The sequence below is a fragment of the Leclercia sp. LSNIH3 genome, assembly GCF_002935105.1.
In the GTDB taxonomy this organism is placed as follows: Bacteria; Pseudomonadota; Gammaproteobacteria; order Enterobacterales; family Enterobacteriaceae; genus Enterobacter; species Enterobacter adecarboxylatus.
The window spans coordinates 685,164-800,506 of the sequence record NZ_CP026387.1 but is presented as its reverse complement, the minus strand read 5'-3'; the positions used below and the strand labels follow the sequence as shown (position 1 = coordinate 800,506).

Annotated in this window: 100 protein-coding genes, 2 tRNA genes and 1 pseudogene (2 of these 103 cut by a window edge); 49 read left to right on the top strand and 54 right to left on the bottom strand. The window is 55.0% G+C overall.

Annotation, left to right across the window (positions count from 1 at the left end):
* Window positions 1–1,472, bottom strand: the 5' portion of a protein-coding gene (gene ycaO, locus C3F35_RS03940) for a 30S ribosomal protein S12 methylthiotransferase accessory factor YcaO (protein WP_059308374.1). 289 nt of this gene lie to the left of the window's left edge; the window shows 1,472 of its 1,761 coding nt (coding positions 1–1,472); the start codon lies at window positions 1,470–1,472; its stop codon lies off the left edge, out of view.
* A gap of 138 nt (window positions 1,473–1,610) precedes the next feature.
* Here ycaO and C3F35_RS03935 point away from each other — a divergent pair, with 138 nt between their 5' ends.
* The 6 genes from C3F35_RS03935 to ihfB all read left to right on the top strand — a co-directional run bounded on the left by C3F35_RS03935 (window position 1,611) and on the right by ihfB (window position 7,971).
* Complete coding sequence (locus C3F35_RS03935; protein WP_059308373.1) at window positions 1,611–2,303, top strand: DUF421 domain-containing protein; 693 nt, start codon at window positions 1,611–1,613, stop codon at window positions 2,301–2,303.
* A gap of 162 nt (window positions 2,304–2,465) precedes the next feature.
* Window positions 2,466–3,554: a 3-phosphoserine/phosphohydroxythreonine transaminase gene (serC, locus tag C3F35_RS03930; RefSeq protein ID WP_103792001.1), complete on the top strand. Its 1,089-nt coding sequence runs from the start codon at window positions 2,466–2,468 to the stop codon at window positions 3,552–3,554.
* A gap of 68 nt (window positions 3,555–3,622) precedes the next feature.
* Window positions 3,623–4,906, top strand: a complete 1,284-nt coding sequence (aroA, locus tag C3F35_RS03925; protein ID WP_103792002.1) for a 3-phosphoshikimate 1-carboxyvinyltransferase — start codon at window positions 3,623–3,625, stop codon at window positions 4,904–4,906.
* A gap of 188 nt (window positions 4,907–5,094) precedes the next feature.
* Window positions 5,095–5,778, top strand: coding sequence for a (d)CMP kinase (gene cmk, locus C3F35_RS03920; protein WP_032617356.1), 684 nt, complete (start codon window positions 5,095–5,097; stop codon window positions 5,776–5,778).
* Window positions 5,779–5,889: 111 nt separating this feature from the next.
* Window positions 5,890–7,563: a 30S ribosomal protein S1 gene (rpsA, locus tag C3F35_RS03915; RefSeq protein ID WP_032617357.1), complete on the top strand. Its 1,674-nt coding sequence runs from the start codon at window positions 5,890–5,892 to the stop codon at window positions 7,561–7,563.
* Between the two features lie 120 nt (window positions 7,564–7,683).
* Window positions 7,684–7,971: an integration host factor subunit beta gene (gene ihfB / locus C3F35_RS03910; RefSeq protein ID WP_032617358.1), complete on the top strand. Its 288-nt coding sequence runs from the start codon at window positions 7,684–7,686 to the stop codon at window positions 7,969–7,971.
* On the opposite strand, the gene C3F35_RS26615 is transcribed toward ihfB, so the two are convergent.
* Entirely contained in the window at window positions 7,959–8,156 is a 198-nt protein-coding gene (locus tag C3F35_RS26615; protein ID WP_146054030.1) for a hypothetical protein, read from the bottom strand. The genes ihfB and C3F35_RS26615 overlap by 13 nt on opposite strands.
* Before the next feature lie 53 nt (window positions 8,157–8,209).
* Here C3F35_RS26615 and C3F35_RS03905 point away from each other — a divergent pair, with 53 nt between their 5' ends.
* From C3F35_RS03905 to C3F35_RS03875, 7 genes are all read left to right on the top strand, one after another.
* On the top strand, window positions 8,210–10,474 hold the full coding sequence (locus tag C3F35_RS03905) for a ComEC family protein (protein ID WP_103792003.1): 2,265 nt from the start codon (window positions 8,210–8,212) through the stop codon (window positions 10,472–10,474).
* A gap of 36 nt (window positions 10,475–10,510) precedes the next feature.
* Window positions 10,511–12,259 carry a lipid A ABC transporter ATP-binding protein/permease MsbA gene (gene msbA / locus C3F35_RS03900; RefSeq protein WP_032617360.1) on the top strand — a complete coding sequence of 583 codons (1,749 nt, stop codon included), beginning with the start codon at window positions 10,511–10,513 and terminating at the stop codon, window positions 12,257–12,259.
* Window positions 12,256–13,251, top strand: coding sequence for a tetraacyldisaccharide 4'-kinase (lpxK, locus tag C3F35_RS03895; RefSeq protein ID WP_103792004.1), 996 nt, complete (start codon window positions 12,256–12,258; stop codon window positions 13,249–13,251). The genes msbA and lpxK overlap by 4 nt, the downstream gene beginning before the upstream one ends.
* Before the next feature lie 15 nt (window positions 13,252–13,266).
* A complete protein-coding gene (locus C3F35_RS03890; RefSeq protein WP_103792005.1) occupies window positions 13,267–14,496 on the top strand; it encodes a winged helix-turn-helix domain-containing protein in 1,230 nt (409 codons plus the stop codon).
* Between the two features lie 45 nt (window positions 14,497–14,541).
* Complete coding sequence (gene ycaR / locus C3F35_RS03885; RefSeq protein ID WP_039029479.1) at window positions 14,542–14,724, top strand: protein YcaR; 183 nt, start codon at window positions 14,542–14,544, stop codon at window positions 14,722–14,724.
* Window positions 14,721–15,467 (top strand): 3-deoxy-manno-octulosonate cytidylyltransferase, encoded by a 747-nt coding sequence (gene kdsB, locus C3F35_RS03880; protein ID WP_032617365.1) that lies wholly within the window; start codon window positions 14,721–14,723, stop codon window positions 15,465–15,467. Before ycaR ends, kdsB begins: the two co-directional genes overlap by 4 nt.
* 132 nt (window positions 15,468–15,599) lie before the next feature.
* Window positions 15,600–16,493, top strand: coding sequence for a YcbJ family phosphotransferase (locus C3F35_RS03875; protein WP_032617366.1), 894 nt, complete (start codon window positions 15,600–15,602; stop codon window positions 16,491–16,493).
* Here the strand turns inward: C3F35_RS03875 and elyC are convergent.
* Window positions 16,470–17,249 (bottom strand): envelope biogenesis factor ElyC, encoded by a 780-nt coding sequence (gene elyC, locus C3F35_RS03870; RefSeq protein WP_103792006.1) that lies wholly within the window; start codon window positions 17,247–17,249, stop codon window positions 16,470–16,472. The genes C3F35_RS03875 and elyC overlap by 24 nt on opposite strands.
* Before the next feature lie 125 nt (window positions 17,250–17,374).
* Between elyC and cmoM the strand changes: the two genes are divergently transcribed.
* The 7 genes from cmoM to C3F35_RS03830 all read left to right on the top strand — a co-directional run bounded on the left by cmoM (window position 17,375) and on the right by C3F35_RS03830 (window position 28,012).
* Window positions 17,375–18,160 carry a tRNA uridine 5-oxyacetic acid(34) methyltransferase CmoM gene (gene cmoM / locus C3F35_RS03865; protein ID WP_059308364.1) on the top strand — a complete coding sequence of 262 codons (786 nt, stop codon included), beginning with the start codon at window positions 17,375–17,377 and terminating at the stop codon, window positions 18,158–18,160.
* On the top strand, window positions 18,157–19,479 hold the full coding sequence (gene mukF, locus C3F35_RS03860) for a chromosome partition protein MukF (protein ID WP_032617370.1): 1,323 nt from the start codon (window positions 18,157–18,159) through the stop codon (window positions 19,477–19,479). The genes cmoM and mukF overlap by 4 nt, the downstream gene beginning before the upstream one ends.
* Window positions 19,460–20,164: a chromosome partition protein MukE gene (mukE, locus tag C3F35_RS03855; protein WP_032617371.1), complete on the top strand. Its 705-nt coding sequence runs from the start codon at window positions 19,460–19,462 to the stop codon at window positions 20,162–20,164. The genes mukF and mukE overlap by 20 nt, the downstream gene beginning before the upstream one ends.
* A complete protein-coding gene (gene mukB, locus C3F35_RS03850; protein ID WP_032617372.1) occupies window positions 20,164–24,612 on the top strand; it encodes a chromosome partition protein MukB in 4,449 nt (1,482 codons plus the stop codon). Before mukE ends, mukB begins: the two co-directional genes overlap by 1 nt.
* Before the next feature lie 183 nt (window positions 24,613–24,795).
* The gene (ldtD, locus tag C3F35_RS03845) at window positions 24,796–26,619 is read left to right on the top strand and encodes a L,D-transpeptidase (protein WP_032617373.1); all 1,824 of its coding nucleotides are present in this window, start codon (window positions 24,796–24,798) and stop codon (window positions 26,617–26,619) included.
* 177 nt (window positions 26,620–26,796) lie between these two features.
* Window positions 26,797–27,345 (top strand): YcbK family protein, encoded by a 549-nt coding sequence (locus tag C3F35_RS03835; protein ID WP_059308360.1) that lies wholly within the window; start codon window positions 26,797–26,799, stop codon window positions 27,343–27,345.
* A gap of 19 nt (window positions 27,346–27,364) precedes the next feature.
* Entirely contained in the window at window positions 27,365–28,012 is a 648-nt protein-coding gene (locus C3F35_RS03830; protein WP_032617375.1) for an MBL fold metallo-hydrolase, read from the top strand.
* A gap of 112 nt (window positions 28,013–28,124) precedes the next feature.
* Here the strand turns inward: C3F35_RS03830 and aspC are convergent, their stop codons facing one another.
* The 4 genes from aspC to pncB all read right to left on the bottom strand — a co-directional run bounded on the left by aspC (window position 28,125) and on the right by pncB (window position 33,950).
* Complete coding sequence (gene aspC, locus C3F35_RS03825) at window positions 28,125–29,315, bottom strand: aspartate transaminase (protein WP_032617376.1); 1,191 nt, start codon at window positions 29,313–29,315, stop codon at window positions 28,125–28,127.
* Window positions 29,316–29,499: 184 nt separating this feature from the next.
* On the bottom strand, window positions 29,500–30,579 hold the full coding sequence (locus tag C3F35_RS03820; protein ID WP_103792007.1) for a porin: 1,080 nt from the start codon (window positions 30,577–30,579) through the stop codon (window positions 29,500–29,502).
* Between the two features lie 606 nt (window positions 30,580–31,185).
* Window positions 31,186–32,586, bottom strand: coding sequence for an asparagine--tRNA ligase (gene asnS, locus C3F35_RS03810; RefSeq protein ID WP_103792008.1), 1,401 nt, complete (start codon window positions 32,584–32,586; stop codon window positions 31,186–31,188).
* Window positions 32,587–32,747: 161 nt separating this feature from the next.
* Window positions 32,748–33,950 carry a nicotinate phosphoribosyltransferase gene (pncB, locus tag C3F35_RS03805; protein WP_032617379.1) on the bottom strand — a complete coding sequence of 401 codons (1,203 nt, stop codon included), beginning with the start codon at window positions 33,948–33,950 and terminating at the stop codon, window positions 32,748–32,750.
* A 264-nt stretch (window positions 33,951–34,214) separates the two neighbouring features.
* Here pncB and pepN point away from each other — a divergent pair, with 264 nt between their 5' ends.
* The gene (gene pepN, locus C3F35_RS03800; RefSeq protein ID WP_077227792.1) at window positions 34,215–36,827 is read left to right on the top strand and encodes an aminopeptidase N; all 2,613 of its coding nucleotides are present in this window, start codon (window positions 34,215–34,217) and stop codon (window positions 36,825–36,827) included.
* A gap of 89 nt (window positions 36,828–36,916) precedes the next feature.
* Here pepN and ssuB read toward each other — a convergent pair whose 3' ends face one another.
* Genes ssuB through ssuE form a run of 5 tightly spaced genes read right to left on the bottom strand, consistent with a single transcriptional unit; the run spans window position 36,917 to window position 41,157 of the window.
* Window positions 36,917–37,687: an aliphatic sulfonates ABC transporter ATP-binding protein gene (gene ssuB, locus C3F35_RS03795; RefSeq protein ID WP_103792009.1), complete on the bottom strand. Its 771-nt coding sequence runs from the start codon at window positions 37,685–37,687 to the stop codon at window positions 36,917–36,919.
* Window positions 37,684–38,475, bottom strand: coding sequence for an aliphatic sulfonate ABC transporter permease SsuC (ssuC, locus tag C3F35_RS03790; RefSeq protein ID WP_032617382.1), 792 nt, complete (start codon window positions 38,473–38,475; stop codon window positions 37,684–37,686). Before ssuC ends, ssuB begins: the two co-directional genes overlap by 4 nt.
* Window positions 38,476–38,484: 9 nt before the next feature.
* Entirely contained in the window at window positions 38,485–39,630 is a 1,146-nt protein-coding gene (gene ssuD / locus C3F35_RS03785) for an FMNH2-dependent alkanesulfonate monooxygenase (protein WP_059308353.1), read from the bottom strand.
* Entirely contained in the window at window positions 39,627–40,589 is a 963-nt protein-coding gene (locus tag C3F35_RS03780) for a sulfonate ABC transporter substrate-binding protein (protein ID WP_103792010.1), read from the bottom strand. Before C3F35_RS03780 ends, ssuD begins: the two co-directional genes overlap by 4 nt.
* Window positions 40,582–41,157 carry an NADPH-dependent FMN reductase gene (gene ssuE, locus C3F35_RS03775; RefSeq protein WP_059308351.1) on the bottom strand — a complete coding sequence of 192 codons (576 nt, stop codon included), beginning with the start codon at window positions 41,155–41,157 and terminating at the stop codon, window positions 40,582–40,584. Before ssuE ends, C3F35_RS03780 begins: the two co-directional genes overlap by 8 nt.
* A gap of 248 nt (window positions 41,158–41,405) precedes the next feature.
* Between ssuE and pyrD the strand changes: the two genes are divergently transcribed.
* Complete coding sequence (gene pyrD / locus C3F35_RS03770) at window positions 41,406–42,416, top strand: quinone-dependent dihydroorotate dehydrogenase (protein WP_059308350.1); 1,011 nt, start codon at window positions 41,406–41,408, stop codon at window positions 42,414–42,416.
* A 168-nt stretch (window positions 42,417–42,584) separates the two neighbouring features.
* Window positions 42,585–43,121 (top strand): cell division protein ZapC, encoded by a 537-nt coding sequence (gene zapC, locus C3F35_RS03765; RefSeq protein WP_032617388.1) that lies wholly within the window; start codon window positions 42,585–42,587, stop codon window positions 43,119–43,121.
* Here zapC and C3F35_RS03760 read toward each other — a convergent pair.
* Entirely contained in the window at window positions 43,118–44,227 is a 1,110-nt protein-coding gene (locus tag C3F35_RS03760) for a YcbX family protein (RefSeq protein WP_103792011.1), read from the bottom strand. The genes zapC and C3F35_RS03760 overlap by 4 nt on opposite strands.
* A 99-nt stretch (window positions 44,228–44,326) precedes the next feature.
* Here C3F35_RS03760 and rlmKL point away from each other — a divergent pair, with 99 nt between their 5' ends.
* The 6 genes from rlmKL to rmf all read left to right on the top strand — a co-directional run bounded on the left by rlmKL (window position 44,327) and on the right by rmf (window position 52,254).
* Window positions 44,327–46,435, top strand: a complete 2,109-nt coding sequence (rlmKL, locus tag C3F35_RS03755; RefSeq protein ID WP_103792012.1) for a bifunctional 23S rRNA (guanine(2069)-N(7))-methyltransferase RlmK/23S rRNA (guanine(2445)-N(2))-methyltransferase RlmL — start codon at window positions 44,327–44,329, stop codon at window positions 46,433–46,435.
* Window positions 46,436–46,447: 12 nt separating this feature from the next.
* Window positions 46,448–48,355: an ABC transporter ATP-binding protein gene (locus C3F35_RS03750; RefSeq protein ID WP_032617392.1), complete on the top strand. Its 1,908-nt coding sequence runs from the start codon at window positions 46,448–46,450 to the stop codon at window positions 48,353–48,355.
* Between the two features lie 18 nt (window positions 48,356–48,373).
* Window positions 48,374–49,627, top strand: coding sequence for a membrane integrity-associated transporter subunit PqiA (pqiA, locus tag C3F35_RS03745; protein WP_059308347.1), 1,254 nt, complete (start codon window positions 48,374–48,376; stop codon window positions 49,625–49,627).
* Window positions 49,628–49,631: 4 nt separating this feature from the next.
* A complete protein-coding gene (gene pqiB, locus C3F35_RS03740; protein ID WP_032617484.1) occupies window positions 49,632–51,269 on the top strand; it encodes an intermembrane transport protein PqiB in 1,638 nt (545 codons plus the stop codon).
* Window positions 51,269–51,832, top strand: coding sequence for a membrane integrity-associated transporter subunit PqiC (gene pqiC / locus C3F35_RS03735; RefSeq protein WP_103792013.1), 564 nt, complete (start codon window positions 51,269–51,271; stop codon window positions 51,830–51,832). The genes pqiB and pqiC overlap by 1 nt, the downstream gene beginning before the upstream one ends.
* Window positions 51,833–52,086: 254 nt before the next feature.
* The gene (gene rmf / locus C3F35_RS03730) at window positions 52,087–52,254 is read left to right on the top strand and encodes a ribosome modulation factor (protein ID WP_032617397.1); all 168 of its coding nucleotides are present in this window, start codon (window positions 52,087–52,089) and stop codon (window positions 52,252–52,254) included.
* Between the two features lie 72 nt (window positions 52,255–52,326).
* On the opposite strand, the gene fabA is transcribed toward rmf, so the two are convergent.
* Both fabA and C3F35_RS03720 read right to left on the bottom strand, forming a co-directional pair.
* Window positions 52,327–52,845 (bottom strand): bifunctional 3-hydroxydecanoyl-ACP dehydratase/trans-2-decenoyl-ACP isomerase, encoded by a 519-nt coding sequence (gene fabA, locus C3F35_RS03725; protein ID WP_032617398.1) that lies wholly within the window; start codon window positions 52,843–52,845, stop codon window positions 52,327–52,329.
* A 68-nt stretch (window positions 52,846–52,913) separates the two neighbouring features.
* A complete protein-coding gene (locus C3F35_RS03720) occupies window positions 52,914–54,674 on the bottom strand; it encodes an AAA family ATPase (protein WP_103792014.1) in 1,761 nt (586 codons plus the stop codon).
* Between the two features lie 186 nt (window positions 54,675–54,860).
* Between C3F35_RS03720 and matP the strand changes: the two genes are divergently transcribed.
* On the top strand, window positions 54,861–55,316 hold the full coding sequence (gene matP, locus C3F35_RS03715) for a macrodomain Ter protein MatP (protein WP_032617400.1): 456 nt from the start codon (window positions 54,861–54,863) through the stop codon (window positions 55,314–55,316).
* Window positions 55,317–55,382: 66 nt separating this feature from the next.
* On the opposite strand, the gene ompA is transcribed toward matP, so the two are convergent.
* Entirely contained in the window at window positions 55,383–56,438 is a 1,056-nt protein-coding gene (ompA, locus tag C3F35_RS03710) for a porin OmpA (protein ID WP_103792031.1), read from the bottom strand.
* A 354-nt stretch (window positions 56,439–56,792) separates the two neighbouring features.
* Entirely contained in the window at window positions 56,793–57,302 is a 510-nt protein-coding gene (sulA, locus tag C3F35_RS03705) for an SOS-induced cell division inhibitor SulA (protein WP_032617403.1), read from the bottom strand.
* Between the two features lie 217 nt (window positions 57,303–57,519).
* Here sulA and C3F35_RS03700 point away from each other — a divergent pair, with 217 nt between their 5' ends.
* Window positions 57,520–58,146: a TfoX/Sxy family DNA transformation protein gene (locus C3F35_RS03700; protein WP_059308343.1), complete on the top strand. Its 627-nt coding sequence runs from the start codon at window positions 57,520–57,522 to the stop codon at window positions 58,144–58,146.
* Here the strand turns inward: C3F35_RS03700 and yccS are convergent.
* Both yccS and C3F35_RS03690 read right to left on the bottom strand, forming a co-directional pair.
* The gene (yccS, locus tag C3F35_RS03695) at window positions 58,131–60,266 is read right to left on the bottom strand and encodes a YccS family putative transporter (protein WP_103792015.1); all 2,136 of its coding nucleotides are present in this window, start codon (window positions 60,264–60,266) and stop codon (window positions 58,131–58,133) included. The two genes, C3F35_RS03700 and yccS, sit on opposite strands and share 16 nt — an antisense overlap.
* Before the next feature lie 18 nt (window positions 60,267–60,284).
* On the bottom strand, window positions 60,285–60,731 hold the full coding sequence (locus tag C3F35_RS03690) for a YccF domain-containing protein (protein ID WP_032617407.1): 447 nt from the start codon (window positions 60,729–60,731) through the stop codon (window positions 60,285–60,287).
* Window positions 60,732–60,854: 123 nt separating this feature from the next.
* On the opposite strand from C3F35_RS03690, the gene helD reads away from it, so the two are divergent.
* On the top strand, window positions 60,855–62,909 hold the full coding sequence (helD, locus tag C3F35_RS03685; protein ID WP_103792016.1) for a DNA helicase IV: 2,055 nt from the start codon (window positions 60,855–60,857) through the stop codon (window positions 62,907–62,909).
* A gap of 105 nt (window positions 62,910–63,014) precedes the next feature.
* On the opposite strand, the gene mgsA is transcribed toward helD, so the two are convergent.
* Both mgsA and csgI read right to left on the bottom strand, forming a co-directional pair.
* Window positions 63,015–63,473, bottom strand: a complete 459-nt coding sequence (gene mgsA, locus C3F35_RS03680) for a methylglyoxal synthase (RefSeq protein WP_032617409.1) — start codon at window positions 63,471–63,473, stop codon at window positions 63,015–63,017.
* Between the two features lie 79 nt (window positions 63,474–63,552).
* The gene (gene csgI, locus C3F35_RS03675; protein WP_032617410.1) at window positions 63,553–64,215 is read right to left on the bottom strand and encodes a curli synthesis inhibitor; all 663 of its coding nucleotides are present in this window, start codon (window positions 64,213–64,215) and stop codon (window positions 63,553–63,555) included.
* 171 nt (window positions 64,216–64,386) lie between these two features.
* On the opposite strand from csgI, the gene C3F35_RS03670 reads away from it, so the two are divergent.
* Window positions 64,387–64,800: a CoA-binding protein gene (locus C3F35_RS03670; RefSeq protein ID WP_059308340.1), complete on the top strand. Its 414-nt coding sequence runs from the start codon at window positions 64,387–64,389 to the stop codon at window positions 64,798–64,800.
* A gap of 37 nt (window positions 64,801–64,837) precedes the next feature.
* Here the strand turns inward: C3F35_RS03670 and hspQ are convergent, their stop codons facing one another.
* On the bottom strand, window positions 64,838–65,155 hold the full coding sequence (hspQ, locus tag C3F35_RS03665; protein WP_103792017.1) for a heat shock protein HspQ: 318 nt from the start codon (window positions 65,153–65,155) through the stop codon (window positions 64,838–64,840).
* A gap of 60 nt (window positions 65,156–65,215) precedes the next feature.
* A complete protein-coding gene (rlmI, locus tag C3F35_RS03660; RefSeq protein ID WP_032617413.1) occupies window positions 65,216–66,406 on the bottom strand; it encodes a 23S rRNA (cytosine(1962)-C(5))-methyltransferase RlmI in 1,191 nt (396 codons plus the stop codon).
* A gap of 277 nt (window positions 66,407–66,683) precedes the next feature.
* Between rlmI and yccX the strand changes: the two genes are divergently transcribed.
* Window positions 66,684–66,965 (top strand): acylphosphatase, encoded by a 282-nt coding sequence (gene yccX, locus C3F35_RS03655; RefSeq protein WP_059308338.1) that lies wholly within the window; start codon window positions 66,684–66,686, stop codon window positions 66,963–66,965.
* Here the strand turns inward: yccX and tusE are convergent.
* A complete protein-coding gene (tusE, locus tag C3F35_RS03650; protein ID WP_032617485.1) occupies window positions 66,962–67,291 on the bottom strand; it encodes a sulfurtransferase TusE in 330 nt (109 codons plus the stop codon). The two genes, yccX and tusE, sit on opposite strands and share 4 nt — an antisense overlap.
* 86 nt (window positions 67,292–67,377) lie before the next feature.
* On the bottom strand, window positions 67,378–68,037 hold the full coding sequence (gene yccA, locus C3F35_RS03645; protein ID WP_032617416.1) for an FtsH protease modulator YccA: 660 nt from the start codon (window positions 68,035–68,037) through the stop codon (window positions 67,378–67,380).
* A 267-nt stretch (window positions 68,038–68,304) separates the two neighbouring features.
* On the opposite strand from yccA, the gene C3F35_RS03635 reads away from it, so the two are divergent.
* The 3 genes from C3F35_RS03635 to C3F35_RS03625 all read left to right on the top strand — a co-directional run bounded on the left by C3F35_RS03635 (window position 68,305) and on the right by C3F35_RS03625 (window position 71,344).
* Window positions 68,305–69,933: an ABC transporter substrate-binding protein gene (locus C3F35_RS03635; protein WP_059308337.1), complete on the top strand. Its 1,629-nt coding sequence runs from the start codon at window positions 68,305–68,307 to the stop codon at window positions 69,931–69,933.
* A 145-nt stretch (window positions 69,934–70,078) separates the two neighbouring features.
* Window positions 70,079–70,166: transfer RNA gene (locus C3F35_RS03630), tRNA-Ser, on the top strand.
* A 173-nt stretch (window positions 70,167–70,339) separates the two neighbouring features.
* Window positions 70,340–71,344 (top strand): LacI family DNA-binding transcriptional regulator, encoded by a 1,005-nt coding sequence (locus tag C3F35_RS03625; RefSeq protein WP_032617418.1) that lies wholly within the window; start codon window positions 70,340–70,342, stop codon window positions 71,342–71,344.
* Here the strand turns inward: C3F35_RS03625 and C3F35_RS03620 are convergent.
* The 5 genes from C3F35_RS03620 to C3F35_RS03600 form a co-directional block, all read right to left on the bottom strand.
* A complete protein-coding gene (locus C3F35_RS03620; protein WP_032617419.1) occupies window positions 71,337–72,221 on the bottom strand; it encodes an NAD(P)-dependent oxidoreductase in 885 nt (294 codons plus the stop codon). The genes C3F35_RS03625 and C3F35_RS03620 overlap by 8 nt on opposite strands.
* Window positions 72,222–72,272: 51 nt before the next feature.
* Window positions 72,273–73,628, bottom strand: coding sequence for an NAD(P)H-dependent oxidoreductase (locus C3F35_RS03615; protein WP_059308334.1), 1,356 nt, complete (start codon window positions 73,626–73,628; stop codon window positions 72,273–72,275).
* A gap of 31 nt (window positions 73,629–73,659) precedes the next feature.
* Entirely contained in the window at window positions 73,660–75,018 is a 1,359-nt protein-coding gene (locus C3F35_RS03610) for an MFS transporter (protein WP_082697353.1), read from the bottom strand.
* Window positions 75,019–75,288: 270 nt separating this feature from the next.
* The gene (locus C3F35_RS03605; RefSeq protein ID WP_103792018.1) at window positions 75,289–76,968 is read right to left on the bottom strand and encodes a glycoside hydrolase family 43 protein; all 1,680 of its coding nucleotides are present in this window, start codon (window positions 76,966–76,968) and stop codon (window positions 75,289–75,291) included.
* A gap of 65 nt (window positions 76,969–77,033) precedes the next feature.
* Window positions 77,034–78,473, bottom strand: coding sequence for an MFS transporter (locus C3F35_RS03600; RefSeq protein WP_163604458.1), 1,440 nt, complete (start codon window positions 78,471–78,473; stop codon window positions 77,034–77,036).
* 507 nt (window positions 78,474–78,980) lie between these two features.
* On the opposite strand from C3F35_RS03600, the gene C3F35_RS03595 reads away from it, so the two are divergent.
* Complete coding sequence (locus C3F35_RS03595; RefSeq protein WP_104456746.1) at window positions 78,981–80,360, top strand: carbohydrate porin; 1,380 nt, start codon at window positions 78,981–78,983, stop codon at window positions 80,358–80,360.
* Window positions 80,361–80,375: 15 nt separating this feature from the next.
* Window positions 80,376–80,623: pseudogene (locus C3F35_RS27335) on the top strand (penicillin binding protein PBP4B); the annotation flags it as partial.
* A gap of 41 nt (window positions 80,624–80,664) precedes the next feature.
* Here C3F35_RS27335 and C3F35_RS03585 read toward each other — a convergent pair.
* Window positions 80,665–81,144 (bottom strand): Hcp family type VI secretion system effector, encoded by a 480-nt coding sequence (locus C3F35_RS03585; RefSeq protein WP_103793617.1) that lies wholly within the window; start codon window positions 81,142–81,144, stop codon window positions 80,665–80,667.
* A 247-nt stretch (window positions 81,145–81,391) separates the two neighbouring features.
* Here C3F35_RS03585 and C3F35_RS03580 point away from each other — a divergent pair.
* Window positions 81,392–82,089 (top strand): IS1 family transposase gene (locus tag C3F35_RS03580; RefSeq protein ID WP_094106546.1). Its coding sequence is split into 2 segments (ribosomal slippage): window positions 81,392–81,641 and window positions 81,641–82,089, totalling 699 coding nucleotides; the frame shifts between segments, so codons are not numbered across the junction.
* Window positions 82,090–82,144: 55 nt separating this feature from the next.
* Here the strand turns inward: C3F35_RS03580 and C3F35_RS03575 are convergent.
* From C3F35_RS03575 to C3F35_RS03550, 7 genes are all read right to left on the bottom strand, one after another.
* Window positions 82,145–82,846 carry a hypothetical protein gene (locus C3F35_RS03575; RefSeq protein ID WP_103793011.1) on the bottom strand — a complete coding sequence of 234 codons (702 nt, stop codon included), beginning with the start codon at window positions 82,844–82,846 and terminating at the stop codon, window positions 82,145–82,147.
* 272 nt (window positions 82,847–83,118) lie between these two features.
* On the bottom strand, window positions 83,119–83,535 hold the full coding sequence (locus C3F35_RS26610; RefSeq protein WP_146054051.1) for a hypothetical protein: 417 nt from the start codon (window positions 83,533–83,535) through the stop codon (window positions 83,119–83,121).
* 322 nt (window positions 83,536–83,857) lie between these two features.
* Window positions 83,858–84,892 (bottom strand): LacI family DNA-binding transcriptional regulator, encoded by a 1,035-nt coding sequence (locus C3F35_RS03570; protein WP_103793010.1) that lies wholly within the window; start codon window positions 84,890–84,892, stop codon window positions 83,858–83,860.
* Entirely contained in the window at window positions 84,885–86,309 is a 1,425-nt protein-coding gene (locus C3F35_RS03565) for an inositol monophosphatase family protein (protein ID WP_103793009.1), read from the bottom strand. Before C3F35_RS03565 ends, C3F35_RS03570 begins: the two co-directional genes overlap by 8 nt.
* A 39-nt stretch (window positions 86,310–86,348) precedes the next feature.
* Window positions 86,349–87,452 (bottom strand): ABC transporter substrate-binding protein, encoded by a 1,104-nt coding sequence (locus tag C3F35_RS03560; RefSeq protein WP_103793008.1) that lies wholly within the window; start codon window positions 87,450–87,452, stop codon window positions 86,349–86,351.
* Window positions 87,453–87,478: 26 nt separating this feature from the next.
* Window positions 87,479–88,558 (bottom strand): ABC transporter ATP-binding protein, encoded by a 1,080-nt coding sequence (locus C3F35_RS03555; RefSeq protein WP_059308329.1) that lies wholly within the window; start codon window positions 88,556–88,558, stop codon window positions 87,479–87,481.
* A gap of 1 nt (window position 88,559) precedes the next feature.
* Window positions 88,560–90,383, bottom strand: coding sequence for an ABC transporter permease (locus C3F35_RS03550; RefSeq protein WP_103793007.1), 1,824 nt, complete (start codon window positions 90,381–90,383; stop codon window positions 88,560–88,562).
* Between the two features lie 178 nt (window positions 90,384–90,561).
* Between C3F35_RS03550 and C3F35_RS03545 the strand changes: the two genes are divergently transcribed.
* Window positions 90,562–90,649: transfer RNA gene (locus tag C3F35_RS03545), tRNA-Ser, on the top strand.
* Window positions 90,650–90,828: 179 nt separating this feature from the next.
* Here the strand turns inward: C3F35_RS03545 and C3F35_RS03540 are convergent.
* The 7 genes from C3F35_RS03540 to C3F35_RS03510 all read right to left on the bottom strand — a co-directional run bounded on the left by C3F35_RS03540 (window position 90,829) and on the right by C3F35_RS03510 (window position 95,761).
* A complete protein-coding gene (locus C3F35_RS03540) occupies window positions 90,829–91,935 on the bottom strand; it encodes a PTS fructose transporter subunit IIC (RefSeq protein WP_032617431.1) in 1,107 nt (368 codons plus the stop codon).
* 43 nt (window positions 91,936–91,978) lie between these two features.
* Entirely contained in the window at window positions 91,979–92,290 is a 312-nt protein-coding gene (locus tag C3F35_RS03535) for a PTS fructose transporter subunit IIB (protein ID WP_077227643.1), read from the bottom strand.
* 55 nt (window positions 92,291–92,345) lie between these two features.
* Complete coding sequence (locus C3F35_RS03530) at window positions 92,346–92,816, bottom strand: PTS sugar transporter subunit IIA (RefSeq protein WP_077227644.1); 471 nt, start codon at window positions 92,814–92,816, stop codon at window positions 92,346–92,348.
* 235 nt (window positions 92,817–93,051) lie between these two features.
* The gene (alsE, locus tag C3F35_RS03525; RefSeq protein WP_032617434.1) at window positions 93,052–93,729 is read right to left on the bottom strand and encodes a D-allulose 6-phosphate 3-epimerase; all 678 of its coding nucleotides are present in this window, start codon (window positions 93,727–93,729) and stop codon (window positions 93,052–93,054) included.
* A gap of 22 nt (window positions 93,730–93,751) precedes the next feature.
* On the bottom strand, window positions 93,752–95,014 hold the full coding sequence (locus C3F35_RS03520) for a PTS ascorbate transporter subunit IIC (RefSeq protein WP_103793006.1): 1,263 nt from the start codon (window positions 95,012–95,014) through the stop codon (window positions 93,752–93,754).
* Window positions 95,015–95,045: 31 nt separating this feature from the next.
* Complete coding sequence (locus C3F35_RS03515; protein ID WP_032617437.1) at window positions 95,046–95,312, bottom strand: PTS sugar transporter subunit IIB; 267 nt, start codon at window positions 95,310–95,312, stop codon at window positions 95,046–95,048.
* A gap of 8 nt (window positions 95,313–95,320) precedes the next feature.
* Window positions 95,321–95,761 (bottom strand): PTS sugar transporter subunit IIA, encoded by a 441-nt coding sequence (locus C3F35_RS03510; protein WP_103793005.1) that lies wholly within the window; start codon window positions 95,759–95,761, stop codon window positions 95,321–95,323.
* A gap of 221 nt (window positions 95,762–95,982) precedes the next feature.
* On the opposite strand from C3F35_RS03510, the gene C3F35_RS03505 reads away from it, so the two are divergent.
* Entirely contained in the window at window positions 95,983–97,044 is a 1,062-nt protein-coding gene (locus C3F35_RS03505) for a LacI family DNA-binding transcriptional regulator (RefSeq protein ID WP_071886474.1), read from the top strand.
* Window positions 97,045–97,150: 106 nt separating this feature from the next.
* Here the strand turns inward: C3F35_RS03505 and C3F35_RS03500 are convergent, their stop codons facing one another.
* Together C3F35_RS03500 and C3F35_RS03495 are read right to left on the bottom strand one after the other, a co-directional pair.
* Entirely contained in the window at window positions 97,151–98,254 is a 1,104-nt protein-coding gene (locus C3F35_RS03500; RefSeq protein WP_059308326.1) for an NADH:flavin oxidoreductase/NADH oxidase, read from the bottom strand.
* A gap of 159 nt (window positions 98,255–98,413) precedes the next feature.
* Complete coding sequence (locus C3F35_RS03495; RefSeq protein ID WP_103793004.1) at window positions 98,414–99,334, bottom strand: LysR family transcriptional regulator; 921 nt, start codon at window positions 99,332–99,334, stop codon at window positions 98,414–98,416.
* 108 nt (window positions 99,335–99,442) lie between these two features.
* On the opposite strand from C3F35_RS03495, the gene C3F35_RS03490 reads away from it, so the two are divergent.
* The 4 genes from C3F35_RS03490 to ampC all read left to right on the top strand — a co-directional run bounded on the left by C3F35_RS03490 (window position 99,443) and on the right by ampC (window position 103,847).
* Window positions 99,443–100,102: a DsbA family oxidoreductase gene (locus C3F35_RS03490; RefSeq protein WP_077227649.1), complete on the top strand. Its 660-nt coding sequence runs from the start codon at window positions 99,443–99,445 to the stop codon at window positions 100,100–100,102.
* On the top strand, window positions 100,099–101,244 hold the full coding sequence (locus tag C3F35_RS03485) for an FAD binding domain-containing protein (RefSeq protein WP_103793003.1): 1,146 nt from the start codon (window positions 100,099–100,101) through the stop codon (window positions 101,242–101,244). Before C3F35_RS03490 ends, C3F35_RS03485 begins: the two co-directional genes overlap by 4 nt.
* A 110-nt stretch (window positions 101,245–101,354) precedes the next feature.
* Window positions 101,355–102,545, top strand: coding sequence for a hypothetical protein (locus C3F35_RS03480; protein WP_103793002.1), 1,191 nt, complete (start codon window positions 101,355–101,357; stop codon window positions 102,543–102,545).
* Window positions 102,546–102,701: 156 nt separating this feature from the next.
* Window positions 102,702–103,847 (top strand): CMY2/MIR/ACT/EC family class C beta-lactamase, encoded by a 1,146-nt coding sequence (ampC, locus tag C3F35_RS03475; RefSeq protein ID WP_059308322.1) that lies wholly within the window; start codon window positions 102,702–102,704, stop codon window positions 103,845–103,847.
* 28 nt (window positions 103,848–103,875) lie between these two features.
* On the opposite strand, the gene ttrR is transcribed toward ampC, so the two are convergent.
* Complete coding sequence (gene ttrR, locus C3F35_RS03470) at window positions 103,876–104,457, bottom strand: tetrathionate respiration response regulator TtrR (RefSeq protein ID WP_059308321.1); 582 nt, start codon at window positions 104,455–104,457, stop codon at window positions 103,876–103,878.
* Window positions 104,454–106,193: a tetrathionate respiration histidine kinase TtrS gene (ttrS, locus tag C3F35_RS03465; protein WP_103793001.1), complete on the bottom strand. Its 1,740-nt coding sequence runs from the start codon at window positions 106,191–106,193 to the stop codon at window positions 104,454–104,456. The genes ttrR and ttrS overlap by 4 nt, the downstream gene beginning before the upstream one ends.
* A 164-nt stretch (window positions 106,194–106,357) precedes the next feature.
* Between ttrS and ttrB the strand changes: the two genes are divergently transcribed.
* From ttrB to ttrA, 3 genes are read left to right on the top strand one after another with little or no spacing between them, the layout of a single operon-like run.
* Window positions 106,358–107,107: a tetrathionate reductase subunit TtrB gene (gene ttrB, locus C3F35_RS03460; protein WP_103793000.1), complete on the top strand. Its 750-nt coding sequence runs from the start codon at window positions 106,358–106,360 to the stop codon at window positions 107,105–107,107.
* On the top strand, window positions 107,094–108,089 hold the full coding sequence (gene ttrC / locus C3F35_RS03455) for a tetrathionate reductase subunit TtrC (RefSeq protein ID WP_103792999.1): 996 nt from the start codon (window positions 107,094–107,096) through the stop codon (window positions 108,087–108,089). The genes ttrB and ttrC overlap by 14 nt, the downstream gene beginning before the upstream one ends.
* Window positions 108,082–111,150: a tetrathionate reductase subunit TtrA gene (ttrA, locus tag C3F35_RS03450; protein ID WP_103792998.1), complete on the top strand. Its 3,069-nt coding sequence runs from the start codon at window positions 108,082–108,084 to the stop codon at window positions 111,148–111,150. Before ttrC ends, ttrA begins: the two co-directional genes overlap by 8 nt.
* Here the strand turns inward: ttrA and C3F35_RS03445 are convergent.
* The 5 genes from C3F35_RS03445 to C3F35_RS03425 form a co-directional block, all read right to left on the bottom strand.
* Window positions 111,124–111,576, bottom strand: a complete 453-nt coding sequence (locus C3F35_RS03445) for a GNAT family N-acetyltransferase (protein ID WP_059308316.1) — start codon at window positions 111,574–111,576, stop codon at window positions 111,124–111,126. The genes ttrA and C3F35_RS03445 overlap by 27 nt on opposite strands.
* A 58-nt stretch (window positions 111,577–111,634) precedes the next feature.
* Window positions 111,635–113,008 carry a M24 family metallopeptidase gene (locus C3F35_RS03440; RefSeq protein WP_233211662.1) on the bottom strand — a complete coding sequence of 458 codons (1,374 nt, stop codon included), beginning with the start codon at window positions 113,006–113,008 and terminating at the stop codon, window positions 111,635–111,637.
* A gap of 26 nt (window positions 113,009–113,034) precedes the next feature.
* Window positions 113,035–113,271: a DUF1272 domain-containing protein gene (locus tag C3F35_RS03435; protein WP_077227320.1), complete on the bottom strand. Its 237-nt coding sequence runs from the start codon at window positions 113,269–113,271 to the stop codon at window positions 113,035–113,037.
* Window positions 113,272–113,577: 306 nt separating this feature from the next.
* Window positions 113,578–114,570: a hypothetical protein gene (locus C3F35_RS03430; protein WP_103792996.1), complete on the bottom strand. Its 993-nt coding sequence runs from the start codon at window positions 114,568–114,570 to the stop codon at window positions 113,578–113,580.
* A 492-nt stretch (window positions 114,571–115,062) separates the two neighbouring features.
* Window positions 115,063–115,343, bottom strand: partial view of an SDR family oxidoreductase gene (locus C3F35_RS03425; protein ID WP_103792995.1) — the end only. 604 nt of this gene lie beyond the right edge of the window; the window shows 281 of its 885 coding nt (coding positions 605–885); its start codon lies beyond the right edge, outside the window; its stop codon occupies window positions 115,063–115,065.

Below are 115,343 nucleotides of genomic sequence, written 5' to 3'. Positions count from 1 at the left end.
AACTCAATGGTCCACTCGGTCCAGATCAGCGCCTGCTCAAGATCGCCGCCTGCCAGCGCCAGCATCGCCTTCAGCTCACCGATACGCAGGGTGTACCAGCCGTTATCTTTGCCTGTTGCCAGGCCCAGCAGCTCGCGCACGCGGGTAAAGTCGTCGTGGCCTTCGTCGTCCAGTTGGGTAATAAGGTTCAGATAGTCCTCTTTCTCCCACGCGCTCTCCGGCAGGGCCAGCAGGGTTTCGCGCAGGTGCGCGCCCATGCTGTTGTTCGCCAGCCACAGGTCTTCAACCGGATAGATATCGGACATGCCCGGAACCAGAATACGGCAGGCGTACACGCCCAGGTGCTCGTAATCCGCGATGTACACTTCCTGGTTTTCGGCAGTGAAGATCGCCATCAGGGTAGCGAACTCTTCTTCCGTGGTGCCAGCGAAGCTCCAGTCAACAAATGGATAATCCGCGTCCTGCTTGAACATATCCCAGGAGATCGAGCCGCTGGAGTCGATGAAGTGGGTTTCCAGGTTGGCGTGCTCAGCCACTTCCTCATCATCGAAGGTCGGCGGGGTAAACACGTCCAGATCTTTCAGGCTACGGCCCTGCAGCAGTTCGGTGACGGTACGCTCCAGCGCCACGCCGAAGTCCGGGTGTGCACCGAAGGAGGCGAAGCAGGTGCCGTTCGCCGGGTTGAACAGCACGACGCAGATCACCGGGTACTTACCGCCCAGAGAGCCGTCATAGGCAAAGATTGGGAAACCTTCGGCTTCCAGTTTGGCAATGGACTCCACCACGCCCGGATAGCGGGCCAGCACGTCAGCCGGGATCTCCGGCAGGCTGATGGATTCTGCGATAATGCGGTTTTTAATATGACGCTCAAACACCTCGGACAAGCCCTGAACGCGCGCTTCGTTGCGGGTGTTACCGGCGGACATTCCGTTTGAGACATACAGGTTGCCGACGATGTTCATCGGGATATAGACGGTTTGTTCATCAGACTGACGGGTAAACGGCAGGGCGCAGATACCGCGATCTTCGTTACCTGACTGTAGATCGATCAGCATGCTGGCGGTCAGCTGATTTTCCAGATCGTAAAACGCGCGCAGGCGATCGTCGAGGATCCCTTCTGGCAGTTCGTCGTCTTCGGTCAGCGGGAACCATTTTTCATTTGGGTAGTGAACAAACGGGCCATTCGCCACGGTATCGCCCAGCCAGAAATCGGCAAAGAAATAGTTGGTGGACAGACGCTCAAAATACTCACCCAGTGCAGAGGCCAGTGCTGCTTTTTTAGTGGCACCTTTGCCGTTGGTAAAGCACAACGCGCACTCTTTATCGCGAATATGCACAGACCAGACATGAGGGACCGGGTTGAGCCAGGAGGCTTCTTCGATATTAAAGCCCAGGTCGGTCAGTTTTTGCTGGAAGCGAGCGATGGAATCTTCCAGGGCGGCGTCTTTGCCGGGGATAAACGTTTGAGTCATGGCGATCACTTATATCGTACGGAAAGCGCGCAATGATACGGGTTTTGCATGGCAGGCGCTATCTTCCCGGCGGTTTCGGCGAAAATAAAAGGCTGGGCTATGCTTACATGGAGTAACTTACTGTAAAGGAATATAAAAATGAAAGCATTCGATCTTCAGCGAATGGCCTTTGATAAAGTCCCCGTTGAGTTTTTAGGCGAGGTTGCGCTGCGAAGTCTTTATACCTTTGTACTGGTTTTCCTGTTCCTCAAAATTACCGGGCGGCGCGGCGTGCGTCAGATGTCGCTCTTCGAAGTGTTAATCATTCTGACACTGGGATCGGCGGCGGGTGACGTGGCGTTTTATGACGATGTGCCGATGATTCCCGTCTTCATTGTTTTTGTCACCCTGGCGTTGCTCTACCGGCTGGTAATGTGGCTGATGTCGAAAAGTGAAAAGCTGGAAGATCTGCTGGAGGGAAAACCGGTCGCCATTGTCGAAGATGGCAAGCTGGCCTGGGAAAAAGTACAGCGCGCCAACATGACCGAGTTTGAATTCTTTATGGAACTGCGGGCCAGCAGCGTCGAGCAGCTAGGGCAGGTCAAACTTGCTATTATGGAGACCAATGGGCAGATAAGCGTTTACTTCTACGACGATGACCAGGTTAAGCCCGGGCTGTGCATCTTGCCGGATGAATTTGTGGAACGTTTTATGACGATACCGGAAGTCGGCGATTATGCCTGCCGGCGTTGTGGTCATGTTCAGACTCTACAGGCCGGGGCGCATCAATTATGCCCACGCTGCACGAATCCAGAATGGACGAAGGTTAGCCGGGCCAAACGCATCACCTGACAGCGATTTTGTCGGTTTTGTGACAGCGCGCTGGCAGAATCTATTGTGTGACGGCGGGCACATTTCCAGGGTCATAAGTTTTAGACATTGCGGCGCGTGTCACTGAATGATAAAACCGATATCCACAGTTATAACTTATGGCTTTTAGCGTGGTGAGGGGAAATGGCTCAGGTCTTTAATTTTAGTTCAGGTCCGGCAATGTTACCGGCGGAAGTGCTCAAACAGGCTCAACAGGAGCTGTGTGACTGGAACGGTCTGGGCACGTCAGTGATGGAAGTCAGCCACCGTGGTAAACCGTTTATTGAGGTGGCAGAAGAGGCAGAAGCAGATTTTCGTTTCCTGCTGAATATCCCCTCAAATTACAAAGTATTATTCTGCCACGGCGGCGGACGCGGTCAGTTTGCGGGCATTCCACTGAACCTGCTGGGTGACAAAACCACTGCGGATTATGTCGACGCTGGCTACTGGGCGGCAAGCGCAGTAAAAGAAGCACACAAATACTGCTCCCCGAACGTGATCGATGCCAAAGTTACTGTCGATGGTTTACGTGCGGTGAAGCCGATGAGCGAATGGCAGCTCTCCCAGGATGCTGCCTACCTGCACTACTGCCCAAATGAGACCATCGACGGCATCGCCATCCACGAAGAGCCAAACTTTGGCGAAAAAGTGGTCGTCACAGCGGACTTCTCCTCCACCATTCTCTCTTCGCCGCTGGATATCAGCCGCTACGGCGTAATCTATGCCGGCGCACAGAAAAACATCGGCCCGGCAGGCCTGACGCTGGTGATCGTGCGTGAAGATTTACTGGGTAAAGCCCACAAGTCTTGCCCGTCGATTCTGGATTACACCGTGCTGAACGATAACGACTCGATGTTCAACACCCCGCCGACTTTTGCCTGGTACCTCTCTGGCCTGGTCTTTAAATGGCTGAGAAACAATGGCGGCGTGGCGCAGATGGATAAGATCAACCAGCAGAAATCTGAACTGCTGTATAGCGTGATCGACGGCAGCGACTTCTACCGTAATGACGTCGCCAAAGCTAACCGTTCCCGCATGAATATCCCGTTCCAGTTGGCCGACAGCAATCTCGATAAACTGTTCCTGGAAGAGTCCTTCGCCGCAGGCCTGCACGCACTGAAAGGCCACCGTGTCGTCGGCGGGATGCGTGCTTCTATTTATAACGCCATGCCGCTCGAAGGCGTTAAGGCCCTGACCGACTTCATGACTGACTTCGAACGTCGCCACGGTTAATTGCGTCCCTGTTTACCCCGCGGCCAGGCTGCGGGGTTTTTATTATGTTGAATTGAGAGTTAAGTTTCATGGAATCCCTGACGTTACAACCTATCGCGCGGGTAGATGGCACCATTAATCTGCCTGGTTCAAAAAGTGTCTCGAACCGCGCCTTGCTGCTGGCAGCGCTGGCAAACGGCACCACTGTTCTCACTAACCTGCTGGACAGCGATGACGTTCGCCATATGCTCAATGCGCTGAAAGCGTTGGGAGTCCACTATACCCTGTCTGCCGATCGCACCCGCTGCGAAGTCACCGGCAATGCCGGGGCACTGCAATCCGCCGACGCGCTGGAACTGTTCCTCGGAAATGCCGGTACGGCAATGCGCCCTCTGGCGGCGGCGCTGTGCCTGGGCAGCAACGACATCGTGCTGACGGGCGAGCCGCGCATGAAAGAGCGCCCGATTGGCCATCTGGTGGACGCGCTGCGTCAGGGCGGCGCCCAGATCGATTATCTGGAGCAGGAAAACTATCCGCCGCTGCGGCTGCGCGGTGGCTTTACCGGTGGTGACGTGGCGGTAGACGGCAGCGTCTCGAGCCAGTTCCTCACCGCGCTGCTGATGACGGCACCGCTGGCACCGCAGAACACCACCATCACCATCAAAGGTGAGTTGGTTTCCAAACCTTATATCGATATCACGCTGCATCTAATGAAGACCTTCGGTGTGGACGTTGAAAACCACAGCTACCAGCGTTTCGTGGTGCGCGGCGGGCAGCAGTACCAGACGCCGGGTCATTACCTGGTGGAAGGCGATGCCTCGTCGGCCTCTTATTTCCTCGCCGCAGGCGCCATTAAGGGCGGTACCGTCAAAGTGACCGGTATTGGCCGCAACAGCGTGCAGGGCGATATTCGCTTTGCCGATGTGCTGGAGAAGATGGGCGCAGTGGTCACCTGGGGCGATGACTTCATCTCCTGTACCCGCGGTGAACTGAACGCCATCGATATGGACATGAACCATATCCCCGATGCGGCGATGACTATTGCTACCGCGGCACTGTTTGCCAAAGGCACGACCACGATGCGCAACATTTACAACTGGCGCGTGAAAGAGACCGATCGCCTGTTCGCGATGGCCACTGAACTGCGTAAAGTGGGGGCCGAGGTGGAAGAGGGCGAGGACTACATCCGCGTAACGCCACCGGCACAGCTGCAGGCGGCGGAAATTGGCACCTACAACGACCACCGCATGGCGATGTGCTTCTCGCTGGTGGCGCTGTCGGATACGCCGGTCACCATTCTCGATCCGAAATGCACCGCGAAAACCTTCCCGGACTATTTCGAGCAGTTGGCGCGTATCAGTACGCTTGCCTGATGACCCCCAGCCGCACCGCCCGGTGCGGCATCTTATTTGCTTACGCTTCCTGACGTCATCATCGTCCAATTCTTCTACACTCAGCTTCAAACATTTCGTAATTTACATGCAAAGGTAACAGTTGTGCGCATTGACGCGTATAATGCGCGGCGTTTACACAACGGTATGCCTACTTTAAGGAGAAAAAGATGACGGCAATTGCCCCGGTTATCACCATTGACGGGCCGAGTGGAGCAGGTAAAGGAACTCTGTGCAAAGCGATGGCGGAAGCATTGCAATGGCATCTTTTAGATTCAGGCGCAATCTATCGTGTGCTGGCGCTGGCTGCTTTGCATCACCATGTTGATGTGGCCTCTGAAGAGGCGCTGGTGCCGCTGGCCGCCCATCTGGACGTGCGTTTTGTCTCCACCAACGGCAATCTGGAAGTGATTCTGGAAGGGGAAGACGTGAGCGGTGAGATCCGCACCCAGGACGTGGCGAACGCCGCTTCTCAGGTCGCCGCGTTCCCGCGCGTTCGCGAGGCACTTTTACGTCGCCAGCGCGCCTTCCGGGATGCGCCGGGTTTGATCGCTGACGGACGCGACATGGGGACCGTGGTTTTCCCTGATGCGCCGGTGAAAATTTTCCTTGACGCTTCCTCGGAAGAGCGTGCGCAGCGCCGTATGCTACAGTTGCAGGAAAAGGGCTTTAGTGTTAACTTTGAACGTCTTTTGTCCGAGATAAAAGAACGCGACGACCGCGACCGTAATCGCGCCGTTGCGCCGCTTGTTCCCGCAGATGATGCATTAGTTCTGGATTCTACCAGTTTAACTATTGAGCAAGTGATTGAAAAAGCGCTACAATATGCGCGCCAAAAACTGGCAATCGCGTAATCGCGACCGATTTAGCAGTACCCCCGCTGCAATGGATTGACGGCGGGTATGTGAAACAACCCCATCCGGCACGGAGCCAGGTGGACGTTAATATTAACCTGAAGATTAAACATGACTGAATCTTTTGCTCAACTGTTTGAAGAATCCTTAAAAGAAATCGAAACCCGTCCGGGTTCCATCGTTCGTGGTGTTGTTGTTGCTATCGACAAAGATATCGTACTGGTTGACGCCGGTCTGAAATCTGAGTCTGCCATTCCGGCAGAGCAGTTCAAAAACGCCCAGGGCGAGCTGGAAATCCAGGTTGGTGACGAAGTTGACGTTGCGCTGGACGCAGTAGAAGACGGCTTCGGTGAAACCCTGCTTTCTCGTGAGAAAGCTAAACGTCACGAAGCATGGATCACCCTGGAAAAAGCTTACGAAGAAGCTGAAACTGTGGTCGGTGTTATCAACGGCAAAGTTAAAGGTGGCTTCACTGTTGAGCTGAATGGTATTCGTGCGTTCCTGCCAGGTTCACTGGTAGACGTTCGTCCAGTTCGTGACACCCTGCACCTGGAAGGCAAAGAGCTTGAGTTCAAAGTAATCAAGCTGGACCAGAAGCGTAACAACGTTGTTGTTTCCCGTCGTGCCGTTATCGAATCCGAAAACAGCGCAGAACGCGATCAGCTGCTGGAAAACCTGCAGGAAGGCATGGAAGTCAAAGGTATCGTTAAGAACCTCACTGACTACGGCGCATTCGTTGACCTGGGCGGCGTTGATGGCCTGCTGCACATCACCGACATGGCGTGGAAACGCGTTAAGCACCCAAGCGAAATCGTGAACGTGGGCGACGAAATCACTGTTAAAGTGCTGAAGTTCGACCGCGAGCGTACTCGTGTATCCCTCGGCCTGAAACAGCTGGGCGAAGATCCATGGGTTGCTATCGCTAAACGTTACCCAGAAGGTACTAAACTGACTGGTCGCGTTACCAACCTGACTGACTACGGCTGCTTCGTTGAAATCGAAGAAGGCGTTGAAGGCCTGGTTCACGTTTCCGAAATGGACTGGACCAACAAAAACATCCACCCATCCAAAGTTGTTAACGTTGGCGATGTAGTGGAAGTGATGGTTCTGGATATCGACGAAGAACGTCGTCGTATCTCCCTGGGCCTGAAGCAGTGCAAAAACAACCCATGGCAGCAGTTCGCGGAAACCCACAACAAGGGCGACCGTGTTGAAGGTAAAATCAAGTCTATTACTGACTTCGGTATCTTCATCGGCCTGGACGGCGGCATCGACGGCCTGGTTCACCTGTCTGACATCTCCTGGAACGTTGCAGGCGAAGAAGCAGTACGTGAATACAAAAAAGGCGACGAAATCGCAGCAGTTGTTCTGCAGGTTGACGCAGAGCGTGAGCGTATCTCTCTGGGCGTTAAACAGCTCGCAGAAGATCCGTTCAACAACTGGGTTGCACTGAACAAGAAAGGCGCAATCGTAAACGGTAAAGTGACTGCAGTTGACGCGAAAGGCGCAACCGTAGAACTGGCTGACGGCGTTGAAGGTTACCTGCGCGCTTCTGAAGCTTCACGTGACCGCGTTGAAGATGCAACTCTGGTTCTGAGCGTAGGCGACGACGTTGAAGCTAAATTCACCGGCGTTGACCGCAAAAACCGTGCAATCAGCCTGTCTGTTCGTGCTAAAGACGAAGCTGATGAGAAAGATGCAATCGCAACTGTTAACAAACAGGAAGATGCAAACTTCTCTAACAACGCAATGGCTGAAGCTTTCAAAGCAGCTAAAGGCGAATAAGTTACTCGTAGAGTAACTTGACAGATTGCAGGATTCGTCCTGTAATCAATAACAAAGGGCGGCTACGGCCGCCCTTGTTTAAGCTGTTTAGCTAATGGGTTTGAAGGAACCGGAGGAATCATGACCAAGTCAGAATTGATTGAAAGACTTGCCAGCCAGCAATCGCACATACCTGCTAAAGCAGTGGAAGATGCCGTAAAAGAGATGCTGGAGCATATGGCGACCACTCTTGCACAGGGCGAGCGCATTGAAATCCGCGGTTTCGGTAGTTTTTCTCTGCACTATCGTGCTCCACGCACCGGGCGTAACCCGAAGACTGGCGATAAAGTAGAGCTGGAAGGTAAATACGTTCCGCACTTTAAGCCGGGTAAAGAATTGCGCGATCGCGCCAACATTTACGGCGACTGAGTTTGGCCTGTGGGCGAAACTGAGTAACCAAAAGAAAGCACCTGCGGGTGCTTTTTTTGTTTTTGTTTTTCCTGAACCTGAACCTGAACCTGAACCTGAACCTGAATCGGCATCGCAAGTTTTGCTGCCGGTTGCTGTAAAGCGAACATATCCCACCAGCCTGCGCTGCAATCTGATTTTTTCACACCTGACTTGCTAAACAGCCCGCTGCACACTGCCCGGATACAGGGAGGTGTAAATGCGTTTGTCTGCGTTAGCGACATGTTTGATTCTCGCCATCTTACCGCTGCTCTGGTTGCCCACGCTGCCAGCACTGCCGCTTATCCAGGTCATGATTGTTGCCGGGTTCTTGCTCGCTTTAATTCGCCATACCATGGCGCGATACATCGGCCTTTGGCTGCTCTTTTTTGCCTGGGGCGGGCTCGCCGCGTTAAGCGCAGTCTGGCCGATGCAGAACCTGACCCACGGGCCGCAGAAGGCAGAGCTGGAGATTGTGGCGATCGGGAGCGATAAGATGTATCAGGCCCGTATTGTCAGGCTTAACGGCAGGGCAATGCTGCCTACGGTGGGGGTTACGCTGTATGGCAATACACTACCGCAGCCAGGTTGTGCCGGGCAGCGCTGGAAGATGACCCTGACACTACGGCCTGTTCACGGTCAACTTAACGAAGGAGGATTCGATGCCCAGCGCTATGCTCTGGCGCAGCATCAGCCCCTGACCGGGCGTTTCACCAACCCGGAAGTCACAGATGCCCGCTGCAGCTTACGCGCCCGGTATCTTGCCACGCTGACGGACAGGCTTTCGTCTTATACCTGGGGGCCGGTTCTGCTGGGGCTGGGGATGGGGGAACGTCTGGCATTGACGCCAGACATTAAAGATTTGATGCGGCAAACGGGTACGGCGCATCTCATGGCGATTTCGGGATTGCATATTGCCCTTGCGGCATCGGTTATCTGGCTGCTGGTACGAGGCATGCAGTTTTTTGTTCCGGCTCGCTGGGTGAACTGGCAAGCGCCGCTGGTGGCGGGATTCTGCTTTGCTGCCTTTTATGCCTGGCTTACCGGCATGCAGCCCCCCGCGCTGCGTACCGTCGTTTCACTGGGCACCTGTCTGGCGCTGCAGCTGAGCGGCCGTCTCTGGTCGCCCTGGCAAGTATGGCGAGTCTGCATCGCCGCCATTTTGCTGGTCGACCCGCTGGCGGTGTTATCGCATAGCCTTTTACTTTCGGCCTTTGCGGTGGCAGCGCTAATTTTCTGGTATCAGTGGGTGCCTGCCCCCCGTTTATCCGGGCCGTGGATAATCAGAGCGGGAGGCAATCTGCTGCACCTGCAGCTCGGCATGCTGTTGCTGTTGCTACCTGTACAGGTGATGGTCTTTCACGGATTCAGCCTGTCATCACTGGTGGCGAACCTGGTGGCGGTGCCGCTGGTGACCTTTGTCTCGGTGCCGCTCATTCTGCTGGGGATGTGTCTGCATCTCGGGCTATGGCCGCTCGCGGAACATCTGGTCTGGCGGCTGGCAGATGGTTCACTCTCCCTGTTGTTTGGCTTCCTGACCTCGCTGCCTGACGGTTGGATCGGGGTCGATAAACGCTGGTTGTGGCTAACTCTGTTGCCCTGGGCGGCGATTGTCGCCTGGCGGATGCGCGGCGCACGAACCTACCCGGTGGTCTGTGTGTCGGCACTGGTGCTGGCGGCCAGTCCGTTATGGCGAACAAACAAAACGGAAGGGTGGTCGGTGCATATGCTGGATGTCGGACAGGGACTGGCAATGGTTATCGAGCGTCAGGGGAAAGCGATTTTGTATGATACCGGGCCTGCGTGGCCAGGCGGGGACAGTGCGCAACAGGTTATTATCCCCTGGCTGCGCTGGCATCACTTACGCCCGGAAGGAGTGATAGTCAGCCATGAACACCTTGACCATATCGGCGGGCTGGCCTCGTTACGCCAGGCGTGGCCGAATATGTGGATACGCAGCCCACTGCGCCAGAAGGGACATGATGTCTGTTTTCGCGGCGAACGCTGGCAGTGGCAGGGGCTGACCTTCAGCGCGCATTGGCCTCTCGCCACCGCACCGCAGCGCGGTAACAACGGTTCCTGCGTGGTCAAAATTGAGGACGGCACCCATAGCCTGTTGTTAACCGGGGATATTGAGGCGCAGGGAGAAAAAGCGATGCTCAGTCGTCACTGGCAATATCTTGCGTCTACACTTATCCAGGTGCCGCACCATGGCAGTAATACCTCTTCATCACTCCCTCTGGTGCAGCGTGTGGGTGGGCGTATCGCCCTGGTGTCCGCATCCCGCTATAACGCGTGGCGACTGCCTTCGTACAAGGTGGCGCGCCGCTACAGAAAGGAGGGGTATCTCTGGTTAACTACGCCCCGATCTGGACAAATCACGGTTTCGTTTTCGCAACATGGCTGGCAAATCCAACGCTTACGGGATCAAATTTTGCCCCGTTGGTATCATCAGTGGTTTGGCGCGCCCGGAGATAACGGGTAGAATATGCGGCTATTTCAACAAATGCTGGTTTTTTGAATGCATAACGACAAAGATCTCTCCACGTGGCAGACCTTCCGCCGGCTCTGGCCGGTGATTGCGCCCTTCAGAACGGGCCTTATCGTGGCGGGCGTAGCGTTAATCCTCAACGCAGCCAGCGATACCTTCATGTTATCGCTCCTCAAACCGTTACTGGACGACGGTTTTGGTAAAACGGATCGCTCAGTGCTGCTTTGGATGCCACTGGTGGTTATCGGCCTGATGATTTTACGCGGCATCACCAGCTATATCTCCAGCTACTGCCTCTCATGGGTATCGGGCAAGGTGGTAATGACCATGCGTCGTCGCCTGTTCAGCCATATGATGGGCATGCCGGTGGCGTTCTTCGACAAGCAGTCGACCGGTACCTTGCTGTCGCGTATTACCTACGACTCCGAGCAGGTTGCGTCTTCCTCCTCCAGCGCGCTCATTACCGTGGTGCGTGAAGGGGCCTCGATCATTGGTCTGTTTGTCCTCATGTTCTGGTACAGCTGGCAGCTGTCGTTGATCCTTATCGTGCTGGCGCCCATTGTGTCGATCGCCATCCGCGTGGTCTCCAAACGTTTCCGCAGCATCAGTAAGAACATGCAGAACACGATGGGGCAGGTCACTACCAGTGCAGAGCAGATGCTGAAAGGACACAAAGAGGTGTTGATTTTTGGTGGCCAGGAAGTGGAAACCAAGCGCTTCGATAAGGTCAGCAATAAGATGCGTCTGCAGGGGATGAAGATGGTTTCTGCCTCTTCCATTTCCGATCCCATCATTCAGCTTATCGCCTCTCTGGCACTGGCATTTGTTCTCTACGCCGCCAGCTTCCCGAGTGTGATGGAAACCTTAACCGCCGGTACTATTACCGTGGTCTTCTCGTCGATGATTGCCCTGATGCGCCCGCTGAAATCGTTAACCAACGTTAACGCCCAGTTCCAGCGCGGGATGGCAGCCTGTCAGACCCTGTTTGCGATCCTCGATTCCGAACAGGAAAAAGACGAAGGTAAACGCGTGATTGAGCGCTCAACCGGTGATGTAGAATTCCGCAACGTGACCTTTACCTACCCGGGTCGTGATGCGCCAGCGCTGCGTAACATCAATCTGAAAATCCCGGCAGGCAAGACCGTCGCGCTGGTGGGCCGCTCTGGCTCAGGTAAATCGACCATTGCCAGCCTGATCACCCGCTTCTACGACATCGATGAGGGAGAAATCCTGATTGATGGTCACGATCTGCGCGAGTACACCTTGCGGTCGTTGCGTAACCAGGTTGCTCTGGTCTCGCAGAATGTGCATCTCTTCAACGACACGGTGGCCAATAACATCGCCTATGCCCGTAACGAAGAGTACAGCCGTGAGCAGATTGAAGCTGCAGCGCGAATGGCCTACGCCATGGACTTCATTAATAAAATGGATAATGGTCTGGATACCATTATCGGTGAAAATGGCGTGCTGCTCTCCGGCGGCCAACGCCAGCGTATCGCTATTGCGCGCGCGCTGCTGCGTGACAGCCCAATCCTAATCCTCGATGAAGCCACCTCGGCGCTGGATACGGAGTCCGAACGTGCCATCCAGTCTGCGCTGGATGAGCTGCAAAAGAACCGCACCTCGCTGGTGATCGCGCACCGTCTGTCGACTATCGAAAAAGCCGATGAAATCGTGGTGGTGGAAGATGGCTATATCGTTGAACGCGGTAGCCATACCGATCTGCTGGCGCATCAGGGCGTGTACGCGCAACTTCATAAGATGCAGTTTGGCGCATGATTGCCCGCATCTGGTCCGGTGAGTCTCTACTCTGGCTGCTGCTGTTGCCGCTCTCCTGGCTGTATGGCCTGGTGAGCGGCCTGATCCGCCTCAGCTATAAAGTGGGGCTGAAGCGGGCCTGGCGTGCCCCGGTGCCGGTGGTGGTGGTGGGGAACCTCACCGCTGGCGGCAACGGCAAAACGCCGGTGGTTATCTGGCTAGTGGAACAGCTGACCCAACGCGGTATCCGTGTGGGGGTTGTCTCCCGGGGCTACGGCGGAAAGGCGGAGCGCTACCCGTTGCTGTTGACCGGGCAAACTACCACCGCGCAGGCGGGGGATGAGCCGGTGCTGATCTTTCAGCGCACCGGTGCTCCGGTCGCGGTTTCACCGGTGCGCAGCGAGGCGGTTCAGGCCCTGCTAAGTCAGACGGACGTGCAGATGGTAATCACCGATGATGGGCTGCAACACTACGCCCTGGCCCGGGATAAAGAGATTGTGGTGATTGACGGCGTGCGCCGCTTTGGCAACGGCTGGTGGTTACCCGCCGGGCCGATGCGCGAGCGTGCTTCTCGCTTAAAATCTGTGGACGCGGTCATCGTCAACGGCGGTTCCGCACAGGCGGGGGAAATCCCGATGCAGTTGCGTCCTGGCCTGGCCGTGAATCTTGTGACCGGGGAAAGGCGTGATGTTGCTGAACTCCCAAACCTGGTGGCGATGGCCGGCATTGGTCATCCCCCGCGCTTTTTCTCTACGCTCGAAGCTTGCGGCGCCCGGCTCCTCAATACGGTACCGCTGGCCGACCATCAGGCGCTGAGCCAGGCGCAGGTTGCAGGTTTTACTGCGCCCGGTCAGACGCTGATCATGACCGAAAAAGATGCGGTGAAATGCCGTGCCTTTGCCCGCGATAACTGGTGGTATTTACCGGTTGATGCTGAACTGCAGGGCGAACAGCCTGAACGACTGCTGCAGGCGCTCATTGCCCTGGCAGAAGAGGGTTCACCCGCGCACTAACACACAGGAAATGGCATGGCTTTACCGCAACTCACGCTTTCAGCCGCACGTCATCTTCATCTTGCCGCGCAGGGGCTTTTGAAAAAGCCCCGTCGCCGCGCGCAGCCCGCCGATATTCTTACAACCATCCAGCGCATGTCGCTGCTGCAGATCGACACCATCAATATCGTTGCCCGCAGCCCGTATCTGGTGCTGTTCAGCCGTCTCGGCCACTACCCGCCCGAATGGCTGGATAGCGCGCTGCGTCAGGGCGAACTCATGGAGTATTGGGCGCATGAGGCGTGCTTCCTGCCGCGCAGCGATTTTGCCCTGGTGCGTCATCGGATGCTCTCCCCCGACAACATGGGCTGGAAATACCGCCAGGCATGGATGCAGGAACACGCAGAAGAAATTGAACAGCTGATCGCTCATATCCACGAGAAGGGGCCGGTACGTTCCGCCGATTTCGAACATCCTCGTAAAGGCACCAGCGGATGGTGGGAGTGGAAGCCGCATAAACGCCATCTTGAGGGGCTATTTACCGCCGGAAAGGTGATGGTGATCGAAAGACGTAACTTTCAGCGCGTCTACGATCTCACTCACCGGGTGATGCCGGAGTGGGATGACAGCCGGGATATGCTGACCCAGGCGGCGGCCGAGGCCGTGATGCTGGAAAACAGCGCCCGTAGCCTGGGCATTTTTCGCGGGCAGTGGTTAGCCGATTATTACCGCCTGCGCCAGCCGGCGTTGGGGCCTCTGCTTGAAGGCTGGCAGGCGCAGCAGCAAGTGGTGCGTGTCGAGGTAGAAACCCTGGGCGAAATGTGGCTGCATGCCGATCTGCTGCCGCTGCTTACGCAGGCGCAGGCGGGCAAACTCACCGCCACTCACAGCGCTGTCCTGTCGCCGTTTGATCCGGTGGTCTGGGATCGTAAGCGTGCGGAGCAGCTGTTTAACTTCAGCTACCGGCTGGAGTGCTATACCCCGGCACCGAAACGTCAGTACGGCTATTTCGTTCTGCCGCTGCTGCATAAAGGGCAACTGGTGGGGCGAATGGACGCAAAAATGCACCGTAAAACCGGTGAGCTGCAGATTATCGCCCTCTGGCTGGAGAAGGGTGTGCGGGTCAGCGCTGGGCTGGAAAAGGGGCTGACCGCTGCGATAAGTGATTTTGCGGGCTGGCAGGGCGCAACGCGGATCGCGCTGGGCCATCTTCCCGACGGACTTTTTGCGGCCTGTCGAAGTGGCTGGGAAATAGACGCGGTCTGAAAATGGAATATGGTAAACTTTAACGATTATTGATACGGAGGAACTATGGATCACCGTTTACTGGAAATTATTGCCTGCCCGGTGTGCAACGGCAAACTCTACTACAGCCAGGACAAGCAGGAGTTAATCTGCAAACTGGATAGCCTTGCCTTCCCACTGCGCGACGGCATTCCCGTCCTGCTTGAAACCGAAGCCCGTTCGCTGGCGGCCGAAGAGAGCAAACCATGAGTTTTGTTGTCATCATTCCGGCGCGTTTCGCCTCCACCCGCCTGCCGGGTAAACCGTTGGTCGACATTAACGGTAAGCCGATGATTGTCCACGTGCTGGAACGTGCACGTGAGTCCGGCGCTGACCGCATCATCGTCGCCACCGATCATGAAGAGGTAGCGCGTGCGGTTGAAGCGGCGGGCGGCGAAGTGTGCATGACCCGCGCCGATCATCAGTCCGGCACCGAGCGCCTGGCGGAAGTGGTCGAAAAATGCGGCTTCAGCGATGACACGGTGATTGTCAACGTGCAGGGCGATGAGCCGATGATCCCGGCGGTGATTATCCGCCAGGTTGCAGAAAATCTGGCCCAGCGTCAGGTTGGTATGGCGACGCTGGCCGTGCCGGTACACAGCGCCGAAGAGGCATTCAACCCGAATGCCGTGAAAGTGGTGCTGGACAGGGAAGGCTACGCGCTCTATTTCTCCCGCGCGACCATTCCCTGGGATCGCGACCGCTTTGCCGCTTCCCGCGACGCGATCGGCGACAACATACTGCGACATCTGGGTATTTATGGCTATCGCGCCGGCTTTATTCGCCGTTACGTGACCTGGCAGCCGAGTCCGCTGGAAAATATCGAAATGCTCGAGCAACTGCGCGTACTGTGGTACGGCGAGAAGATCCATGTTGCCGTCGCGCAGGAAGTTCCCGGTACAGGCGTTGATACGCCAGAGGATCTCGCCCGCGTTCGCGCTGAGATGCGTTAATCCCCCCTCATCCCCTCGGCTGAGGGGATATTTTATCTTCTGTATTTCTTCTCAAGAATCGTCGCATAAGAGTGACATTCGCCCGCCAGACGCTCATTATAAAAGCAGTAGTCTTAATAGGGGTAATCTGAAATGGAACAGCTGCTTGTCGAACTCAGCCATCTGCTGGGTGAAAAACTGAGCCGTGTGGAGTGCGTGCATGAAAAAGCAGATACCACGCTGTGGTCGTTATATGACAGCCATGGAAACCCCATGCCGTTACTGGCGCGAAGCTTCACTTCACCGGATGTTGCCAGACAACTGGCGTGGAAAATCTCCATGCTGGCCCGCAGTGGCACAGTCAGAATGCCGACCGTATATGGTGTGATGACCCACGAGGAGCATCCGGGTCCTGACGTACTGCTGATCGAGCGCCTGCGGGGCGTCCCGGTTGAAGCCCCGGCCCGCACCCCGGAACGCTGGGAACAGCTGAAAGATCAGATCGTCGAGGCGCTGCTGGCCTGGCACCGGATGGACAGCGGGGGGCTGGTCGGGTCGGTTGACAGCACCCAGGAGAATCTGTGGCCGCTCTGGTATCGCCAGCGGGTTGAGGTGTTGTGGGGAACGCTAAACCAGTACCGCAATACCGGCCTGACCATGCAGGACAAACGGATACTGTTTCGAACCCGGGAATGCCTGCCCGCCCTGTTTGAAGGCTTCAACGACAACAGCGTGCTGATCCACGGCAACTTTACCCTGCGCAGTATGCTCAAGGATCCCCGTAGCGATCAGCTGTTGGCGATGGTCGGGCCAGGGGTGATGCTGTGGGCGCCGCGGGAGTATGAACTGTTTCGCCTGAGCGAGAGCGGGCTGGCAGAAGATCTGCTCTGGCACTATCTGCAGCGCGCGCCGGTCTCAGAGTCCTTCCTCTGGCGGCGCTGGCTGTATCTGCTGTGGGACGAAGTGGCGCAGCTGGTGAATACCGGGCACTTTAACCGCGCCAACTTCGACCTGGCCTCGAAATCACTGCTTCCCTGGCTCGTCTGACGGCCCTTTGAGCCATTGCCAGATGCGCCCGAGCGTCTCATAACCCACGCGATCGCTGTGCATCAGCCAGACCGGGGACGGAATAATCCGTTCCCAGGGGTTGAGCGGCGCGCTAATCGCCAGCTGGTTAGCCGGGGCGGGCAGCGGGTGTAACCCCTGCTGTTCAAAGAAGATCATTGCCCGCGGCAGGTGTGAGGCGGAGGTCACCAGCAGGAAGGGAGCATCACCGATCGCCTGCTTCACCGCTGCGGCTTCCTCTTCGGTATCTTTTGGGCTGTCGAGGATGATGATGTCCTCCCGTGGCACTCCCAGTGACTGCGCCACACGTGCACCGGCTTCTGCGGTGCTCACCGGATTGCTTTTCGCCGCCGCCCCGGTGAAGATCATTTTCGAACCCGGATTGGCCAGCCGCAGGCGTATCCCTTCATTGAGTCGCGGCAGGCTGTTGTTAATCAGATTGGAACTCGGTGCCCAGTCAGGATCCCAGGTATAACCTCCGCCGAGCACCACTATGTACGCAACCTTTTGATTTCCCTGCCAGGTCGGGTATTTGTCTTCTATTGGACGTAATAAGCCATCGGCCACCGGTTGCAGGCTCAGCAGCAGCAGCACCAACCAGCCTGCCGTCGCGATAATCTTGCCGGTTTTCTGAAAGCGGCTGAACCACAGCAACCCCAGGCCCAGCGCGATACACAGCAGAAGAAGAGGGAGGGGAAGCATCATGCCGCCAATATATTTTTTTAGGGTAAAAAGCATCCTTTCTGGCTCCTTTTTTGACCATACAGCTGAGGATTGTCAGGGATATTACACCAGAGAGGTTCATTATCCGTCCGGCTGTGACAAAATAGCGGTTTTGTTGTTAGTGGGTGGAGCCTCTCCCAATGCGGGATCGCAATTTTGATGACATCGCGGAAAAGTTTGCCCGCAATATTTATGGCACGACCAAGGGCCGATTGCGTCAAACGATCCTCTGGCAGGATCTGGACATCCTTCTTGCCCGCTTCGGGTCAAAAAAATTGCGCGTTCTCGACGCTGGCGGCGGTGAAGGTCAGACGGCGATAAAAATGGCCGAGCGTGGGCACCATGTCATCCTGTGCGACCTGTCGGCAGAGATGATCGCCCGTGCCGAAAGCGCCGCGGCGGAAAAAGGTGTGAGCGATAACATGCAATTTATACATTGCGCCGCTCAGGACATCGCTCAACATTTGGAAAGCCCGGTTGATCTGATATTGTCTCATGCGGTGCTGGAGTGGGTCGCCGATCCCCAGGCGCTGTTACAGACGCTCTGGTCGATACTTTGCCCTGGTGGCGCGCTGTCGCTGATGTTTTACAACGCCAATGGCCTGCTGATGCGTAACGTGCTGGTGGGCAATTTTGGCTATGTGCAGCAGGGCATGTACAAAAAGAAACGGCGCACGCTTTCACCGGACTTTCCGCGCGATCCGCAGCAGGTCTATGGCTGGCTGGAAGCGATGGGCTGGCAGATCGCCGGTAAAACCGGTATCAGGGTGTTTCACGATTATCTGCGTGATAAACAAAAGCAGCATGACTGTTTTGACGCCCTGACAGAATTAGAGACGCGGTACTGTCGCCAGGAACCCTGGATTAGCCTTGGCCGCTACATACACGTCACCGCGCACAAGCCGCAGAGCAAGGATAACTTATGAGTGAATTTTCCCAGACAGTCCCCGAGCTGGTTGCCTGGGCCAGAAAAAACGATTTCTCCCTCTCGCTGCCGGTAGACAGACTCTCTTTTCTGCTGGCGGTTGCCACGCTGAACAGCGAGCGGCTGGATGGAGAAATGAGCGAGGGCGAACTGGTGGATGCGTTCCGCCATGTCAGTGATGCGTTTGAGCAAACCAGCGAAACCATTAATGTGCGTGCCAATAACGCGATTAACGATATGGTGCGTCAACGTCTGCTGAACCGCTTTACCAGCGAGCAGGCGGAAGGAAACGCCATCTATCGTCTGACGCCACTGGGTATCGGCATCACCGACTATTACATTCGTCAGCGCGAATTCTCGACCCTGCGCCTTTCAATGCAGCTCTCCATTGTGGCGGGCGAACTGAAGCGGGCGGCCGATGCCGCTGAGGAAGACGGTGACGAGTTCCACTGGCACCGCAACGTCTATGCACCGCTGAAATACTCGGTGGCTGAAATTTTCGACAGCATCGACCTGACCCAGCGCATCATGGACGAGCAGCAGCAACTGGTGAAAGACGATATCGCCCAGTTGCTGAACAAAGACTGGCGGGCGGCGATCTCCAGCTGCGAAATGCTGTTATCGGAAACTTCCGGCACCCTGCGTGAACTGCAGGATACGCTGGAAGCTGCGGGCGACAAGCTGCAGGCCAACCTGCTGCGCATTCAGGATGCCACCCTGGCCCATGACAACCTGCATTTTGTCGATCGTCTGGTCTTCGACCTGCAAAGCAAACTCGACCGCATTATCAGCTGGGGTCAGCAGGCCATCGACCTGTGGATCGGCTATGACCGCCACGTGCATAAATTTATCCGTACCGCTATCGACATGGATAAAAACCGCGTCTTTGCCCAGCGTCTGCGCCAGTCGGTTCAGACCTACTTCGATGCACCGTGGGCACTGACCTACGCCAGTGCCGACCGCCTGCTCGATATGCGTGACGAAGAGATGAGCCTGCGCGACGAAGAGGTGACCGGTGAACTGCCAGCCGATCTTGAATATGAAGAGTTTAACGAAATACGGGAACAGCTTGCGGCGATGATCGAGGAGCAGCTGGCGATCTTCAAAGCCAAAAACAAACCGCTGGATCTCGGTCTGGTGGTGCGTGACTACCTCGCACAATACCCGCGTGCGCGCCATTTTGATATCGCCCGCATCGTGGTTGACCAGGCGGTACGCCTGGGCGTCGCGCAAGCAGATTTCACCGGCCTGCCGCCGAAGTGGCAGCCAATTAACGATTACGGAGCCAAGGTACAGGCGCATGTCATTGACAAATATTGAACACGTGATGCCAGTAAAACTGGCCCAGGCGCTGGCAAATCCGATCTTTCCGGCGCTGGACAGCCAGCTGCGTGCCGGTCGTCACATTGGTCTCGACGAGCTGGATAATCACGCCTTTTTGATGGATTTCCAGGAATACCTGGAAGAGTTTTACGCCCGCTATAACGTGGAGCTGATCCGCGCCCCGGAAGGTTTCTTCTACCTGCGCCCGCGTTCCACCACGCTTATTCCGCGTTCGGTGCTGTCCGAGCTGGACATGATGGTCGGCAAAATTCTCTGCTACCTCTATCTCAGCCCGGAGCGTCTGGCTAACGAAGGTATCTTCACCCAGCAGGAGCTTTATGACGAGCTGATGACGCTGGCCGATGAAGGCAAGCTGCTGAAGCTGGTGAACAACCGCTCCACCGGTTCCGACGTTGACCGTCAGAAGTTACAGGAAAAAGTACGCTCTTCCCTGAACCGTCTGCGTCGTCTGGGCATGGTGTGGTTTATGGGCCACGACAGCAGTAAATTCCGCATCACGGAATCGGTATTCCGCTTTGGCGCCGACGTGCGCGTGGGTGACGACGCCCGTGAAGCGCAGCTGCGCATGATCCGTGATGGCGAAGCGATGCCGGTGGAAAACCATCTGCAGCTCAATGATGAGCATGAAGACACTCAGCCGGATAGCGGGGAGGAAGAGTAATGATTGAACGCGGTAAATTTCGCTCACTGACGCTGATTAACTGGAACGGTTTCTTTGCCCGCACCTTTGATCTCGATGAGCTGGTAACGACGCTCTCGGGCGGTAACGGGGCAGGGAAATCCACCACCATGGCGGCGTTCGTCACTGCCCTGATCCCGGATCTGACGCTACTGCACTTCCGTAATACCACCGAAGCCGGTGCAACCAGCGGCTCACGCGATAAAGGTCTGCACGGCAAGCTGAAGGCGGGTGTCTGTTACTCGGTGCTGGACGTGATCAACTCCCGTCACCAGCGCGTGGTCGTCGGCGTGCGTCTGCAGCAGGTTGCCGGGCGTGACCGTAAGGTGGACATCAAGCCGTTTGCCATTCAGGGATTGCCAACGTCCGTTCAGCCAACCTCGCTGTTAACGGAAACCCTCAACGACCGTCAGGCGCGTGTGCTGACGCTCCAGGAGCTGAAAGACAAGCTGGAAGCCATCGAGGGCGTGCAGTTCAAGCAGTTCAACTCCATTACCGAATACCACTCGCTGATGTTCGATCTGGGTGTGGTCGCACGACGTCTGCGCTCGGCCTCGGATCGTAGTAAGTACTATCGCCTGATTGAGGCCTCGCTGTACGGCGGGATCTCCAGTGCCATCACCCGCTCCCTGCGCGACTACCTGTTGCCGGAAAACAGCGGCGTGCGTAAGGCCTTCCAGGATATGGAAGCGGCGCTGCGTGAAAACCGCATGACGCTGGAAGCGATCCGCGTAACCCAGTCGGACCGCGACCTGTTTAAGCATCTCATCAGCGAAGCCACCAACTATGTGGCGGCGGACTATATGCGCCACGCCAACGAGCGCCGTATCCATCTGGATCAGGCTCTTGAGTATCGCCGCGAGTTGTTTACCTCGCGTAAGCAGCTGGCGTCTGAGCAATACAAGCACGTCGAGATGGCGCGTGAACTGTCCGAACATAACGGGGCGGAAGGGGATCTGGAGGCCGATTACCAGGCCGCCAGCGATCACCTGAACCTGGTCCAGACCGCGCTGCGCCAGCAGGAAAAAATTGAGCGCTACGAAGCGGATCTCGATGAACTGCAAATTCGTCTGGAAGAGCAGAACGAAGTGGTGGCCGAAGCCGCCGACAAGCAGGAAGAGAACGAAGGCCGCGCAGAAGCCGCCGAGCTGGAAGTGGATGAACTGAAAAGCCAGCTTGCCGACTATCAGCAGGCGCTGGACGTGCAGCAAACCCGCGCGATTCAGTACAACCAGGCGTTGCAGGCCCTGCAGCGTGCGAAAGATCTCTGCCATCTGCCGGATCTGACCCCGGAGAGCGCCGATCAGTGGCTGGAAACCTTCCAGGCAAAAGAGCAGGAAGCGACCGAGAAACTGCTGAATCTCGATCAGAAAATGAGCGTGGCGCAATCCGCTCACAGCCAGTTTGAGCAGGCTTACCAACTGGTGGCGTCTATCAACGGTCCGCTGGCGCGCGCTGAGGCGTGGGAAGTGGCCCGCGAGTTACTGCGCGATGGCGTCAATCAGCGTCATCTGGCAGAACAGGTTCAGCCGCTGCGTATGCGGCTGAACGAGCTGGAACAGCGTCTGCGCGAACAGCAGGAGGCAGAACGTCTGCTGGCTGAATTCTGCAAGCGTCAGGGTAAACGGGTCGATATTGACGATCTGGAGGCCCTGCATCAGGAGCTGGAAGCCCGTATCGCGTCGCTGTCCGACAGCGTCTCTAACGCCCAGGAACAACGCATGGCGTTGCGCCAGGAGCTGGAGCAGCTGCAGTCGCGTATTCAGACGCTGATGCAGCGCGCCCCGATCTGGCTGGCCGCCCAGAGCAGTCTCAGTCAGCTTAGCGAGCAGTGCGGCGAGGAGTTCGAATCCGGCCAGGAAGTGACAGAGTACCTCCAGCAACTGCTGGAGCGTGAACGCGAAGCGATTGTTGAGCGTGATGAAGTGGGCGCGCGCAAGCGTGCCGTCGATGAAGAGATCGAACGCTTAAGCCAGCCGGGCGGGGCAGAAGATGCGCGTCTGAACACCCTGGCAGAGCGTTTTGGCGGCGTACTGCTGTCCGAAATTTATGACGACGTCAGCCTGGAAGATGCCCCGTACTACTCGGCGCTGTATGGTCCGTCCCGCCACGCTATCGTGGTGCCGGATCTGTCGCTGATCGCTGACCAGCTTGAAGGCCTGGAAGATTGCCCGGAAGATCTCTATCTGATCGAAGGGGATCCGCAGTCGTTCGATGACAGCGTCTTTGGCGTCGACGAACTGGAAAAGGCCGTGGTGGTGAAAATTGCCGATCGCCAGTGGCGTTATTCGCGCTTCCCGTCGTTGCCGCTGTTTGGCCGCGCCGCACGTGAAAGCCGCATCGAAAGCCTGCATACCGAGCGTGAGGCGCTGTCTGAGCGCTTCGCCACGCTCTCTTTCGATGTCCAGAAAACCCAGCGTCTGCACCAGGCGTTTAGCCGCTTTATCGGTAGCCATCTGGCGGTGGCGTTTGAAGCCGATCCAGAGGCGGAGATCCGCAAGTTCACGACCCGTCGTACCGAGCTTGAGCGGGCACTGTCCGCGCACGAAAACGACAACCAGCAAAGCCGCGTTCAGTTCGAACAGGCCAAAGAGGGTGTCGCTGCGCTGAACCGCATCCTGCCGCGCCTTAACCTGCTGGCGGATGACACCCTTGCCGATCGTGTTGATGAGATCCAGGAGCGTCTCGACGAAGCGCAGGAAGCTGCGCGCTTTGTGCAGCAGCATGGCAACCAGCTGGCGAAACTCGAACCGCTGCTGTCAGTTCTGCAAAGCGATCCCGAGCAGTATGAACAGCTAAAAGAAGATTACGCCTGGTCACAGCAGGTTCAGCGCGAAGCCCGTCAGCAGGCGTTTGCCCTGACCGAAGTGGCCCAGCGCCGGGCGCACTTCAGCTACTCCGACTCGGCGGAAATGCTGAACGGTAATAGCGATCTGAACGAGAAGCTGCGCCAGCGTCTGGAGCAGGCGGAAACAGAACGTACCCGCGCCCGTGAAGCGATGCGTAGCCATGCCGCGCAGCTGAGCCAGTACAGCCAGGTGCTGGCATCGCTGAAAAGCTCCTTTGATACCAAGAAAGAGCTGCTGACCGACCTGCATAAAGAATTGCAGGATATCGGCGTGCGGGCCGACAGTGGGGCAGAGGAGCGGGCGCGTATCCGTCGCGACGAACTGCATGCCCAGCTCAGCAACAACCGTGCGCGCCGCAACCAGCTTGAAAAAGCGCTCACTTTCTGCGAAGCGGAGATGGATAACCTGACCCGCCGTCTGCGCAAGCTGGAGCGCGACTACCACGAGAAGCGTGAGCAGGTCGTTACCGCCAAAGCGGGCTGGTGCGCCGTGATGCGGATGGTGAAAGACAACGGCGTCGAACGCCGTCTGCATCGCCGCGAGCTGGCCTATCTTTCTGGCGACGAACTGCGTTCCATGTCGGATAAGGCACTGGGTGCGTTGCGTCTGGCGGTGGCTGATAACGAACACCTGCGCGATGTGCTGCGCATGTCTGAAGATCCGAAACGTCCTGAGCGCAAAATTCAGTTCTTCGTGGCAGTCTATCAGCATCTGCGCGAGCGTATTCGTCAGGATATCATCCGCACCGACGATCCAGTCGAAGCCATCGAACAGATGGAAATCGAACTGGGCCGTCTGACGGAAGAGTTGACCTCCCGTGAGCAGAAGCTGGCGATCAGCTCCCGCAGCGTAGCCAACATCATCCGTAAGACGATCCAGCGCGAGCAGAACCGAATCCGTCAGCTGAACCAGGGTCTGCAGAGCGTCTCCTTCGGCCAGGTCAACAGTGTGCGACTGAACGTCAACGTGCGTGAAGCCCACGCCACGCTGCTGGACGTACTGGCTGAACAGCACGAGCAGCATCAGGATCTGTTCAACAGTAACCGCCTGACCTTCTCCGAAGCGCTGGCGAAGCTGTATCAGCGCCTGAATCCGCAAATCGACATGGGCCAGCGTACACCGCAAACCATCGGTGAGGAGCTGCTGGACTACCGCAACTATCTGGAGATGGAAGTGGAAGTTAACCGTGGCTCAGACGGCTGGCTGCGTGCAGAATCGGGCGCGCTGTCTACCGGTGAAGCTATCGGTACCGGGATGTCGATTCTGGTGATGGTGGTACAGAGCTGGGAAGACGAATCCCGGCGTCTGCGCGGCAAAGATATCTCGCCATGCCGCCTGCTGTTCCTCGATGAAGCGGCACGTCTGGATGCCCGCTCCATCGCCACACTGTTTGAGCTGTGCGACCGTCTGGATATGCAGCTGATTATCGCGGCGCCGGAAAACATCAGCCCGGAGAAAGGCACCACCTATAAACTGGTGCGTAAGGTCTACCAGAACAGCGAGCACGTTCACGTTGTCGGTCTGCGCGGTTTTGCCCCGCAGCCCCCGGAGTCCCTCCCGGGAACGGCTGACGCTTCCTGAAGATTCCTAAAATTACCCATGGCGGCCTTCGGGCCGCCTTTTTTTTACCTTGAGCTTGTACTGGCGGCTGCGTTAACTTTAAACTTCTTTACATAAGGCAAGGCTGGTACCGGTCTGTCTTCCTATAATGAAAATGAAGCCCCGGTGATGAGGGCGCGACGTAAAGCAAACAGGGGGCAAGGGATGTTGCTGAATAAAATGTATGGTCGTCAGCTGTCAGCACTCAGTTTATGCCTGACAGTAGTAGTGGCTCCACTGTTTAACGCCCGGGCCGATGAGCCCGAACTGGTTCCTGTCGACAGCTCCGCCACTATGGGCGCGCAGCCTACGTCGCTGTCACAACCGCTGGATCAATCGCCAGCCACCGCCATCATGGCCGGGATTCGACCGCTGCCTGCCGATGTCAGCGCGGAACAACGCCGCGAACAGTTGCTGTCGGCCCTGCCTGCGGGATACTCCCCGGTCTATCTCAACCAGCTTACGCTGCTGTATGCCGCCCGCGACATGAAACCCATGTGGGACGATCGCGAGGCCGTGCGGGCGTTCCAGCAACAGCTTGCTGAAGTCGCTATCGCCGGTTTCCAGCCGCAATTTACTGCCTGGGTGGAACTGCTGACCCAGCCTGCGATAACCGGAATGGCGCGGGACGTGATTCTGTCGGATGCCATGATGGGCTATCTGCAATTTGTGGCGGGGATCCCGGTCAACGGTAACCGCTGGCTCTACAGCACCAAGCCGTACAAGATGGCAACACCGCCGCTGTCAGTGATAAACCAGTGGCAGCTGGCACTGGATAACGGGACGGTGCCACATTTCATTGCCGGTCTTGCGCCGACCCATCCGCAGTATGCGGTAATGCACGAATCACTGCTGGAACTGGTGGCCGATACGAAACCCTGGCCGCAGCTACGGAGCACCACCAAATTGAGTCCAGGGCAGTGGAGCAGCGACGTACCGGCCCTGCGTGAAATCCTGAAACGCTCCGGCGTACTCGACGGTGGACCTAAAATTGCTCTGCCGGGTGACGATTCGCAAAGCGTGGTGGTCAGCCCGTCCGCCCCGGCGCTCGAAAAGAAAACGAAGCCCGTCTCCAGCAAACCCGCTTCCTATGACCGCAGCCTTGTCGAGGCGGTAAAAGCCTTCCAGATCACTCAGGGACTGGGTGCGGATGGCGTTATTGGCCAGGGCACCCGTGATGCGCTGAATCTCACCCCTGCCCAGCGTGCCGGGGTACTGGCGCTGAACATCCAGCGTCTGCGCCTGCTGCCGGGAACACTCTCTACCGGCATTATGGTGAATATCCCGGCCTTTTCACTGGTCTATTATCAGAACGGCAATGAGGTGCTGGCATCAAGAGTGATTGTCGGTCGCCCGGATCGTAAAACGCCGATGATGAGCAGCGCGCTGAATAACGTGGTGGTTAACCCGCCATGGAACGTGCCTCCGACGCTGGCGCGCAAAGATATTCTGCCGAAAGTGTGGAATGACCCGGGTTATCTTGAACGTCACAACTACACCGTGCTGCGAGGCTGGAACAGTAAAGAGGCCATCGATCCGTGGCGAGTAGACTGGGCGACCATTACCCCTGCGAATCTGCCATTCCGTTTCCAGCAGGCACCTGGGGCGCATAACTCGTTGGGGCGGTATAAATTCAATATGCCTAGCTCGGATGCTATTTATCTGCACGATACGCCTAACCACAACCTGTTCCAGAAAGACGTTCGCGCACTTAGCTCCGGTTGTGTACGTGTAAATAAGGCGTCTGAACTGGCTAACATGCTGTTACAGGATGCAGGCTGGAACGATACACGTATCTCCGACGCGCTGAAGCAGGGCGACACGCGTTATGTGAATATCCGCCAAAATATTCCGGTTAATCTGTACTATCTGACCGCCTTCGTGGGCAAGGACGGTCGAACCCAGTATCGTACAGATATTTACAATTATGATGAGATTGCCCGATCTAATACCCAAATCCTGACAAAGGCTGAACAATTGATCAGATAAATGAACAAGTTCGGAAAATTCTGCTGTTTTAAGTGGTGAAAAGATACGGGGCTTGCGGCTGCAAGCCCCGTATTTCCTGGTTTTGCTACCTTGACGCTGACAGGTTTGCCCGGTAAGGTGCCTTTCGTGCGCTGTATTGCATATATACGATAACACTGACCTGTAGACCTGATTATCATGGACAAATTCGACGCTAATCGCCGTAAGTTGCTGGCGTTAGGGGGCATTGCGCTGAGCGCTGCCATCTTACCGACGCCATCATTTGCCACGCTCTCCACCCCCAGACCTCGTATTTTGACGCTCAATAACCTGCATACAGGTGAGTCTATCAAAGCCGAGTTTTTTGATGGACGGGGCTATATTCAGGATGAATTAGCAAAGCTGAATCACTTTTTCCGTGATTTCCGCGCAAATAAGATTAAAGCCATCGATCCAGGATTATTCGATCAGCTTTACCGCCTGCAGGGCCTGCTGGGAACGCGCAAACCGGTCCAGCTGATCTCTGGTTACCGCTCCCTTGATACGAATAACGAATTACGCGCCCACAGCCGTGGGGTCGCTAAAAAAAGTTATCACACCAAAGGGCAGGCGATGGATTTTCATATTGAAGGCGTTTCGTTAGCCAATGTTCGCAAAGCTGCGTTATCTATGCGCGCAGGTGGTGTAGGATATTACCCACGTAGCAACTTTGTGCATATTGATACCGGGCCATTGCGGCACTGGTAATAACGAAATCAGGAGCAGTATGAACTATCGTATTATTCCGGTCACCGCGTTCTCCCAGAACTGTTCGCTTATCTGGTGTGAGCAAACCAAACTGGCAGCCCTGGTCGATCCCGGTGGTGATGCAGATAAAATCAAACAGGAAGTCGCAGCCGCTGGCGTGACCTTAATGCAGATTTTACTGACTCACGGTCACCTCGATCATGTGGGGGCTGCGGCCGAGCTGGCGCAACATTATGGTGTGCCGATCGTAGGCCCGGAAAAAGAAGATGAGTTCTGGCTGCAGGGCCTGCCGGCACAAAGCCGTATGTTCGGTCTGGATGAATGTCTGCCTTTTACGCCCGATCGCTGGCTGAATGAAGGTGAGCGCGTCAGCGTCGGTAATGTGACTTTACAGGTATTCCATTGCCCCGGACATACGCCAGGCCATATTGTCTTCTTTGATGACCAGTCGCGTCTGCTGATTTCCGGCGACGTGATCTTCAAAGGCGGAGTAGGGCGCAGCGATTTCCCCCGTGGCGATCACGGTCAGCTGATTCGCTCTATCAAAGAGAAGTTATTGCCGTTGGGCGATGATGTGACCTTTATTTCCGGCCACGGCCCGATGTCCACCCTGGGCTACGAACGGCTGCATAATCCGTTCCTCCAGGATGAATTGCCGGTCTGGTAACGAACAAATAAAAAAGCCTGCTCAAAGCAGGCTTTTTTTTGCCCGGTGGCGCTACGCTTACCGGGCCTGCATCATGTAGCCGGGCAACCGCAGTGCCGCCCGGCTTAAAGCATTACAGCACCGCGACGATCGCTTCGCACAGTGGCGCCATGTTATCCGGCGTCATACCCGCCACGTTAACACGACCAGAAGCCACCGCGTACACGCCAAACTCTTCACGCAGACGCAGAACCTGATCTTTGGTCAGGCCACTGAAGGAGAACATGCCGTTCTGCTTGATGATGAAGCTGAAGTCGCGATTCGCGCCTTTTTCCGCCAGGGTATTCACGAACAGCAGGCGCATGCGCTGAATACGCTGACGCATGTCGTTCAGCTCCTGTTCCCAGATAGCGCGCAGTGCGTCATTGCTGAGAATGGTTGCCACCACAGACGCACCGTGAGCCGGTGGGTTGGAGTAGTTGGCACGAATAACGGATTTCATCTGGCTGAACGCACGATCGACAGTCTGCTCATCGGCAGCGACCAGCGTACAGGCACCTACGCGCTCATTGTACAGACCGAAGTTCTTGGAATAGGAGCTGGCAACAATCAGCTCTTTATGCAGCGCAGCAAACGCGCGCAGGCCTTCGGCATCTTCTTCCAGACCACGGGCAAAGCCCTGGTAGGCGAAGTCGAACAGCGGCAGCCAGCCTTTTTCGACGGACAGCTTCGCCAGCTGTTCCCACTGCTCAAGCGTAGGATCGATGCCGGTTGGGTTATGGCAGCAGCCATGGAACAGAACCACATCACCCGCCTGCGCTTCGCTCAGGCTGGCCAGCAGACCGTCAAAGTCGAGAGCGTGATTCGCCGCGTCGTAGTAAGCATATTCACGCACTTCCAGACCAGCAGAGTTGAAAACGCTCTTATGGTTCGGCCAGCTTGGATTGCTCACCCAGACCGTTTTTACGCTGGTATTTTTAGCGAGGAAATCCGCTGCCACGCGCAGGGCGCCAGTACCGCCAGGGGTCTGTGCGGTGCGGGCGCGTTTATCGTTGATAATCGCGTTGCCTTTGCCGAACAGCAGCTCCTGAGTGCAACGACCAAATTCCGGAATACCGTCGATGCCGAGGTAGTTTTTGGTATTTTCGTTTTCCAGCAGATACTGCTCAGCTTTTTTAACGCTGGTCAGTACCGGGGTCTTGCCGGTCTCATCTTTATAGACACCAATACCCAGGTTGATTTTTCCAGGGCGGTCATCGGCACGAAACAGATCGGCCAGGCCCAGAATTGGGTCGGCAGGGGCGGCGGTAATGTTCTCAAACATGACGAAGTTCCATTGTGGTTACGGAAGTGAAATCCGCTATCAGGTTAACGATAGTTCTACAAAATGCCAACCGTTTGCTACAAAAAGCGTGCGGCTTTTCAAAAGTCGCCATTTTTAGCTTTCAGGCATAAAAAAACAGGGCCGAAGCCCTGTTTTTTAGACATATAACAAAGTGGTGTACTGATTAGAACTGGTAAACGATACCAACACCCGCCTGGTCGTCGGTAGACAGGCCAGTTGCTTCAGTGTAGCTGTTGTCGTCCAGCAGGTTGAAGCGGTACGCAGCGTACACGTTCATGTTCTTGTTGAAGTAGTACCAGGTACCCACTTCTACGTATTTCACCAGGTCAGCATCGCCACCGCTGAAACCGTTACGAGCAGTCAGATCTTTACCTTTGGACTGTACGTAACCCACGGATGGACGCAGACCGAAGTCGAACTGGTACTGAACCACAGCTTCAACGTTCTGAGTTTTGTTAGCGAACTCGCTGTCGTTTTCACGAGTCATGTTCTGAGATTCGCCGTACATTACCGCTGCGTACAGGTTGTTTGCGTCATACTTCAGGGAGGTTGCCCAGCCTTCAGCACGTTCGCCTTTACCGTCTCGGCTCTGCGCAGCAGTACGATCGGAGTTAGAGTAGGCTGCAGTTACGTTGAAGCCTTCAGCGAAGTCATAACCCAGAGAGTAGCTGCCGCCGTCGCCGTTCTGACGCTCGGTATCGTGGTTAGACGTGTTTGTGCCCTGGTACTGCAGACCCAGCGCCAGGCCGTCAACCAGACCGAAGAAGTCAGAGTTACGGTAGGTAGCCAGACCGGTGCTACGGCCAGTCATGAAGTTGTCAGTTGCAGCCAGGGAGTCGCCGCCCCAGATAACGAACATATCGGTAGAAGCCAGCGCATCGTAGAACACGCCGTAGTTACGACCGTAATCGAATGAACCGTATTCACCGGCTTTCAGGCCTGCGAATGCCAGACGGGTTTTAGTACCCTGTTTGCCTTCCTGACCGGAGGCGTCCATGTTGTATTCCCACTGACCGTAACCAGCCAGTTGGTCATTAATCTGGGTTTCACCCTTAAAGCCGATACGCGCATAGGTGGTGTCAGCGTTAGAAGTATCACCGTTAGTGGTCCACTGGTGTTCGCCTACTGCTTTACCGTAGAAGTCCAGCTTGTTAGCGTTTTTGTTATAGATTTCTGCTGCGTTAGCTGCACCGGCTGCCAGCAGGGCAGGGATAACCACTGCCAGGATATTGCGCTTCATCATTATTTATTACCCTCATTGGTTTTTTTATGACACTCGCCACTGCCGTCAATAAATTCTGTCAATAAATATTTCCGGAACTATTGATGAGAGTTTGGTGTCTTTATGTGTCTGACAGGCATCTTTCCATTCAAATCCACGTTTCGCTAGCCTGAATGTGCTACAAACCTAAAGAATCGGTTACAAGAAGAAAATATGTGTAACAAAAGATGTATTTTGAGGAACTTTGTGAAGCATCTCAAAGTTCAGAGTTGAATGGTCAAAATTAAAGCTCGACTAATTCTATCTATATGAATTGCTTATCTTAATTTCAGCTAACGACTTTTTTTATGATCCGAAGCATTAGCACACTATTTTTCTTATCGTTGAAGATGGACATCTGGATAGCCGTATTTTTGTACGAAAAATGTGCTAATGCTTGAGATAAGTATTAGGCGCAATAAGACTGTGGTTTATTTTGTGTGCAAAGATATTTCATGGAAATAAAGCGTAACAGTGGAGAGGATTTTGCGGGGTTGCGCTTTAAGGATAATGACTTTCAACTGACAAAATTTGACAGTGCAGAATAAAATAATGGCCAGCAGAGGCTGGCCATTGAGTGTTACTGAATCAGAAGGTGGCGTTGCGCGGGGTACGCGGGAAAGGAATAACGTCACGCACGTTCTGAACACCGGTCACGTAAGCGATCAGACGCTCGAAGCCGAGACCGAAACCGGAGTGCGGTACGGTGCCGTAACGGCGTAAATCGCGATACCACCAATAGTCCTCTTTATTGAGGCCCATCTCAGCCATACGCGCATCCAGCACATCCAGACGCTCTTCACGCTGAGAACCACCGATAATTTCACCGATGCCCGGGGCAAGGACGTCCATCGCGGCAACGGTTTTGCCATCTTCGTTAAGGCGCATATAGAACGCCTTAATGTCTTTCGGATAGTTTTTCACGACCACCGGGGCTTTAAAGTGTTTCTCGGCCAGGTAGCGTTCGTGCTCGGAGGAGAGGTCAACACCCCAGTAAACCGGGTTCTCAAATTTCTGACCGCAGTTTTCGAGGAGCGTCACCGCATCGGTGTAATCGACCTGCGCAAAATCAGCAGAGACGAAACGCTCCAGACGGGAGATTGCATCGCTGTCGACGCGCTCGGCGAAGAATTTCATGTCGTCAGCGCGCTCGGTGAGCACTGCGTTAAAGACATATTTCAGCATCGCTTCCGCGAGGCCAGCTACGTCATCGAGGTTGGCGAAGGCCACTTCCGGCTCCAGCATCCAGAATTCCGCCAGGTGACGGCTGGTGTTGGAGTTCTCGGCGCGGAAGGTTGGGCCGAAGGTGTAGATTTTGGACAGTGCGCAGGCGTAGGTTTCGCCGTTCAGCTGGCCAGATACGGTCAGGAAGGACTCTTTGCCAAAGAAATCTTTGTCGTAGTCCACTTTGCCTTCCGGCGTGCGCGGCAGGTTTTCCATGTCCAGCGTGGAGACGCGGAACATCTCGCCAGCGCCTTCGGTGTCGGAGGCGGTAATCAGCGGGGTGGAGACCCAGAAGTAGCCCTGCTCGTCAAAGAAACGGTGCAGCGCCTGCGCCAGAGTGTGACGAACACGGGCCACGGCACCAATCATGTTGGTACGCGGACGCAGGTGAGCCACTTCACGCAGATATTCGATGCTGTGGCGTTTTGCCGCCATCGGGTAAGTATCCGGATCTTCAACCCAGCCGGTCACTTCAATTGAGGTGGCCTGCAGTTCAAAGCTCTGACCCTGGCCCTGAGAGGCCACGATCTTACCGGTGACAACCACGGAACAGCCGGTGGTCAGACGCAGCACTTCCTGATTGTAATTGGGCAGAGAATTATTAATAACGGCCTGTACAGGATCAAAGCAGGAACCGTCATAAACGGCGAGGAATGAAAAGCCAGCTTTTGAATCTCGGCGGGTACGCACCCATCCGCGCACGGTGACTTCGCTGTCAACGGCTACGCGGCCCTGGAGTACGTCGGCTACAGGCACAACGCTCATAATAATCTCTCTATGTAGTCCAAAAATAAAATCTGTATCCCCTTCAATGGGGGGATATCTATGTTACCTGGCATCCGCCATCAGACAAGCAGATTTCGCTCTGATAAGAAAAGAAATAAGAAATAAATGAGAAAGGGAGCCGGGCAGACTCCCTGAAAGGATCAACTGGCGATTTTTATCTGTGGCAGGTCAAACGCTTTACGCAGTGCGCGTACGAAAGCTTTGTCATGGCAAATAGTTTTGCCCGGGCTGTCGGAGAGTTTCGCCACCGGCTTGCCGTTACATTCCACCAGTTTAATGACGATGTTCAGCGGTTTTACCTGGGGAATATCGCAGGTCAACCGGGTGCCGATGCCAAAGGCCAGGTTTACGCGTGAAGAGAAGTGCCGGTACAAGCCTACCGCTTTTGGCAGGTCGAGATTATCGGAGAAGACCAGCACTTTGCTCATCGGATCGATGCCCAGCTTTTGATAATGGGCAATGGCTTTCTCGCCCCACTCCTGCGGATCCCCTGAGTCATGGCGCAGCCCCTGATAGGCGGTGGCGAACTCCGGGCCGAAATCACGCAGGAAGGCATCCATAGTAATACAGTCGGTTAAGGCGATGCCGAGCTGGTCCGGGTATTCTTCAAGCCAGGCCGCCAGCGCCGCACGCTGGCTGGTGGCCAGTTCCGGGCTGATCTGCTGATGCGCCTGGAACCACTCATGCGCCTGGGTGCCCATTGGGGTCAGGTTCAGGCGGCGGGCCAGATCGTAATTACTGGTGCCGACAAACCACGGCTCCTGCTGCAGCCGCTCGACGATGGCCTGCTGCACCTCGCGGGAGAAACGACGGCGGGTGCCAAAATCCATCAGCCGGAAACGCGACATATCCAGCGAGTCGGTCAGTTGGGCAAAATCAACCAGCTTGTGTTCCAGGGTATCCAGCGCTTGATCAACGCTGACCTCCGGGGAACGGAAGTGGTGTACCAGCTCGCTGATCACCGCCAGCAGCGGCACTTCCCACATGATCACTTCGCGCCACGGGCCTTCCAGGCGAATATGCAGCTTGCCGTTATCATTGCTGATCTGAACCTGGGCCGGGTCATAGCGGAAATTCCGCAGCCATTGCAGGTAGTCTTCTTTAAAGAAAGGCAGGCCGGAAAGCCACTGGAATTCCTCGTCCCGCAGACGAAGATGTTGCATAGCGTCGACTTGCTCACGAATGGCATCAGCATAGATCCCAAGCAAATCATCACCACGGCAGCGGAACTCAGCCGCGACCTGTACGTCGTGGTAGTGGTGAAAAACGGCTTGCTGCATATGCAATTTATACGCGTCGGTATCCAGCAGCGTATGCAGAACAGGTGAAGCGAATCGAGTCATAGGTGCGCAGTAGCATCCTCTCACGGGAGCGTTTAGTACAATAAACGACTAATGAAACCGCTGGAGTATACCTTGTTTAGCGATTTATTGAACCCCGATCACACCATAAGCCTGGACCAGGGTCGAGAGCATTTCGTGCCGCATGTTATTAAAATGTAGCAAATAGAGTGTTTGTGACTGAAAAGATGAACATTCTGCATAGCGCGATTTACACAACAGGAATAGACTGACTCGTTATTCGACAAACGATGCAAAAGGTTTTCTATGACACAACAGCCTCAAGCCAAATACCGCCACGACTACCGTGCGCCGGATTACCTGATTAGCGATATCGATCTGACTTTTGACCTGGATGCCACTAAAACCGTTGTCACGGCGGTAAGCCAGGTGACACGCCATAACGCCACGGCAGTGCCGCTGCGTCTTGATGGCGAAGATCTGACCCTGGTGTCGATACACGTAAACGACACCGCATGGACTGACTATAAAGAAGAAAACAACCAACTGGTGCTCGATAATCTGCCGGAGCGCTTTACATTACGCATCGTTAACGAAATCAGTCCGGCGTCCAACACCGCGCTGGAGGGGTTATACCAGTCTGGCGTCGCGCTCTGTACCCAGTGTGAAGCCGAAGGTTTCCGTCACATTACCTGGTATCTCGACCGCCCGGATGTGCTGGCCCGCTTCACCACTAAAATCATCGCCGATAAAGCCACCTATCCGTTCCTGCTCTCCAACGGCAACCGCGTGGGTGAGGGCGAGCTGGAAAACGGCCGTCATTGGGTGCAGTGGCAGGATCCGTTCCCGAAACCGTGCTACCTGTTTGCGCTGGTGGCAGGTGATTTTGACGTCCTGCGTGACACCTTCACCACCCGTTCCGGTCGCGAAGTGGCGCTGGAGCTGTTTGTCGATCGCGGCAACCTCGATCGTGCGCCATGGGCGATGACCTCCCTCATCAACTCCATGAAGTGGGACGAAGAGCGTTTCGGCCTCGAATATGACCTCGACATCTACATGATCGTCGCCGTCGATTTCTTCAATATGGGCGCGATGGAGAACAAAGGCCTTAACGTCTTTAACTCCAAATATGTGCTGGCGCGTACCGATACCGCCACCGATAAAGATTACCTCGATATCGAGCGCGTTATCGGCCACGAATACTTCCATAACTGGACCGGCAACCGCGTCACCTGCCGCGACTGGTTCCAGCTAAGCCTGAAAGAGGGCTTAACCGTCTTCCGCGATCAGGAGTTCAGCTCTGATCTCGGCTCGCGCGCAGTAAACCGCATCAATAACGTGCGCACCATGCGCGGCCTGCAGTTTGCGGAAGATGCCAGCCCGATGGCGCACCCGATCCGCCCGGATAAAGTGATCGAGATGAACAACTTCTACACCCTGACGGTGTATGAAAAAGGTTCTGAAATTATCCGCATGATCCACACCCTGCTGGGTGAAGCGAATTTCCAGAAAGGGATGCAGCTCTATTTCGAGCGCCACGACGGCAGCGCTGCCACCTGCGACGATTTCGTACAGGCGATGGAAGATGCCTCTAATGTCGATCTGTCCCATTTCCGCCGCTGGTACAGCCAGGCCGGTACGCCGATTGTGACCGTCAAAGACGACTACAACCCGGAAACCGAGCAGTACACCCTGACCATCAGCCAGCGCACACCGCCGACGGCTGAGCAGGAAGAGAAGCACCCGCTGCATATTCCGTTCGCCATCGAGCTGTATGACAACGAAGGCAAGGTGATCCCGCTGCAAAAAGGCGGTCATCCGGTACATAACGTGCTGAACGTGACTCAGGCCGAGCAGACCTTCGTGTTTGATAACGTCTACTTCCAGCCGGTGCCTGCGCTGCTGTGCGAATTCTCCGCGCCGGTCAAGCTGGAGTACAAGTGGAGCGATCAGCAGCTGACCTTCCTGATGCGTCACGCGCGCAATGACTTCTCCCGCTGGGATGCTGCGCAGAGTCTGCTGGCAACCTACATCAAGCTCAACGTGAACCGTCATCAGCAGGGCCAGCCGCTGTCTCTGCCCGTCCATGTTGCGGATGCGTTCCGTGCGATCCTGCTGGATGAGAAGATCGACCCGGCGTTGGCGGCTGAAATTCTGACCCTGCCGTCTGCAACGGAAATCGCCGAGCTGTTTGAGATTATCGACCCGATTGCGATTGTGGCCGTGCGTGAAGCCCTGACCCGTACTCTGGCGACCGAGTTGGCGGATGAGTTCCTCGCCATTTACAACCTCCACAAGCTGGATGCGTACCGCGTTGAGCATGCCGATATCGGCAAGCGCGCGCTGCGTAATACCTGCCTGCGCTATCTGGCGTTTGGCGAGACGGCGCTCGCCAACGAATTGGTCAGCCAGCAGTACCACACGGCCGACAACATGACCGACGCCCTGGCCGCACTGGCCGCTAGCGTAGCCGCAGAACTGCCGTGCCGTGATGCCCTGATGCAGGCGTATGACGACAAATGGCATCAGGATGGTCTGGTGATGGACAAGTGGTTCATTCTGCAGTCCACCAGCCCGGCAGCGGACGTGGTGAACAAGGTGCGCAGCCTGCTCAACCACCGCTCATTCACTCTGAGCAACCCGAACCGCGTCCGTTCCCTGATTGGCGCCTTCGCCAGCAGCAACCCGGCCGCTTTCCATGCGGAAGATGGCAGCGGCTACCAGTTTATGGTGGAGATGCTGACAGAGCTTAACAGCCGTAACCCACAGGTGGCGTCGCGTCTGATTGAGCCGCTGATCCGTCTGAAACGCTACGATGAGCAACGTCAGGCGAAGATGCGTGCCGCACTGGAGCAGTTGAAAGGGCTGGAGAATCTGTCCGGGGATCTGTACGAGAAGATCAGTAAAGCGCTGGCCTGACAGTAAACGTCCGGCGGTAAGCTAAAAGCAAAACGGCAACCTCGGTTGCCGTTTTTAATCTCTGCACGTTATCCGTGTGGATAAGCGCATCAGGCATTGGCCGTCGCTAAATGACGCTCCGTCACCCCACGCGCCATCACCCGCTCCAACACCTCCGCTTCCAGCTCCGCAAGCCGCGCTGAACCTATCCGGCGAGGGCGTGGAAGGTCCACCGTCAGATCCAGCCCTATCCTGCCATCCTCAATCAGCAGTACCCGGTCGGCCATGGCTACGGCTTCGCTCACATCGTGAGTGACCAGCAGCACCGTAAAGCCATGCTCCTGCCATAACGAGACGATAAGATCCTGCATCTCGATCCGCGTCAGCGCATCCAGCGCCCCCAGCGGTTCATCCAGCAGCAACAGCCCCGGGCGATGGATCAACGCTCTGGCCAGCGCCACGCGCTGTTTTTGCCCACCGGAAAGGGCAGCAGGCCACTCACTTGCGCGATTGTCCAGCCCGACGGCGGCCAGGGCCTGCAACGCCTGCGCTTTCCAGTTACCCTTCAGCCCCAGCCCGACGTTATCTATCACCGTTTTCCACGGCAACAGACGCGCGTCCTGAAACATCATGCGGGTATCTTCCTGGATCTCTGCCAGCGGGGTGTTCCCGGCCAGCAGTTCACCGCCGTCTGGCGCTTCCAGCCCGGCCAGCAGGCGCAGCAGGGTGCTTTTACCGCCACCGCTGCGGCCCACGACCGCCACGAATTGCCCGGCCGGGATATGCAGTTCCAGCTGGTTCAGAATGGTGTTTTCGCCGTAGCGTTTGGTGACGCCGTTGAGCAGCAGCGGCGTACCCTGGTTTAAGCGAGCCGTATTCATGCGTGTGCCTCCTTAATCGCGTAGGCTGGATTCCAGCGCAGCCAGCGGCGTTCAAGCCACTGGGCGCTCACATCCGCCAGTTTGCCGAGCAGGGCGTAAAGAACAATGGCGACCACCACCACGTCGGTCTGCAGGAATTCGCGGGCGTTCATTGCCAGGTAACCAATACCGGAGTTAGCGGAGATGGTTTCCGCCACGATCAGCGTGAGCCACATCAGGCCGAGGGCGAAGCGCACGCCAACCATGATCGAGGGCAGGGCGCCCGGCAGGATGACATGGATAAACAGAGCCAAGCCGGACAAACCGTAGCTGCGCGCCATTTCCACCAGCCCGCGGTCGATATTACGAATGCCGTGCCAGGTGTTGATGTAGATCGGGAACAGGGTGCCGAGGGCGACGAGGAAAATTTTCGCCGACTCATCGATACCAAACCACAGGATCACCAGCGGGATCAGCGCTAGATGCGGCACGTTGCGCAGCATCTGGATGGAAGTATCCAGCAGACGCTCGCCCCAGCGGGACAGGCCGCTGATCAGACCCAGCGTCAGGCCAATCGATCCACCGATTGAAAAACCAATGACCGCGCGCCAGGAGCTGATCGCCAGATGCTGCCACAGCTCACCGCTGGCACTCAGCGACCAGAACGCCGCCACAACGCCTTCCGGGGAGGGCAGTATGCGGCTCGACAGCCAACCCACGGAGGAGGCCAACTGCCAGATCAGGACAATACCCACAGGGAGCAGCCAGGGCGCAATGCGCAGCAGCCATTTTCGGGAAGGGTTAGCCATGCGATCTCCTTAACTCTGGGCGACTTTACGCGGGATAAATTCATTCGCGATTGCCTCACCCTGCTGCAACAGGGGCTGCGGCTGCGGGATCTGAGGAATGGCAACATCCAGATGCGGGAACAGCAGCTCGCCCACCTTGTAAGCCTCTTCCAGATGTGGATAACCGGAAAGAATAAAGCTGTCGATACCGAGTCCGGCGTATTCATTAATCCGCGCCGCGACGGTTGGGCCATCACCCACTAACGCCGTGCCCGCACCGCCGCGCACCAGCCCCACGCCCGCCCACAGGTTCGGGCTGATCTCCAGATTCTCTCGCTTGCCGTTGTGCAGAGAGGCCATCCGGTGTTGCCCTACGGAATCGGTACGGGCCAGGGCGGCCTGGGCTTTGGCAATGGTGGCGTCGTCCAGATGGGCGATCAGGCGGTCAGCGGCCTGCCACGCCTCTTCCGTGGTTTCGCGCACAATCACGTGCAGACGGATCCCGAAGCGCACCTGACGACCGCGGGCCGCCGCTTTGGCACGCACCTGCTCAATCTTCTCTTTAACCAGTTCCGGCGGCTCGCCCCAGGTGAGGTAGAGGTCTACCTGCTCGGCGGCCAGGTCCTGGGCGACGTCCGATGAACCGCCAAAATAGAGTGGCGGACGTGGCTGCTGGATCGGCGGGAAGAAGAGTTTCGCATCGCGAACATGAATATGTTTGCCCTCGAAGGTCACGTTCTCACCTTCCAGCAGACGACGCCAGACGTGGGTAAATTCAGCGGAGGCTTCATAGCGCGCGGTGTGATCCAGGAAGACACCGTCTCCCGCCAACTCCTGCGGATCGCTACCGGTAACCAGGTTAAACAGCGCCCGTCCGTTCGACAGGCGATCCAGGGTCGCAGCCTGGCGTGCGGCCACCGTCGGAGAGGTCACGCTCGGACGCAGGGCCACCAGAAACTTCAGGCGTTGTGTCACCGGGATCATCGATGCCGCCACCAGCCATGCATCTTCGCAGGAGCGGCCAGTCGGAATCAGCACCCCGGTAAAGCCAATCCGATCTGCCGCCTGGGCTATCTGCTGAAGATAAGCATGATCCACCGGGCGTGCGCCCTCGTCGGTGCCAAGATAATGACCATCACCATGGGTAGGTAAAAACCAGAACAGATTCAGACTCATGACTTATCTCCTTTTAGCGCTGTGGGGTGCCAGATACGGTCGCGAATATCAATTTTTTTCGGGACCAGGCGATTGTCGTAGAAAAGATCAGCGGTTTGCTGCTGTAACACGGCGGTATTGGCATCCACCGGTTTGATGACGGTAGGCGGGCGGTGATCCAGATAGGTGGCAATCACCGGCTCCGGGAGACCCATCGTTTTTGCCAGCAGGGCGATACTGGCCTGACGTTGACTCTGAGTCAGGGCATCCGCCTCGCTAAAGGTATTCAGGACGCCCTGAACAAATTCACCGTTTTTCTCGGCATAAGGGCGAGCGGCAAGGTAGAAGGAACCGGTCTGTTTCAGGGTTTCGCCATCTTTAAGCACCCTCACGCCACCCTGCAACAGGGCTGCGGAGTAGTAGGGATCCCAGATGGCCCAGGCATCCACGTTGTTTTGCTGGAAGGCGGCGCGCGCATCCGCCGGTGACAGATAAACCGGCTGAATATCTTTAAACGTCAGTCCTGCCTGCTGCAGGGCGCGCAATAAAAGATTGTGTGAGCTGGAGCCTTTCTGAAAAGCGACTTTATGACCTTTAAGGTCTGCGACGGTTTTAATCGGGCTGTTTTCAGGAACCAGGATCACTTCGGCTTTCGGTTTGGGCGGCTCCACGCCAACGTAGACCAGATCTGCCCCGGCGGCCTGAGCGAAGATGGGCGGGATATCGCCGGTGCTGCCGAGATCGATACTGCCGACGTTCAACGCCTCCAGCATCTGCGGGCCTGCCGGAAACTCTACCCAGGAGAATCTGGTGTCCGGGTAGCGTTTTTCCAGCAGCTGGTGGCTTTTCGCCAGCACCATGCTGACGCTGCCTTTCTGGTAGCCGATACGCAGGCTATCCGGGGTAGGCTCGGCAGCGTGCGCCAGGGCAGAAAAGGCCAGAAGCCCTGCGAGGCCTGTACGGACCAGGGATTTAAACATGGGCGACTCCTTTCTGAAGACCAAAAGCAGGAACCTGGACGTCGCGGCGGTGCAACGCCTGCCAGAACGTCTCCAGCGCGCTGTCGAGACGGGTCTGTAAATTCGGGGTAAAGTGCGGCTTGTGCTGGTAATCGATCACCTGCGAATCATCGGCAAACACGCCATGCAGTATCTCCTGAGCTTTCAGGGCGCTGAGGACGGGCTTCAGGGCATAATCTACCGCCAGCAGGTGGGCGACGGTGCCGCCAGTCGCCAGGGGCAGGACAATTTTGCCTTCCAGCGCGCGCTCCGGCAGCAGGTCGAGCAGGGTTTTCAGGGCACCGGAAAACGAGGCTTTATAAACCGGCGTTGCGACGATCAGCCCGTCGGCATCTTTGAGCTGCTCATTCAGGGTTTTTAGCGCCGGGCTGTCGAAACGCGCATAAAGAAGATCTTCCGGGGCAAAGTTATGTAGATTCCAGTGGAACACCTCAACATCCAGCGAAGTGAGTTGCTCTCTTGCGTACTCCAGCAGCGCGCTGGAGCGGGAAGGGAATCGCGGACTGCCAGCCAACGTAATGACGCGCATAAATGCTCCTTATAACCAATTGTTTGCTTTTATCTAACATTGATAACATTTGTTGGCAGTGTGGCATTGCTGACTTATTCCACTAAATGATTTATCTGCAGAATAAATGCCAAAAAATGAATAAAGGAGGAATGAAAAGTAAACGATTGCGCGGCAGGGCGCTTTTTTTGTCCCAGGTCAATTCCCTTTCCCGCTGCAATCGCAGATAATACGCCCCCGGTTTGCACACCGGGAATCCAGGAGAGTTCATGTACTACCCCTTCGTTCGTAAAGCCCTTTTCCAGCTCGATCCTGAGCGCGCTCATGAATTTACATTCCAGCAATTACGCCGTATTACGGGAACCCCGCTTGAAGCGCTGGTGCGCCAGAGAGTGATGGAGAAGCCGGTCACCTGCATGGGATTAACCTTTAAAAACCCACTGGGTCTGGCAGCAGGGCTGGATAAAAACGGCGAGTGCATCGATGCTCTGGGTGCGATGGGCTTTGGTTCCATTGAAATTGGCACCGTCACGCCACGTCCACAGCCGGGTAACGACAAGCCGCGCCTGTTCCGTCTGGTGGAGGCCGAAGGGCTGATCAACCGCATGGGCTTTAATAACCTCGGCGTCGATCATCTGGTCGAGAATGTGAAGAAAGCGCATTTCGATGGCGTTCTGGGCATTAATATCGGCAAAAATAAAGACACGCCGGTAGAGCAGGGCAAAGATGACTATCTGATTTGTATGGAAAAAGTCTACGCCTACGCCGGGTATATTGCGGTGAATATCTCTTCACCTAACACCCCAGGCCTGCGCACGCTGCAATATGGTGAAGCGCTCGACGATTTGTTAGTCGCCATCAAAAATAAGCAAAATGAACTCCAGGCGACCCACCATAAATATGTTCCGGTGGCTGTTAAAATCGCCCCAGATCTGACCGAAGAAGAGCTGGCGCAGGTGGCCGACAGTTTAGTTCGCCATAATATTGATGGCGTTATTGCCACTAATACGACCCTCGACCGTTCTTTAGTGCAGGGGATGAAATATTGCGACGAAATGGGCGGCCTGAGCGGGCGTCCGGTGCAGTTAAAAAGCACTGAAATTATTCGTCGTCTGTCAGAAGAATTGAAGGGCCGCCTGCCAATTATTGGGGTGGGGGGAATTGATTCAGTGATGGCCGCGCGCGAGAAAATGGCGGCTGGCGCTTCGCTGGTGCAGATATATTCGGGCTTTATTTTCAAAGGCCCACCGCTGATTAAAGAAATCGTTAATCATATCTAATCTTTTATCATGACTCACAACCAGGGCTTTATTTCCAGCTCTGGTTGTTTTATATTCCCGGACTGTTGCTTTATTAGACATTGTGGTCTTTGATTATTGAAGTTTAAAAAGCGAAGCGGCAATACAGGACTTTCTTACGACAGGACGTTTTAGGAACGGGAGAGACAAATGCGAATTAAACCTGACGATAACTGGCGCTGGTATTTCTGTGACGAGCACGATCGCATGATGCTCGATCTGGCCAATGGTATGTTGTTTCGTTCTCGTTTTGCCCGCAGGATGTTGACCCCGGATGCCTTTGCCGATACCGGTTTTTGCGTTGATGATGCTGCACTCTATTTCTCTTTTGAAGAGAAGTGCCGTGACCTCGAACTGTCGAAAGAACAACGCGCCGAGCTGGTGCTCAATGCGCTGGTGGCGATACGCTTCCTTAAACCTCAGATGCCGAAAAGCTGGCACTTTCTTGCTCACAACGAGCGCTGGTCTCCCGTCACCGGCGATGCCGCGTGCGTCAGCCTGAGCGAGAATGCCGAGCAGGTGAATTTGCTGGTGGTGGAGCCGGGCGATAATGCCGCGCTCTGTTTACTGGCGCAGCCATCGGTGACCATTGCCGGGCGCACCATGCAGCTGGGCGACCCGATTAAAGTGATGAATGACCGGCTAAAACCGCAGCCGGTCTGTTTCAGCCTCGAGCAGGCTGTTTAAGCTTCCAGCTGTAACGCACTTTTCGGTACGCAGCTGCAGCACAGAATCGTGCCGTCACTGCCGATAGCCGATTTCTTCAACGCCGTTACTTCGCCTTCGACCAGGGTAACGCGACAGCATCCGCAGATCCCCGCCCGGCAGGAATAGGGCACACGAATACCGGCCTGTTCAAGCTGTTCCAGTAATACCTGCTGATTGTTGCCACGGATCGTCTGACCCTGCCACTGAATAGTGACAGCCGTCGCGGGCTGCGTCTCTACTTCGATAGCCTCTTCCTCAGCCCCTGCGCCGTAGATCCGGCCTGGCCCTGTGAAGAGAATTTCCACTTCGTCGCCTACGCGGATCACCCCGCTGCTGCGCGGGATCAGGTTCTGACCAAAATCGACATCGCCGTTATCCTGTGCAGTGCGGAAAGATTGCAGCGTTTTTAGCGGTTCACCGGCAGGGTGCTTTTGTCCTTTTTCCGGGCTGACGGTAGTAAAGATGCAGCGGCTGCAGGGTTTCACCACGTCAAAGATAACCTCCCCGATGCGGATGACTTTCCAGGTATCCTCTTCCCAGGCCGTTGCGCCTGTGACCACCAGATTCGGGCGGAACTGCTCCATCTGCACGCTGGCCGGGCAGCGCTTTTGCAGGTCGCGCAAGGAGGCGTCGTTAGTGAGCAGGAACGGGAAGCCGTCGGCAAACGACAGCGGAACCGCGGCAAAATCTTTAACGCGTCGCGTCATTTCAGGCCCGACCCAGCGGAGCTGTACCGGGCGCGAAAAGAATTCGCTCAGCCAGCGGTTGATCGCGTCGGGGGCGATACGCGCGGTAAAGTGGTTGCCCCACACTTCGGTAGGCGCATCCGCTGGGGCAAAATCGCTGAAGCGAACAAGACTACTGGAACCGTCTGGTGCGGTAAGATGCAGGCCGTCCTGAACCGGGGCCGGGGTGAAACGAACCATCTGCGGGAACTGGCGTGCGGTAATAAAGGTGCCATCCGGTTCTGTGATCATAAAAGTGCGATCATACGCAAAACCGCTGACGTCTGCGAAGGCATGCGTCAGCCCAATACCGCGCATGGATTTGACCGGATGAATGAAAAGCCTGGATAACGTCGCCACGGCACCGCTCCCTCAAATGAAAATAAGCCCTCAACTTTATGACATAGCGCCTGGATTGGCTATAATGCGCAGCAATTTTCTTAGAGTAAAAGTGACGATATGAATTCTCTGTTTGCCAGTACGGCCCGTGGGCTGGAAGAGCTGTTAAAAACTGAACTGGAAAACCTGGGTGCGCAAGAGTGCCAGGTGGTTCAGGGTGGGGTCCATTTTCAGGGCGACACGCGGCTTATTTACCAGAGCCTGATGTGGAGTCGCCTGGCCTCACGCATCATGTTGCCGATGAGAGAGTGCAAGGTTTACAGCGATCTCGATCTTTATCTGGGCGTGCAGACTATCGACTGGACAGAGATTTTTGCCCCGGGCGCCACTTTTGCCGTGCACTTCAGCGGCCTGAATGACGAGATCCGCAACAGCCAGTATGGCGCGCTGAAGGTCAAAGATGCCATCGTTGACTGCTTCACCCGTAAAAATCTTGAACGTCCGAACGTCGATCGTGAAAACCCTGACCTGCGTATCAACGTGCGTCTGAACAAAGAGATCGCCAGTATCGCGCTGGATCTGTGTGGCGAAGGCCTGCACCAGCGCGGTTACCGCGACCGGGCAGGTATCGCGCCGATCAAAGAGAACCTGGCGGCGGCCATTGTGATGCGTTCCGGCTGGCAGCCGGGTACGCCGCTGCTCGACCCGATGTGCGGTTCCGGTACGCTACTGATTGAAGCGGCCATGCTGGCGACCGATCGCGCACCGGGCCTGCACCGCGGCCAGTGGGGCTTTAAAGGCTGGGCACAGCACGACGAAGCCACCTGGCAGGATGTCAAAGCCGAAGCGCAGACCCGTGCGCGCGCAGGTCTGGCAGCCTATGAGTCCCGTTTCTACGGCTCTGACAGCGATAGCCGCGTGATTGAACGCGCGCGCAGCAACGCCCGTCGCGCCGGGATTGGCGATCTGGTCTCCTTTGAGGTGAAAGATGTCTCCCAGCTCACCAACCCACTGCCAAAAGGCCCGTACGGCACGGTGATCAGCAACCCGCCTTACGGCGAACGTCTGGACAGCGAACCGGCGCTGATTGCCCTGCACAGCCTGTTGGGTCGCACCATGAAAGATCTGTTTGGCGGCTGGAATCTGTCGCTGTTCAGCGCCTCGCCGGAGCTGTTGAGCTGCCTGCAGCTGCGCGCCGAGCGTCAGTTCAAAGCCAAAAACGGCCCGCTGGACTGTGTACAGAAGAATTATCACCTGGCCGAGAAAGAAGCCGACAGCAAGCCAGCCAGCATTGCGGAAGATTACGCCAACCGTCTGCGTAAGAACCTGAAGAAATTTGAAAAATGGGCGAAGCAGCAAGGGATTGAGTGCTATCGCCTGTATGACGCCGATCTGCCGGAGTACAACGTGGCGGTCGACCGCTACGGCGATTGGGTGGTCGTGCAGGAGTATGCCCCACCGAAAACCGTTGATCCGCAAAAAGCGCGTCAGCGTATGCTTGATATCATCGCTGCAACCATCAGCGTACTGAATATCGCCCCGAACAAGCTGATCCTCAAAACCCGTGAGCGTCAGAAGGGTAAAAATCAGTACGAGAAGATGAACAGCAAGGGCGAGTTTATCGAAGTGGGCGAATATAACGCCCGCCTGTGGGTGAACCTGACAGACTATCTTGATACCGGTCTGTTCCTCGACCACCGTATCGCCCGTCGTATGCTGGGCCAGATGAGCAAAGGTAAAGACTTCCTGAACCTCTTCTCCTATACCGGCAGTGCCAGCGTGCATGCGGGTCTGGGCGGCGCACGCACAACCACCACGGTGGATATGTCCCGCACCTATCTGGAGTGGGCAGAGCGTAACCTGCGTCTCAACGGCCTCACTGGCCGGGCGCACCGTCTGCTGCAGGCCGACGTGCTGGGCTGGCTGCGCGAATCGGATGAACAGTTCGATCTGATCTTTATCGATCCGCCGACCTTCTCCAACTCCAAACGCATGGAAGAGTCTTTTGATGTGCAGCGCGACCATCTGGCGCTGATGAAGGATCTCAAACGGATGCTGCGTAAAGGCGGCACCATTATGTTCTCGAACAACAAACGCGGCTTCCGCATGGATCATGAAGGGCTGGAACAACTGGGGCTGAAAGCACAAGAAATCAGTCAAAAAACCCTGTCCCAGGATTTTGCCCGTAACCGTCAGATCCACAACTGCTGGCTGATCACCGCCGCCTGAAAGGAAAAGTAAATGTCATTAATTAGTATGCATGGCGCGTGGCTGTCCTTCAGCGACGCACCGCTTCTCGATAATGCAGAGCTGCATATCGAAGATAACGAACGTGTCTGTCTGGTAGGCCGTAACGGCGCAGGTAAATCGACCCTGATGAAGATCCTGAACCGTGAGCAGGGTCTGGATGACGGACGTATCGTGTACGAGCAGGACCTGGTGGTGGCGCGTCTGCAACAGGATCCGCCGCGTAACGTGCAGGGTAGTGTCTATGATTTTGTGGCCGAGGGGATCGCCGAGCAGGCGGAATACCTGAAAGGTTACCACGAGATCTCGCACCTGGTGATGACCGACCCGAGCACCAAAAACCTCAACGAGATGGCGCGTTTGCAGGAACTGCTGGATCACCATGGTCTGTGGCAGCTGGAAAACCGTATCAACGAAGTACTGGCCCAGTTAGGGCTGGAAGCGGATATGCCGCTGGCCTCTCTCTCCGGCGGCTGGCTGCGTAAGGCTGCGCTGGGCCGGGCGCTGGTCAGCGGGCCGAAAGTGCTGCTGCTTGATGAACCGACTAACCACCTCGATATTGAAACCATCGACTGGCTGGAAGGGTTCCTGAAAACCTTCGGCGGCACCATTATCTTTATTTCACATGACCGTTCGTTTATTCGCAACATGGCAACCCGCATTGTCGATCTCGACCGCGGTAAGCTGGTGACCTATCCTGGCGATTACGATACCTATCTGCTGGAAAAAGAGGAAAACCTGCGGGTGGAAGAGCTGCAAAACGCTGAATTCGACCGCAAGCTGGCTCAGGAAGAGGTATGGATCCGTCAGGGCATCAAAGCCCGTCGTACCCGTAACGAAGGCCGCGTCCGCGCCCTGAAAGCGATGCGCCGTGAGCGCAGCGAACGACGTGAAGTAATGGGCAGCGCGAAAATGCAGGTCGAAGAGGCGAGCCGCTCAGGCAAAATCGTCTTTGAGATGGAAAATGTCAACTACCAGGTAGACGGCAAAGTGCTGGTGAAGGACTTTTCTGCCCAGGTCCAGCGCGGGGATAAAATTGCTCTCATCGGCCCGAACGGCTGTGGCAAGACGACCCTGCTGAAGCTGATGCTGGAACAACTGAAGGCCGACAGCGGCCGCATCCATTGCGGGACCAAGCTGGAAGTGGCTTACTTCGACCAGCACCGTGCCGAACTGGACCCGGACAAAACGGTCATGGACAACCTCGCAGAAGGTAAGCAGGAAGTGATGGTAAACGGGAAACCGCGTCACGTGCTGGGCTATCTGCAGGACTTCCTGTTCCATCCTAAACGGGCGATGACCCCGGTTCGTGCTCTCTCCGGTGGGGAGCGTAACCGTCTGTTACTGGCGCGTCTGTTCCTGAAACCCAGCAACCTGCTGATTCTCGATGAACCGACAAACGATCTTGATGTGGAAACGCTGGAACTTCTTGAAGAACTGATTGATAGTTATCAGGGAACGGTAATGCTGGTCAGCCACGATCGTCAGTTCGTGGACAATACCGTTACCGAATGCTGGATCTTCGAAGGGCAGGGTCGTATCGGACGCTACGTGGGCGGCTACCATGATGCCCGTGGCCAGCAGGCGCAGTCGCTGGCGACGAAACAGTCAAAAGTAAAGAGCGAAGCGGACGTTGCGGTAACCAAAGCAGAAACGGTCAAACGTGGCAGTAATAAATTAAGCTATAACCTGCAGCGCGAACTCGAAGGCTTGCCGCAGCGTCTGGAAGAGCTGGAAGCCAGTCTGGAAAGTTTGCAGGCTCAGGTGGCCGACGCGTCATTCTTTAGCCAGCCGCATGACCATACGCAAAAAGTTCTTGCCGATATGGCCCAGGCTGAGCAGGCGCTGGAAGAGGCATTTGAACGCTGGGAATATCTTGAGGCTCTGAAAAACGGCGCATAAGTGAAACATGGAGCCAGTATGTGTGAACATCACCATGCCGATCGGCATATTTTATGCTCCCAGTGCGATATGCTCGTGGCGCTACCCGCGCTCGAGCATGGACACAAAGCGGCATGCCCGCGGTGCGGGACAACGCTGACAACGAAGTGGGACGCGCCGCGGCAGCGTCCCACTGCTTATGCTATTGCTGCGCTGTTCATGCTGCTTCTGTCCAACCTGTTTCCCTTTATCAACATGAAAGTGAGTGGTATCACCAGCGAAGTGCATTTGCTGGATATACCCGGTGTTATGTTCTCGGAAGATTACGCCAGTCTGGGCACTTTCTTTATGCTTTTCGTCCAGATCGTGCCAGCGTTTTGCCTGGTGGTGATTTTGCTGCTGGTGAACCGCGTGCAGATACCCAGGGCACTGAAAATCAGGCTGGCGCGGATCCTGTTCCAGTTAAAAAGCTGGGGGATGGCGGAGATTTTTCTTGCCGGGATCCTGGTGAGCTTTGTCAAACTGATGGCCTACGGCGACGTGGGCGTTGGCAGCAGCTTTATTCCCTGGTGTCTCTATTGCGTCCTGCAACTGCGCGCGTTTCAGTGTGTTGACCGCCGCTGGGCCTGGGACGATATCGCCCCGGCGCCCGTGCTGTCGCAAAAGCTAAAGGTCGGTGTGCCGGGTATCCAACAGAATCTTCGTCTGTGTCCCTGCTGTACGGCGATCCTCCCCGTTGACCAGGAAATCTGTCCACGTTGCGAAACAAAAGGGCATGTGCGGCGCAAAAACAGTCTCCAGTGGACGATGGCGCTGCTCGTCACTTCGATCATGCTCTATTTCCCTGCCAACATCCTGCCGATTATGATCACCGATCTGCTGGGCGATAAAATGCCCTCCACCATCATGGCCGGGGTGGTTTTGCTGTGGGGCGAGGGGTCTTATCCCGTGGCGTTGGTGATTTTTATCGCCAGTATTATGGTTCCTACGCTCAAAATGATTGCGATTGCCTGGCTCTGTTGGGATGCCAAAGGACACGGCAAGCGGGATAGCGAGCGGATGCATTTGATTTATGAAGTCGTCGAGTTTGTTGGACGTTGGTCAATGATTGACGTCTTCGTGATTGCCGTTCTGTCTGCCCTGGTGCGGATAGGCGGGTTAATGAGTATTTACCCTGCAATTGGGGCGCTGATGTTTGCACTGGTCGTGATTATGACCATGTTTGCGGCCATGACCTTCGATCCGCGTTTATCGTGGGATCGTGAGTCAGAACTGAGCCATGAGGATGAATAAAAGCATGGAAAATAAGAGTGGAGAGGCAAAAGTCCAGAAGGTCAAAAACTGGTCACCGGTGTGGATCTTCCCCATTGTGACCGCGCTGATCGGTGCCTGGATCCTGTTTTATCATTACAGCCATCAAGGCCCGGTTGTCACGCTGATCACCACCAACGCCGAAGGAATTGAGGGCGGTAAAACGACCATCAAGAGCCGCAGCGTAGATGTAGGGGTGGTCGAGAGCGCGACCCTGACCGACGACCTGACGCACGTAGAAATTACCGCCCGCCTCAATGCCGGTATGGAAAAGCTGCTGCATGGCGACTCGGTGTTTTGGGTGGTGAAACCACAGGTGGGTCGCGAAGGAATTAGCGGTCTGGGAACCCTGTTATCCGGGGCCTACATCGAACTGCAGCCGGGGAAAAAAGGTGCTCAACCGGAGCAGTATCAATTGCTGGACTCTCCGCCGCTGGCGCCGCCGGATGCGAAGGGGATCCGCGTGATCCTCGACAGTAAAAAAGCCGGTCAGCTCAGTCCGGGCGATCCGGTGCTGTTCCGCGGTTATCGGGTCGGTTCTGTTGAAACCAGTACTTTTGACACACAAAAGCGCACCATCAGCTATCAGCTGTTTATCAACGCGCCGAACGATCGTCTGGTCACGGGCAACGTGCGCTTCTGGAAAGACAGCGGCATCGCCGTTGACTTAACCTCCGCAGGCATGCGCGTCGAGATGGGTTCCCTCTCCACGCTGTTTGGCGGCGGCGTGAGCTTTGACGTGCCGGAAGGAATGGATCAGGGACAGCCCGTGGCGCAGAAAACCGCGTTCAGACTGTATGACGATCAGAAGAGCATTCAGGATTCGCTTTATACCGACCACATCGACTACCTGATGTTCTTCAAAGATTCCGTTCGTGGCCTGCAGCCGGGCGCGCCGGTTGAGTTCCGTGGCATCCGCCTTGGCACCGTCGGCAAAGTGCCGTTCTTTGCGCCGGGGATGCGTCAGGTGCTGGATGACGATTACCGTATTCCGGTGCTGATCCGCATTGAACCGGAGCGTCTGATTAATCAGGTTGGCGATACGCCTGACATCGCTCAGCATATCGACGGATTGATGAAGCGCGGCCTGCGCGGCTCGCTCAAAACCGGTAACCTGGTGACGGGCGCGCTATACGTGGATATGGACTTCTTCCCGAAAGAGCCGCCGGTAAAAGCGATCCGCGAGTTTGGGGGCTACAAAATCATCCCAACCGTGAGCAGTGGACTGGCGCAGATCCAACAGCGTTTGATGGAAACGCTCGACAAGATCAACAGTCTGCCGCTCAATCCGATGATTCAACAGGCCACCAATACGCTTAGCGAGAGCCAGGCGACAATGCGTCGTCTGCAAACCACGCTGGATAACCTTAACAAGCTGACCGCCAGCCAGTCGATGCAGCAGTTGCCGCAGGACATGCAGAAAACGCTGCGTGAGCTGAACCGCAGTATGCAGGGCTTCCAGCCGGGTTCAGCGGCGTACAACAAGATGGTGGCGGATATGCAGCGCCTCGATCAGGTTCTGCGTGAACTGCAGCCGGTACTGAAGACGCTGAATACGAAGAGCAACGCGCTGGTATTCGAAGCGAAAGACAAAAAGGACCCTGAGCCGAAGGGGGCTAAATAATGAAAAAATGGCTAATGATTACCGCAGTGGCGCTTCTGACCGCCTGTAGCTCATCAGAGAACAAGAGCTATTACCAACTGCCTGTCGCAGCGCAAGCGGGTGGGCAAAGTATCGCCAGTCAGGGGAACCGCCTGCTGTGGGTAGAGCAGGTGGCCGTCCCGGATTACCTGGCCGGTAATGGCGTGGTATATCAAACCAGCGATGTGCAGTATGTCATCGCCAATAACAACCTGTGGGCCAGCCCGTTGGACCAGCAACTGCGTAACACGCTGGTCGCTAATCTCGGTAGCCAGCTGCCGGGATGGGTGGTGGCCTCGCAGCCGTTAGGAAGCGACCAGGATACGCTGAACGTCAACGTGACTAACTTCCATGGTCGCTATGATGGCAGGGTGATTGTCAGCGGGGAATGGTTGCTGAACCATCAGGGTCAGTTGATTAAGCGACCTTTCCATCTTGAGTTGAAGCAGCAAAAAGATGGCTACGATGAGATGGTGAAAGTGCTGGCACAAGGGTGGACGCAGGAGTCCGCGAGCATTGCCAGAGAGATTTCCCGACTGCCATAAGTAAAATTCATCGCACCAGGCCGCAGTTAGCGTCACGCTAATTGCGGCTTTTTTTTGGTTTATGCTCAGGCCTTTACTTGTGCCGCATCACACTTTTTGTACAAATGATCTTTTGAGTTGGTCACAAATATGACACTGGCGTGAATTTTGCGCATTGACGATCAACGCTAATCAGGGTATTCGTTATCTGTGGTTGCACGTTTTGTAATCACTGTTTTCTTTTCCACCAGATCAAATAATGAGGGAAACGAGGCATGAAGAGACAGAAACGAGATCGCCTTGAAAGGGCTCATCAACGTGGTTATCAGGCTGGCATCGCCGGACGTTCTAAAGAAATGTGTCCCTATCAGACCATCAATCAAAGGTCGCAATGGTTAGGGGGCTGGCGAGAAGCCATCGGAGACAGGGCAGTACTTGCTTGATAGCGTCTCTTTAAAAAAGAAACCTCCGCAGTGCGGAGGTTTCGCCGTTTTATGCTTCGGTAAAAGCAAAAATCAGAATGCGGAAGTATCCTGGAACAGACCCACTTTCAGGTCATTCGCGGTGTAGATCAGACGACCGTCGACCAGTACTTCGCCATCCGCCAGGCCCATGATCAGGCGACGGTTAACAATGCGTTTGAAGTGGATACGGTAGGTGACTTTTTTCGCGGTCGGCAGAACCTGACCGGTGAATTTCACTTCGCCAACGCCCAGGGCGCGGCCTTTGCCTTCGCCACCCAGCCAGCCGAGGTAGAAACCAACCAGCTGCCACATTGCGTCCAGACCCAGGCAGCCTGGCATCACCGGATCGCCAATAAAGTGGCAACCAAAGAACCACAGGTCCGGGTTGATATCAAGCTCTGCTTCTACGTAACCCTTATCGAAGTTGCCGCCGGTTTCCGTCATCTTAACGACACGGTCCATCATCAGCATGTTCGGGGCCGGTAACTGCGGGCCTTTTTCGCCAAACAGTTCACCGCGACCAGAGGCAAGAAGATCTTCTTTTGTATAGGATTCGCGTTTATCTACCATGTTCTCAGTATGCCTTATTTTAGTGAAGGACGCAGGATAGCTAACACGTGTACGCTGAACAAGTCCGATCAGTTCGGCGTGAACCAGTTCAACCAGCGTAACGGCCAGGGATAACGATGCCGTGCTTCCTGTTGTGTTGCCTGCGCAATACGTTCCTGGATGGTGTTCATTAACGTCGTCTGCCCTTCAGCATCCCACTCCAGGTTTGTCAGTAAGGGTAGCGCATCTGCAATGTCTTCGATGGCCCAGAGACTGAATTGTTCCTCTTCTACCGCGGTCAGCAGCGCCTGACTGAGGCTGAGATGACGCACGTTCGGCAGTGGAATAATAACGCCCTGTTTACCGTTCAGGCCGCGTTGCTGGCAAACGTTAAAGAAGCCTTCGATCTTCTCATTCAGACCACCGACCGGCTGCGCACGACCAAACTGATCCACCGAACCGGTGATGGCAATGCTCTGATTCACCGGCACATCGGCAAGGGCACTGATTAATGCGCACAGTTCTGCCATTGAAGCGCTGTCGCCATCGACTTCACTGTAGGATTGCTCGAAAGTCAGCGAGGCGGTGAAGGGGATCTGCTGCTCAAGCTGCAGTTCCGACATCAGATAAGCCTGCATGATCATCATGCCTTTGGCATGAATGTTCCCGCCCAGCTCGGCTTTACGTTCCACATCGATAAACTCACCGTCACCAATGTGTACCACGCAGCTGATACGAGACGGCTCGCCAAAGGCGCGCGGATGGCCCGGGAACTCGATCACCGACAGGGCATTGATCTGTCCGACGCGTTCACCTTCCGTTTCGACCAGGATTTGCTCAAGCAGGATCTCATCCTGCATGCGATCGGCCAGGTAGCCTTCGCGCCACTCTCGCTGCAACAGCATCTGGGAGAGCTGTTCGCCGGTAATAGTGTCGTCATCAGTCATGGCCGCAGCTTCACGCAGCTGCTTGCCAAGCCAGAGCGGGCAAAGCGGCAGGGTCTCCTGATCGCCGGTGTAGCGAACCGCCTCGCGGATCAGCACGGGCCAGGCATCGGCTGCCGGGGTAGGCAATTGCGCACGTTCGCAAACGGCAAGCACCCACTGGAGCCATTGCTGCATATCTTCGGCATCGGCGATCTGTGTGCTGTCTTCAAACTCGCTGTACACCACCTGGTCGGCCAGCTCGGGTTCCATCTCCTGGAAATCAGCCAGCGCTTCGCGATCGCCAATCAACACCACTTTCAGGGAGAGCGGCATAGAAGGCACGGCAACCGGAAGAGGGCGAGACTCATCCCAGGTCACCCAGTCAAAGCGCTGCTGGTTAACGCTGTTTTTCAGACGCATCCACAGCAGCGGCTGGGCCAGCAGCGTGCGCAGAGAGATGAGCAGCACGCCGCCATTGGCCTGATGGACCAGACCGGGATGCAGGGTTATTTCGCCATTGAACTGACGCAGGCAGCCGAACAGCTGTTCTGCTTCTGTCCAGCCCGCCGGAACGATATTGCCTGTGACCGCAAAACGGCCATCGGGTACGGTGGCGGGTTCAAAGGTGACGCTGTGGCCGCTGATGCTGTATTCACCCCCAAAGACCGTCCCGGTTTCTGGTTGCAGCTGCCGCATGGCATCCGCCAGAAGACTCAGGTACTCCGCTTCGTCTGGCGCTTTCAACAACATGAACGGTGAGGTTGCCCACGGGCTTAACACCTGCTCCAGTGCGTAATGCAAACGGGGCTGTGTGTCACTGAGGATGTATTCGTGTTCTTTCGCGAGATCTGGCTGTGCAAACAGTTCCTGATAGCTATCGGTATGAGGAACGAGGTCACGCCATGCAAGTTTCGTAATGGTCAAAGTTGATGTTTTTTAGTCAGAAGTAAAACGATGGAGTATACCGTAAGGTGCAGGCTCTGCCCATGAGGGAATGGGCGTTTCAAGAGATGAATGCATCACCGCGTGTCACAGGATATGATTTCTTTTCAGCAGATTGCCAAAAAACTGATATTCTGAACAGAGTTACACGGTCACACTGAGATCGCGATGAAATACCAACAACTGGAAAATCTCGAAAGCGGCTGGAAATGGAAGTATCTGGTCAAAAAACACCGTGAAGGGGAATTGATCACGTGCTACCTCGAAGCCAGTGCCGCAAAAGAAGCTGTGAATTTATTGCTGACCCTCGAAAATGAACCCATTCTGGTCAACGGCTGGATAGATAAACACATCAATCCGGCGCTACTGAACCGCATGAAGCAGACCATCCGCGCGCGGCGGAAACGGCATTTTAATGCCGAGCACCAGCATACGCGGAAGAAGTCGATCGATCTGGAGTTTATGGTCTGGCAACGGCTGGCCGGGCTAGCCCAGCGCCGCGGTAAAACCCTGTCAGAAACGATCGTGCAACTGATCGAAGATGCGGAACATAAAGAGAAGTACGCCAGTCAGATGTCGACCCTGAAAACCGATCTCAAGGCGTTGCTGGCTGGTAAGAAGTAGCGTTTACCTTTTCTTCAGGCAATAAAAAACCCCGCAACATGGCGGGGTTTTTTGTCAGACGATAACTTATGCCGCTGGCTGAGTTACAACGTCTTTGATGCCTTTAACTTCGATCTCTACGCGACGATCTGGAGCCAGGCAGTCGATCAGTGCAGCGCGAGCTTTCACGTTGTCACAGGTAGAACCGGTAACTGGGTTAGATTCGCCCATACCACGTGGGGAGATCTTGTTAGCCGGGATACCTTTAGAGATCAGGTAGTCAACAACGGACTGAGCACGTTTCTCGGACAGACCCTGGTTGTAAGCGTCAGAACCGATACGGTCGGTGTAACCCAGAACAACTACGGAACCATCTTTAGGATCCAGGTTGCTCAGCTGGGTGTACAGCTGATCCAGTGCCTGCTGACCTTCTGGTTTCAGGGTAGCTTTGTTGAAGTTGAACAGAACGTCAGACTTCAGAGTGAAGTGCTTGGTCTGTACTTCTGGAGCTGGTGCTGGCGCTGGAGCAACGATTGGCGCTGCTTCTTCCTGCTGGCCGAAACGGTAGGAAACACCTACGCTCAGCATGCCGTTGTCTGGACGAACACCAACGGTGTTGCCGTCGCCGATGTTGTTAACCCACTGGTATTCCAGACGGGTAGCAACGTCACGGGTCATTGCCCACTCAACGCCACCTGCGAATACTGGAGAAACGCCAGTGTCATGGTCGTCGCCAGCGATGCTGTTGCTGGAGTCTGCACGCCATACCATGCCGCCCAGACGGGTGTAGATGTCTACAGCGTCATTTACTGGGTAGCCCAGTTTAGCAGTCAGCTGAACGCCCTGTGCTTTGAATGCACCGTTAACGTTGTCACCTTTGTAAGGCATGCGGCCCAGCCAGTCGTAGCCCATTTCGAAACCAACGTACGGGTTAACCTGATAACCACCGAACGCGCCTGCGCCCAGCTGGCTTTCGTGAGTTGGGCCGTCGTTGTTCAGAGCATCGTTATACCAGCCAGTGTCATGGAACTGAGACCAGCCCAGTTTGCCACCTGCATACCAGGTATTATCTTTCGGAGCGGCCTGCGCTACGGTAGCGAAACCTGCCAGTGCCACTGCAATCGCGATAGCTGTCTTTTTCATTTTTTGCGCCTCGTTATCATCCAAAAATCGCCATGAGAATCTCAATGAGAGTCACGGTTAAATCCTTCACCGGGGGGCGGGGACAAAGAGTAAAGCTACCGATATCTTCGGTTTAGGCCGAGCACCCCTGGCGATGTAAAGTCTACAACGTACCTGAAAACTTACAAGTGTGAACTCCGTCAGGCATATGAAAAAAAAAGTTTTATATACACAATATTTAACATTTCTGGCGAAGTTTTGGGCGTGCTAAACTGGAGGAAGCCGCGGCAGACAAGACTTGTCGCGGCTTTTAGAAGGGGAACCAATGGCGTACAGCGCGTGCAAAAAAAATTCCAGGAAAACTCTTATTTTTACTTAGTGATACAAATTTGAGTGAATTTTTAGCCCAGAAAGGTGTCCGTTGCCGTGAGCGTTCATCCTGACGGGACGCATAATGAAGCCGAGTGCATTCCCTTCTTCGGCCGCTTCGGCCAGTCGATATTGTTCCGTTTCGGTTAGCTCTTCCGTAAACCAGCCAATCACTACGCTGTAATTCCCGGTACGCAGCGCTCTCACCATGGATTCTACAGTATGGCAGGGATCCATCTGGCTAACCTGCATCACTTTGGTAAGTGGTAAACCTGCGGATTGCACCCATTCCCGACTTAATTTCTGCTGCGGCGTGAGCCACAGCTGCCAGCGAGACTGCTGACCAAGCTGCTGTAACAGGGGCAGCAATAACAGCTGCGTCATCATGGGCTGGTCTTCACGGTAAAGCACTTCACTAATCAGCCCGGTGGTCATATAAGCAGCGGAACTCCGTGCACTTTTGCCGGCAGAAGAAGAGAAAGTTGTTGAACGGTTTGCATAGCCTGAAGAGTACATAATCTATCCAGCCCTGTAGTTACTGTATGGATATACAGTAACCCCTGTACGTCTAAAGATCAACTTCATTTTCGGAAAGCGCCTCGCAAATTTGGTTTGTTATTGAGGCGTATTGAAAAATCATCTTGCCGTTCAATCATAAGTTACCTATTTTTTGGCTAACGGATCCGTTAACAAATGACTGCACCATTACTCCATGATTTAAAAGGGAAATATCATGAAAAAGTTATCCTACGAGCGGATCTATCAATCCACGAAATATCTTTCACCCCTCGGAGAGGTCCAGCATCGCGCCCTGTTTGGCGGATACACATTGGCGGTGGATGACGCAGTCTTTGCGATGGTGTCAGATGGGGAGTTGTACCTGCGTGCCTGTGAAGAGAGCGCACCGTATTGCGCCAAAAATACCACCTCTTATCTGACGCTGATGAAGCGGGGGCGCGCGGTATTGCTGAATTATTACCGTGTCGATGAGGCGCTCTGGCAGGATCAGAATAAGCTTTTACAGCTCTCTTCACTTGCACTTGAAGCCGCGCGGCGGGAACGTCGCGAGCGGTACAAACGCGACAGGCTGAAAGATTTACCCAATCTCAATTTTCAGCTTGAGATTCTGCTGAATGAGGCGGGCATCACCAACGAAGCAGCATTACGCGCCCTCGGTGCTGAGCAGAGCTGGCTAAAGATCAGAGCGCTTAACAAGCACCTGAGTTACAAAGTGCTGTTTGCGCTAGAGGGGGCAATAGTGGGGCTGCATGAAGCAGCGCTCCCGGAGCTCAGGCGCCGGGAGCTGGTGGAGTGGTACAAAACGCTACCGGTAGAGAACAGTCCTCACTCCGGCAGTTGATTCACGTGCTGCTGTAAACGACAAATTTCTGGCAGCAACGCAATAAGCAGACCGATTTGCTGCAGCACTAACGGCGCTTTGGTCTCGGTACCCGGTTCAATATGCGAAATGCGTTGCGCCAGTTCGGACAGGGCCTGCTGAACACGAGGCTCATCCGCCGGGCGTTGATGAAGCGCATCATCGACATAGCAAACGGCGTCATCCAGCAACGCCAGGATGGCCGGGCTGGTCAGCCGCTCACGGTGTGCGCCCAGCGCCGAGATGTAGCTGGTAAAAGTATGGTTCAGGCACAACAGGCGGAATGCGACTTCACGTGTTTCCGCCGTCGCCCGCGGCTCCGTGGACATGTTCGAGACCACCGACGCCAGCTCCGCATCGCGGTTGTGCGCATCGCGCCGGGCGATGCGATACGCCAGTCGGTTATCCCGGCCCTGATGATACTGCTCAAGGATGGCATCCAGATACCGGCAGTTAGCGTTCATCGCCTGATCCAGCACGCGGGGTAGGTTACGGAAGCGCCAGTCTGGCCAGATAAAGCTCACCGCGGCCCAGGCAATGGCGCAGCCAATGAGGGTATCGATGATGCGCGGCAGCGCCACTTCAAAGCCTTCCCCGAGCAGGTTGAAACAGAGCAGAACCAGCAGGGTTATGAACATAGTCGCATGCGCGTACTGCACATTGCGAAACGCAAAAAACAGCACCCCGGTGATCACAATTAAGATCAGTTGGCCTTCCACCGACGGGACAAAGTAAAGAATCGGCAATCCGATGGCGACCCCCACCAGCGTACCGAGAATACGCAGCGCCAGCCGGTGGCGGGTGGCGTTGTAGTTGGGCTGGCAGACAAACAGGCTGGTCAGCAAAATCCAGTAGCCATGGTCAAGCCCGGTCACCTGTATAAAGGCATAGCCAATACAGAGCACCACCGACATCCTGACGGCGTGGCGAAACAGTGCCGATTCCGGTGAAAAGTTGCGGCTTAAGCGCAGCCACATATCGCTAAAACCGTTAAGACTGTCGTCGGCAAGCTGGTTTTCGACATCGTTACCGGGCATCGCCTGAGCCTGCCCGGATTCGATAGTGGCGAGCTGGGCATCAATGGCGCGCAGGTTGCTCAACAGAAAACCCAGCGCTTTCATTTGTTCGGCAGAGGTCCCGCTGGCCTGAACGCGATCGAGCGCTGCATCCAGGTGCGTGAAGGCCCGCTCAAAACGCGGATCGTGCTGATAGGGGGTGCGCAGCAGGATGGAGCGTGACAACTGCTGGCAGGCCTGCGCCTGCATAAAGAGCAGCCGCTGGAAGCGAAACATGACGTCGCTATAGCGAAACTTCTCGCGCAAGGTGGCGTACTGAATATGTGATGAACTGGCACGCTCATGGATATCCTGCGCCACAAAATAGTAGTGCAGGGTGCGGCGGGTGCCACGCTGGCCGCGATCGCCGCGCAAGCGGGTAAGCAGAGAGGCTTTGGTCTGGTTTAACGTGGTCACCAGCTGACCGTTCGCCAGCGCCAGATCGTACAGCGGTGCCTGGCCGTCATCTTCAATATCCGGGTCGAAGAGGCGGGATTTTAGCTCCAGGTAATGCGCCAGCTGCTCATAGCTACGGGTAAGATTGTCCTGCAACGGGCGAATAGGAAAGATGAGATGCCCGGCAAGAGTGAGCAGGTTATACCAGACCGCCCCCAGCAACAGCAGAACCGGTTGCTGATACCACTGGTCGTAAAGTGACACTCCCAGCATGGTATAGATAGCAATCAACAGAGCGCCAAAGGCGATGGTGGCGTAGCGCTGGCCCAGCCCGCCCAGCAGAATAAAGACGCTGGTGGAAAGCGTCAGTCCGATGGCGAAAAGCCATGGCCACGGGAAGAGCAGCTCCACCGACGCCGAGGCGATAAAAAAGCAGATCAGCGTGATGACCAGATTGCGCAGCCGACCGGCGAGACGGTCATCCAGATCGGCCAGCGCCCCGGCCACAACGCCCAGCGTCAGCGGAATGGTCAGCTTCACATCCCCCAGCCACCAGGGCAGGGCGGTGCTGCCACAGAGGGCAATAAAGATTCTGGCGTTATACAGCCAGGCGCTGTTGAGGGTGTAGCGGCGAAGCAGCGGGCTTAGCATAAGCGCACGGGATCCTTGTTACGGAAAACGACGGCGGGCGTTGGCCTCACGCGCAGCACGGGCAACCTCCACCGGGACGACCCGGCGTCCGACAGGCCACAGCGCAATGGCGGCAATTTTGAAATTGGCGATCCCGACAGGGATGCCGATAATCGTAATGCACTGCGCGATCCCCGCCACAATATGCATCAAACACAGCCACCAGCCGAAAAAGATCAGCCACAGAATATTGAGCAGCGTTCCTCCGGTATTCATGAGCGCGTTTTTGCTGCCAGGTTCCAGCTCATCCACATGGACCGCTTCATTACCGAACGGGACCAGCGAAAGTTTGGTGATCTCCCAGCAGGAACGCGTCAGCGGCAGGGTGAAGATCAGGACCACGCTGACCAGGGTTGCCAGCAGCCAGGAGAGCGTAGTGGCAAACCCACCCAGGACAAAATTCAAAATATTCAGAACGGTACGCATAAAACCTCAATTCTTTCCATAATGTTGAAGCCCTGCTGATTGTAACGTTTTTTTGCGCTGGAGCACCTGAAAACTGGCAGTTAAACTATCAGGCAATAATTCACGTCGTGGATCGGGCTGGACATGGAACTGAAAGCAACTTCGTTGGGCAAGCGCCTGGCACAACATGCGTACGACAAAGTCGTTCTGCTCAACGCCGGGGTAAAAGTCTCCGGCGAACGTCACGAATATCTCATTCCCTTTAACCAGCTGCTGGCCATTCACTGTAAGCGCGGCCTGGTCTGGGGCGAGCTGGAGTTTGTCCTGCCTGAAGAGAAAGTGGTGCGTCTGCATGGGACGGAGTGGGCGGAAACCCAGCGTTTTCATCACCATCTGAACACGCTCTGGCAGCAATGGAGTGCTGAAATGAGCGAGGTGGCGGCGCAGGTATTGCAAAACGCGCTGAATGACATTACCACCAGCAATGAGCAAAACAGCTGGCTGACGCGGGAGAAAACGCTGGGCCTGCAGCAAAAAATTAATCAGGCGTTGCAGGCGCTGCCGCTGTCGGTCTCGCGGCTGGACGAGTTTGATAACTGTCGGGAAGCCTGGCGCCAGTGTCGGGCCTGGCTGGAGGATATTGACCAGAGCCGGCTGGCGCACAACCAGGCGTGGACCACCGCCATGCTCAGCCAGTATGCCGATTTTTTTGCCGGTATAGAGTCATCTCCTCTTAACCCGGCCCAGGCCCGGGCCGTGGTTAACGGCGAGCAGTCGCTGCTCGTGCTGGCGGGAGCCGGCAGCGGGAAAACCTCGGTGCTGGTGGCGCGGGCGGGCTGGCTCCTGACCCGCAATGAAGCCGTCCCCGACCAAATTTTACTCCTGGCATTTGGCCGCAAAGCGGCCCAGGAGATGGATGAGCGAATCGAGGCCCGGCTGCACACCCGCGACATTACCGCCAGAACATTCCACTCCCTGGCCCTGCACATCATTCAGCAGGGGAGTAAAAAGGTGCCGGTCGTCAGCCAGCTTGAGAATGACACCGTGGCGCGGCAAAAGATCTTTATCGAGGCCTGGCAACAGCAGTGCAGCGAGAAAAAAGCGCAGGCCAAGGGCTGGCGTCAGTGGCTGGAAGAGGAGCTGGAGTGGAGCGTGCCGGAAGGGAGTTTCTGGCAAAACGAGAAGCTGGCGCGCCGACTGGCCCCGCGGCTCGATCGCTGGGTGAGCCTGATGCGGATGCACGGTGGCGCTCAGGCTGAGATGATTGCGGGCGCGCCCGAAGAGATCCGGGCCTTGTTCTCAAAACGGGTGAAGTTAATGGCCCCGCTGTTAAAAGCCTGGAAAACTGCCCTTAAGGAAGAAAATGCCGTCGATTTTTCCGGGTTGATCCATCAGGCCGTCATTATTCTTGAAAAAGGTCGCTTTATTAGCCCGTGGAAGCACATTCTGGTGGATGAGTTTCAGGATATCTCTCCTCAGCGCGCAGCCCTGCTGGCGGCGCTGCGGGCGCAGAATAAACAAACCAGCCTGTTTGCCGTCGGGGACGACTGGCAGGCGATCTACCGTTTTAGTGGTGCCCAGCTGTCATTGACCACGGCGTTCCATCACTATTTTGGCGAAGGCGATCGCTGCGATCTCGATACCACCTACCGTTTCAATAACCGGATCGGCGAGATCGCCAACCGGTTTATTCAGCAGAACCCGACCCAGCTGGCAAAACCGCTGAACAGCCTGTCGGCAGGCGACAAAAAAGCGGTCACCCTGCTTGCAGAGGATCAACTCGATGCCCTGCTGGATAAACTCAGCGGTTACGCCAGGCCGGAGGAGCGCATTCTGGTGCTGGCGCGATATCACCACCTTAAGCCCGCCAGCCTGGAGAAAGCCGCGACCCGCTGGCCGAAATTACAGCTGGATTTTATGACCATCCATGCCAGCAAGGGGCAGCAGGCAGATTATGTGATTGTGGTAGGGTTGCAGGAAGGGAGCGATGGTTTCCCGGCACCGGCGCGCGAATCGGTAATGGAGCAGGCTTTGCTGCCAGTGGTGGAAGATTTTCCCGATGCCGAAGAGCGACGATTATTGTACGTGGCGATGACCCGCGCCCGTCACCGCGTCTGGCTGTTATTCAATAAAGAGCAGCCGTCGCGCTTTGTGGAGATTTTAAAGGACATTGATGTGCCGGTGGCGCGTAAACCGTAGCGGTGTTTTACCCGGTGGCGCTGCGCTTACCGGGCCTACGGGACATGCGGTTTAGGAGTTTTGTAAGCCGGGTAAGGCGAAGCCGCTACCCGGCAGGGCGGGTATTTATTTCAGGCGTTCAGCCAGATAGCGCTGATAATCCGGGATCAATATCTCTACCTGGTCGTTGAACTGCGGAGAAGCAATAATAAAATCCGCCGTCGACAGGTTGGTGGCGACCGGAATGTTCCATACCGTGGCCAGGCGCAGTAGCGCTTTCACGTCCGGGTCGTGCGGGACTGCATTCAGGGGATCCCAGAAGAAGATCAGCACATCAATCTTTCCTTCCGAAATCTGCGCGCCCACCTGCTGATCGCCGCCCATCGGGCCGCTCAACATGGCATTGACCTGAAGCCCGGTTTCGCGGTGGATCAGATTACCGGTGGTGCCGGTGGCAGAAAGCTGGTGTTTTTCCAGCAAGGATTTGTGGCGCTGGACCCAGTTGAGCAGCATCTGTTTGCAGTGATCGTGCGCCACCAGCGCGATATGTTTGCGGTCCGGCAGTGTGCGAGTTGTGAGTTCCATAATCTCTATCCGTTAGTTAACTGGTTACAGATTACTGGAAGCACCTGACGCTGCAAGGGAAAGGGGTAAAAAATGCGGCTCAGGACGAGGGTTGTTGCTTCGCCCATTGCAGAAAACGGCTACGGGTCTCGGGATCGGCCTGGGCAAACCAGTATTTGAGCCGCTGCTCAGTCAGGTTCTGCGACTGCGGCGGCGGCATATCCAGCTCGGACACGCCAGATAGCAGCGTGCTGTCGTCGGCCATGGTGGTGGAGAATTGCGGTATTGAGGCGCTCTGTCCGGCTTTGTTATATCGCTCGGTATCGTATTCGTAATTCACGCCGGAAGGCGTATCGGTGATCGCCAGAATATCCAGCTTCACCGGAATCGGGGTCGCATCGCCATCCAGTAATTCAATATGCGGTGAATGATCAAAAAGTTGCGACTCTTTTTCTGTTTCCAGCCGGGGAAGACTAAAATTAACCTGACTGATGCGCTGGGTGTTGAAACTGGCGACCAGGGGAGGGGAGATATAGACCCGTTCTTCATGATTGCCGAGGCGAATGGTCTTCTCTACCCGAAACACAATCTGATGAGGGCCATTGTCCAGCTCGATGCTGTCCGCGCCGCGCAGCAGTGAACTGGAGACCTTTTTTCCGTCCAGTACCAGCAGATCGATGTCCGTAGAGAGCCGCAGCGTTGTAGCAAAAACGCAAACCGGCATGAGCAGCGCAAACAGACTCCAGGCAATGCCGGTTTTCATAAAAAACCCTCTTAAAAGACGCGCGTCATGAATAATGTATCAAATTTTTTCTTAAATCATATTTACTAACATATAGACATAATCTGGGCATTTGCCCTCATGCGGACGTATGGGATGGCAGGTTGCTTTCGCTGCATGAATATTGATGATGAATACGCCAGGAGGAAATCCATGAAACAGAATGATATTGCTGAGATCCTGTCCACCACCCGGACCATTGCGCTGGTAGGGGCAAGCGATAAACCCGACCGTCCCAGCTATCGGGTGATGAAATACCTGCTCGATCAGGGCTACCACGTGATCCCGGTATCACCAAAAGTGGCAGGTAAGACGCTGTTGGGCCAGCAGGGGTACGGCACCCTGGCAGAAGTACCGGAAAAAATCGATATGGTGGATGTGTTCCGTAATTCAGAGGCCGCGTGGGGCGTCGCGCAGGAAGCCGTTGCCGTCGGGGCAAAAACCCTCTGGTTACAGCTCGGGGTGATTAATGAACAGGCCGCGGAGCTGGCGCGTGACGCGGGGATGAATGTCGTCATGGATCGCTGCCCGGCGATTGAGATCCCACGTCTGGGAATGGCGAAGTAATAAAAAACCCGGTCAGCCACCGGCTACCGGGTTTTCGTTAGTTGCGCAGGCGCGGGGCCTGTAACTGTCTGCGGATCGTTTGCGCCAGTTCATCCATGGAAGGCTGTTCAGGGTGTTCATCCTGCTGTTCGCCACTCAGTTGGGCTTCGGCAAGATAGGTATGCACGGCCTGGCCTTCGTCGTCTTCCATCACCACGTGGTACCAGGGGGCGGCGCGGAGTTCTGCGTTCACCGCCAGCTCATCGGTTGACGGTTCATCGAGGGAATATTCCGGGTCGATATCCACGACCACGCCCAGGTATCCTAACAGGGAGTGGCGGACCTGCTGGCCGATACCGAATTTGCTGGCAATCATAGTCACCTCCCGGGAAACGTTACTTACACTATAGGTGAGGGCAACATTCCACTTTTCAAGTTACATGATGCGACAGGCAAATCCTTTCAGATACAGCCCTTCCGGATAGGTAGCGATCACCGGATGATCGGCCGCCTGACGGAACTGCTCTATAAATTGTACATCACGACCAGCATCTACAGCGGCATCCGCGATAATTTTCTGGAATAATTCGGTGGTCATCAGGCCGGAACAAGAGAAGGTCAGCAGCACGCCGCCGGGGTTAAGCAGCTGGATCGCAAGCATATTGATGTCTTTGTATCCACGGCAGGCACCCATCAGCTGGTTTTTGTTTTCCACGAACTTTGGCGGATCCATCACAATAACGTCAAACTTCTCGCCCTGGTCGCGGTATTTACGCAGCAGCTTGAAAACATCGTCGCGCACAAATTCGGCTTTGCTCAGATCCAGCTTGTTCAGTGCCACGTTCTGCTTCGCCACGTCCAGCGCTTCCTGAGACGTATCAACGCTGACCACCTGGCTGCAACCGCCCATCAGCGCCGAGACCGCAAAACCGCCGGTATAGGAGAAGCAGTTCAGCACGCGTTTATCAGCAACGTACTGGCGGGTCGCCAGACGGCTGTCACGTTGATCAAGGTAATAACCGGTTTTATGGCCACCCTGAATATCCACCAGCAGTTTCATGCCGTGTTCTTCAATCGGCAGCAGGGCTGGTGGCAGTTCACCGGTGACGGTGCCCTGAGTTAGCTCCATCCCCTCTTTTTTACGCACCGCAACGTCGCTGCGATCGTAAATGGCGCATTCAGGATACTGCGCCTGCAGGGCGCTGATTAACGCCGCACGCTGATATTCAGCGCCCGCGCTTAACAGTTGCAGCACCAGGAAGTTGCCGAAACGGTCGATGGTCACACCCGGCAGACCGTCGGATTCACCGGCGATCAGGCGATAGCTGTCCAGCCCGTCGCGTTTTGCCAGCCAGTCGCGCCACTGCTGCGCCTGCTGCAGACGACGAACAAAGAAATTGATGTCGATGGTTTCATCTTTATCGAAGGTCCAGACGCGCGCGCGGATCTGGGACGCAGGCGAGTAGGCGCCACGCGCTAACCATTTACCCTGATGGTCGACAATATCAATGGTTTCACCGAGGTTGGCTTTGCCTTCCATACGGGCGACCGCGCCGGAGAAGACCCAGGGATGGCGGCGCAACAAGGATTTCTCGCGCCCTTTGGCTAACACTAAACGTACACTCATAATTTACTATTCTGTCGATTCCAGGGAAATGGCGCGTAGAGTAGCACAGATGGCCGGGGGCAATCATCTGCGGGTACCGTTGAGCGTGGCGGCATAAATCAAAAATTATTCAGGCGAATTACCTGTTCGCAGCGGATGACACTGTTGTTGCCAGCCCGCGTTTTACAGCCCGTTTCCGACAACATTACGGCTGCTTAGCTAAAACGCTGGGCGAATCGCCCGGCCATAATTTGCTATTCTTTGGGTTCAGGGCCAGATACGGATAAGGGGACAGAACATGGCAAAAGTCTGCACAATCGCATGGGTCCACGGCACGGTTCAGGGCGTTGGCTTTCGTTACAGCACTCAGCGAGAAGCCACTGAACTGGGGTTGACCGGGTACGCGCGCAATATGGATGACGGTAGCGTCGAGGTGGTGGCCTGCGGCGAGGCGGAACAGGTCGAGAAACTGCTCGACTGGCTTAAAGCGGGCGGGCCACGTATCGCCCGGGTTGAGAAGGTTCTGTCAGAGCCGCATCAACCCGAACGGGATTACGTCAATTTTGGTATTCGCTATTAAATGCATTTCACGGGCTTAGGCAAGCCGGCGATCTTGGTCGCCTGTTTTGCCGGGCCTTTCGGGAACAGGCGATACAGATAACGGCTGTTGCCTTTCTCCTCGCCATACTTATTGGCCATCGCTTTTACCAGCATGCGGATGGCGGGGGAGGTGTTAAATTCCAGATAGAAATCACGCACGAAGCGCACCACTTCCCAGTGTTCTGGCGTGAGGGCGATCGACTCTTTTTCAGCAATGACCGCCGCCAGGCCTTCGCTCCACTGGCTGGTCTCTTTCAGATAGCCTTCGCTATCGGTCTCAATCTCTTTACCTTCAAAGTTCAGCATAATCATCACAGGTTTATCGAAAACCGCGGCAGTTTACCAAAAAAGAAAGCCCCGCATAAGCGGGGCTTTTTATACAGCACTATGGGTTAATCGCGGCTGGCGAAGCCCAGGATGCTCAGCAGGCTGACAAAGATGTTATACAGCGACACATACAGGCTCACGGTAGCGCGGATGTAGTTAGTCTCGCCGCCATGAATAATGTTGCTGGTTTCCATCAGGATCGCCCCGGAAGAAATCAGGATGAACACCGCGCTGATGGCCAGGTGCAGGGCCGGCAGCTGCAGGAAGATGTTCGCCACCATACCGATCAGCACCACGACGATGCCCGCCATCAGCATACCGCCAAGGAAAGACATGTCTTTGCGGGTGGTCAGCACGTAAGCGGAACAGCAGAAGAACACCAGCGCTGTGCCCCCCAGTGCCAGACCGATCAGATCGCCCATACCGGCAGACAGATAGGTGTTAAGCATTGGCCCCAGGATATAACCCAGGAAACCGGTGAAGGCGAACGCGGATAAAATACCCACCGGCTTATCAGCGGTTTTGTAGGTCAGGAACATCAGACCGTACATACCAACCAGCGTCAGAATCAGCCCCGGAGACGGCAGCATCAGCACCGTACTGGCGGTGGCCGTCAGTGCGGAAAAGGCCAGCGTCAGGCTGAGCATGAAGTAAGTATTGCGTAGCACCTTGTGGGTGCTGAGCAGCGATGTGCGGTCGCGTGAAGAACTAATAATACGATCCATGAGTCACTCTCTTATGACAGATGTAATTAACGGCAAGAATAGAAAACGACGCGCCGGTTACAAAGTGGTTTTACCCATCTTTACTCAGCGTCTTAGGGACAGAGCCAGCATGAAATTTTCCACAACGCGCCATATGCAGAACGAACCGCGGTTTGTCAGGATTAATCAGATCAAGCTCTTATAGGTCACTGAAATATATTGCCTTATTCCAGCCGCAACGCTAAGAGTTATTTTGCATCGTCAAAACTAAACTATAAGGCGAAGGACATGAAACCATCATCACGCGCTACATTTACACTCTCTTTGCTGACGACAGGGCTCCTTTGCGCAAGCGCAACGGCCTTTGCCGCCAGCGTACCGGCAGGAACAGAGCTGGCAGAGAAGCAGGAACTGGTCAGGAATAATGGCAATGAACCGGCATCGCTCGATCCGCATAAGGTCGAAAGCGATGTCGAATTCAATATTATCAGCGATTTGTTCGAAGGGCTGGTCAGCGTCTCGCCAGAAGGGGAGATCCAGCCGCGGCTGGCGGAAAAATGGGAGAACAAAGACAATACCGTCTGGACGTTCCATCTCCGCCCGGGCATTACCTGGAGCGACGGTACTGCCATCACCGCTCAGGACGTGGTCTGGAGCTGGCAACGGCTGGTGGATGCGAAAACCGCCTCGCCGTATGCCAGCTACCTCGGCAACATGCACCTGGTGAACGCCGCCGACATCGCCCAGGGCAAAAAAACGCCCGACACCCTGGGGGTCAAAGCCCTGAACGACACCACCCTGGAAGTGACGCTGACCCAGCCTAACGCGGCCTTCCTTGCCATGCTGGCGCATCCGTCGCTTGTGCCGGTCGATAAGGTGCTGATTGGCCGCTATGGCGATAAGTGGACCAAGCCGGAGCACTTTGTCAGCAGCGGGGCCTACACCCTCAGTCAGTGGGTGGTCAACGAACGGATCATCGCCAAGCGCAACCCGCGCTACTGGGATAACGCCCATACCGTCATCAACAAAGTAACGTACCTGCCCATCACCTCCGAAGCATCGGACGTGAACCGCTACAAGGCGGACGAAATTGATATTGTCTATACCGTGCCGATCAACCAGTTTGCCCAGCTACAAAAAACGATGGGCAGTGAGCTGGATGTCTCCCCGCAGCTGGCGACTTACTACTATGAGTTCAACACTACGCGTCCACCGTTTAATGACCCGCGCGTGCGCAAGGCGCTGAATCTGGCGCTGGATAAAGACATTATCGCCGGTAAAGTGTTAGGGCAGGGGCAGCGCCCGGCGTGGGTCATCAGCCAGCCGGATATCGGTGGCGTCAAACTCAACAGCCCGGACTACGCCAGCTGGCCGCTGGAGAAACGCATTGCCGAAGCGAAGAAGTTGCTGAACGAGGCGGGCTATAACGACAGCCATCCGCTGAGTTTCAAGCTGCTGTATAACACCTCGGAGTCGCACCAGCGCATTGCCATCGCCGCCAGCTCGATGTGGAAGAAAAACCTCGGCGTAGAGGCGAAGCTGCAAAACCAGGAGTGGAAAACGATGCTGGACACCATGCACACCCACAACTTTGACGCGGTGCGCTACGCGTGGATCGCTGATTACGACGATGCCGCCACCTTCCTGAATAACTTCCGTACTGGTGACAGCGAGAACACCAGCCAGTACAGCAATCCGGCCTATGACGAGGCGCTGGTCAATGCCGCAAAAGCGAAGACCACCGCCGAGCGCGGCACCTTCTACCAGCAGGCCGAAGATCTGCTGGCCCGGGACGTACCGGCGATCCCGGTCTACCACTACGTTCGCACCCACCTGATCAAGCCGTGGGTAGGGGGCTTCACGCCGGATAAGCTGGGTTACTATTTCACCAAAGATATGTACATCAAAAAGCACTAAGGCGCGGCAGTAAGATTTTGTGCTGATAAAATGGTCAGAATGTCGTCTATTCAACCGATTAAACGCATTTTGACTATTTTTCAGGCGAACGATTGTGCTCGTACTTTACAGCGCACACGGAGGTGTTTATAGTTCGCCTCACTTAGGAAGCGTGGCCGAGCGGTTGAAGGCACCGGTCTTGAAAACCGGCGACCCGAAAGGGTTCTAGAGTTCGAATCTCTACGCTTCCGCCAAATTAGAAAGCCCTGCGATAGCAATATCGCAGGGCTTTTGCTTTTTGATTTGTCTGTCGAATAACAACTCTGTGCTCATCCGGTCTGTTTATAGCCAAATATCAATGTTCATTGAAACATGATTGCTCTAACATGAAATTATCTATCCTGCGGACCTGAGGCTAAGTGTTGCATTGGTTGATAAAAAGAAAAGCACCATCAAAGATGTCGCTGCTTTAGCCGACGTTTCAATCGGCGTAGTGTCCCGCGTATTGAATCCCGGAACCGGTTCAGTTTCTGAACGTACCCGTCAGCGTATTATTGCTGCCATGCAAACGCTTAGTTATACCCCGCAGAGCGCCGCGCGCGAGCTCAAGACCAACCTGAATAACACCATCGGCTTAGTGGTGGCCGACATCAGTAACGAGTTTTTCTCTGAGATCTCTGATCTTATCGTTCGACGTGCTCGTGAACTGGCGATGAATGTCATTCTGGTCACGACTCAGGAAGATCCGCTTCTCGAGCGAGAAAGCCTGGAAATGTTGATGCAAAAGCGGGTCAAAGCCATCATCGCAACGCCGACAAGTGCTAATAAGGACATGTGGCAGTCGATCAGTGATATGGGGATCGCAATCGTCTTCATCGATCGCTATCTGGAAGATTTTACTCGCGCCAATGTGATTGGTTTTAATAATGAAACGTCCGCTCGACAGGCGACATCCTATCTGGCAGAACAGGGTCATCGGCGCATTGGATGGATAAGCGGGCCTCTTAATACCTCCACCTCTTTGCAAAGACTGGAAGGCTACAAGAAAGGCCTTGAGGCGAATGGGATTGAATGTAATACCCAGCTTATTGTGGTGAAAAATTTTCGCGATCCGCTAGCCAGCCAGTCGCTTGATGAATTGCTATCGCTTGAAGACCCACCGACAGCAATTATCATTGGCAATACCTCAATAGCGCCAGTCATTATGTCGCGTATTCGGGAGCTAAAGTTATCGATACCCGACGATCTTTCATTAATTGTTTATCATGACAGTCACTGGAGTCGACTGCTGAGTCCATCCATTAGCGTCATAAAACATCCCCTCGAAGAACTCGCTAATAAAGCGCTTTTGAGTTTATCCGGGGAACAGCAAACACCCTGTGAACTCGACAGTACCTTAATTAAACGTGAAAGTGTTTCCTGGATTAAATAAGGACGTTATTTAAACGCTGAATTTGCTTAATGATGGCGCAATGATCCAGCTCACCCTCTCCGGCATCAATCATCTGGCTAAAGAGTTGATTCACGGTTTCAGTCAAAGGGAGGGTCAAATCAAGTTGCTTCGCCAGTGCTACAGCACTACGCGTATCTTTAAGCTGCCACTTTGCAGCACCTCGCGCCTCAAAGTCTCCTTTAACCATTCGTTCGCCCTGGTGTTGCAGCAAGGTGGAATCTGCAAACCCCCCCAGCAGGGCTTCGCGTACCTTTGCCGGATCGGCACCGCCTTGTTGAGCGAGAGTAAATGCTTCCGACAATAAACTTAAGGTTCCGGCGACAATGATTTGGTTGGCAAGTTTTGTGAGTTGACCGGCTCCAACGCCTCCGACATGTGTCACTTTCCCCAGATGTGAGAGCAAAGGGCGAAGACTATCAACGATCTTTCTGTCACCTCCAGCCATTAATGACAGTGAACCCTTCTCTGCCCCTATCGTTCCGCCGGAAACAGGCATGTCGATATAGTGAGCCTGGACGCTGCTTGCCTTACGTGCTTGTTCAACAACAATGTCAGGGGAGAGCGTACTCATCATGATAATGGTGGTATTTTTACCCACGCTATGAAGTGCATCCTGGTTGAATATGACCTGGTCGCAGGCTGTTGCATCGCTCAACAGACAGATGATGACGTCACTGTCAGCAAGTAATTGCGCGGAAGATTGTTTGATCGTTATACCCGCGCGGGTTAATGGCAGCGCTTTTTCTGGCGACCTGTTCCACACCGCGACCGAATATCCGGCAGCGGCAAGTCGACGCGCTACCGGTTGTCCCATCAATCCGGTCCCCAACAAACCAATACGTATTTGACTCTTCATGTGTCCTCCAGATATCCCCGCAACTTAGGCCGTTACGGGGATTGCCATCATTTATAATCCCGCAAGACTGACCATTTGCTTACGCAGTTCGACGATGTCCAGATTGTTGTCAAAATGGACATCGCTGAAACGAATCGCCTTATCTTTTGCGACATCTTTCACCAGTCGGACATGATGGGCCAGCCCCATAGGCAAGAAGTCCTGCGCCACACTGATGCTGGCAGGTAAGGCATTGGCCCAGACGGTGAACCCACCTTCACCGTCCAGCATTTCACCTGCTTTAAGATCGCGTTTTGCCGTTGCAACCGCATCGCCTCTGAAGCTTAACGCGGTACCAGTAGCTTCTCCTCGTAATACCGCAGAGAGAATACTGATACTGGTTTCCAGACCAATCAGATGGAATGGGCGCCACATGGATGCGTACCAGCCACTTGGGTCAGTGAGTAATCCGTACTGTTTAAAACAGGCGCGACTATATTCATCGCGGGCTTTGAACGTCACGAAGACGCCGTAGCGTATATTGTTAAGCACCTCACGTCCGTCAGGCTCCTGACTGGCAGCGATATCAACAAGCCCACTTCGGCTCAGTCGCCCGCCATCCGACTCTGGCGAGAAAACGCGGGCCAGGTCATGCACCCCCGCAGGAGGAAATTCCAGCCCATTATCAGGGCAGTCTAATCCAGTCGCGTTGGCGACGGCGGCCATTTCGATAGCCGCTTTGGTGCCATCGGTAAACGAGTTATACATTTTAGGATTAAAGTCCCCGGCCGCGACCTCTTCGTCAGACCAGCCAAAAAATCCCCATACGGTATCCGGGGTAGAGTAACGGTACCGAGGCTCGTAATTCATTCCTTTACCCGCAGCAACGATTTCAAAGCCGCAGGCTTTAGCCCAGTCAACCAGTTCGCAAATGATCGCCGGCTGATCACCATAAGCCATGCTGTAGATCACCCCGTTCTGGCGCGCACGGTCAGCGATCAAAGGCCCGCACAGTACATCGGCTTCCACATTGACCATGACCACATGCTTGTGATGTTCGACTGCATGAAGAGCGTGACGCGTTCCTGCCAGGGGGTGTCCCGTCGCCTCCACAATGCAATTGATTTGCTCACAACGGATCAGCTGTTCTGCATCCTCCACGATGCAGGTGGTGCCTTCGCGTAAGGCTGCATCGATGTTTTGTGCCTGATACTGCGTTTCTGGCCATCCCACACGAGCCAGTGCTGCACGGGCTTTCTTAATATCGAGGTCTGCCACTGCCACCACGTGTAGCCCTTCAAGATGTCGCAGTTGGGCCAGTACCATCGAACCAAATTTGCCGGCGCCGATAATACCCACACGAACAGGTTGTGCTGAACCCGATTTTACGGCACAGGCACGCTCAGCTAACAATGCTGCTAAGTTCATTTTCTACTCCTTTACAGGGGGATGTGATGGATTAACGCCAGCCAGCAACCTGACGGCGACTTCTGCTCATGAGATAAATCAGCAACGGCGAGAACAAAACCAGAACGGACAACAGGTAGAGGCCGTTTTGTGATTTACCGGTAATGGAGATGGTGAGGCCAACCAGGAAGGGGCCGAAGAACCCACCAATATTGCCAATCGAATTAATCAGTGCCATGCCACCGGCACAGCCCCGGCTGGTAAGGAATGAGGCGGGAAGGGTATAAAACGTCGGAACGCACGACAGCATTCCTATCGTCGATATTGTTAATCCCAACATAGAAATCACAGGTGAATCGCTGATAGCTGCGATCACAAAACCGACAGAAAATACCAGCGAAGGGATAATAAAATGCCAGGTTCTTTCACCGGTTTTATCAGAATGATTCGACCACCAGCACATCACGACTGCACCAGCAATATAGGGAATAGTTCCCAGCATACCGACAACCGTATCTGAATAATCGAAGCGCTTAATGAACTGCGGCATCCAGAAACCCAGGCCTGTAAGACCAATGACGGTGAAGAAATAGGCCATCCCCAGGATCCAGACGCGTCGATCTTTGATCATCTCCCTGAAACCGGAGTGCCCTACGGACAAGGTAGCGTGTTGATCTTTTTCCATCAGATCCTGATAGGCCTGACGTTCTTCTGGTTTAAGCCAGGATGCTTTGGACGGATTATCGGTAAGATAAAGGAAAACAATAACTGACAAGATTACCGGTGGGCAGCCTTCAATTAAAAACAGCCACTGCCAGCTCTCCAGCCCGCCGACATTATGGAAATTATCCAGAATGTAACCCGAGATCGGGTTGGCGATAATTGCAGCCAGCGGAACGCCCAGGTAGTAAATAGAAAAAACCTTGGCCAGCTCTTTTTTGGGGAACCAGGTAGTGAGATAGAAAACAATACCAGGAGCAAGACCCGCTTCTGCCACGCCCAGTAAAAAACGTAAGATACTGAGTGTCACGACGCCCTGTGCAAACGCCATCGCCATGGAAATGATGCCCCATGTGATCATAATTCGGGCTAACCAGAAGCGTGCACCGTATCGTTCCAGCAACACGTTGCTGGGAATTTCAAACAGGATATAACCAAAAGAAAATATACCGACAGCAAAGCCAAAATGTTCAGGCGTCAGTCCCAGGGATTGATTCATGGTTAACGCGGCCATGCCGATATTTGAACGATCTATAAACGCGAGCAGATACATCAGCAGTATCAGGGGCATCAGCCGGAATTTGGCTTTTCTTATCGCACCACTTGCCAGCGATGAAATTTCTGACTTGTCTGGCTCAGGCATGACACCCACACCTGCCAGCGTACTATCGAACTCTTCTACATGTTTCATGATGTATCCCAGTAGTGTTTAACCCACTGAAAATCACGGAAAAAGCATGAATACCGCGACAGTCTTATCAAAAAGTAAAACGTTTTACTTTTTCATGAGTTTTACGACTGAGAGAGAAACAGTCAAGAGAAGCGCATGGAAAGTTAAAAAATTGTGACCAGGTTAACGAGTGGTAAAAACTTTAACCATGGGCGGGGACGAAGTGGGATACGTAAGCCTGTTCTGGAGTAAACCTACGTTATCGTTGCGATAACGTAGGTTTATCAGCCTTTAATTAAACCGCGATTCGCTGGCCTCCCAGCTATACGCGCCATTTGCCGTCAACCTATCGCCAAGTTCCTGGTACGCGAAATCATAAAAATCTGCGCTAATCTCGTAACCCGAGTAATCGACGACCGCGAGACCCACGAACGCCCCGGTAAAGAACCCGCCATAGCTTTGCAGGACATAATCATCTGAGAGAACAGCGGCATCCAGTTTGAGCGGGATCTCCGTGAAAGTGACGCCATCAAAGCTGTATTCATAGGTATAATTTTCCTTGCGCACTTTCGTGCGGAACCAGACGTATTCTGTGCCTTCAGGAATTTTGATGGCGTTATCTTTCAGATAAGAGGTATATTTCCCGCGGTTATTTTCACCAACTTCAATCACCGGGCCATTAATTTCATTCCAGGTGATGAAAACGAAACTCCAGTGACGGTCATTATAATAATTGGTCAAGCCTGCCATTTGCTGATAACTAAATGGATTAAATTTGACCTTAACCTGAGCATCAAAATAAAAAGCCTGCCAGCGTCGGGCAATCAGAGAAAGGTCATGGATGTTCGCTAAAGACCCTTGCCCCGTTAACGTCAGCTTTCCATCGCCTGTGGTACCCATTTTTTCGGTGAACGGGACACGAAGGGTATTCCAGTTAATATCGAGCGTCGCACTGGTGAAATTATCGTACTGGCTATGGTCTTTCGCGCTCTCGGTATGAATGGCATCGGCTGGCCCTTCGACAAAGGTCTTTCCACCGTGGCCGCCTGCAATACGTGGCCAGCCATCTTCATCCCAGTAGACTTTCTGAATAGAGGTTTCACGGCCCAGCGTTGACCAGCCACGGGGATCGTAGGCGGATTCACCGGGACGATTCCACGGTCGCGCGCAAAGCGAGGCATAATACCATTCACCGCCGGGGGTCGAAACCAACGCACCATGTCCCTGTTTCTGAATATAGCTGTCGGGCGTATCGACGTTCGTTAAGAAAACCTCTCCCGGTTCTGTTTCAAAGCTGTTGGCATCTAAGGTTCTGGAGCGCGCCACCACTTCCTGGTGGGTAAACACAGTCCCGCCCTGAGCAGCGAAAAGATAGTAATAGCCGTTCAGTTTATAGAGATGTGGCCCCTCAACAAGTGCAACGGCAGTACCACGATAAATAGTCCGCGCTGTCTCGGGTTTTAATTTTAGTGTCCGGGTATCCAGCTCAGTTAAGGTAATGCCATCAAAGGGATGATGATACTCCCGGTGGTCCCAGGTTTGTTGTACGAGGTATTTACGCCCATCATCATCATGGAAGAGTGAGGCATCAAAACCCACGCCGTTAAGTTTGACAGGATCTGTCCAGGGACCACGAATATCTGTGGCGGTGGTCAGATAATTGGTCATGTCCTTAAAAGCACCTTCTGTAATTTTCACATCTGTATAAACCAACCAGAATTTGCCGTCAGCGTAAGAGAGCGCCGGTGCCCAAATTCCCCCTGACGAAGGATTGCCTCGCATATCTAAAAGCGCGGTAGTTGATAATGGGCTGGGCAGCAGATTCCAGTTTTGCAGGTCTTTGGATTCATGTAAACGAACGCCGGGAAACCACTCAAACGTGGAGTTGGCAATATAGTAGGTATCTCCAACACGGATAATGCTGGGGTCTGGGTTAAAACCAGGCAGTACAGGGTTCTGAATAAGCGACATATCATTCTACCTTTTTAATGTTTTTCTGACTTCAATTTTTCTAAGACTTTAAGATGAATCTAAAACTACACGCGGATCTCATCAAGCTGACGATTAATGTCGGTGACATGTTTATCTGAGATAGGATAAATGTGAATAACGATCATCGAGATAAAGGCTAAAACAATGGGGATCCAGACCGCGGTAACAATTATTCCGTCGATGGCGTTCGCACTTTGCTGTGCCCCTGTTTCGTTAAAGCCATAAACAGCCAGTAACCACAGTGGAATCGCACCGCCGATAGTAAAACCAATCTTGAAAAAGAGGCCCATGATGGCATTAATGATGGCGGCATTGCGTTTGCCTGATTTTAATTCACCATAAGCAATCACTTCAGGGACCAGTGCCCACATGAATCCGGTCGCCGAGGTTAAGCCCCATTGTTTAATGAAGGTAGCGATATAAGCCAGCCAGAGTGCATCATGCATACCTTCGCGTGACCAAACATAAGTCAATAATTCCCCCACAATAAACATGCCCAGGAAGATGTGGAAGAACCCTTTTTTACCAAAGATTTTTTTCAATTTTGGCCAGAAAATGGGGAACAGAATGCCCGGAATTGACGCGACAAGGCCAACGGCACCCATCCATTCGGAATGGCCGACAACGTACTGATTGAAAAAGCCATTCACCGTGTTCATGAAGAACATGAATGTAAAGGCCAGCATGAAAAAGAGGCCAAGAATAACCAGAGGGCGGTTATTTTTGAGTTCAAGGAATAAATCGGTGGTTTTGACGTTGGCCGTTTGTTCTGCAGAGGCAACAACACGTTCTTTTGTGAATTTATAGCAAATGAAAAGTGCCACCGCACCGATGACCATATAGACCGCGTAAACCCCAAACCAGGCGTAATTCGCTGAAGGATCGGTATAGTTCCCCATATTCAGCTCAAGCCCAAAGAAACCCGTATCCTTGAGGCTACGATCCTTGGGCGAGGCCATCTGGACAAACATGGGGAAGAGGGTATAGACCAGAAGGTTGGCGCTGTTTGCCAGCATCATGCGCGTACTGGTCAGTTTATCAATAGACTCAGGATCACGGGTCAAAGACGCATTCAGTGAACCATAAGGAATGTTCACCACGGAATAAACGAGATCCAGTGCCAGATAAACGATAAAGGCGAAGGGAACGGAACCTCTGACGCCAGGAATAGGCGCAAAAAGTAACGCGGAAAGAATAACGAGCGGAACGCCTGCCCTTAAAATCCAGGGGCGGTACTTGCCCGCCGCTGAACTTCTTTTATCAACATAGGTGCCGACCATTGGATCCCAAAACACATTGATGATGCGGACAAAAAGAAATATGAAACCTGCCGTGGCGGTACCGATGGTATTTACCGTCAACATGTGAAGCGCCAGAAAACCACCAATCGTGCCAAACACCAGGTTTTGCGCAAAATCCCCCATCCCGTAGCCAATGCGCTCCCCGCGAGATAATTTATGATATTCATCATGCCGGCTTTGCATTATCGTTTTACTCATTCTAATCCGATCTCCGATTTGTTTTATGAATGTTAGGCTCTTTCTGACACAGGTGGCCCGGGAGAATCCATTACGTTTTTAAATTAAGTAATTATGTTTTTTTACTTCTGTGATCGTCGAGCACAGGTTTATTTAAAACCCTTAAATAGTTCAGGTGCAGGGTTATCTATGTGGTGGAAATATAAGGGTATTTTTGCGACACGGTTCACGTTTGAGGATTATCTTACTCCAATAGTGAAATAACGTAATTGAGCTACCGGCGAGGAAAATAGAGGGTATGTCTCAGCCGATTATTGGCCGCTTCCTGAGCGCGCCTGCGCTATTGAATTTAACATCAATAATGCTGAGAAGGAGATAGCCTTACGATAATAGTGTGTACCTCTGGCCCTATAAAAAATAAAAATCAACTTGTTCTGATGACAGCGACATATTCTGTCAATGCGGAACGGGGTGGTTATTGTCTGAATAAAATTTAAATATATTGAGATAACCATGAATATGATTAAAAAACTTCCATTAACAATGGCGGTTATCGCCGCGCTTTGCCCGGTTTCTGTCCTCGCCCAGGAATTCACGCAGGAGCAAATCGACGCCATTGTGGCCAAAGCGGTGGACAAAGCTCTGGCCGAGCGCCAGGCAAAAATGGATGCCGCGGTGGCGAAAAAGGCCGACGTGGTGACCGAGCCGCAAAGCGCCGCCCAGTCCCCGGATATGGCCATCCCGTTCGGCATTAAATTTACCGGCTATGCCCGCTACGGCGCGCACTTCCAGGCCGCCGACCAGAAATACGTCGCGGTGGACGGCTCCTACAACGGCGCCTCGGCCATTGGTCGTCTGGGTAACGAAGGCAACGGCGGCGAGTTTCAGCTCTCGAAAGCCTTTAAGGGTGAAAACGGCGCCATCTGGGACGTCAACGTGATGATCGACCACTGGGGCGACGAGGTGAACCTGAAAAAAGCCTACGCCGGGGTGACCAACATTCTGGCATCCAACCCGAACGCCTATATCTGGGCCGGGCGTGACTTCCACCAGCGTCCGCAGCAGGGCATCAACGACTACTTCTGGATGAACCACGACGGCCAGGGTGCCGGGGTGAAGAACTTCGACATCGGCGGGGTGCAGTTTGACGTGGCCACCGTGGCGGCAGTCGAATCCTGCAGCCCGGAAGTGATGGACGACGAAGCTAACCCGTCGCGCATCACCTGTACCGGCGGCTCCGGCACCGGGGACAAAGGCAACTACGCGGCCACCTCCAAAATTCACGGCATGAAGCTCGGCCCGATCGACCTGGAGCTGTACGCCAACTACGGCTTTGACTCGAAAGCCATCGACACCGAAGAGCGGACCAACGCCTGGCAGGGTGGCGTGGTCCTGAGCCACACCAATGACAGCGGCGTGAACAAGGTGATCGCCCGTTACTCTGATAACGCTGACAACAGCGTGTACAACAAAACCGAGGATCTGACCACGGTCTACGCCAGCTTCGAAGGGCTGTACAAGTTCACCCAGGCGACCCAGGTGGAGTACCTGCTGGCCTTCCACGACTATGACAACAGCCGCGACAATACCGACAACCGTAAAAACTACAACGCCATCGTGCGTCCGATGCACTGGTGGAACGACGTTCACTCCACCTGGCTGGAAGCGGGCTGGCAGCATGTGGATTACGACAACGGCGGGGATAACAAGGGCTGGAAGCTGACCCTGTCGCAGAACATGTCCATCGCCATGGGGCCGGAGTTCCGTCCGATGCTGCGCTTCTATGTCACCGGCGGCAAGGTGGATAACGAGCGCACCGCCCGCGTGAACAACACCCGGGATGAAACGCTGGACGACTTCAACGTCGGCGCGATGTGGGAAGCCTGGTTCTAGGTAAGGTAAAAGCAAAACGGCAACGCTTCAAAGACTCCTGCATTCGGGGTGTTAGCCAGTAAAGAAACTTATGGACACACCGGATGGACAGGAACGCTGACGGCTATCGATGCTGTTAATCACATGGCTAACGTTATTCCCGGCAACAGACCGTATTCCCCGGTAGTTGACCTGAAATCAATCCAACTGTGTTTATCAGTGGACTATTACCCGTAGCCACATACGGCTGGATTGTTGATCAGGTATACGGGGCATTGAAGTAAAAATGAAGTAAATAGATAAGGGACTCGTGAGAGTCCCTTTTTTATGCTACTGCTGTTCCATTCCAGGTGTCATTAAATATTATATTCCCATCACAATATTTCCATTCGATAGATTCATAACGGATTTCAACTTCCTCCATATGCTTACTTGCAACTCCCAGAGGAAATAAAACGGGAGAGATTCTTGTTATTTTCACATTTCTTAATGTTATATTAAAATATTCTATCTCTATGCCTGCCTCATTGATTCTATACATTTTTATTATAGCTTCTTTAAATATTCTGCCAGTGCATACACCTCTGAATAAATATGGCGTGATGCGATCAATTTCTTTTTCAAATGTGATAGGAAGATGAAGACGTGTTCCAGTTAGCTTCCCTGTATTATGATCTGTAGGAATCCAAACAGAATGATTGAACGATTTAAGCTCAGTTGAACCCAATCGTGTTGGCATTAAACATTCACCAATTACAGGTGAGTTATTTTCATCGGTAAGCCAAATATGTGCTGGTATTGTCATTTTTTATCCTTTGTCTTTGAAACGGAAAGCAATTACGAATATGATTATAAGGATGCCTAAGATTATTTCCCCTGCTACTTTTGAATCATCTATATTGGATGCTACTATTCCAGCAAAAAAAGCAGCAGATATAAATACGCTATACCAATAAATATCATTCAAACAATCCTCTATAAAACTATTGAAGAATTGGGTAATGCTGCCAACTTACTGATTTAGTGTATGATGGTGATTTTGAGGTGCTCCAGTGGCTTCCATTTCCATCAGATGTCCTTCCTGCTCCGCTACTGAAGGCGTGGTGCGTAACGGCAAAAGCACTGCCGGACATCAGCGCTATCTCTGCTCTCATTGCCGTAAAACATGGCAACTACAGTTCACTTACACCGCCTCTCAGCCCGGTACGCACCAGAAAATCATTGATATGGCCATGAATGGCGTCGGATGTCGCGCCAGTGCACGCATTATGGGCGTTGGCCTCAACACGGTTTTACGTCACTTAAAAAACTCAGGCCGCAGTCGGTAACCTCGCGCATACAACCGGGCAGTGATGTGATTGTCTGCGCTGAAATGGACGAACAGTGGGGCTACGTCGGTGCTAAATCACGTCAGCGCTGGCTGTTTTACGCGTATGACAGGATACGGAGGACGGTTGTGGCGCACGTCTTCGGTGAACGCACTCTGGCCACACTGGAGCGTCTTCTGAGCCTGCTGTCGGCCTTTGAGGTCGTGGTATGGATGACGGATGGCTGGCCGCTGTATGAATCACGCCTGAAGGGAAAGCTGCACGTTATCAGCAAGCGTTACACTCAGCGCATTGAGCGACATAACCTGAATCTGAGACAACATCTGGCAAGGCTGGGACGGAAGTCACTGTCGTTCTCAAAATCGGTGGAGCTGCATGACAAGGTCATCGGGCATTATCTGAACATAAAACACTATCAGTAAGTTGGAGTCATTACCAAGAATTGCTTTAAAAATTTCTTGATTGGCCCAAACATAATCACATTATTCTCTTTAAAGCTTTAGTAATTTCATTGTCAGTTGCTGTGCTTACATTTAAATATCCAGCCTTCATAATAATTGGCTCAATAAGGAAATACATCATTTCAAGTTTTTCCACATAAAGGGCGTGATAAAATTGTGGCATAAAACTTTTTAATCTATTTGCACTTTCAGAAGCTTTGTGAACAATCCCATATACATTTAATGCTGTAATGGGAATGCCAGCCCGCCCACCTAATTTCTTCACAAAAGCAGCCTCTACTGATACGCTCATTTTATTTCCATAACAAATGCAAGATACAACGGAATAAACTAAGGCGCCTTTTGAAACATTTTTTATGGCAATGTTTTTTGTGACAGGGGTTAATTTTTCAAGAAGTGTTTTTTTCTCTGTTTCATTTTTGTTTTTGAGAATGGTTTCTATATAAAGCGTAATCATTCTGAAAATCAAATCACGGTGTTTTATTAGTTGGCTTAATCCCAAAACAAATCTAACATCTTCATTTCTTAATCTTACGCATACATCATGGTAATTTTTAGTGAAACATGAGGTGTAATATAAAAGGCGCGTGGCGGCATCACCAAGATTATCCACATAATCCACAAAACCATCTTTTACACCAGCCATGGCCTTATCTAATCTCACGGCTAATTCTTTGTCGGTTCCTATTTTTCTAATAATATCTTCACTGTAATACATAATATGTTCCTGTGATTTGATACGTTGATCATCTTATACGTTTCGCTTTGTTCAAAGTGATCACACTCTCAATTCTTGTAAATAGTAAAAAAAAGCCACCTTCATATTATCCAGATAGATAGGTGGCTTTAAATAATTAAGCTGGTGAATGTAATGTGTGGTTAATTGTTGTTCATTGTTTTTTGAGCTTATTTTCCCATTTCAAACGCGCTTACAGTTTTTCCTGTTTATAATAATTTCTATCATAATGAACCGATGATACGTCATGTAAATCATGATGCTGAATTTATTGACGAATTTCTTTTGTGATTTTCAATTGTTCGTCCAATATTTGAAAAGGTGCGGAAATAATCTCTCGGAATAAATAAATCAACACTCTTTCTCTCACAAAAGCGTTTAATATTATCCGTCAGGAAATCGCTATTCATAAATTTTGTAGGGGCAACGGACTCTTCATCCGGTTTTCCAGAAGCAATAAAATCGGTTTTGTGTACCTCAAACACATCTGCAAGCGTACCGCTTGTTTTAGTAACTTTGATCACATCCGAGCATGAAGAAAGGTTTTCGAACGTCTCAAGTGCGCTACTGATAGACATTGCCAGGTATTCACCTGGCGTCAGAAATGTTGCTATTTTCCCTACAAAATGGCGATAGAGGAATGTTTTACGTCCATATAGATAGACGCGCACCCGACCCGTCCTGTGCCTCGTTCGCCGCTTGCATGATAAGCTATATAAGCGGCGGCTTTAGGGAAAAGGTTCTCTGGTGCTTTCGTAGTAAGGTTGATTTGCATTATTCATATCCTTTGCATAATAAGTGCAGATTTATTCGCAGTTAAAGTTCAAAACGAGTAAAAAAAAACGGTTTCTTAAACTTTAACGTAATGAGCAAAACTTACTCATGCAACGGCTAAAAAATGAATTAAATTAACGTTTTCTAACTTTAATTATCTCGCTCTTTGTTCAATTGTTATAACAAGCTTCCCCGTGGGAAAGTGCCGGAGTGAGGGCATCAGGCCGCGCCGTACCCGGCAGGGCCCGTCGTTCCCCGTTTCACCAGCGTCGCCCTGAAAACCCGGCTGGCCGGTTTTTCGGCATCCGCGGCGAGCAACATCTCACAGGCGGCCTCCGCCATCTCTGCCAGCGGCTGAGCGAAGGTCGTCAGCTGATACCCCAGCCAGCTGGCCTGGTCAATATCATCAAAACCAATAACGCGGATGTCCTCTGGAATGCGCAGGCCAAACTCGTGGCGTGCGGCATCGATAAAACCGCAGGCGATGAGGTCCGTGACGCAAAAGACGCCGTCCGGCGGCAATGGCTGGTTGAGCAACTCACGGGCAGCGAGGACGCCGGTCTGGTAACTGGCGCTGCCGGGGCGGATAAGCGTGACCCCGGCGCTCGCTTCGGCCGCGGCCGCCAGAAAGCGCGTTTCACGGGTAATCATGCTTGGGGAACGGGCGGAGGAGGAGACAATAGCCAGACGGCGGCAATGTGCAGCCATCAGGTGGTCCAGGGCTTCCTTCATCGTCGAACTGTAGTCGATATCGATATTGTCCGCGCTGGGGAACTGCCCCATGCGGTTGATCGCTATCACCTGCTGTCCGCTCTGCAGGCAGAGTTCAATCAGGGACGCGGGTGGTTTGCCCGACAGCACGATGGTGGCGGTTGAGCGGTAATTCAGCGTTTGTTGCAATGCCTCTCTGGCACTCGCTTCGTCGTCGTCGGTGTTGATCACCATCACCGCGCGTCCGGCATGGTGCAGGCGGCGGGTCAGGTGGTCGAGCAGGCTGGCCTGCCAGGGGAACGACAGATTGCCGCCCAGAATACAGACCGGGCGGCTCTCCTCCCGGGAAAGCCCCCGCGCCAGATGGTTAACGTGGTAATTCAGCGCTTCGGCAGCGGCCAGCACCTTGCGCCGGGTATCCTCAGAGACGCTGCGGCCCGGCGTAAAGGTCCGCGACACCGCGGAACGGGAGACCCCCGCCAGGCGCGCCACCTCGGTGGCGCTGGCGAAGCCAGGGTTTTTCCTCAGGCTGTTATTACTCATGACGCTGTTCCACTCCGGCGATGGCCCGTTCGCGGATAATGGCATGTTCGGCCAGGCGGATCAGCGACGGCTTCGGCGTTTCATACCACTCGTCCGGGTGGAGCTGGCGTCGGTCGCGGATCAGATCGATGGCGGACTCAAGGGTCGGGAAGCGCGCCGGGCACTCCAGATGCATAAACAGCGCCACCAGAGCGACAGAGCGACTCCGCCCACCGCGGCAGTTGACGAGAATATTGCCGCGCTTGCGGTTTCGGTAAGAGGCTTTATCCGGGATCTGCTGGAGCAGGGCCGAACGCATCAGCTGATAACCGGCGTGCAGCATTTCAGGGGCATTGCCTTCGCCATCCACCAGCCCCAGCTTGTAATAGCGGACCGGGCCTGAACCATGAGTAAGCAGCTGTACAGGCGCGCTGGCTTCCGGGTGCGTCACCCAGTCGATATCAAGGTTCACCGCGCAGTTAATCACGATCCCGATATCATGTTCCGCCAGCAGGGCCGCATCGCTCACTCCGCTGGAACCGCCGATATAAATATCCACCTCCCAGCCGGGAAAATTCTCGGCGATCAGGCTGATGGGCGGGCGGGGGAAATAACCGGTCCTGGGCTTCGCCTCAGCGTCGATCGTCAGAGGAATACCCGCCGCAGCCGCCAGTTCAGCCGCAATGCCGGGGGCGGCGGCCAGGACCGGCAGTCCGCTGAAAATCCCTTCGGCACTTTCAGGAACCACGCCCGTCAGGCCGCCTGCTTCCCGCACCAGCAACAGCCCCGCCAGGCAATCCCAGGCGTTCATATGAATTTCGAGATACCCGTCGGTACGGCCTTCCGCCACCCAGGCCAGCGCCAGCGCCCCGGAACCGCCCCGACGCACGCTGGTGCCCAGATTGAGCAATGAGGCCTGCACCTTCAGGTAGTGATTCTGGCTGTGACGGGAAGACCAGCCCAGCTCAACGGCGGCTCGCTGCGGGTCGGTAATGGCGGTACAGCGCAACGGCTGACCCTTTTTCAGGGCGTAATGGCCGCGACGGGCCAGATACAGCTCCTGGCTGACTGGGTTATAAATCGCCCCCAGTTCGGTCACGCCCTGGCGAACCCACGCCATACAGACGCAAAAATGGGGGATACCGCGAGCGAAGTTGGCGGTACCGTCGATGGGATCCACCACCCACAGGCTCTCCGCGCTGGCAGGCTGGCTGGCGGACTCTTCACCGAGGATCAGATCGTTCGGGAATGCCCCGGCAAGGGCGGTCAGAACCTGTTTTTCAACGAAGGTATCGGCCTCGGTCAGGATATCCTGATGGCCCTTCAGCGCATACTCGCCGGGTGTGCGCGACTGGAAGAAACGCAGGGCGGTCTCCCCGGCGTCAACGATAATGCGCCTCAGCGCAGCTTCCCGCAGTTCAATGTCATGAGTAGTCAAAGTGTGCTGCCTGTTCAGAATGAAAATGTACGCTGAAAACTACTTCTTGTAGTTCAGGCTCCAGATGTCCTGCCAGTCCTGGCGGCTTTCCCAGTCGTTCTGGGCGGTAGCGGTCAGGTATTCCATCAGCTCGCCGCGATGCTTTGCAATGCCGGAGGCTTCATCGGCGGGAAGGTTCACCTTCTGGTTGGTGGACATTTTGCCGTCCACGCCCTGAGGGGCGATGCCTTCGGCGGTCAGCAGATAATAGGTAAAGAGCTTCGCGGTGTTCGGGCTTTTACTGCCGGTCGCCACCACGCCGAGGCTCGGGTAGTTCCAGCCGATAAACGGCTTCAGGCCGCTGCACAGACCCAGCTTCATCCCCTGCTTGTTGTCGCGGAATTTGGCGGTGGACACCAGGCCAACAAAGTCGGTTTTGCCGTCCGGCGCGCCGATGGCGGATGCCGCGTCGTTATCGGAATGGGTGAGCAACACGCCGTTGCCCGCCAGCGCCTTCACAAAAGCTGCCGTGGCCGACTTCTCGTCAGTTTGCAGCGGCTTGCCAAATTGCTGCTCATAGGCATCGCGAACCTGCTGGTCATAGTGGGTTTCCATCTGGCTGAACCAGTCGGTGTAAGCCGGTTTGCTGGTGGGGTCCTGCATCGCGACGCGGCCCCGCCATTTTGGCTCGGTCAACTGCCAGAGATTGGTCACCGGGCAGGTGGCGTGATGATCGGTATTATAGGCAAACACGTTCGGGGCCAGCACGACGGTCAGCGGGTCCTGATAGCGGGCGGGAATGTCGCCTTTCAGATCGTCCGGCACCCAGCTCTGGACATAGCCTTTTTTGAGTAGCTGCGTCATCCCGGCAGGGGCGTCCTCAACGATGGCGACATCGGCGCGGACGTTTTTGGCCTGCGCTTCCCGGCTCATGATCTCAATGATCTGCGGCGCATCGGCCTTCACGCCTACGGCCTGCAAGCCGTACTGCTCGCTAAAGGCTTTGGCCTGCTGCACGATTTTCCCGGTCGAGGCGTAAACGGTGATCGGCTGCTCCTGTTTCGCGGCGGCGATAAGCTTCTGCAGATCGGCGGTTTCAGCCTGAGCGACAGCGCTGCTCAGCAGGGCGCTGGTGATAAGGACGGCGGACAACTTGCGCTTCATGTGTGTTCCTTAAGAGTCAATGGAGGTTAATTCGCGGTCACGTCGTGACGCAGTCCGTTGCGGTTAAAAAAGTGCAGGGAAGAGGTCGGGAGCTGGCAATGCACCTGCTGACGGGCCTGCCAGCGCGGCCGCAGCTGCGTGGAGTGGAACAGCCGGTCTTCGCCCGCCACCAGCTCAATCACCCAGCTGCCGCCGGTGGGCATAATGTTATCGATGGTCATGGGAACGGCGTTGCTACACGACTCGGCGCTCAACACGATCTCCTCCGGGCGGATACCGCAGAGCTGGGTCTGCTCGTGCAGGGTAAAGCGCCGCTGCAGATGCTGTGCCAGCTCGCTACAGGGCTGGTGAAGCGGGATCATGTTCAGGCGCGGGGTGCCAATAAACTCCGCGACAAAGCGGTTGGCCGGGGTGGCGTAAATCTCGTCCGGGGTACCCACCTGCTGCATCTGCCCGGCGCTCATCACCGCAATGGTGGTGGCGAGGGTCATCGCTTCCCACTGATCGTGGCTGACAAAGACGATGGTGGTGCCGAAGGTTTCATGCAGGCGGCGCAGCTCGGCGCGCATCTCCAGGCGCAGCGTGGCGTCGAGGTTCGAGAGCGGCTCGTCCAGCAGCAGTACGCCAGGATTCACCGCCAGCATGCGGGCCAGGGCCACACGCTGCTGCTGACCGCCGGAGAGCTGCGCCGGATAGCGCCTGGCGTAATCGGCAATACGCAGTTTTTCCATCACGTCCTGACAGCGGGCGATACGCGCTTTGGTGGGCACTTTCTGTAACCGCAGGCCGAAATCGACGTTCTGCTCGACGGTCATATGCGGCCAGAGCGCGTAACTCTGAAAGACCAGTCCGATGCCGCGTTTTTCCGGCGGCACGTATGTGCCGCGGGCGATGGAGTCAACAACGTTATCGCCGATGCTAATCTCCCCGCCGCTGGCGTGCTCAATGCCGGCAATCATCCGCAGGATGGTGGTCTTGCCGCAGCCGGATGGCCCCAGCAGGCACATAAATTCGCCATCTTTCACCGTCAGGTTGATGTTGTTGACCGCCGGGGCATCGCTGCCCGGATAGGTTTTGCTGAGATTCGTTAAGTGGATAGTAGGCATCTTATTTCTCCAGACCATCAGCCAGACCAGTCCCGGTGATCTTCTGGATCATCACCGTGCCAGCCCATGAAATGAGGGCAATCATCAGCACCACGGCATTGGCCGCCTGCTGGTAGTTGTAGTCAATCAGGCGCAGGGACCAGGTGGTCAGCACGTCCGTCGCCGGGGTGGCGAGAATGACGAACAGGCTGACCCCTTTAATCCCTGAGATAAACGGCAGCAGGATCCCGGTCGCCAGCGGTGCGGCCTGAATCGGGATGACGATACGGCGCAGGCGGGCGAACCAGCCGGCACCGGCAATACGCGCCGCTTCCTCGGCCTCTTTCCCAAGCTGGGTCATCGCCGCGATGCCGGAGCGGCTGGCATACGGCATTTTTTCGGCAATCAGCGCGAGGATCAGGATCATCGGGGTGCCATACAGCGCCGGAACCGGTCCGCGGGCCACGGCAAAGAGCGATAAAAAGGCGGCGGCGAAGGCAATACCCGGCACCAGATAGGGCAGGAAGGTCAGCTGACGCAGGACGGCGGCGACCCAGCGGAAGTGGCAGCGCAGCACCGCGTAGCCCACCAGCAGGCCCAGCAGGCCGCAGGCGAGGGACGCCGAGCCAACGATGACCAGGGTGTTCCACACCGTATGCCAGAATTCGGCGCTCAGCAGGATCCCGTTGTGCAGGGCCACGGTGTCAAGGTTGTGACCAATCCAGTAATCGAGGGTGAAGTTATCGGCGCTGAAGCGGCCCGGCAGGATCATGACCGTCGACAGGAACAGGGTCAGAAGCGGGATCGCCACCCCCAGCAGGACGAATGCCAGCGGCAGGGCTGTCGCGACGCTGCGCCAGCGTCCCAGGCTATGGCGGCGTTCCATCACGCCTTTGCCGCCCAGGGTCACGAAGCGTTTCGCCTCACGCAGCATTTTCATATCCAGCAGCAGGGTCAGCATGCCCATCAGCATGATCACCGCCGCAATCACCGCCGCCACGCCGGACTGGCGCGTGCCGATGGCTCGGTACAGCCCGGTAGAAAGCGTATCGAAATGCACCGGCAGGCCGAGAATATAGGGCAGGGCGAACTCGCCGATACAGTCAGCAAAAATCAGCAGGGCGGCGGAGAGCAGCGCGGGGCGCACCAGCGGGATGATAATTTTAAAGGCGATAACCCGGCGGGATGCGCCGAGGACCTGAGCACACTCCTCCATCTGGCTGTCCATGCGCTTCAGGGCATTGCCGACAATCAGGATCACCAGCGGGGCGTAATGCAACACCATAATGGTCACAATCGGGAAGTAGCCGTAAGCCATCCAGTTCGGGGTCTGGATCCCCATCGCCTCCAGCCATCCCGGCTGCCCGCCGATGGCGTGGTTTTTAAAAAGGGTGCTCCACGCCAGGGCGAAGGTCCAGGAGGGCAGCATAAAGGGCACGATAAGCAGGGTGGCAAACCACTTGCGGCCCGCGATATCGGTGCGATTGACCAGCCACGCCAGCACAATGCCCACCACCAGCGAGATGGCGACGGTGCTCAGCGCCACCGCGAGGGTGTTGAGCAACGGTGTCCAGAGCAGAAGATCGGACATGCGCGAGCTAAGGGTGCGCAGCAGATAATAAGCGGTGAATGTCCCTTCGGTGGCACCGGTGCGGCCTTCATCGCCGCTCTGCACCAGCAGCGCGTTCAGCAGTACGGAAATGACCGGGGCCAGGATTATCCAGCTGAACAGACCGAGCAGCAGCACGGCCAGAAGGTTGGCTGGCTCATGACTGATAATCGACAGAGTATGGCGGAGCTTTTGCCACGCACTGTGGCGTGGGTGGATATCAGATTGGTAAGACACACGTTGACCCCTGGCTGTAAAAGACAGTCAGGAATATATCGAGGCAATGTTACATTTTTGCTAAAAATTTGCACATATGTGCAAAAAAGTGCGGGGCGTGCAAAACCGGAACATTATCAAATTCTTCACTTCTCCTCTTTACATAGCGCGCAGAGATGTTTATAGTGCGCCTCACTTTGGAAGCGTGGCCGAGCGGTTGAAGGCACCGGTCTTGAAAACCGGCGACCCGAAAGGGTTCTAGAGTTCGAATCTCTACGCTTCCGCCAAATTTGAAAAACCCTGCGATAGCAATATCGCAGGGTTTTTTGCTTTTGCGGTTTATAGCAAAAATGGGCGTCTCTGAAGCATCGTCGTGCAGCCTGCGATTCACTGCCATTGAGTGAACGTTGAATTCCTTATTCACTGGCCTTGCGAGAAAATACCCTGACGATGCTCAGGTGTACATTTAGCTTATTTTAATGTCATCCAGATTGAGATCTTCCTCTTCATTATCGTTGTTGATAATAACATCGCGAGGAACGTCTTTTTTGATAACGGCATAAACAGTGGCTGTTACAACTATATTGACCAGCAAGGCCATAATACCCGCCACAGGATTTGACATAGTTGGGATCATCAACACGCCGCCAAAAGGTACTGTCGCATCCGCACCATATACCATGGTAACCGCACCCCCACACGCGCCACCGATGGCCGCCGCAGTAATGCCACGAACGATATCATTCATTACTATAGGTATAGAGCCTTCAACAATGTTCACGACCCCCATAGGTACCGCCGATTTCAACATCTCGATCTCTTCGTTATTGTAGATATTCTTGCGAAGAAGTTTGGCGATAAAAAATGCAAGCCCTAAACCGATAGGTGTTGCCGTGTTAACGAGCTGAAGGGCAGTAATAGGCTCATTGATACCCTGCGCCTGAAGCGTTAAAACAAATGCGAAGCAGGTTTTATTGATCGGCCCGCCAAAATCAATAATACATAACGCGCCAATAACCGCCCCTAAAAGTAAATTAGATGACGTTCCCATACTTCTCAGGAAGGAGGTGAGTGCATCGGTAAAAATCCCAATAGGCGTACCGATGATATAGACCATGATCAGGGCACTGATAATGGAGGCAAAAAATGGCACAATCAATGTCGGCATTAACCCCCTGGCCCAGGCCGGGACGTTAACATTTTTTATAATTGCCAGAGCAATATAGCCGGAGATGTAACCCCCAATCATGCCGCCGATGAAACCGGCACCAATGGTGTTAGCCGCCAGACCGACAACAAAACCCGGTGCAATACCAGGCTTGCCCGCGATCGAGCCGGAAATACCGATGGCAATCACGACGGGTAAAAGTCCGAGCGCTTTGGCCCCCAGGGTGGCTAAGGCCTGCCACAGATCAAACTGGCCCGGCACTAATGCGTCCTGAACCGTACCCCCAAGACCCATACCGATAGCAATAATAAATCCAGCAGCACAGACAATGGGAATCAAGTATGAGATAGCCGTCAGCAAATGTCCTTTAGGATTTGCTGCTTTCCATATTTCTTTTATATTCATACATTATGTCCTTTCTTTCAGACAGGATACGCACAGGTAAAAATTATGAATTGACCAATTCAGTGAGTTTCTCGATAAGCTTATTCGGCGACTTAACGGCCATTTCGGTAGGGACTTTAACGACTTTCTTTCCGGCAAAACGTTCTTCACCAGACACTTTCACATCGGCGGCTAACAGGACGATATCGGCCTGGGCAATCTCCTCGGCGGTTAATGCGTTCTCGATACCAATAGTGCCTTGCGTTTCAATTTTGACATTGTGTCCGGCTTTTTTTGCTGCAATTTCAATTTTCTTTTGCGCGATATAAGTATGTGCAATGCCAACAGTACAAGCTGTAATTCCGACAATATTCATAACGGTTCTCCAGGAGTGACTTTATTGCCATGCTATGGCAGAGGTGATAATGACGTTAAGCGTTAGCGCTTTCGTTTTCAGCGTTCAACAGATCGATGATTTTCTGGGGATCATTTTCTTGCAGTAATTTTTCTATTATCTCCTCATCGGCCAGAGAGCCTGAGACCTGGGATAAGAGTCGGATGTGCGTTGCATTTTGATCCACCAGACAGACCGCAAATAAGATAATGCAGCGGACATCGCTACCATCCATCGTTTCCCAGGGAATTTCATATTGAGTTCGCCCCATCGCCAGGGCAGTACGGGCAACGCCTGAAGATTTACCATGCGGGATGGCAATATGATTTTCGAAACCAGTGGACCCTTGCTCCTCGCGTAGCCAGACATCCTTCAGAAAATCTTCTTTATTAATGACAGCCCCATCCTGCACCAATAAATCAGTTAATTCTTCAATGGCTTCTTCTTTACTTTTAGCCATCATGTTTAATTTGATGCTCTTTACATTAAGTACATTCGAAATATCCATAATTATCCTTCATTAATATAAATTTATGCCTGGGCAGCCGGGTTAACGGCGTTAGCTAAAAGTAGGGGCAAAACAATACCTGCCGTAGGGCAAGGTGATATAAGGAAACGCCAGAAATAACAGGGTTACAGCACCCTCAACCGTATCAATCAAGGGCGAGGACAAAGAGCCAGACCGGTTACATAGACTCTTTGCCCTGCGCTATGGCTCAATACGGCTGAGTGCGCTGCAATTTTCAGGCAGCGACTTCGCGCTGGTAAATATCGACCATTTTATCCCAGGCCTCGCTGACATTATCCGCCAGAGAGAACAGGCCCGAGGTTCCCACAATAAAGACGTCCACGCCGGACCGGGAGATGACATTGAAGGTTTTCTCGTTGCAGGAGCCGTCAATCTCGGTCAGGTAGTGGTAACCATTCTCCTCGCGCATCGCAATCAGTTGCTTGATTTTATTGAGTGATTCGGGAATAAATTTCTGCCCCGCATAGCCTGGGTCCACCGACATCACGGTCACCTTATCCAGCAGGTGGGCGTACTCTTTAATTGCATCCGCCGGGGTAGCCGGGTTTAACACCACGCCACAACGACGACCCGCATCTTTAATCTGGTTCAGCAGACGGAAGATTTTGTTATTCGCCGTCTCCGGGTGGAAGCTGATAATATCGGCCCCGGCATCAATGCACATGGGAATAATATCTTCCGGGTGATTCACCATCAGATGCACATCAATAGGGACATCGGTAATTTTTTTCAGGTTTTCGATAAAGAACGGTGACAGCGTAATGTTCTTCACATAGCTGCCGTCCATAATATCGACGTGGTAAAAATCAGCCCGGCTGTTCATGGCCGTAATTTGTTCTCTGAACTGCGTTAAATCCATACACATTAACGAGGGCGAAAATTTAGCCGCCATACTTCACCTCCAGCAGAATTAATTAGTTAAACAGTGAAACGACATGCCCGAGAATGATGCCCACAACGCCGAAGTCCGCATCGCCAAAGGTCGTGGATGCAAAGCCAAGGTCGCCCATGAGAGGCAGCAAAATCGCAGGCAAAAATGAGATCAGCAGACCGTGAGCGAAAGCACCCACCACCGCGCCGCGACGACCGCCGCAGATGTTGCCGTAAACGCCCGCCGTCGCGCCGCAGAAGAAGTGCGGCACCAGGCCGGGAACGATGACGCTTAAACCAAACAGTGGGCACAGGAACATACTCATCAGACCGGCGGCGAAGCTTGACAGAAATCCGACGATCACCGCGTTCGGGGCAAACGGAAAGACGGTAGGGCAGTCGAGGGCCGGTTTAGCGTCTTTTACCAGCTTGTCGGCGATGCCTTTAAAGGCCGGAACAATTTCGGCAATAATCATGCGAACACCCGCAAGGATGATCCACACGCCTGCCGCGAAGGTCAGCGACTGGATAATGGCGAAGATAATAAAGTTCTGACCGCCACTGATGCTGGACTCAACAAAGGTTTTGCCTGCAACCAGCACCAGAATCACGAACAGGATCATCATCGTCAGTGAGATGGCGACCGAGGAGTCACGCAGGAAGTTCAGGGATTTCGGGACCTTCAGCTCTTCAATCGACGGGCTGCCTTTACCGATCGCTTTCCCCACCAGCGCCGACAGCAGATAGCCGGTTGAACCAAAGTGCCCCAGCGCCAGGTCATCAGTGCCTGTTATTTTGCGTGTGAACGGCTGCAGAATGGCCGGCGAGACCACCATCATGATGCCGAGGATCACCGCCCCCACCAGTACCACCCAGAACGGCGACAGACCGCCAACGGAGAGGATCACCGCCAGCATCGCCGACATATAGAGCGTGTGGTGCCCCGTCAGGAAGATGTATTTCAGCGGTGTGATACGGGCAAGGACAATGTTAAACAGCATCCCCAGCACCATAATCATTGCCGTGGCGGTGCCGTAGTTTTTCTGCGCCAGCGCCGCCATCGCGTCGGTATTGGGTACGACCCCCTGAATATGGAATGAATGCTCAAACAGCTGGCTAAAGGTTGTTAACGTCGTCGCGACGATCGCCGCCCCGGATGTTAATATCACAAAACCCATAATGGTTTTGAGGGTTCCGGAAATAACCTCAGAAAACGCTTTTTTCTGTAATAATAAGCCAATCAGGGAAAACAGGCCGACCAGTATGGCGGGTGTACCCAACACATCATGAATAATAAACTGCAGCATAGAATGACTCCGTAAGGCCGCAAATAATTAATCAGAGATTTTCCGAGAGAATTTCTTTGATTTTATTGTTATCCAGCAGGTTAGATAAACCAAATACCTGGGCAGAATGGCCGGACAGATGTTCCGCAATATCCCGGGCGCTAAGAATAATATCGGCAGTTTCGCTTTTTGCCGATGTCAGATCGGTATGGGAAACTTCTGCTTCTTTATTCAGCTCTTTAATGATTTTTTTCACGTTCATTTCAACGATAAAACTGCTGCCTAACCCGTTACCACACACAATCAGAACCTTTTTCATCTTTACCTCTATCCCTTTATAACGCGTTGAATTTCTTCAATTGATGATGCTTTCAGCAGCGCTGAGAGTCGTTCATCATCGCTAAAAATGTCCGCCAGAGCGGTAATCATATTGATGTGCTCATCTCCCGAAAGTGCGCACAACATAATCACAACGTAAACAGGGTCATTCTCTTCTGCGTCAAAAGAAACGCCTTGTTTAATATGTAAAAGCGATAACCCGTTTTTAATTGCGCCTTGTTCCGGGCGAGCATGAGGCATCGCCAGGCCAGGGGCTAAAACATAATAAGGCCCCAATTCCTGATGGCTGTTAAAAATGGCGTCAATATAAGCTTCGGTCATCGTCTCTTTCGCCAGTAAGGGCTGAGCAGATAACCTAATGGCCTGTTTCCAGTCGCTGACTGAATCCACAATCTGGATATTTTCTGCAGGTAACCAGGTCGTAATCATAAATACCCCGATGCGTTGAAAGTGAGTTTACTATAGTGGAATGCCTTTGTGGCTTACCGTGATCTTGCTCTCAAAGTTAGCGCTAACATGGCTGGAATGTTAAAATTCTTGTTACCGCTAACTTTATTAACGATACTGCTCATTACTTTGCAGTTGGGCAATGCGCAAAACGGTAAACATCATTTACAATGGCTGCCCAGCCAGGCGAAAGGAGGACATCAGTGCACACGTTAGATGCGGACGATAGCGCGAGAGAAAAACGCAGGAAAAACACCGGTAAAATTACGCTCGCTGAAGTTGCAAAACTGGTCGGCGTGAGCACGATGACCGTGTCACGCGCGTTACGTATGCCTGAGAAAGTGAATCCTGAACTGCGCACCCGTATTGAAGCAGCGGTGAGCGAGCTGGGCTATGTACCCAACCTGCAGGCCCGCAGCCTGGCCTCTGCTGACTCCCGCCTGGTGATGGGCGTGGTGCCTGCTTTTTCCGCCCCGGGTTTTCTGGCCGTCTCCGAAACTCTGCAGACCGTACTCGCGACGCAGGGCTATAGCATGATGTTTATCGAGTCCGGGCAGGGGGGGCAGAGTGAAGAAAACGCGTTTGCGCAAATGCTCGCCTACAACCCGGCGGCGATCATTCAATTCAATATTGATAACATCAGCAGCTGTTCGCAGATGATAAGTAACACCGGCGTGCCGGTGGTTGAGATCGGTGCCATCAATCGCGATGCAGGCTGGGTCAGCATTGGCGTTGACTACGCTGCGGCCATCAAAAAGTTGGTCAGATCGCTCGCAGAGGCCGGATATAAAAATATCGGCCTGCTTTGCACCGCCTCCAATAACATTATGTTCCGCCAGGTTCTGAGCGGTTGGAACAGCGCGATGCTCTCGGTTAACCACTCCCCACATCGCGTGGTGACTTCTCACCTGCCAGCCGGGATTACGACCGGTTTAAACCTGCTGGGGGATATCCGTATTACCTGGCCTGAGCTGGATGCGCTGATCTGCACTTCGGATGAAATTGCCTGCGGCTGCATTATGGCCTGCCATGGTGCGGGGCAGAAAGTGCCTGACACCCTGGCACTGGCAAGCTTGAGTGGGAGTACCCTCGCCGCAGTGTGTTCACCGGCTCTGACTGCGGTGGAATTTCCGTGGAGTGAAACGGGGACAGTCGCAGGAAAAACCTTGCTGGATCTCCTGGACGGCAAATCGACAGATAAAGCCATTGAGTTGCCCTCAACGCTGCAAGTTCGCGCCAGCACCCGCAAGCCTTCCTCCCGGTAAAATCGCTTTTATGAGTTATCCTGCCGAATACGGCAGGATAACGATCAACCCCTGGTCATCCCCCGGCGCAATGCTTCTGAGCCGCGGGTTGACCTCAGCAACACGATCAGGACTTAAACAGGTTCTTCAGCGTATGCGGCTGACAGCGCAGATACTGATCGGGCGCATGTACCTGAGCACCCAGTTCCGCCGCTGCATGCCATGGCCAGCGCGGATTGTAGAGCGCGCCACGGGCGATACCAATGATATCCGCATCCCCACTGGCGACGATGGATTCCGCATGTTCAGGGTTAGTGATTAACCCTACCGCCACCACCGGAATCTTCACGGCAGCTTTCACCGCTCTTGCCAGCGGCACTTGATAACCAGGGTAGACATCAATCTGCTGGTCGGGATGCAGGCCGCCGCTGGAAACGTGAATCGCATCCACGCCACGGGCTTCCAGCATCTTCGAGAACTCGACCGCTTCCTCAAGGTTAAACCCGCCATCGACCCAGTCTGTTGCGGAGATACGCACGCTGATGGCTTTATCGGCCGGGAAGGCTTCCCGCACTGCATCAACAATCTCCAGCGGGAATCTGGCTCTGTTTTCCAGCGACCCGCCGTAATTATCCGTACGCTGGTTAGAGAGCGGGGATAAAAATTGATGTAACAGATAACCATGCGCGGCGTGGATCTGGATCAGGTCGATATTCAGTCGGGCGGCACGTTTGGCGGCCTCTGCGAACTGGTTACGGATTTCTGCCAGGCCGTTGCTGTCGAGGGCGGTCGGGAGGGTGTAACCCTTGCTGTAAGGCACCGCAGACGGGGCTAAAGTTTGCCAGCCACCTTCCTGATCGGGTGGGATTTGCCCCTGCTTATCCCAGGGCTTGTACGTTGAGGCTTTGCGCCCCGCATGGGCCAGCTGGATGCCAACCGGAATATCTGACCACTTACGAATAGTGGCGAGCACCCGGCCCATCGCCTCTTCTGTCTTATCATCATAGAGACCGACATCAGCGTAGGTAATGCGGCCTTCGGGGGAAACGGCGGCTGCCTCAATAGTGAGCAGGCCCGCACCGGACTGTGCCAGTTGTCCCAGATGGAGGGTATGCCAGTCAGTCATGCAGCCTTCTTCGGCGGAGTACTGGCACATGGGGGCGATCACAATACGGTTTTCGAGTTCAAGATTGCGGATACGTAACGGTGTAAACAGCTTGGGTTGAGACATACATGTCACTCCAGATTGCAGCGTTAAAAAAGGGGCCGGGTCCTGGTCAGGATGCGACGATTTTTATCCTTGAATATTCATCAACATAACGCACAGGCAGTGATAACTGAACCTCCCGTTTGCGCAAAAGTGCGTTGCGCCTGGCGCAACGCTACAGCATTAGTGCTCTACACTTTCCTGCTCGGGTGAAAGATGCGCCATCAGAAAATCGACAAACACCTTCACTTTTTTGGTGTTCCTGCGGGTGGGATGGTAGATGGCATAAATCGCGGAATCATCCTCTCCGTCATTCACTTCCGCGCGCCATTGCGGCAGTAACCTGATCAGCTTCCCTTCGGCAATATCCTTGCCAATCAGCCAGTCCGGCAGCAGCGCGATGCCATAGCCGCTTAACACCGCCTCGCGCAATATTTCCGAGTTATTGCATTTCAGGGTGCCTTTCACATCGATGGCGACCTGGCTTTCCCCGTTGAAATACCACTTCGTTTTGCCGGATGAATAGGAAAAGATCAGGCAGTTGTGGTTTTTAAGATCGCCTGGCGCATCAGGATAACCCTGCACTTTCAGGTAGTCCGGGCTGGCGCAGACGCACCGGCGCTGGGAAAGTAACTTACGTGCGATCAGATTGGGCGTGTCGACCTTACCCAGTCGGACAGTCAAGTCTAGCCGCTTTTCCACCAGATCGACGACCTCGTCGGTAAAGGTCAGATCCAGGGAAATTAACGGATAGCGGCGAGAAAAGGGGGCCAGCAGCGGGGCGATATGCAGCCTGGAAAACGAGACCGGTAAGCTTATCCGTAACACTCCCCGCGGCTCTCCCGTCTGGTCCCGCACCTCCTGATTGGCATACTCCAGGTCGTTGAGGATCCTGACCGCGTGCTCGAAATACACATGCCCGGCCGCCGTCAGCGCCACGCTGCGTGTCGAGCGGGTCAGCAGCTGCGTGCCCAGCACCTTTTCCAGTCCGTCAATCTGTCGGGTTACCGAGGACGTCGCCAGCGCTAATTTTCTGCCCGCAGGTGCAAACCCGCCTTCTTCGACCACGGTAATAAAGGCCTCAAGCGATGCCAGCATATCCATTTTTACTCTCCCCGCATCGTTGCGCATCGCGCAACTCTGTTAGCTGTTTTAACCATATTATCACCTTTAAGTAACAGTGTTAGCCTTCCGTTCAGTGAGAGGTGAAACATGAAAATATCCATCAAGGTTACGTCAGATTTTATTTGTCCCTGGTGCCGGATCGCAGATGCGCGTCTGGAAAAGGTGCTGCAATCCTTGCCCGAAGACGTCGAGGTCGAGGTTGACTGGCTCCCCCTTGAACTCAACCCGGGTATGCCGCTGGCAGGCATGGACCGTACCGCCTATCGACGCGCGAAATTCGGTAGCTGGGCGTATTCACATCAGCTGGATGAGCACACTGTTGAGAAAGGCAAAACTGACGATGTCACGTTCAACTATCCGGCGATTCAGCGGGTGCCCAACACCTTTGCTGCGCATCGGTTGACGCTCTTTGCCGGGGCCGGACCGGCCCGATCCCTGCTGGTTAAACGTCTGTTCCAGGCCTACTTCGAGGAGGGGAGGGATATTGGCGACCTTGATGTTCTGGCGGAAGTGGCGGGCGAGTGCGGGATGGACAAAGAGGCCGCGCACAATTATCTGCTGAGTACCGCGGGAGAAGCGGAGGTGATCCAGCTGGAAGACCTGGCGCGGCAGGGCGATATCAATAGCGTGCCAACCCTTGATATTGCCGGTATCCGGCTGACAGGCGCCGTTCCGGTGGATCAGCTCCGCTATTACATCATGGATGCGTATCGCAACCCGATTAAAACGGAAGGGGGTCAGATATGATCGGTGAAACACGCCCCAGAAAACGGGCCATTATTATTGGCGGCTCCTTAGGGGGATTATTTGCCGGGAATATGCTGCAGCAGGCGGGCTGGGAGGTGGATATCTTCGAGCGCTCGGCCCGGGATCTGGACAGCAGGGGCGGCGGCATTGTGCTCCAGCCCGAAGTGGTGGAGCTCATTCGCCGCAGCGGCATCGAACGCAACTGGGACGATCTGGGCGTGCGCTCATCGCACCGAGTCGTGTATCGCCCGGACGGCTCGGTGGAACACCGGCAGTATGCGCCTCAGGTGCAAACCTCGTGGTCATTGATCTATTCCCTGATGCGCTCGACGATCAGCGATATTCATTATCACAAAAACCATGTGCTTACGGATGTGGCGTTTCCTGATAACCGCCATGTCACGGCCCTGTTTGAAGGTGGGGCAAAGGTGACCGGGGATCTGCTTATCGGCGCTGACGGCAACGGTTCATTTGTGCGTAAACTGCTCTGGAGCGACACGCCAGAGTATGCCGGGTATATCGCCTGGCGCGGGCTGGTGCCTGAAAACGACATGCCTGCGCTCGCCAGAGAGCAGCTTCACGGCGACTTTGCTTTCGCCAGCAACGAAGGGTCGCACATTCTGGGCTATCTGGTGCCGGGCGCGGATAACGATTTACGGCCTGGGCACCGTTTTTACAACTGGGTCTGGTATCGGGTGGTCGATGACGTGCAGCGCGAAGCGATCATGACGGGGACCGACGGTGTTGCGCGCAGCTATTCCGTGCCGGAAGGGCTGTTGTCTGCACGCTGGAAAGCGCACCTGAAGGAAGAGGCTCAGCGTTTGCTCCCGCCCGGATTCCGCGACATCGTGCAGGCAACAAAGGAACCTTTTGCCCAGGCGATACGCGACCTCGCCGTCGATAAGATGGTGAAGGGCAGGGTGATCTTACTGGGTGACGCGGCCGCGATCCCCCGCCCTCATACTGCGGCGAGCACCTCAAAAGCAGCCGCCAATGCGCTGGCATTAGGGGATGCGCTGAAGGCCTGGCCTGACGATACCGACAAAGCCCTTGCCGAATGGGAAGGGGAACAACTCTTTCGCGGCAAATATTTACGCCAAATGGGGATGAGCATGGGAAATCGACTGCTTTTTGGCAGATAACGCCGCAATACCTACCAGATTTATCAGGTAAGCGAGGCCAGCTCCCGTATTGCTTTCGTCTGAAGGTAAACAGATAATGACCGGCTAATTAAATACCTCCCGGAATAACGATGAAAAAAGCGCTAATGCTTGCCGCGAGTATAACTCTTTCTGGCTGTGCGGATAAAATGCCGGAATATGATCCCGATCCGGTAATTTCACAATTTACTGCCTTGTTTAATCAGCAAGGCAGTATGGCTACTGAGCAGCGTTTTACCCTTCAACCGAACAATATTACCGCCCCCTGTGTTGTGACCTATACGGCGACCCAGGCACCGCAAATTGACGACCTTCGCTGGTACGGTGAGTGTCAGAATGGTGAGGCATCTGGATTGGGATTGGTAATTTTATCGTCATCCGGCACCAAAAGTAACAGTGTGGAGTTTTTAACGCCTGGGGGGATAAACGATATCGCTTATTATCAACATAATATCGCCCAGGATTTTTATGATATAGGTGTAGGTAATAATCAAGGATATTCCGGTAAAACGTTGCGACTTTATCGCGACGGTGTATATCTGTCACCCGTGGAAGGTTATTTCAGCTTTGACAGAAAACAGCAGATTAATTATTCACTGATGCGCAATCCGATTACGGGCATGACGTCCTATATGAAGATGGACCGAAATGGCACAGGCCTGGCATTGAATGTTTATAATGATTACACCAATAATATTGCGCAGAACATTCGCATCGGCCAACAGAATCATATTCTGTTGGAAGCGGTGAAATTACAAAATGGTGCTGTGGTCACCAGCCAGAATGGTCAGTATCTTAATGCGCAAAGTATTATGCCGTTCGTCAGCGCGCAGCTTTCAGAGCTGGACAGCAAACTGGTTTCCGCACCGTCTGCTTATGCCGAAGCCACCCGGAAAATAACGGAATTAAAAAACAGACTCTGTCCCGCGAAAGAGAATGCAGAGGTCGCGGCCTTTTGTGACGATCAACCTTTTTCTGCGTATCAGAGCGAGTTTGAACGGACTGCCCAGGCCTATCACAGTGCGCAACAGCAGCGTCTGGCTAACATCGAGAGCCAGCGTGTAGAGGCCATGCGCCAGCAGCAGATCGCGCAGCAAAATTACCAGGCGTTGAACGCCTCTCTTGCCCAACTTAATCAGACCACCCAGCAGCTGCAGCGTAATGTGATGCAGAATATGCCGACCTATGCTCCGCCATCTCCGACGATCACGAATTATAACCAGACCTCGATCTATACCTGTCAGGACGTATCGAACTGGACCTACTGCCGTCAGCAGCGGTAGAGGTTGGCCGCCCGGCTGGCGGTGAAAACGTCCAGCATCAGGAGCACAATGCTGATGATGCTGGCATTGCTCAACATACGGGGCCTGCATGGCCCCGTTTTACATCCTCCCCCCAGACCGGCAAAATAGTCCTCCCACATTTCGATAAAGATCATTCTGATGAAAAAATCTCTGCTCTGTGCGCTCCTTGTCTGCCTGTCCGGCTCCGCGTTGGCCACCACGTCGCAGGAGGCGCAGGTCGCGCAGGTGGTTAACCCCACTATCACGGCGCTGATGAAGGCGCAGGCGATCCCCGGTATGGCGGTGGCGGTGATTTATCAGGGTAAACCTTACTACTTCACCTGGGGGCAGGCGGACGTCGCCGCGAACAGGCCCGTCACCCGCCAGACGCTGTTTGAGCTGGGTTCGGTGAGCAAAACCTTTACCGGGGTGCTGGGCGGCGATGCAGTGGCGCGCGGTGAGATTGCCCTCAGCGATCCGGCAAGTAAATACTGGACTGCATTATCGGGCAAGCAGTGGGAGGGCATCACGCTTCTGCATCTGGCAACATACACCGCGGGCGGTCTGCCGCTGCAAGTGCCGGACAGCGTCACCGACGCCGCGTCGCTGGAAAAATATTATCAGTCCTGGCAACCGGAGTGGGCCCCGGGCACGAAGCGTCAGTACGCTAACGCCAGTATTGGGCTGTTCGGTGCCCTGGCGGTGAAACCTTCCAGGATGGACTTCGAGCAGGCGCTCACCCGTCGGGTGCTGAAACCCCTTAACCTCAACCACACCTGGGTCACAGTCCCGGCCAGTGAACAGGCGAACTATGCCTGGGGCTACCGGGACGGCAAGGCCGTCCACGTCTCGCCAGGAATGCTGGATGCAGAAGCCTATGGGGTGAAAGCCTCCATCGTCGATATGGCGGGCTGGCTTCAGGCCAACATCCAGCCGGATAAGATCCAAAACGCGTCGCTGAAAAAAGGGGTGGCGCTCGCCCAGTCACGCTACTGGCAGGTGGGGGAAATGTATCAGGGGCTGGGCTGGGAGATGCTGAACTGGCCGGTGACCTCCCGGGCGCTGGAGCAGGGGGCGGATAACCAATACGCCCTGGCCGCGCGCGGGGCCAGGGACATCAATCCGGCGCAGCCGCCAGTGAAGGCCTCATGGGTGCATAAAACCGGCGCGACCGGTGGGTTTGGTAGCTACATCGCCTTTATCCCCGAAAAGAACATCGGCATCGTGATGCTGGCAAATAAAAACTACCCCAACCCGGAACGAGTGAAGGCGGCATATCAGATTCTGGATGCGTTGCAGTAAACTCAGGGGCCTGCTTCGGCAGGCCTTGTTATGCCTCTGAACGGTTAATCTGCAACACCAGCTCCGCCATGCTCTTCGCGTCCATTTTCTCCATCACCCGCGCCCGGTGAACTTCTACCGTGCGGAGGGCGATATGCATCTTCAACGCAATATCTTTATTCATCAGGCCGGCGACGACGCAGTGCGCAACCTCTTTCTCTTTTGGCGTCAGCGTGGCGTAGCGCAGCCGGAGATCGTTGGTCTGCATCAGGCGCGCCGAGTGGGCATAGCCTTTCTCGATGGCTGCCTTCAGTGCCCCGGCAGCGACGGGTTTCTGTAAAAAATCGACCGCGCCTGACTGGATCTCCTGGACGGCCATCGGTACGTCGCCGTGCCCGGTAAGGAAGATCACCGCCAGGGTGCTGTTAGCCTCGCGCATGGCCTGAAATAGCGCATGCCCATCCATCTCCGGCATCCGCATATCCAGCAAAGCGACACCTGTTGTGCCTAGCGGGGCTTCGTGCAGAAACTGCTCACTCCGGTTCCAGCAGCGGACGCTATGGCCCAGGCTCTCAAGTAAATAGCTGCAGGCGCTGGTGACCGCCTCGTCGTCGTCAACTAAGTGAATCATTGCGTTTTTCCGTTGTTATCGTCAGCCGGGAAGGTGAGGGTCACGCGCACCCCCTCGCTGCCGTCCGGCGCCCGGTGGTTGTTCACACTGATTTCGCCATGGACGCCACGCAGCAACCGTTGGCAAATGACCAACCCCAGCCCCATCCCTGTTTTTTTACCGGAATGGAAAGGGCGGAACAGGTCAGAGATTTGCTCAACGGGGATGCCGCCAGCGTCGTCCTGCAAGGCAATCAGGTACTGTTGCTCATCACGATGGAGATCTATCCACAGGTTGCAGGCCCCGGCCTGAACCGCGTTCAGAATGATATTCGCCAGCATCTGCTCCAGTAATACCGGGGGCAGAAAAAGCAGAATGCTCTGGTGACTGTTAAGACAAACGCTCAGGCCGGGTGCGGCCTTATCCAGCTGCAGGAGGGTCAGCACCTGCTTCAGGGTCCCGGCTACATCGCAGGGGATGTAACTTTCTGTCGCATGTTCATTCTGCCGCGCCGGGGTGGCCCACTCCCGCAGGTGGCGGATAATCAACCCGCAGCGTTCGGCCTGTGATTCGATATTGATCAGCGCCTTCTCGACTGCGGCATGGTTTTCAGCCGCTGACAGATGGTTCAACCCACCCTGGGCGTACATGCGAATGGCCGCCAGCGGCTGGTTAAGCTCATGGGCAAAGCCGGAGGCCATCTCCCCCAGCACGTTCATCTGCCGGGCCTGCTCCAGGGCCTGCTGCTGGGCGCGCAGCTGGTTGTGTGCTTGTTCCAGCGCTTTACCGCGGCGATTCACCAGCACCATCACCCAGCCATAGTTGGCAATGAATAGCGCCGCCAGCAATAAACCCAGCCCGATAGCCAGCCGGTGCTGACGCATCCAGTCGATCACCGTCTGTCCGATCCGCTGCTGTTCTGGATGACGGTTAAGCTCACGCAGCAGGGCTTCGGTGTCGCTGGTGGAGGTGGGGGCACCCCAGCGGGGTGAACTCAGCAGAGCCCGGGTCACCGCATCCGCTACCCGATCGTCCACACCGGGCAGCGCGGCAAACGACCAGTCGGGGTAGAGCGGGGTGCTGGTCAGGCAGTGAAAGGCGGTGTTTTGTTGCAGCAGCACGTGAAACTGACTTTTGTCGATCAGCCCCTCGCTGTCCATGCTCTCCAGTAAACAGGCCGGCACGATGGCGGCCTGGATGGCGTCCTCACGCAGCAGATAGAGCAGGGCATCGGCCGGAAAGCCGACAAAGCGCACCTTGCTTTCATCCACCTGCAGCCCGGCATCCCGCAGCGCCCGGTAGCCGAGCAGATAGCCACCGAAGGCCTGTGTATCCACCGCCCCCAGCGTTTTCCCGGCCAGATCCTGCGGATGGGTAATGCCGCTGCCATCTCTGACCAGAATGGTGCTGCCGGTGGCCATACTCTCCAGGGCATCGCCCTGCCCGGAGCGCAACGACGACAGCCAGCGCAGATGATAGTGGCTGTTGAGTTGCACAAACTGCCCCGGGTTCGTCAGCACAAACTGGATGGTGCCCTGGTTCACCGCCTCGCGCATACCGTCGAGATCCAGCGGTAGCAGGCGAAAGTTAGCATCAGGCACGGCGTGATTAAGCGAGTCGACCAGCGACTGCCAGTGGGTGCGGGTGGCGGTTTCACCGCGTAAGGCCAGGATGCCGATGGTCCAGTCGGCTGCCAGCAGTGGGGAGGTAAGGCTGGTAAGGATCAGGAACAAAAGGATTTTTACGCTGTGCTCCATGCAATACCTGCCCCTTTCTTTTGCGTTAGATCAAGACCGCTGTGTAAATGTGGTTAACCACAATAGTGAGCCAACCGGCCAGATTTTTAGACTGTAAATAACCACATTTGGTCAGGTAATACCATCCCTGATCGTTTTCTTACGCGCACTGAGTGGAGGGCAACATGGACATCAGTAAGCGCCAGTTTTTACAGCAAATAGGCGTTGTCACGGCCGGCGCGGCGCTGGTGCCGCTGGCGGAGGCGGGGATCGCGTTCGGCCCGGAGCGACGTGAAGGTTCAGACCAGCATCGCTACGCCATGCTGATCGATCTGCGTCGTTGTATCGGCTGTCAATCCTGTACGGTGAGTTGCACCATTGAGAACCAGACGCCGCAAGGGGCGTTTCGCACCAACGTCAACCAGTATCAGGTCCGACTTGCCGACCGCGACGACGTGACCAACGTGCTGCTACCGCGCCTGTGCAACCATTGCGATAACCCGCCCTGCGTGCCGGTCTGCCCGGTGCAAGCCACCTTCCAGCGTAAGGACGGCATCGTGGTGATCGATAACACCCGCTGCGTAGGCTGCGCCTACTGCGTGCAGGCCTGTCCGTATGATGCCCGGTTTATCAATCATGCTACCCAGACGGCGGATAAATGCACCTTTTGCGCGCACCGTCTCGAAGCCGGGCTGCTGCCGGCCTGCGTGGAATCCTGCGTGGGGGGAGCTCGAATCATTGGCGACCTGAAAGATCCCCGCAGCACTCTGAGCCGGATACTGGCGGCACACCGGGACGACATCAAGGTGCTGAAACCGGAAAATAACACCCGGCCGCACGTCTTCTATCTTGGGCTGGATGAGGCCTTTGTCTCGCCGCTGCAGGGCCGCGCCCAGCCTGCACTCTGGCAGGAGGTGGAATATGGTCATTCATGAGATGCTGGCTCAACCCCAGGCGATTACCTGGCTGCCCTGGGCCGTACAGTACTTTTTCTTTATCGGGATTGCCGCCTGTGCCGCCCTGGTGGCCTGCGCCGCCCGCTGGCTGCGGCACCGGCGCAGCCAGCAATGTGAACGGGTGTGCCTGTTTATTGCTCTCACCTGCGGGATCACCGCTCCGCTGGCGTTGACCGCCGATCTGCACCAGACTGCCCGCTTCTGGCACTTTTACGCCTGGCCGACCCCCTGGTCGTGGATGCCCTGGGGGGCGCTCTTTTTACCGCTGTTCACGCTGCTGCTGGGGCTGTGGTTTCTACTTTTTCATCTGCGCAAGGGCGATACCCGACTCCTGCGCGCGCTGGCGCTGGCGACGGCGCTGACGGCTATCGGCCTGCTGCTCTATACCGGGCGGGAAGTCTCCGTGGTGCGTGGCAGACCGATGTGGTTCAGCTACTGGTTCCCGGTGGCGATGTTCTTAAGCGCCATGAGCGCGCTGCTGGCGATGCTTGGCCTGGCGATGCGCGATCTTACCCGGCGGATGGCGCAGGGGCAGGTTGTGACCCTCGTCCTGCTTGGGGCGGTGCTGCTGGCGTGGTATCTCGGCGATACCCTGTCAGGGGAAGCGCTGCGCCAGCAGTGGCGGCTCGGCGGTGAGATTCGCCTTTACCTGCTTACCCTGATGCTGTTGTGGACGGCGACGTTGGCAGTCTCGTTGTATGCCAGCCGGTATAAACCCCCGTTCTTTATCGCGCTCGCAAGCACGCTGCTGGTGGCAATCCTCTGCTGGACGCTGCGCTGGACGGTGCTGATGGGCGGGCAAATTATCCCGAAATTCAACGCTCTGATGAATGACTACTCCCTGCCGATGGGCACCGACGGCCTGCTGGCGATTATCGGCACCTTCGGTCTGTGGCTGGCTCTGGCGGTCGTCCTCGGGGAGTGTGTTACCTGGCTTTCAAGGAGATACCCGCATGCCTAAGTTATCCCGCCGTCAATGGCTGAAAATCGGCGTGGCCGCCGGTGGTTTTGCCGCGTTTGGTCTGAGCTATCGCGATGTCGCCCAGCGGGCTGTTGAAGGGCTGGTCAACGGCACCTCTGGTAAAGTGACTCGCGACCGGATCCACGCTAACTCGCTCCCCCCGGAAGGCTGCGCCCGCAATGGCTGGCAGAATACGCCCGGCCAGGTGGTTTCCATGACTCAGTGTTTTGGCTGCTGGACGCTGTGCGGCATCCGGGTGCGGGTGGACAAGCAGGCTAACCGGGTGCTGCGCATCGCCGGTAACCCCTGGCATCCACTCTCCCATGAGAAACCCTTCCCCAGCACGATGCCGTTTGCCGAGGCAATGACCCGGCTTGCCGGCGAAAGCGGGCTTGAATCCCGCTCTACCGCCTGCGCGCGCGGGGCCACCCTGCTGGAGAGCTTGACCAGCCCGCTACGGCTCCTCACCCCGATGAAGCGCGCGGGGAAACGCGGTGAGGGGAAATGGCAGCGCATCAGCTTCGAGCAGCTGATTGAAGAGGTTGTGGAAGGCGGGGATCTGTTTGGGGAGGGGCATGTGGATGGGCTGCGCGCCATTCGCGATCTCACCACACCGGTGGATGCCCGTCATCCTGCCTATGGACCGAAGGCCAATCAGCTGCTGGTGACCAACACCAGCGATGAGGGCAGGGATGGCTTCCTGCGCCGTTTTGCCCTCAACAGCTTCGGATCGAAGAACTTCGGTGCCCATGGGGCCTACTGCGGGCTGGCCTACCGCGCCGGTTCCGGGGCGCTGATGGGCGATCTGGATAAAAACCCGCACGTCAAACCGGACTGGGACAACGTCGAGTTCGCACTGTTTATGGGCACCTCACCGGCCCAGTCGGGCAACCCCTTCAAGCGCCAGGCCCGCCAGCTTGCCAGCGCCCGACTGCGGAAATTTAACTACGTTGTGGTCTCGCCGGCCCTGCCGCTGACCACGGTGCTGGCCGACGATCATGGCCACTGGCTGGCGGTGAAACCTGGCACGGATTCGGCGCTGGCGATGGCGATGATCCGCTGGATTATCGGGAACGAGCGCTATGCCGCTGAGTACCTGTCACTCACCAGCCGTGAGGCGATGGCGCGCGCCGGGGAGAAGAGCTGGAGCAACGCCACCTGGCTGGCGATCGTCGATGAACACCATCCCCTCGCGGGCCAGCACCTGCACCTGTCCCACCTCAATGGGGGCGACGGGGAGGGAGATGAGGCGCTGGTGGTGAACGAGGTGGGGGAGTTGGTGCCCGTCAGCCAGTGCGATCGCGGTGCGCTACTGGTAACCCGGCAGGTGACCCTGCACGATGGCACCAGAGTAACGGTGAAAAGCAGCTTCCAGTGCCTGAAGGAGTCGGCGCAGCGCTTCACCCTGGAAGCCTACAGCCAGCAGTGCGGGGTGGCTGTCGATCAGATTGTCGCGCTGGCCACGGCCTTCACAAGCTACGGGCGCAAGGCGGCGGTAGTGACTCATGGTGGCATGATGTCCGGGAACGGATTCTATAACGCCTGGGCGGTAATGATGCTTAACGTGTTGCTGGGAAACATGAGCCTCAGCGGCGGGGTCTTCGTCGGCGGCGGCAAATTCAACGGCGAGGTGAAGGGTGCCTGCTATAACCTGGAGCAGTTCCCCGGCAAGGTGGCGCCAAAAGGACTCAATATCGCCCGGAGCAAAGCCGACTATGCCAGCTCGGAGGAGTATCGGGGGAAAATCGCCGCGGGCCAGTCGCCGTGGCCTGCCACAGCGCCATGGTATCCTTTTGTCGCCGGGCAATTAACCGAGCTGTTACCCTCCGCGCTGGCTGGCTATCCCTATCCGCTGAAGGCGTGGATCTCCAACATGACCAACCCGCTGTACGGCGTGCCGGGGCTGCGGGCAATAATTGAGGCGCAACTGGCGGATCCGCAGCGCCTGCCGCTGTTTATCGCCATTGATGCGTTCATGAATGAGACCACTGCCCTGGCGGACTATATCGTCCCGGATACCCATAATTTCGAAAGCTGGGGATTCAGTGCACCCTGGGGCGGGGTAGCGAGTAAAACATCCACTGCGCGCTGGCCGGTGGTAACCGCCGCGATGGCAAAAACCGCCGGGGGTGAGCCGGTTTCCATGGAGGCGTTCTGCATTGCGGTAGCAAAACGGATGCAACTCCCGGGGTTTGGCGACAATGCCATCCCGGATGCACAAGGGGAAATGCATCCTCTCCATCGTGCTGAAGATTACTATCTGCGCATCGCCGCCAATATCGCGTTTGCCGGGCAGAAGCCGTTGCCCCCCGCCAGCGAACAGGATATAGCTTTGTCGGGCGTGGATCGCATCTTCCCGGCAATCAAACAGACACTCACGCCTCAGGAGGTACTGCCGGTGGCATTTCTCTACAGCCGGGGAGGGCGTTTTGCACCGGAGGCCTCCGGTCGCAAAGGGGAGATGATAGGGACCGAGTGGACTAAACCGCTGCATCTCTGGAACCCGCAGGTGGCGGCTTACAAACATGCCATTACCGGCGAGCGCTTCAGCGGCTGTCCAACCTGGTATCCGGCCCGCCTGTCTGATGGCCGGGCGCTGGAGGCGGTCTATCCGCCAGCGGAGTGGCCGATGCAGCTGATGTCGTTTAAATCGAACGTGATGAGTAGCTCAAGCACCGTTGTGGAACGGTTGCACCACGTCAAGCCGACGGGACTGGTGGCAATCCACCCGCAGGATGGTGCACGGTTTGGCCTTCAGCACGGCGACCTTGCGCGGATACAGACGCCGGGCGGCAGCGTGGAGGCACAGGTGAGTTTGCTCTCCGGAGTGATGCCGGGGGTGATTGCCATGGAGCATGGCTACGGCCACAGGGAGATGGGGGCACGGCAGCACTGGCTGGATGGCGAACCGCTGGCTCAGCGAAGCCAGATTGCCTCCGGGGTAAATCTCAACGATCTCGGCTTTGCTGACCCCACCCGCAAGGTGCCGGGCCCGTGGCTGGAATGGGTAACGGGATCCTCGGTGCGTCAGGGGTTACCGGCGAGGATTGAGAAAGTGTGATGTAAAAGGCAGCACCAGCTTTCGCCATGGCCCGGTGATGTTACAGACGCCCATCTCATCGGTTTCCTTCCAGCCCAGCCGGTGATAGAACGCCAGGGCCTGGACATTGCGGGTCGCCACCTTCAGCGTGGCTGGCTGCGTCGCGCCTGCCAGCCCCTGAGTGAGCAGGGCGCGCCCTAGCCCCTGGCCATGACAGGCTTCGTCGACATACAGATGGTGGACGAAATTCTCTTCGGCCCAGATGGCGATAAAACCGCACAGATGTCCCGCCTGCTCTGCGACCCAGATCTGTTCATTCTGGGTCTGAAGGGCAAAATCATCCCGCTGAAACCGCGACGGCTCCACCCAGTAAAAAGTGCGGCGTCGCGCCTCGAGGAACAACTGCGCCAGGGCGGGGGCATCTCCATCACCCAGGGTTCTGATCATAGTCACCTCCAGCCAATGTAATGCCCGGACCCTCCATAGACCCGGGCAAGAAAACGTCTCAGCAGGTAAACGCCTTCTCCTTCGCCAGCAGGAACGGACGCAGATACGCCACGGTATTCGACAGCGGGATCACCTCCTCGGCAAGCTTAATCTTCAGCACTTCACGAATGTACGTCCGGCGGGTGACGATCCGCGCCCACAGCGCCGGGTACGCCGTCTGGATGTTGCTTTGCAGCGCCGCATCTGCCAGCGCGATACTCTCCTCGGCGCTGACCCCGGTATAGCCGGGTACGGAGGGGATAATATCGATCTGCAGGATCATCCCGCTTTTCAGCGTCTCGGCGGAGTGCGGATAAACAGGGGAGGAGAGCCACTCTTCATCGGCGCTGAGGTGGCCCGGATTCAGATGCCAGCCATACTGCGCTTTGTTGAGCACCTGTTCGATGTGGGCGTACAGTTCACCCCCCGGCATCCCAATGCGGATAGTCTCAAGCCAGCTGGCAACCGCGGCAAAATAGGGTTTCGCCACCCGATCGAGATAATCTTTTTGCGCTTCGGGCAGCTCGCTCTCGTCGGCAATCACAAACCCGGTCCGGCTTGATAACCCGCCTTTAAAGGCCGTAGTCATCGACAGGGGCTGGCCGCGCTCAAGCTTTTTGTAGGTGGGATAAAAGTTCGCTTTCTCAAAACGCTGCCCGGCGGCGGCAATGGTCACCACCGTCTGATACTGGCCTTCTGCCGCGAGCAGCGCCCCGAGTTCGGTTTCGCGGATCCCCGGTTCCACCGCGTTCATGGCCTGCAACATGCAGCCGGAGGCAAGGTTAGCGCCATACTCGTAATGCGCGATTTCGTTCTCGTTGTTGGTTACGCGGGCGCCGTTGTCGCCGCAAATAAACAGGTGCGCCGCGTTCACCAGCTGCGCGCCGGTGCTGTTCTTGAGCGCCTCGACGATAAAGTACGGCAGATCGAAGAGTTGCGTATTATCAGCCCTGGTCGCGGTAAACATTTTCCAGCCAACCAGCCCGATTCGGTTCAGCCTGTAAAGCCCGGTCTCACTGAACAGCGTCTCCAGCGAGGTTTCGTTATCCATCGGCTGGTTCGGCAGCGAAAATAACGGGCAGTGCTTCAACGTGACCGGGATCCGCGAATGCTGCGCCATCTTCAGATTTTCATTACCCAGAATAGCGGTCGCAGCGCCTGATTTATCCAGTATCAGCAGGCCTTCCTCGAAGCGGGGCACAAACCCGGTCAGATACTCAAAATTACCCCCGTGCTCCTTATCGGCGTAAATCACGAGGGCATCGAAGCCCGCCTCGTTCATGCGGGTCAGCACCTTATTTTTACGCTCAAGCAGGGTGGCATCGGTGAGCAACACCGGGGGCACATCGGTGAAATGGCGCGGCGCAGGGATAGGCTGGAGCTGGATCATCATTGACCTCATCGTCAGGAGCAGGGCTGTCAGGCGCTTTTCCGGGCATGAACCCGTACGGTGGACGCAGGGGAATTTACCAGTTTATTTGCCGGTCGCACCGGGCGGCGCACCAGCTCTCCCTGGCAGTTGGGGCAGCGATGGTTGAGGTGAGTTTCAGCGCAGGCGGCGCAGAAGGTACATTCAAAGGAGCAGATTCGGGCGTCCAGGGCATCAGGAGGCAGGTCGCGATCACACCATTCACAGTTCGGGCGAAGTTCGAGCATAGGTTTCTTCCTTTCAGCGGGTTGCGTCTGCCTCACTATGCCAGAGAGACCGCAACCCCGCGACAGCGATATCGCAGGGTTGAGAGCGTTGTCCATAGTGTCGGAACGGCTTTCGCGTCTATCTCTTCATGAGTCAGTTCCCGTAGAAAGCATAAATGCCCGTAAGGGCATTTATGTTTCGACTGAATCTATCCTGTCAGAGACTGATTAGTGCCAGAACAGCGCAATCAGGATAATGATTGGGATCGGGACACCTAAAAAGAACAGTAATAGTGAGCGCATGTAAACCTCCTGCTTAATTAAGTATTAAAGATCGCGTTGACGGCCGCCCCAGGTCGCACACAAGCTGGCTACAAAAGCACCGGCCAACAGCGAGATGAATGTCCAGAGCATCAGATAGCTGGTGGCTTTGCGGGCTTCATCAGCAACCTTCTGCGCTTTCTCTTTCGTTTCTTTTAATTTCGCCTGGGCTTTGTCGTAGGTGGTTTGAACCCGTTGTTCAGCTTCTTGCTGACTGATACCGGTACGTTGAGCAATCAGCTGCGCGACATACTGGCGATCTTCCTGAGGTAACTGGCCGGTGCTGATACTGTTAGCAAAGATACCGGTCACTTCATTCAACTGAGCGGGAGTGAGTTCCTGCTGTGGCGCGGCAGGTGCCGGTGCAGCGGGTGCTGCTGGCGCATCTGGCGTCGCGGTTGGGTTTGCTGGAGCAGCAGATGGCGTACCCGGACGGAACATGGAATTAACGAAATAGTCCATTGGCGAACCTGAGCCGTCAGAGGAATCTTTCGCCATCCCCGCTGCGCCGCCGACGGTGGCTGCAGCTGCACCGCCCGCAACAGAACCGACCACTTTAGCACTGCCGCCTACGATGGCGCTGACCGTGGAGGTTAACAGCATCGCCGAGACCAGCGCGGCAACCGCCCAGGCCAAAAATCCGTGGGCAGTATCGCGGAAGTAAATTTCATTAGTATGGGTAGAAACCCATTTGGTGCGCAGGCGTCCGGCTAAATAGCCGCCCATCCCTGACGCCACAATTTGCGTGAACGTCAGCCACCCTATGGCCGCAATACCGACAGTACCGGCATCAAGCCCGTCATTTTCCCAGGGAGACACTGTTGTCAGGCCCAATCCTGCGCCCAACATAAGCATAATCAACGATAAAGACGCTGCTGCCGCCGCGCCAGCAAAGATGGCGCCCCATGATACAGCACTGCTGCTGCCCGCGTCGGGCAGAGGCAGACGCGGCTCAACATACTGAGTATTAGCAGTGGAATGATCGTGAATGTGAGTCATAGCTGTTGTCCTTTAAATAATCTTACGCCGGAACGCAAAACGGGAGTTTGCGTTCAGTACCAGGAACTGATTGAAAAAACAGGAAACATTATCAACTTCAACATTAAGGCTCTTTAAGGACGAAGTGGGGCAATTTATAATAACGATGTCATTAAAGATTAAATTAAATAAAAACAGTAAATGTAACTAACCCATGATTTCAGGATAGTTGATAATGTTGGCCCGGACACTTTTTGAAGCAAATAAATACAAAGCTATATTGTAATGATTTGTAAGTGCGCCGGGGTTATGCTACTCAGCGTTGCTATTATCAAGACGTATGATTATGTGACGGGAAAATAATTCCCATCCTGTCCAGGTTATTAAAACGATCGCCACAAGTTGGCGAGATAATTAAATAGGCCAGTGCCAGGTTTTATAAAAGTCCGTTACCGCGTAAAGTAACGGACTTTATAATCAACCTTATTTATCACCGGCATCAGGTTTATTGACTCAGGCGACGCCAGTACCACCGTCAGAACACCAGACCTGACCGGATGCGTAAGAGCTGCTGTCAGACGCCAGCAGAACGTACAGCGGCGCTATCTCAACAGGCTGGCCAGGTCTTCCCAGCGGGGTATCGGCACCGAATTGCTGCACTTTTTCCTGAGGCTGACCGCCACTGGATTGCAGGGGCGTCCAGTAAGGACCGGGTGCTACGGCGTTGACGCGAATCCCTTTTGGACCCAGCTGTTTCGCCAGTGATTTGGTGAAGGCCACGTTACAGGCTTTAG

What these genes read in the sequence shown, in the direction of transcription:
- C3F35_RS03935 (WP_059308373.1), top strand. Translation starts at nt 1,611, where the DNA reads ATGAAAGCATTCGATCTTCAGCGAATGGCCTTTGATAAAGTCCCCGTT.
- serC (WP_103792001.1), top strand. Translation starts at nt 2,466, where the DNA reads ATGGCTCAGGTCTTTAATTTTAGTTCAGGTCCGGCAATGTTACCGGCG.
- aroA (WP_103792002.1), top strand. Translation starts at nt 3,623, where the DNA reads ATGGAATCCCTGACGTTACAACCTATCGCGCGGGTAGATGGCACCATT.
- cmk (WP_032617356.1), top strand. Translation starts at nt 5,095, where the DNA reads ATGACGGCAATTGCCCCGGTTATCACCATTGACGGGCCGAGTGGAGCA.
- rpsA (WP_032617357.1), top strand. Translation starts at nt 5,890, where the DNA reads ATGACTGAATCTTTTGCTCAACTGTTTGAAGAATCCTTAAAAGAAATC.
- ihfB (WP_032617358.1), top strand. Translation starts at nt 7,684, where the DNA reads ATGACCAAGTCAGAATTGATTGAAAGACTTGCCAGCCAGCAATCGCAC.
- C3F35_RS03905 (WP_103792003.1), top strand. Translation starts at nt 8,210, where the DNA reads ATGCGTTTGTCTGCGTTAGCGACATGTTTGATTCTCGCCATCTTACCG.
- msbA (WP_032617360.1), top strand. Translation starts at nt 10,511, where the DNA reads ATGCATAACGACAAAGATCTCTCCACGTGGCAGACCTTCCGCCGGCTC.
- lpxK (WP_103792004.1), top strand. Translation starts at nt 12,256, where the DNA reads ATGATTGCCCGCATCTGGTCCGGTGAGTCTCTACTCTGGCTGCTGCTG.
- C3F35_RS03890 (WP_103792005.1), top strand. Translation starts at nt 13,267, where the DNA reads ATGGCTTTACCGCAACTCACGCTTTCAGCCGCACGTCATCTTCATCTT.
- ycaR (WP_039029479.1), top strand. Translation starts at nt 14,542, where the DNA reads ATGGATCACCGTTTACTGGAAATTATTGCCTGCCCGGTGTGCAACGGC.
- kdsB (WP_032617365.1), top strand. Translation starts at nt 14,721, where the DNA reads ATGAGTTTTGTTGTCATCATTCCGGCGCGTTTCGCCTCCACCCGCCTG.
- C3F35_RS03875 (WP_032617366.1), top strand. Translation starts at nt 15,600, where the DNA reads ATGGAACAGCTGCTTGTCGAACTCAGCCATCTGCTGGGTGAAAAACTG.
- elyC (WP_103792006.1), bottom strand. Translation starts at nt 17,249, where the DNA reads ATGCTTTTTACCCTAAAAAAATATATTGGCGGCATGATGCTTCCCCTC.
- cmoM (WP_059308364.1), top strand. Translation starts at nt 17,375, where the DNA reads ATGCGGGATCGCAATTTTGATGACATCGCGGAAAAGTTTGCCCGCAAT.
- mukF (WP_032617370.1), top strand. Translation starts at nt 18,157, where the DNA reads ATGAGTGAATTTTCCCAGACAGTCCCCGAGCTGGTTGCCTGGGCCAGA.
- mukE (WP_032617371.1), top strand. Translation starts at nt 19,460, where the DNA reads ATGTCATTGACAAATATTGAACACGTGATGCCAGTAAAACTGGCCCAG.
- mukB (WP_032617372.1), top strand. Translation starts at nt 20,164, where the DNA reads ATGATTGAACGCGGTAAATTTCGCTCACTGACGCTGATTAACTGGAAC.
- ldtD (WP_032617373.1), top strand. Translation starts at nt 24,796, where the DNA reads ATGTTGCTGAATAAAATGTATGGTCGTCAGCTGTCAGCACTCAGTTTA.
- C3F35_RS03835 (WP_059308360.1), top strand. Translation starts at nt 26,797, where the DNA reads ATGGACAAATTCGACGCTAATCGCCGTAAGTTGCTGGCGTTAGGGGGC.
- C3F35_RS03830 (WP_032617375.1), top strand. Translation starts at nt 27,365, where the DNA reads ATGAACTATCGTATTATTCCGGTCACCGCGTTCTCCCAGAACTGTTCG.
- aspC (WP_032617376.1), bottom strand. Translation starts at nt 29,315, where the DNA reads ATGTTTGAGAACATTACCGCCGCCCCTGCCGACCCAATTCTGGGCCTG.
- C3F35_RS03820 (WP_103792007.1), bottom strand. Translation starts at nt 30,579, where the DNA reads ATGATGAAGCGCAATATCCTGGCAGTGGTTATCCCTGCCCTGCTGGCA.
- asnS (WP_103792008.1), bottom strand. Translation starts at nt 32,586, where the DNA reads ATGAGCGTTGTGCCTGTAGCCGACGTACTCCAGGGCCGCGTAGCCGTT.
- pncB (WP_032617379.1), bottom strand. Translation starts at nt 33,950, where the DNA reads ATGACTCGATTCGCTTCACCTGTTCTGCATACGCTGCTGGATACCGAC.
- pepN (WP_077227792.1), top strand. Translation starts at nt 34,215, where the DNA reads ATGACACAACAGCCTCAAGCCAAATACCGCCACGACTACCGTGCGCCG.
- ssuB (WP_103792009.1), bottom strand. Translation starts at nt 37,687, where the DNA reads ATGAATACGGCTCGCTTAAACCAGGGTACGCCGCTGCTGCTCAACGGC.
- ssuC (WP_032617382.1), bottom strand. Translation starts at nt 38,475, where the DNA reads ATGGCTAACCCTTCCCGAAAATGGCTGCTGCGCATTGCGCCCTGGCTG.
- ssuD (WP_059308353.1), bottom strand. Translation starts at nt 39,630, where the DNA reads ATGAGTCTGAATCTGTTCTGGTTTTTACCTACCCATGGTGATGGTCAT.
- C3F35_RS03780 (WP_103792010.1), bottom strand. Translation starts at nt 40,589, where the DNA reads ATGTTTAAATCCCTGGTCCGTACAGGCCTCGCAGGGCTTCTGGCCTTT.
- ssuE (WP_059308351.1), bottom strand. Translation starts at nt 41,157, where the DNA reads ATGCGCGTCATTACGTTGGCTGGCAGTCCGCGATTCCCTTCCCGCTCC.
- pyrD (WP_059308350.1), top strand. Translation starts at nt 41,406, where the DNA reads ATGTACTACCCCTTCGTTCGTAAAGCCCTTTTCCAGCTCGATCCTGAG.
- zapC (WP_032617388.1), top strand. Translation starts at nt 42,585, where the DNA reads ATGCGAATTAAACCTGACGATAACTGGCGCTGGTATTTCTGTGACGAG.
- rlmKL (WP_103792012.1), top strand. Translation starts at nt 44,327, where the DNA reads ATGAATTCTCTGTTTGCCAGTACGGCCCGTGGGCTGGAAGAGCTGTTA.
- C3F35_RS03750 (WP_032617392.1), top strand. Translation starts at nt 46,448, where the DNA reads ATGTCATTAATTAGTATGCATGGCGCGTGGCTGTCCTTCAGCGACGCA.
- pqiA (WP_059308347.1), top strand. Translation starts at nt 48,374, where the DNA reads ATGTGTGAACATCACCATGCCGATCGGCATATTTTATGCTCCCAGTGC.
- pqiB (WP_032617484.1), top strand. Translation starts at nt 49,632, where the DNA reads ATGGAAAATAAGAGTGGAGAGGCAAAAGTCCAGAAGGTCAAAAACTGG.
- pqiC (WP_103792013.1), top strand. Translation starts at nt 51,269, where the DNA reads ATGAAAAAATGGCTAATGATTACCGCAGTGGCGCTTCTGACCGCCTGT.
- rmf (WP_032617397.1), top strand. Translation starts at nt 52,087, where the DNA reads ATGAAGAGACAGAAACGAGATCGCCTTGAAAGGGCTCATCAACGTGGT.
- fabA (WP_032617398.1), bottom strand. Translation starts at nt 52,845, where the DNA reads ATGGTAGATAAACGCGAATCCTATACAAAAGAAGATCTTCTTGCCTCT.
- matP (WP_032617400.1), top strand. Translation starts at nt 54,861, where the DNA reads ATGAAATACCAACAACTGGAAAATCTCGAAAGCGGCTGGAAATGGAAG.
- ompA (WP_103792031.1), bottom strand. Translation starts at nt 56,438, where the DNA reads ATGAAAAAGACAGCTATCGCGATTGCAGTGGCACTGGCAGGTTTCGCT.
- sulA (WP_032617403.1), bottom strand. Translation starts at nt 57,302, where the DNA reads ATGTACTCTTCAGGCTATGCAAACCGTTCAACAACTTTCTCTTCTTCT.
- C3F35_RS03700 (WP_059308343.1), top strand. Translation starts at nt 57,520, where the DNA reads ATGAAAAAGTTATCCTACGAGCGGATCTATCAATCCACGAAATATCTT.
- yccS (WP_103792015.1), bottom strand. Translation starts at nt 60,266, where the DNA reads ATGCTAAGCCCGCTGCTTCGCCGCTACACCCTCAACAGCGCCTGGCTG.
- C3F35_RS03690 (WP_032617407.1), bottom strand. Translation starts at nt 60,731, where the DNA reads ATGCGTACCGTTCTGAATATTTTGAATTTTGTCCTGGGTGGGTTTGCC.
- helD (WP_103792016.1), top strand. Translation starts at nt 60,855, where the DNA reads ATGGAACTGAAAGCAACTTCGTTGGGCAAGCGCCTGGCACAACATGCG.
- mgsA (WP_032617409.1), bottom strand. Translation starts at nt 63,473, where the DNA reads ATGGAACTCACAACTCGCACACTGCCGGACCGCAAACATATCGCGCTG.
- csgI (WP_032617410.1), bottom strand. Translation starts at nt 64,215, where the DNA reads ATGAAAACCGGCATTGCCTGGAGTCTGTTTGCGCTGCTCATGCCGGTT.
- C3F35_RS03670 (WP_059308340.1), top strand. Translation starts at nt 64,387, where the DNA reads ATGAAACAGAATGATATTGCTGAGATCCTGTCCACCACCCGGACCATT.
- hspQ (WP_103792017.1), bottom strand. Translation starts at nt 65,155, where the DNA reads ATGATTGCCAGCAAATTCGGTATCGGCCAGCAGGTCCGCCACTCCCTG.
- rlmI (WP_032617413.1), bottom strand. Translation starts at nt 66,406, where the DNA reads ATGAGTGTACGTTTAGTGTTAGCCAAAGGGCGCGAGAAATCCTTGTTG.
- yccX (WP_059308338.1), top strand. Translation starts at nt 66,684, where the DNA reads ATGGCAAAAGTCTGCACAATCGCATGGGTCCACGGCACGGTTCAGGGC.
- tusE (WP_032617485.1), bottom strand. Translation starts at nt 67,291, where the DNA reads ATGCTGAACTTTGAAGGTAAAGAGATTGAGACCGATAGCGAAGGCTAT.
- yccA (WP_032617416.1), bottom strand. Translation starts at nt 68,037, where the DNA reads ATGGATCGTATTATTAGTTCTTCACGCGACCGCACATCGCTGCTCAGC.
- C3F35_RS03635 (WP_059308337.1), top strand. Translation starts at nt 68,305, where the DNA reads ATGAAACCATCATCACGCGCTACATTTACACTCTCTTTGCTGACGACA.
- C3F35_RS03620 (WP_032617419.1), bottom strand. Translation starts at nt 72,221, where the DNA reads ATGAAGAGTCAAATACGTATTGGTTTGTTGGGGACCGGATTGATGGGA.
- C3F35_RS03615 (WP_059308334.1), bottom strand. Translation starts at nt 73,628, where the DNA reads ATGAACTTAGCAGCATTGTTAGCTGAGCGTGCCTGTGCCGTAAAATCG.
- C3F35_RS03610 (WP_082697353.1), bottom strand. Translation starts at nt 75,018, where the DNA reads ATGAAACATGTAGAAGAGTTCGATAGTACGCTGGCAGGTGTGGGTGTC.
- C3F35_RS03605 (WP_103792018.1), bottom strand. Translation starts at nt 76,968, where the DNA reads ATGTCGCTTATTCAGAACCCTGTACTGCCTGGTTTTAACCCAGACCCC.
- C3F35_RS03600 (WP_163604458.1), bottom strand. Translation starts at nt 78,473, where the DNA reads ATGCAAAGCCGGCATGATGAATATCATAAATTATCTCGCGGGGAGCGC.
- C3F35_RS03595 (WP_104456746.1), top strand. Translation starts at nt 78,981, where the DNA reads ATGAATATGATTAAAAAACTTCCATTAACAATGGCGGTTATCGCCGCG.
- C3F35_RS03585 (WP_103793617.1), bottom strand. Translation starts at nt 81,144, where the DNA reads ATGACAATACCAGCACATATTTGGCTTACCGATGAAAATAACTCACCT.
- C3F35_RS03575 (WP_103793011.1), bottom strand. Translation starts at nt 82,846, where the DNA reads ATGTATTACAGTGAAGATATTATTAGAAAAATAGGAACCGACAAAGAA.
- C3F35_RS03570 (WP_103793010.1), bottom strand. Translation starts at nt 84,892, where the DNA reads ATGAGTAATAACAGCCTGAGGAAAAACCCTGGCTTCGCCAGCGCCACC.
- C3F35_RS03560 (WP_103793008.1), bottom strand. Translation starts at nt 87,452, where the DNA reads ATGAAGCGCAAGTTGTCCGCCGTCCTTATCACCAGCGCCCTGCTGAGC.
- C3F35_RS03555 (WP_059308329.1), bottom strand. Translation starts at nt 88,558, where the DNA reads ATGCCTACTATCCACTTAACGAATCTCAGCAAAACCTATCCGGGCAGC.
- C3F35_RS03540 (WP_032617431.1), bottom strand. Translation starts at nt 91,935, where the DNA reads ATGAATATAAAAGAAATATGGAAAGCAGCAAATCCTAAAGGACATTTG.
- C3F35_RS03535 (WP_077227643.1), bottom strand. Translation starts at nt 92,290, where the DNA reads ATGAATATTGTCGGAATTACAGCTTGTACTGTTGGCATTGCACATACT.
- C3F35_RS03530 (WP_077227644.1), bottom strand. Translation starts at nt 92,816, where the DNA reads ATGGATATTTCGAATGTACTTAATGTAAAGAGCATCAAATTAAACATG.
- alsE (WP_032617434.1), bottom strand. Translation starts at nt 93,729, where the DNA reads ATGGCGGCTAAATTTTCGCCCTCGTTAATGTGTATGGATTTAACGCAG.
- C3F35_RS03520 (WP_103793006.1), bottom strand. Translation starts at nt 95,014, where the DNA reads ATGCTGCAGTTTATTATTCATGATGTGTTGGGTACACCCGCCATACTG.
- C3F35_RS03515 (WP_032617437.1), bottom strand. Translation starts at nt 95,312, where the DNA reads ATGAAAAAGGTTCTGATTGTGTGTGGTAACGGGTTAGGCAGCAGTTTT.
- C3F35_RS03510 (WP_103793005.1), bottom strand. Translation starts at nt 95,761, where the DNA reads ATGATTACGACCTGGTTACCTGCAGAAAATATCCAGATTGTGGATTCA.
- C3F35_RS03500 (WP_059308326.1), bottom strand. Translation starts at nt 98,254, where the DNA reads ATGTCTCAACCCAAGCTGTTTACACCGTTACGTATCCGCAATCTTGAA.
- C3F35_RS03495 (WP_103793004.1), bottom strand. Translation starts at nt 99,334, where the DNA reads ATGGATATGCTGGCATCGCTTGAGGCCTTTATTACCGTGGTCGAAGAA.
- C3F35_RS03490 (WP_077227649.1), top strand. Translation starts at nt 99,443, where the DNA reads ATGAAAATATCCATCAAGGTTACGTCAGATTTTATTTGTCCCTGGTGC.
- C3F35_RS03485 (WP_103793003.1), top strand. Translation starts at nt 100,099, where the DNA reads ATGATCGGTGAAACACGCCCCAGAAAACGGGCCATTATTATTGGCGGC.
- C3F35_RS03480 (WP_103793002.1), top strand. Translation starts at nt 101,355, where the DNA reads ATGAAAAAAGCGCTAATGCTTGCCGCGAGTATAACTCTTTCTGGCTGT.
- ttrR (WP_059308321.1), bottom strand. Translation starts at nt 104,457, where the DNA reads ATGATTCACTTAGTTGACGACGACGAGGCGGTCACCAGCGCCTGCAGC.
- ttrS (WP_103793001.1), bottom strand. Translation starts at nt 106,193, where the DNA reads ATGGAGCACAGCGTAAAAATCCTTTTGTTCCTGATCCTTACCAGCCTT.
- ttrB (WP_103793000.1), top strand. Translation starts at nt 106,358, where the DNA reads ATGGACATCAGTAAGCGCCAGTTTTTACAGCAAATAGGCGTTGTCACG.
- ttrC (WP_103792999.1), top strand. Translation starts at nt 107,094, where the DNA reads ATGGTCATTCATGAGATGCTGGCTCAACCCCAGGCGATTACCTGGCTG.
- ttrA (WP_103792998.1), top strand. Translation starts at nt 108,082, where the DNA reads ATGCCTAAGTTATCCCGCCGTCAATGGCTGAAAATCGGCGTGGCCGCC.
- C3F35_RS03445 (WP_059308316.1), bottom strand. Translation starts at nt 111,576, where the DNA reads ATGATCAGAACCCTGGGTGATGGAGATGCCCCCGCCCTGGCGCAGTTG.
- C3F35_RS03440 (WP_233211662.1), bottom strand. Translation starts at nt 113,008, where the DNA reads ATGATGATCCAGCTCCAGCCTATCCCTGCGCCGCGCCATTTCACCGAT.
- C3F35_RS03435 (WP_077227320.1), bottom strand. Translation starts at nt 113,271, where the DNA reads ATGCTCGAACTTCGCCCGAACTGTGAATGGTGTGATCGCGACCTGCCT.
- C3F35_RS03430 (WP_103792996.1), bottom strand. Translation starts at nt 114,570, where the DNA reads ATGACTCACATTCACGATCATTCCACTGCTAATACTCAGTATGTTGAG.